Source organism: Glycomyces sp. NPDC048151 (assembly GCF_043202775.1).
GTDB lineage: Bacteria > Actinomycetota > Actinomycetes > Mycobacteriales > Micromonosporaceae > Glycomyces.
On sequence record NZ_JBIDBB010000008.1, the window covers coordinates 169,565 to 282,925 of the forward strand.

A 113,361-nucleotide genomic window follows, 5' to 3' on the forward strand; every position below is an offset into this window, starting at 1 on the left:
GCCCAGATCCACGGCCAGGACGCGTCCCATGTGACATACCACCTGGTGCGCGTGCGGCCCGGCCTGGCGGTCCGCGTCGGGACCCGACCCGGAGAGCTTGAAGACGTCGGCGGCCTCGCCGAGCGTGCCGTCCTCGCCGATCGGCAGGACCGCGACCGAGGCGCCGCCCCCGTCGCCCGCGCCGTAGTTGGCGACCAGCAGCCAGCGCCCGCTCGGGTCCACAGTGGCGTGGCAGGGGTTGTTGCCGCCGGTGGACTGGCCCTGGCCGACCCGGTCGAGCGCGAAGTCCTCGCCGAGGCGCCAGGCCGCGGCGAAGCCCGGCTCGGTCTCGGTGAGGGTGTAGACCGCTTCGGGACCGACGTGGACCCACGAGGGGTTGACGACGGCTGCGGCCGCGCCGAGTCCGTCGGGTCCGGCCACGACAAGGCCCGGGCCGCCTTCAGTGGTGTAGTCGCCAAGGAGGTACCGCATGGGCCCGATCCTAGCGGCCCGGCGCAGGGGCGGCGCGGGCTCGGGCTCCCGGGCGGTTCGGCGCGGCGCGCCGGGGGTGCGGCTGCAGCGCTTTCGCCCAGGCGGCGGGACCGGACCGCCCGGCACTGGGAGGACGATGCGTGTCGCGGCTCCTACACTTGGGGTATGGCCGAGGACCGCAAGACCGACGCGCAGTGGCGCGAGCAGCTCAGCCGCGACGAGTACAAGGTGCTGCGCCAAGGCGGCACCGAAGCGCCGTGGACGGGCGAGTACGTCGACGAGAAGCGCCGGGGCGTCTACCGGTGCCGCGCGTGCGGCGCTGAGCTGTTCGCCTCCGACACGAAGTTCGACTCACGGTGCGGCTGGCCCTCGTTCTGGACGCCCATGGCCGGAGACCGCGTGCGGCTCCTGGAGGACGACAGCCTCGGCATGCGCCGCACCGAGGTGCGGTGCGCCAACTGCGACTCGCACCTGGGGCACGTGTTCTACGGCGAAGGCTGGGACAACCCGGACGACGCCCGCTTCTGCATCAACTCGATCAGCCTGACCCTGGAACCGGCCGACGACGCCGAGTAGCGGCACCTGGCCGATCGCCTTGGGCCCGTTGCGAACAAGGCAGTGCCATATCACATGTCACACGTTCCGGCCGTCACGATCGGGCCCGGCTGCGCCCGGACGCCCTCGGGCGCGCTCGCGCCTCCCTACTAAGCTCACCCTCGTCCCCTGCTCCCCGAATCAGAAGCGAGGCCGAGGGTGGAACCCGGGAACCTGATCGCTGGCCGTTACCGCCTAGAGCAGCGCCTGGCCGCGGGCGGCATGGGCGCGGTGTGGCGCGGCACCGACACCCGGCTCAACCGCGTGGTCGCCGTCAAACTCCTCCATTCAGGACTGTCCGGCAACGACCGGTTCCGCGCCCGCTTCCACCAGGAGGCGCAGGCCGTGGCCCAGCTCCAGTCGCCGGGGATCGTCAGCCTCTACGACTACGGCGAGGAGCACGCGCCCGAGGGGCTCGTCTCCTACCTCATCATGGAGCTCGTGCGCGGCCAGGCGCTCGACACCGTGCTGCGCGAGCGGGGCCGCCTGTCCCCCAACGAGACCCTGCGGATCATGGCCTCGGCCGCCGAAGCACTCGACGTCGCCCACCAGGCCCACATCATCCACCGCGACATCAAGCCGGGGAACCTGCTCGTCGGCACCGACGGCAGCGTCAAGATCGTCGACTTCGGCATCGCCGCCGCCAAGGGCGGCGCCGGGCTGACCGAGACCGGCACTGTCATGGGCACCCTCGCCTACGCCTCTCCCGAGCAGCTCCAGGGCGCGCAGCTGACCGGCGCGACGGACCTGTACTCCCTCGGCATCGTCGGCTACGAGTGCCTCGCCGGTCGGCCCCCGTTCGCGGGCAACGAGCCGACCGCCGCGATCGCCGGGCACCTCACCGGCCAGCCCGGGCCGCTCCCTCCCGACGTCCCCGGACCGGTCGCCCAGATCATCATGCGATGCCTGGCGAAGGACCCCCGTCAGCGCTTCGCGTCGGCGGCCGAGTTCGCCCAGGTCTGCAAGTCCGGCGGCATGGGCGGCGGCACGACGGCGATCCTCGCGCCCTCGCCGAGCCCCTACGGCTCGTCCCCGCAGTCGTTCCAGTCCACCCAGGTCATGACGCCCGGCGTGGCACCCGCGATGGCCGCCGGCGTGGCACCCGCCCACACCTCGGTGCAGCCGGTGCAGCACGACGAGTACGGCTCCCCCGGGACCGGCCAGTACCGGGCCGGCGGCGCGCCTGATCGCCCGCTGCCGCCCCCGCGCGAGGCCGAGGAGCCCAGGCGCAACCCGACCGGACCGATCCTGGTGGTCGTGGCGGGCATGGCGGTCCTGCTGGTCGTCCTGTTCATGCTGAAGCCGTGGGACAACGCCGCCGACGAGAACGACACGACCGCGGGCGAGGACACCAGCGCGACCTCGCAGTCCGAAGCGGCCGAGGAGAACACCGAGGCCGCCGAGGAGACCAGCGACGACTCCGGCGGCGACGACGAAGAGGACGACTCCGAGAACACCGACAACGGCGGCAACGACGACGGCGGCTCCGAGGAGCAGACGACCGAAGACGGGCCGCAGCTCGTCGAGATGGACGACTTCGCGGGCATGGACGTCAACGACGCCGTCTCCGACCTCGAAGGCCAGGGCTTCTCGTCGATCACGCCGGTGCCGACCTCCACCGAGACCGGCGAGTTCGACACCTGCGAAGTGCTGTACCAGACCCCCAACGCCGGCACCGAAGTCGGCTACGACACCGAGATCGTCCTCGAATACGTCGCCAACGACGACTCCTGCCCCGACGGCAACCAGGCAGGCTGAGCCCGACCGCTGGCGGGGCGGTGATCGGGCCACGGTCCCGCCCCGCCAGCGGCCACACCCGGTCCGGCAGACCCGACCGCCTCCCGATGTCATACCCCTCCTGGATCCTGTACATCGGGGGTGCTCACGACCGGACACGCCCGACCTCGGGGGTCGAACCACCACCGGATGTCGTACCCGCCTGCCACCCTTGACAACGGGGGCCCACCGTTGTCCGATTTGCCGGGAACCGCCGTTCACGTTCGACAGCGAAGCCCAGATGACACAAGCTAGGCACGGGGCACAGCGCACTCCGTCCGCTCACCGTCTCCGTCGGGGTCTCGGCGAGAATGGTCGGCATGCCGCAACCGCCCGCGCTGCCCGAGCTGCCGATCCGCGAAGCCCTGCCCGCCCTCCTGGAGGCCGTGGCGCGCACCGGGACCGCGGTGCTTGCCGCGCCGCCCGGCACCGGCAAGACCACCCTCGCGCCGCTCGCCCTCGCGGGCCTCATCCCGGTTTTCGACACCTCCCCCAGCGCCGATGGCGATGCGTCCAACGGCGCCCTCGGCGATGCGCCCGGCCGCGATTCCGGCAGTGCCTCGGGTGGCGACTCCCGCGGCAATGCCGCGTCACGTGTGACACGTGATATGCCACAGCGCCGCGTCCTCGTGGCCGAGCCGAGACGGCTCGCCACCCGGGCCGCCGCCGCGCGGATGGCCGCGATCCTCGGCGAGAAGGTCGGCGAGCGGGTCGGCTACCAGATCCGGGGCGAGACGCGGCGGTCCGCCGCCACCCGCGTCGAGGTCGTGACCACCGGGGTGCTCCTCAACCGGCTCATCGCCGACCCCGAACTCCCGGGCGTCGACCTCGTGGTGCTCGACGAATGCCATGAGCGCCACCTCGAAACCGACACCGCGTGCGCGTTCCTCGCCGAGACCCGCCAGGTCCTGCGCCCCGAACTCGGCCTCGTCGCCGCCTCCGCCACCGCCGACATCGCCCTCTGGACCGACCTGCTCGGCACCGGCGGATCACCCGCGCCCGCCGTCAGCTCCGAACCGATGCGCCACCCCGTCGCGATGCACTGGGCCCCGCCGCGCGAACGCGTCAACGCCCCCGACGGGCTGCGCGTCGACCCCCGGTTCCTGGCCCACGTCGCCCAAACCGTCGAACGGGCCCTCGACGCCGACGACGGCGACCTGCTCGTCTTCCTCCCCGGCGCCGCCGAGATCCGCCGCGTCGCCGAGCGCTTGTCGCACTTGCAAACCGAAAACCTCGGTGTCGATATATATCAATTGCACGGTTCGGTGTCGTCGTCCGAACAGGACCGTGCCATGCGCATCGGAGCGCGCCGCAGGATCGTCCTCGCCACCGACATCGCCGAGTCCAGCCTCACCGTGCCCGGCGTGCGGATCGTGGTCGACGCGGGCCTCGCCCGCCGCCCCCTCATCGACCACGCCCGCGGCCTGCCCGGCCTGACCACCGCCTACGCCTCCCGCGCCGCCGCCGACCAGCGCGCGGGCCGCGCCGGACGCGAAGGACCCGGCGCGGTCTGGCGCTGCTGGAGCGAAGCCGAGCACGCCCGCCGCGCCGCCCAGCCCGCCCCGGACATTGCCTCCTCCGACCTCACCGCGTTCCGCCTCCAAACCGCCTGCTGGGGCACCCCCGTCGCCGACCTGGCCCTCCCCGGCCCGCCGCCCGCAGGCGCCCTCGAAGCCGCCGAATCGACGCTGCTCTCCCTGGGCGCCATCGACACCGACGGCGCGGCCACCGCACGGGGCCGGGCGCTCGCCAGGATGGGCGTCCACCCGCGGCTCGCCCGCGCGCTCGTGGACGGCGCCGCACGCGTCGGCCCCCAGAAGGCCGCCGAAGTCGCCGCCCTCCTCAACCTCGACCGCCGCGCCAAGGGCGACGACCTTCTCGCGCAATGGCGGCAGCTGCGCACCGGCCGCGACCGCCAGTGGGAGTCCGAGGTCAAACGCCTCGAGCGTGCGCTCAGCGCCGCCGACGCGCCCGGCGAGGAAGCTGCGGGCGCAGCGCAGTCCGGACGGCCCGGCACCGGATCGGCGTCCCGGCGCGGGGTCGCCGTGAGCGACGACGAGGCCGCGGCGACGGTCATCGCCCTGGCGTTCCCCGAGCGCGTCGCCAAACGCCAAGCCGGGGCGGCGGCCACTCCGGTCCGGGGCCGCCCCGACGATCCGGGCCGCTCCAGCGGGGCGGGCCAGTGGCGCACGGTCGCCGGGACCGGCGCGGTGGCCGCCGAGGGGTCCTCGCTCGCCGGAAGCCCGTGGCTGGCCATCGCCGACGCCGACCGCTCCCCCGGCCGCGCCGCCGCGATCATCCGCGCAGCCGTCCCGATCGACGGCGAGCTCGCGTGCGAGCTGGTGGGCGACAGCGTCGCCGAGCGTGTCGAGTGGGACGCCGAACGGCGCGACGTGGCCGCGCGCCGCGTCCGGTCGCTCGGGGCGATCGAGGTGTCGTCGCAGCCGCTGCGCGACGCCGCACCCGAGCTCGTCGCGGCCGCCCTCGCCGAGGGCCTGCGCCGTGAAGGGCTCGGACTGCTGCGCTGGTCGGCTGAGTCGGTGCGGCTGCGCGAACGGATGGCGTTCTGCCGCAAGGCGGTCGGCGAGCCGTGGGCCGACGTCTCCGACGCGGCGCTCACGGCGGGCACGGACTGGCTGGAGCCGTGGTGGTCGCGCGCGACGCGGCGGTCCGATGTGGAGCGCATCCCGGTCGGCCAGGCCCTGCGGAACCTGCTGCCGTGGCAGGCGGGCATCGACGAGACCGCGCCGGAGGCGCTCGCGGTGCCGTCGGGCCGCGAGGTCCGCGTCGACTACTCCGGCGAGGCGCCGGTGCTGGCCGTCAAGCTGCAGGAGATGTTCGGCGCGGTCGACACGCCGCGCATCGCGGGCGTGCCGGTCCTGCTCCACCTGCTCAGCCCGGCCGGGAGGCCGCTCGCGGTGACGGCCGACCTCCGGTCGTTCTGGGAGGGTCCGTACCAGGACGTGCGCAAGGAGATGCGCGGCCGCTACCCGAAGCACCCGTGGCCGGAGGACCCGTACTCGGTGGCGCCGACCGCGAAGACCAAGCGGCACCTGTGCTGAGCGGGCCCACCGCCGAGGCCGCTAGGCGGCGGGGATCCACTCGTCGAACGGCAGCAGCATGTACGTGCCCCACAAGGCGGCGGCGATGGTGGCGAGGCCGAACAGGAAGATCCAGCCTCCGGCGGGCATCGCGGTGATCCCGGCGAGCTGGTCGGCGTCCGACTGGCCCGGGCCGCGCCTGCGGCGGCGCCGCGAGCCAAGCTCCAGGACCGGCTTGACGGAGCCCAGGAGCAGCAGCCACGCGCCCGCGTAGGCCGCGACGGTCTGGACGATCGCATTGCCGTACCAGGTCGCGGCGAAGACGCCCGCGCCGACCACGATCAGTGCCAGGGCCCCGTACCAGTTGCGGATGAACACGAGCATGACCGCCAGGAGCACCAGCGTGATCCACAGCAGCAGGACGATGCGTCCGGCGCCGGTCAGGGCGGCGGCGAGGAGGCCGAGGACGGCCGGCGCGGTGTACCCGGCGAAGAGGGTCATGGCCGCGCCGAAACCGGTGGGCCTGCCGCGCGAGAACGTCAGGCCCGACGTGTCGGCGTGGAGGCGGATCCCGGTGAGGCGGCGGCGCATGAGGACGGCCGTGAACGCGTGCCCGCCTTCGTGGGCGATGGTGACCAAGCCGCGGGCCCAACGCCACACGGGCGTGTAGAGAACGGCGGCGGCCGCGGCGGCCAGGCAGGCGAGCATGACCCAGACGGGCGGGGCGTCCTGGGTCTGGGTGAGGGTGTCGATGACGGTCTCGATGGATTCCACTGGGCCTCGGCTCGTCGGGGTGAATCGGTCGCGCGGTGAAGGATGATCGTAGCCGCGCACGTATGGTAGAGGGGGTAGAGGCACCTCCTCGTGGAAGGACGGCCCCATGGGCACCGACGACCGGCCCGATCCTCACCTGAGCTTCCTCGAGATGACCGACAAGATCGTCGAGGACCTGGCGATGCACAACCTCAAGGCCCGCGAGAAGCTGCGGGAGGGCATCGCGTGGCTGGAGGCGCGCCGCGAGGACGCCGACGCGGCCGAGAACGCCGACATCGAGATCCTGCTGGCCCAGTGCCACGACGCGCTGCAGCGGATGGAGTCGCTGCGGGGCGCGTACCAGGACGTGCGGGCGATCAACGCGGCGGCGCACGCCGAGCACGTCGAGTGGATCGAGAAGCGCATGCTCGGCGGCACGGAGTCGCCGGAGGAGCGGCGGGAGCGGCAGCACCGCCTGGAGCGGCTGCGGCAGGAGCGCCAGGCGCGGCTGGGCGATCTGCGGCGGCGATCGCGCGAGGCGCAGCAGCAGCCGCCGCAGGCCGAGGGCGAGGACGGCGCGCGCTGACGCGACGTCGCGAAGGTGACCGTTAACCCTGCGCCGCAAGGGCTTACCTGCGGCGACAGGCGGCCCGGCCGATAACGGTTCGGCCACGACCCATTGACATGTACCGATTCATTCGGTAGGAATGAGTCCTGAACCGAATGAGAGAGCGCTCTCTCAACATTGATCTGAGACCAGATCAGATCTGAGAGAGCGATCTCTCGAACCCTCGGCAAAGGAGCCGTCATGGCACGAGCGCAGACCTCCGAACGACAGCATCCACCCCGACTCCCCCGACGCGGACTCCTCCGCGTCGCCGCCGCCCTCACCGCGGGCACGGCAGTGCTCGCCGCGGCGGGCCTCCACATCGCGAACGCCAGCGCCCAGGAGGGCCCGGCGGCCGCGCAGACGTGGGACCTCGTCTGGTCCGACGAGTTCAACGGCGCGGCGGGATCGCAGCCCTCGACCGCGAACTGGATCTACGACCTCGGGCACGGCTATCCCGGCGGGCCCGCGAACTGGGGCACCGGCGAGATCGCCGCCCACACGAGCAACCCGGCGAACGTCTCGATGGACGGCAGCGGGAACCTGAAGATCACCGCGCTGCGCGACTCGGCGGGGCAGTGGACGTCGGCGCGGATCGAGACGGTCCGGGCCGACTTCAAGCCGCCGCAGGGCGGGACGCTCAAGGTCGAGGGGCGGCTGCAGCTGCCGCAGGTGACCGGTGAGGCGGCGCTCGGCTACTGGCCGGCGTTCTGGTCGATGGGGGCGCCGTTCCGCGGCAACCACTGGAACTGGCCGGGCATCGGCGAGATCGACTTCATGGAGAACGTGAACGGTCTGGACTGGACGTTCGGGACGCTCCACTGCGGCGTGGCCCCGGGCGGGCCGTGCAACGAGTTCAACGGGCTCGCCGGGCAGACCTACTGCGGGGGCTCGTGCCACAACGGCTTCCACACGTACGGCATGGAGTGGGACGAGTCGGGTCCGGCGGGCCAGCTGCGCTGGTACGTCGACGGGACGCTGTTCCACACCATCGACGAGGGCAGCCTGCCGGCGGACACGTGGGCGCAGATGACCGACCACGCCGGGTACTTCCTGCTGCTGAACCTGGCGATCGGCGGGGCCTTCCCCGACGGGGTGTCGGGGCGGACGACGCCGACGGCGGCGACGGTGCCCGGGCATTCGATGCTCGTCGACTACGTGCGGGTCTACACCGCCGGGGGCGGCGGTACCGGGGAGCCGACCGATCCGCCGACGACCGGGAACCCCGGCGGTGCGCGGGACGCGTACGCGACCATCGCGGCGTCCTCGTTCGACGCGACTTCGGGCGCTTCGGCGGGCGGTTCGTCGATCGGGCCGCTGGGCAACGGCGACTGGGTCCGGTACGACGACGTGAACTTCGGGTCCCAGAGTCCTCTGGACTTCGTCGCACGGGTCGCTTCGGGCGCCGGCGGCGGGGTGAGCGGCCTCGTGGAGGTCCGGATCGACTCGGCGACGGCGACGCCGATCGGGTCGTTCGCGATCGGGAGCACCGGCGGCTGGACCTCGTGGCGGGACGTGCCGGGGAACGTCGCCTCGGTGACGGGCACGCACGACGTGTTCCTGACGTTCACGTCGGGCCAGCCGCAGGACTTCGTTTCCGTGCAGGAGTTCCGTTTCAGGCATTGATCCGGGCGGTGCGGCCGCGCCCTCCTTCCGCGCGGCCGCACCGGCCGCTCCCCTTCTGCCACGGCTCCTGTCGTTGCCCGGAGGAGGTGGCACATCACATGTCACACGTGACGCACCAGTGCCGGTAGGCGCTGTGCGGCGCGAATGCGCTGGGCCCCGAGGCGAACTGCTTCGCTCCGGGGCCCGCGATCCGGGTCAGAGAGCGCTCTCTCGATCCCGGTGCGAGACCGGACCGGCCGCTACGGCGGCGGTCGGGCCACCCGTACCCCGCAACCGTTGCGGGGCGGCGGATCCCTCACCACCCAGAGAACACAGTGGAGAACCACCGATGAAGACCAGACCGATCCGCGCCGCCATGGCGGCGGCCGCCGCCGCGGCGCTCGCGCTGACCGCCGCATGCTCCGGCGGCGGGGACGACGGCGGCAAGATCACCCTCAGCGTCGGCCTGTTCGGCGACTTCGGCTTCGGGCCCCTCTACGAGGAGTACTCGAAGCTGCACCCCGAGATCGAGTTCGAGGAGCGCATCGCCGAGTTCGCCGACCACCACACGAATCTGACCACCCACCTCGCCACCGGGTCGGGCTCCGCCGACATCGAGGCGGTCGAGGTCGGCTACATCTCCCAGTACACGGCCCAGCCCGACCGCTTCCACAACCTGCTCGACCTCGGCGCCGCCGACCTCGAAGGCCAATGGCTGGACTGGAAGTGGCAGCAGGCCCTCTCCAAGGACGGCGAGTCCCTGATCGGCCTCGGCACCGACGTCGGTGGCATGGCCATGTGCTACCGCCGCGACCTGTTCGAAGCGGCGGGCCTCCCCGTCGAGCGTGACGAGGTTTCTGCCCTGTGGGCCGGGTCCTGGGAGGACTACGTGGCCGTGGGCCGCCAGTACTCGGAGGCGACGGGCGGGGACTACTTCTTCGAGTCCTCGGGGAACATGTTCCGCGCCATGGTCGAACAGGCCGACGAGGGCGTCTACGACCGCGAGGACAACCTCGTCGTCGAGTCCAACCCCGCCATCGGCGACGCCTGGGACCTCACGGTCGAGGCCATCGAGGCGGGCATGTCGAACCGGCTCCAGGCCTGGACCCCCGAGTGGAACGCCGGGTTCAACGAGGGCACCTTCGCGACCATCATCTGCCCCGCGTGGATGACCTCCTACATCGAGACGAACGCCCCCGACTCGGCCGGGCTGTGGGACATCGCCACCGTCCCCGGCGGCGCCGGGAACATGGGCGGCTCGCACCTGGTGCTGCCCGCCCAGGGCGACCACCCCGAGGAGGCGTACGAGTTCATCGAGTGGCTCACCGCTCCCGAGCAGCAGCTGAAGGTGTTCGAGTCGACCGGGAACTTCCCGTCCACACCGGAGCTGTACGAGGACGCGGCGCTCACCGGCATGACGAAGACGTACTTCAACGACGCGCCCGTCGGCCAGATCTTCACCGCCGCAGCGCAAGCGGTGCAGCCGCAGTACCAGGGTCCGCTCCAGGGCGATGTGCTCGCGACGATCGGCCAGGGCCTCGGCCGCATCGAAGACGGCAGCCAGACGCCCGAGGAGGCCTGGAGCCAGGTCCTCGGCGACCTCGAATCGTTCTAGCCCCCGCAGGGGACGGGACCGGACGGGCACGCCTCCCGTCCCCGCCCGGTCCCGCCCCCTCAGACCCGAAAGCGACCCGATGACCATCGCCGCCAAGCCCGCCGCCGGCCCGACCGGGCGGTCCTCCCCCGCGCCCGGACCCCGCCGGTTCCAGCAGCTGCGCTACCGCCTGGACCTCAAGGCCTCGCCGTACCTGTACATCGCCCCGTTCTTCGCGCTGTTCGCCGTGTTCGGGCTCTTCCCGCTCGCGTACACCGCATGGGTGTCCACCCACGAGTGGAGCCTGCTGTCCGACGAGCACGTCTTCCTCGGCCTGGGCAACTACCAGACGCTGCTGAGCGACCCGTACTTCTGGAACGCCCTGGGCAACACGCTCTCGATCCTGCTGCTCGCCACCGTCCCGCAGCTGCTGGCCGCGCTCCTCCTGGCGCACCTGCTGACCCTGCGGCTGCGCGGGCAGACGTTCTGGCGCATGGGCATGCTCCTGCCGAACGTCGCCTCCGTGGTGGCAGTCGCCGTCATCTTCAGCCAGCTGTTCGGCCGCGACTTCGGCCTCGTCAACTGGATCCTCGAATCCCTCGGGGCCGGGCGCGTCGACTGGCAGTCCGGGACCGCCACGTCGCATGTCGCCATCGCGGTCATGGTGGCGTGGAAGTGGACCGGCTACAACGCGCTGATCTACCTCGCCGCGATGCAGGCCGTCCCCCGCGAGGTCTACGAGGCCGCCCACCTCGACGGCGCGTCGCGGATGCAGCAGCTGTTCCACGTCACCGTCCCGATGATCCGCCCCACGATCGTGTTCACCGTGATCGTCTCGACGATCTACGGGCTGCAGATCTTCGCCGAGCCGCAGCTGTTCGGCGGCGGCGGGCCCAACGGCGTCACCGGCGGCGCGTCCCGGCAGTTCCAGACCCTCACGCTCTACCTGTACGAGCACGGCTTCAACCGCGGCTTCGAGTTCGGCTACGCCTCCGCGGTCGCCTGGACGATGTTCCTCGTCATCGTCCTCGTCGCCCTCCTCAACTACCTGTTCATCCGCCGCATCAGGAGCGACTCATGACCCGCCCCGACCTCGCCGCCCCGCCCGCACCCGCCGGGGGCGACACCGACTCCCGATGGGCCGGCCGCAATGCCTTGCCGGGCCGGCCGGCCCATCGGGCCCGGGCCCGGATGCGGGCGCTGCGCGAACAGCCCGGCCGCCTCGCGTACCTCACGCTGGTCGCGGTGCTGTTCTTCTCGGGCTTCCCGCTGTACTACAGCTTCGTGGTCGCCTCGCGCGACAACTCGGCGCTCGCGCAGGTCCCGCCGCCGGTCCTGCCCGGGGCCAACCTCGTCGCGAACGTCGAGCGGGTCTTCGCGACGGTGCCGTTCGGCACGGCACTGTGGAACTCGGTCCTCGTGAGCGGCACGGTGACAGCGTCGGTGGTGTTCTTCTCGACCCTCGCCGGGTTCGCGTTCGCGAAGCTCGAGTTCAAGGGCGCCAAGGCGCTGCTCCTCGCGGTGGTCGCGACGATGATGGTGCCGGTGCAGCTGGGCGTGATCCCGCTGTTCATGCTCATGATCGAGCTTGAGTGGACGGACACGCTGTGGGCCGTCATCGCGCCGGGCCTGGTGAGCGCGTTCGGCGTGTTCTTCATGACCCAGTACCTCCGGGGCGCGATGCCGGGGTCGCTCATCGAGTCGGCCAGGATGGACGGCGCCTCGACGTTCCGGATCTTCTGGCAGATCGTCATGCCCGCCGCGCGACCGGCGGCCGTCGTCCTCGGCGTGCTCACGTTCCTGACCTCCTGGAACGACTACTTCTGGCCGCTGATCGTGCTCTCCAGCCCGGAGCGGCAGACCGTGCAGGTAGCGCTGTCGACCCTCAGCGGCGGGTACGTCACCGACCAGTCGTTGGTGCTGACCGGGACGATGCTGGCTACGCTTCCTCTGCTGGCGGTGTTCGCGCTCTTGGGCAAGTACATGATCAGCGGGATCATGCAGGGCGCGGTCAAAGGCTGAGACGTACGGAGGCGGAAGGCATGCGGCGAGCGGAAGCGGTGCCCGGCGGCGGGCCGGTGCGGGCCCCCCGCACGGGTCGGCCGACGTTGGAGGAGGTCGCCGAGCGGGCGGGCGTATCGCGCGCGACGGTCTCGCGGGTCGTCAACGGGCAGACCACGGTCGCCGAGGACCTGCGGCTGGCCGTCGAGGCGGCGGCCGCCGAGCTCGGGTACGTGCCGCACGCCGCCGCCCGGTCGCTGGTGACCCACCGGACCGATTCGGTGGCGCTCATCCTGCCCGAGTCGCCGAACCGGGTGTTCTCGGACGACCAGTTCTTCCCGAGCGTCATCCGCGGCGTGGCCGCCGAGCTCGACGCAGCCGGGAAGCTGCTGGTCCTGCTGACGACAGGTTCGGCGGAGGCGCGGTCGCGCGCGGAGCGGTACGCGGTCGGCGGGCACGTCGACGGCGTCATGTTCGCCTCGCTGCACGACGCGGACCTGCTGCCCGAGCTGATGCTGCGGCGCGGCGTGCCGGTGGTCTGCAACGGGCTGCCGCACCTGGCCGCGCCGTGCATCGACGTCGACCACCTCGGCGGCGTGCAGGCCGCGGTGGAATTCCTGCTCGCCAAGGGCCGCAGGCGGATCGCCACAGTGGCGGGCCCGCAGGACATGGTGGCCGGGCGGGCGCGCCTGGACGGGTACCGGCAGGCGCTCGCTGCGGCCGACCGGCGCGCGATCGTCGCGGTCGGCGACTTCACGGCCGAGTCGGGGCACGCGGCGATGCGGCAGCTCCTGGCGGACGAGCCCGACCTGGACGCGGTGTTCGTGGCGTCGGACCTCATGGCGCACGGCGCGCTGCAGGCGCTGCGGGAGGCGGGGCGGAGCGTCCCCGGGGACGTGGCGGTCGTCGGGTTCGACGACATCGCGCTGGCGACGTACTGCGATCCGCCGCTGACGACGGTGCGGCAGCCCATCGCAGAGATCGGCCGCAGCATGGCCCGGACCATGCTGCGGCTCTTGGAGGGTCGCGAGGTCGAACCGCTGACGATCCTCCCCACGGAACTGGTGGTGCGCGAGTCCGCGTAACCCGGGCCCGAGTGCCGCTTCGGCGCTCGGGCGCGGCACGGCCGACGCACCGTCGTGTCGGTCAACGGGCGCTGCCGCGCAGCGGCGGCGCATACCGGGTGCCGCCGCCGCCCGCGGCGCGGCTATGTGAAGACGCTGACGCCGCCGGGGCCGACCAGCAGGCCGACGATGATCACCACGATGCCCAAGAGCACTTGGCCCCGGAAGATCATGAAGATGCCGTAGATGACGAGAAGGACCGCGAGGATCCAGAGTATGAGTGCCATGCGGTCCGGTTACCCGCGAGGACGCGAAATATGTCTACATTCCTCTCGCGGTTGCGCGTCGTCGCCGAAGACGGTGCCATGTGACATGTCACGCATTACCCGATCACCACACCCCCGTATACACCCTGACATGCGGGTATGACAGGTTCCGGCCCCGCTGGTACGCGAGTCTGATTCGCGGTCGGCGCGTGTCCCCGCTCAGGTCCTGGGAGGGAACCAGCGTTCCGGCACGGAATGGATCGGGCCGGAATGTCGGTGGCGCATGGTCCACTTGGAGCATGGAGGTCGCACTCGTGCACGGTCGCGGCGGGGAGGGGTGGACGATGCCCCTCCCCGGCGGCACGGTCGCCTACCATCCGGACCTCGCGGCCGCGGTGACCGCGATCGAGACGGAAGCGAGGCGCGCGGCCGGTGCAGGCGACATCGCAGGCCGCGCCGGCTCCGCGGGCGACGCCGACCATCGCGGCAGCCGTCCCGAGACGAGCATCCCGGCGGAGTTCTCGCGAAGCCGCCCGGAGGCGCCCCGCTGGGTCCTGGCCGACACCGCGCACGACTACCCGCCCCTGCTGGAAGCCGGAGCCCGCCTCGACCGCTGCCGGGACCTGCGGCTCTCCGAGCGGATCCTCTCCCGCGTCGAAGGGCGCGAGCCTCCGGCGGTCGCGGCCGAGTCCGACCCCGACGCCGGGACCCTCTTCGAACGCGAACCCGAACCGGTCGACGGGCCCGCGGTCCTCGTCCGGCTCCAGGCGACCTGGCTCGACCAGCGCCGCCGCACGACCGCCGCGGGCATCCCCGGCCTGGGGACGCTGCTCGCGGCGGAGTCCGCCGGGGCGCTGGTGGCCGCCGAGATGGGCCGCACCGGCGTGCCCTTCGACCGCGGCGTGCACGACCGGCTCCTGCGCGACCTGCTTGGGCCGCGCCCCACCAAGGGCATGCGCCCCAGAAAGCTCCAGGCTTTGGCGGACAAGGTGGTGGACGCGTTCGGGCACCAGCTCAACCCCGACTCGACGAAGCAGGTCCTGGCTGCGTTCCACGCGGCCGGGCTCGATGTGAAGAACACGCACTCGTGGGAGCTGTCGTCCGTCGACCATCCGGCGGTCGAGGCGCTCAAGGCCTACCGCGAGCACGCCCGCGTGTGGACGGCGTTCGGCTGGAACTGGGCCGACACGTGGGTCTCGGCGGCCGGTTCGCCGGGAAACGCGGTCGACCCCGCACTGGCCGACCGGGGCCGGTTCCGGCCGGTCTACATGGTCGGCGGGGCCGACACCGGTCGTTGGGGCACCGACGGCGGCGGTGCCCTGCAGCTCCCCCACGCCGTGCGGGAGGCGATCCGGGCCGAGCCGGGCTGGAAGCTCGTCGCGGCCGACGCCGCGCAGCTGGAGCCGCGGCTGCTCGCGGCGATCAGCGGCGACCAGGCGATGATCGCCGCTACGGCCGCCGACGACCTGTACACCGAGCTGGCGCCGCGCCTGGGCGGGGAGCGGTCGAAGGCGAAGATCGCGCTCATCTCGGCGATGTACGGCGGCACCGCGGGCGACGCGGCGCAGCTCGTCCAGCTCATGCGCGACCGGTTTCCGGCGGCGTTCGGGCGGGTCGAGTCGGCGGCGCGCATCGGCGAGAAGGGCGGCCTGGTCCGCACCTGGCTCGGCCGGACCGTCCCGGCCCCGGGCGAGCGCTGGTGGCAGACCCTCAACTCCGAGGACGGCACCCGGGCCGCGACCGGCCGCGGGCGCTTCACCCGGAACTTCATCGTGCAGGGCACCGCCGCCGAGTGGGCCCTGGTCCTGCTCGCGCTGCTCCGGAGAGAACTCCACGAACGCGGCCTCGGCGAACTCGTGTTCTTCCTCCACGACGAGGTCGTGGTCCACTGCCCGGCCGAGCACGCCGCGACCGTCAGCACCGTCATCGAACAGGCCGCCGACGCCGCCACGAAGACCCTCTTCGGCGACATGCCGGTGCGTATCCCGCTGCGCCCCAAGGTGGTCGACAGCTACTCCGAAGCGAAATGACGAACCGCCCCTGATCCGCCGGACCCGCGTGCGGCCCCGGTCGCTGTCGTACCCGTATGTCAGGGTATTCCCGGGGGTGTTCCGTACCGGTAATATGTGACACGTGACGTGCTATCGCCGGATTCCAGGCGGCGCACGCCGGGCATACGGCTCGAAGTAGTAGTACCCGGGTACCACTCATGTCCCTGAAGTTCGCTCTTGAAACGGATGAAGCGGCCCTTCGCGAGCCGTAGCGTTCTGGGCATGATCGAGATCGAGCACTTGACGAAGCGCTACGGCAAGAAGACGGCCGTGGACGATCTGACGTTCGCCGTCAAACCCGGCGTCGTCACCGGATTCCTCGGCCCCAACGGCGCCGGGAAGTCCACCACGATGCGCGCCATCGTGGGCCTGGACTCCCCGACGAGCGGACTCGCCCGGGTCAACGGGAAGCACTACTCGGAGTTCCGCTCCCCCCTCACCGAGGTGGGCGCGCTCCTGGAGGCCAAGTCCGTCCACGCCGGACGCAGCGCCTACAAGCACCTCCTGGCCCTGGCCCGCACCCACGGCATCCCCAAGCGCCGCGTCACCGAGGTCATCGACCTCGTCGGCCTCCACGAGGTCGCCGGCAAGCGCGTCGGCGGCTTCAGCCTGGGCATGGGCCAGCGCCTGGGCATCGCCGTGGCGCTCCTCGGCGACCCGGCCGTGCTGATCCTGGACGAGCCGGTCAACGGCCTCGACCCGGACGGCGTGAAGTGGATCCGCCTGCTGCTCAAGGGCCTCGCTTCCGAGGGCCGGACGGTGTTCCTGTCCTCGCACTTGATGAGCGAGCTGGCGCAGACCGCCGAGCACCTGGTCGTGATCGGGCAGGGCAAGCTCTTGGCCGACACGACGGTGGACGCGTTCGTGTCCGGCAACGGCCAGGCGCGCGTGCGGGTGGTCTCGCCTGACGCGGCGCGACTGGCCGAGCACCTGGCCGGGCCCGGGATCTCCGTGGCGAGCCCGGAGCGCGGGGTCCTGGAGGTGACGGGGACCGAGGCCGCCGTCGTCGGCCAGACCGCGGCCGCGCACGGCCTGGTGCTGCACGAGCTGCGCACCGACCGAGGGTCCCTTGAGGACGCGTTCATGCAGTTGACCGCCGACGCGGTCGAGTACCGCCAGACCAGTGAAGGGGCGAACCGATGACCGCCGCTGTGATGACCGACCGCCCTGCGGCCTACACGCCGCCGGCGCAGTACAAGCTCTCCGCTGCGGGCCTGCTCCGTTCGGAGTGGACGAAGCTGTGGTCGCTGCGCTCGACCTGGATCGTGCTGCTGTGCGCGGTCGTGTTCAGCGCCGGGCTGGGCGCGCTGATCGCGTCGAGCGTGCCGAGCGACCAGGCGATCGGCGGTGCCGGGGCGGCGATCGACTTCTCGATGGCGGGTATCTCGCTCGCGTCGGTGTTCGTGGCGGTGCTGGGGATCCTGACGGTGACCGGCGAGTACTCGACCGGGTCGATCCGCTCGACGATGTCGGCCGCGCCGAAGCGCCTGTCGGTGCTGTGGGCGAAGGCGGCCGTCTACGGGGCCGTGGTCGCGGTCCTGTTCGGCGCCATGGTGTTCCTGACGTTCTTCATGACGCAGGCGATCTTCTCGGGCACGGAGCTCGGCGGGGTGTCGCTGGGCGACGAGGGCGTGCTGCGGGCGCTGCTCGGTTACGCGGCGATGATCGTGTACCTGGCGCTCCTGGCGCTGGGCATCGGTTCGATCCTGCGCAACTCGGCCGGGTCGATCGGGTTCTACATCGGCGTGATCATGATCCTGCCGCAGTTGGCGACGCTGCTGCCGTGGAACTGGGTGAGCGACGTGACGCCGTACGCGCCGGGCAACGTGCCCAACACGCTCCTGATGGTCGACCCGGCGGGGGCGAGCCTGTCGGTCGGCGAGTCGTGGCTGTGGATGGGCGTCTGGCTCGTGGTCACATACGGGCTGGCGGGCGTGCTGCTCAAGCGCCGCGACGTGTGAGCATGTGTTCGTGGCCGAGGCCGTGAATGTTCCCCGCAAACGCGGGATGTGGCAGCGGATGCTGGAGTTCGACTCCCGGCATCCGCTGCTGTGGAATCTGTTCCCGATCTTCCTGTTCGTGTTCCCCGCCTGCGGCGGGGTGCTGTTCGCCGCCGTGGGCGAGTTCGAGCCGAAGCGGCCGTTGCTGCAGTTCGTCCTGGTGCTGATGTTCATGGTGCCGACGATCTGGCGGCGCCGGTACCCGTTCGCGGTCCTCTTGAGCCAGTGCGTGCCGCTGGGGATCATGATCCCGCTGGGGATCACCAGCGACGAGAACGCGGGGTTCGTGGGCGCGGCCGCGGCGGTGGCGTTCACGTTCGTGCTCTACAACCTGGTGGTGCGGCGCCCGCTCAAGCTGCTGTGGTGGGCGGGCGTGGTCTCGCTGGTGCCGTCGCTGGTCGACTGGGTCGTCAACGAGGACCTGTCGGTGATGGGCTTCCTGGGGTACTTCGCGCCGACGGCGCTGTACTTCGGTTTCATCGTGGCGATCGGCATGCTCATGCGCACGCGGCGGGAGTTCCAGCATTCGGAGCGGGACCAGGCGGCGCAGCAGGCGGTTTCGGAGGAGCGCAACCGGATCGCACGGGAGATGCACGACATCATCGGTCACAACCTGGCGGTGATCAACGCGCTCGCGGACGGCGGCGCGTACGCGGCGACGGCCGCGCCCGAGAAGGCGAAGGAGGCCTTGGAGGCGATCGGGCGGACGAGCCGGGAGGCGCTGGGCGAGCTGCGGCGGGTCCTGTCGGTGCTGAAGGCCGAGGAGGGCGAGGATCTCGAGCTGGCGCCGCAGCCGGGGCTGGCCGAGCTGGACGCGCTCATCGAGCGGGTGCGGGAGGCGGGGCTGCCGGTGACGGTGACGGTGACGGGCGAGCCGCTGGCGCTGTCGGAGAACCAGCAGCTGGCGGTGTACCGGACGGTCCAGGAGTCGTTGACGAACGTGTTCAAGCACGCCCGGGGCGTGAAGCGCGCGAAGGTCGTTCTGGAGTACCGGGACACGGGGCTGTTCGTGACGGTGCAGAACTCGGGGAACCGGGTGGACGAGGCCGGTACGGCCCGTGGTCTGGCAGGCTTGTCGGAGCGGGCGGCGGCGTTCGGCGGCACGATGGTCGCCGGGCCTGAGGCGCTCGGCGGCTGGCGGGTCGCCTTGTGGCTGCCCCGGGACGGAGAGGAGCACCGGTGACTACGTTGCTGATCGTGGACGATCATCCTTTGCAGCGCATGGGGTTTCGGATGCTGGTGGAGAGCCAGCCGGATCTCGTGGTGCTCGGGGAGGCCGACAACGGGGCCGACGCGGTGCGGCGGGCGACCGATCTGGGCCCGGACGTGGTGCTCATGGACGTGCGCATGCCGGGCGTGGACGGGATCGAGGCGACGCGGCGGATCATCGCGGCGGGCGGGCGCAGCCGTGTGCTCGTGTTGACCACGTTCGACCTCGACGAGTACGCGTACGCGGCGTTGCGGGCGGGCGCGAGCGGGTTCCTGGTGAAGGACGCGCAGCCGGAGGAGCTGCTCGCGGGCATCCGCGTGGTGGCCGCGGGGGACGCGGTGGTCGCGCCGAAGCTGACGCGCCGGCTCCTCGACCGTTTCGCCGACCAGTTCCCTGTGGACGGCGAGGGCGAGTCCCCCGCGACGGCCGCTCAGCTCGAGGTGCTGACGGAGCGGGAGCGGGAGGTGCTGACGGCGATCGGCCGGGGCTGGAACAACACCGAGATCGCCGAGCGGTTCCACCTGGCCGAGTCGACGGTGAAGACCCATGTGGGCCGCATCCTCGCGAAGATCGGCGCGCGCGACCGGGTGCAGGCGGTCATCTTCGCCTACAACACCGGGCTCGTGAGTCCTGACGGGAACTGAGACCCGATCGGCCGGGCGGTGGCATGTCACATGTCATGCGCTACAGCCCGAAGGTCGACCGCAGGGTGAGCGGCAGTGCTATGTCACATGCCATGTGATTCCCGCTGGGCTCGCCGCCCCTCCTATCAGTCCCCTGTGCCATGTCACGCGCTAGCCGTGCCGTCGACGGCCTGCGGCAATTCAGGTTCGGGTGAACGCCAGGAGGTCGCATTCGGACTCGACGGGGTGCGGCTTCGTCTCGGCGACCGCATCGGCTTCCAGCGCGGCGAGACCGTCCCGGTACTCCTCGTCGGTGAGGTGCTCGTAGACCGACAGGGCCCGCATCCGCTGCCTGCCCGCGTACTCGGCGAGGCTGTCGGCGGAGCGGTGGTGGACCTCGGTGAGCCCCGCGTGCGCGAACCCGGCCTCGGCGAACACCGCGACGGTCTCGTCCAGGGAAGGGAACACCTCGGCGTCGATCTCGCGCGTGCGCGGGAAGTACCGGTAGAGCAGCAGGTCCTTGAGGCGGTCCGAGAGCGTGGTCGCCAGGAGCAGCCGCGACCCCGGCGCGAGGACCCGCGCCAGCTCCCGCGCTGCCGCGGGCCGGTCGGGCACGTGGTGCCACACGAGGAACATCAGCGCGAGGTCGGCGCTCGCGTCGTCGAGCGGCAGGTCCGCCGCGTGGCCGGGCACGTACGAGACGAGCGGGTGCGAGGACTCGACGTGGGCGACCTCCCGCATCCGCGCCGACGGTTCGACGCCGATCACGTCCGCCCCGAATTCGTCGGCCAGCGCGGGCGTGAACCGGCCCGTGCCGGAGCCGACGTCGAGGACGGTGGCGATGCGGCGCGGCCCGGCGTGTTCGCGGAAGGCCCTGAGCCAGGTGCGGCGGCTCGACGGGAGAAGCCTGCGTCCCTTCGCGTATCCGGCGTGCTGTGTGCGGTCGTAGTCGACGCGTTTGAGTCCCACCTTGTCCCCCAACCTGTGTCAGCTTGTGTCGCTATGTCGCGGTGGGCACCCGGAACCGGAGTTTGCCGCCGCGTTCGTCCTCGAGTACCCCGCCGTTGGCTTCGATGACCTTGCGGGAGCCGGTGTTCTCGACGTCGCAGGTGATGAGCGCCTTGTCGATGCCGCCGGCTGCGGCGTGGGGCAGGACGGCGGCGAGCATGGCGGTGGCGTGGCCGCGCCTGCGGGCGGTGGGCCTGACGTCGTAGCCGATGTGGCCGCCGAATTCGCGGAGCTTGTCGTTGAGGCGGTGGCGGAGGTTGATGCGGCCGAGGAACGTGTCGCCTTCGGCCCACCAGTAGGTGGTGGCGGGTACGAACCAGGCGGGCGGGTCGGTGGTGAGGCGGCGTTCGAAGTCGAGGACGCGTTCGGTCCACTGCTCGGTGCCGTCGGGGCGGCCGGCCTCGCGGAGGAGGTCGCTGAGGAGCGAGCTGTCGTCGGGTCCGCCGCGTCCTTCGGCGATGAACTCGTCGACGGCTTCGGCGTAGGACGCGCCGAGGCGGGCGGTGGGGAGGATGAGTGCTGGCACGGTGTCGACGGTAGGTGAGCGGCCGGGTTCGCGCAACCGTTATCCGGTGCGGCGCAGGGCTCACGGCGGGATGTTCGAATCCTTCGTGAGAGTTAGCGTGGCCGTCATGTTCCGTTGGTAGCGTCCAGGGCTGACGACTCGAGGAGGGTACGTATGGGCGATTCGGTGCTGACGGCTTCGGTGCTGCTGTTCGACATGGACGGAACGCTGGTCGATTCGACGGCGTCGGTGGAGCGGGCGTGGGGGCGGTTCGCGGCCCGGCACGGCCTGGAGGCTTCGGCGATTCTGGCGGTGGCGCACGGGCGTCCGACGATCGAGGTGGTCGCGGAGTTCGCGCCGCACGGTGTGGATGTGGTGGCGGAGACCGACCGGATCGAGGCGGAGGAGATCGACCGGACGGACGGGATCAGCGAGATCCCGGGGGCGGCGGCGCTGCTGAGCGGCCTGGACCGGGACCGGTGGGCGGTGGTGACGTCGGCGACGCGGGCGTTGACGGTGCGTCGGCTTGCGGCCGTGGGGATTCCGCTGCCGAAGATCCTCGTGGCGGCGGACGACGTGACGAAGGGGAAGCCGCATCCGCAGCCGTACATGCTGGCGGCCAAGGCGCTCGGGTTCGATGCGGAGGAGGCGGTGGTGTTCGAGGACGCGCCTGCGGGCCTGGCGTCGGCGAGGGCCGCTGGGGCGGCCGCGGTGGTGGTTGGCGACTACAAGGGCGAGGAGGCCGAGGGCCTGCCGCGTATCCAGGACATGCTCGCGGTCTCGGTGTCGCCCAACGGTTCGGGCATGTCGGTGACGCTGGGCTGACCGGTGCCGGTCGAGCCGACCTCGTCTGGTCTCCTTCCCGCGCATAGTGTCAGCTATCTGACAGTGCCGCGTCTATCCGGTTTGTTCCTCGTTCTTTCGGGTGAGTCCCCCGAAATGGAAAGAGGAACCAATGCCAGGAGAGTTCCACGAGATCCTCGTGAAGCTGATCCAGGACGACCCGAGGTCGGTGCCGTGGCTGCTGGCGCTGGCGGGTGGGCCGAGGGGCGCGAAGACGGTCACCGCCGCGACCCGCTCGTGCGCGGTCGGCTCGCCGGGGCCGACCGAGCGGCGGGCCGACGGCGTCGTCCGGCTCGGGTTCGGCGACGGCACCGAGATGATCGTGATCTGCGAGGTGCAGAACGAATGGAGCGAGGACAAGTACTTCCGGCTGCCGGGGTACATGGCGCGCGCCTTCGACGACCACCGGATTCCGGTCGTGCTGCTCATGCTCTGCCGCTCCGACTCGCTCGCCCGGCGGTTCCGCCGCGGGATCGCGATGGGTCCGGGCAGCGCGGTCGCGGTCGCGACGGTGGGCCCGGGCAACATGCCGGACCTCGGATCCGATGAGGCGCCGCCGAACGCGGCCGCTGCGGTCGCGGCCGCGGTCATGCGTCGGCAGCCGAAGGACATCCCCGTCGAACTGTTCGTCTCGACGCTCGACCGCTGGCTCGGTACCATCGAGCCAGGGCGAGCAGCCGATTACGCGAAATTCCTGCTCACCACTTTGGCCAAGGAGCCTGCGACCTTGCTGGAGGCACTGATGAAGACCGAAGCCCGTCTCTACCACTCGGAGTACACCGAGGAGCTGCTCGCGAAGGGCCGCGACGAGGGCGCGCTCCGCCAGTCGAGAGCGATCCTCCTTCGCATGCTCGAAGCGGAGGGCCAGGTGGGAGCCGAGCGTCGTGAGGAGATCGAGACCTGCTCGGACCTCACTCGGCTCGACGCCTGGATCACCGAGCACATCCAGTCCTCGAGGAGCTAGGCCACGTACGTCGAAAGCCGGTCCGCGTTCGCGGACCGGCTTCGGCGTATGCAGGCTCAGACGGGCTGGGCGGCGTCCATGCTGGCGAGCCGGGCCGCGCGCAGGCGTCCGGCGAGGTCGCGGGTGGGGCCGCCGCGCAGGAGGAGGACGAGCCACGGGTCGTCGTCCATCTTGGCGGCGCTGACGAGCGCGAGCGCCATGATGTGGGCGCACACCTCACGCCCGTCGGCGCACGGGCAGCTCGCGGTGATGCGGTTGTGGTCCTCGGTGACGAACTTCTTGGGCAGCAGGCGCATCCCGGTCTCGGCGAGGACGTCGTCGATCCGCTTGGGCAGGCGCCCGGCGAGCAGCCCGGCCACGCACGAGGGCGAGAGGGACAGCGCGGTCATCCCGGCGGCCCACGCGGACGCGTTGTAGACGGGGATGCGGATCTCGGTGTCGAACGTCCCGGTGGTGTCGGCGACGCGGCCGGAGACGACGCCCGGTTCGATCGACATGCCGGTGACGGCGCCGTGCCCGGCGAGGGCGCGGCCCTTGACGATGCGCTGGTCGGGGTAGTTCAGGCCGATGGTCTCCAGGGCGCGCCACCACTTGCGGCCCCACCAGGTTCGTCCGTACGGGTCGCTCACAGGTGGCCTCCGGCGTCGTCGAGTTCGATGAGCTTGCGCAGCTGGGAGTCGTCGAGGTCGCCCAGCCAGTCCTCGCCGTTGCCGACGACGGCGTCGGCGATGGCGCGCTTGCGCTGCAGGAGCTCGTCGACGCGTTCTTCGAGGGACCCGGCGGTGACGAGCTTGTGGACGTGCACGGTGCGGGTCTGGCCGATGCGGTGCGCCCGGTCGGTCGCCTGGTCCTCGACGGCCGGGTTCCACCAGCGGTCGTAGTGGACGACGTGGGAGGCGCCGGTGAGGTTGAGGCCGGTGCCGCCCGCGCGCAGGGACACGAGGAGGATCGCGGGGCCTTCGCCGGTCTGGAACTCCTCGACGAGGCGGTCGCGGGCGGGCTGGTCGAGGCCGCCGTGCAGGAACGGCGCGGCGACGCCGAGCTCGGCGTGGAGATGGCGGGACAGGAGCTCCCCCATCTGCCGGTACTGGGTGAAGATGAGGGTCTTGTCGCCCTCGTCGACGACTTCGGCGAGCATCTCGGTGACCCGGTCGAGCTTCCCGGAGCGTTCGGCGAGCCCGCCGTCGCCCTCCCCGACGTACTGGGCGGGGTGGTTGCAGATCTGCTTGAGGCGGGTCAGGAGCTTGAGGACGCGGCCGCGGCGGGTGATGCCGTCGCCCAGGCCCTCGTCGAAGGCCTCGCGGATGGCCTCCTTGTACAGCCCGGCCTGCTCGTCGGTCATGGTGCAGGCGACGACCGCCTCGATCTTCGGCGGCAGGTCGGCGGCGACGTCTTCCTTCATGCGGCGCAGCACGACCGGGTCGATGCGGGCGCGCAGCGTGGCCGCGGAGACGGGGTCGCGGCCGATCTCGATGGGGTCGGCGAAGCGGCGTTTGAAGTCGGTCTGGCCGCCGAGGAGCCCGGGGTTGACGAACTCGGAGATCGACCACAGCTCCGAGAGGTGGTTCTCGACGGGCGTGCCGGTGAGGGCGACGCGGACGCGGCCGGTGAGGTCGCGGACGGCCCCGGCGGTGCGGGACCGGTGGTTCTTGATGGCCTGGGCCTCGTCGATGACGATCGTGTCGAACGCGATCTGGCGCAGCAGCTTGATGTCGCGCAGCGCGATCGAGTAGGAGGTGACGACGACGTCGGCCTCGGTGAGCGGCCCGCGGTCCTTGGTGCGGGCCGGCCCGTGGTGCAGGTGCACCGACAGCTGGGACGCGAAGCGGGCGATCTCCCGCTGCCAGTTGCCGACCAGCGAGGTCGGGCAGACCACCAGGTGCGGGGCGTTCCCGGCGCGGCGCACGAGCAGCCCGATCGACTGGAGGGTCTTGCCCAGGCCCATGTCGTCGGCGAGGATGACGCCCGCGCCGCCTTCGGCCGCGGCCTCGAGCCACGCGATGCCGTGGGCCTGGTACTTGCGCAGGTCGGCGTTGACGCGGACCTCGCCGGGGTCGGAGTGCTGGGCGGTGATGAGCCGCAGGTTCAGGCCCGAGTCCGAGCGCAGCAGCTCGGTGAAGGACTCGACGAACGCGCCGACCAGGGCCTTCGCGGTCCACACGTGCCCTTCGGAGTGCGGCACGGCGTGCCCCTCGGCGGGCAGCTCCCCGGCGATGCGGTCGAGGTCGTCGAACTTGTCGTCGTCCACCGCGTTCGCGATGCGCGCCCAGATCGCGACCGACTCGGTGATGTCAGGGCGGGAGGCGATGCGCGTGAGCGCGGGCAGGACCGGCCGCACCGGCATGGCCACGCCCTCGACTTCGTGGAGCTCGCCGTCCAGGTACAGCTCGGCGTCCACCGGGTCACCGGGCGGGAGCCCGAGCTCGGCCACCGCGGCCCCCGGGTGCGCGCCGCCGAAGAAGAGCAGCCGCCCGTCGGCCGGGGAGGCGTGGTCGGGCAGGAAGGTGGCGTGCAATTCGCTGGGTGGCAACGAGGCTCCTACGGGTCAACGGCAGACGTGCCATTTTGCCACAAGCGCGGCCCCGAACCCAAACGCGCGGTCCGCGGGCGACGCCTGGCAACGGGCGAAACCGCAGCTCGGGGCTGGCCCGGCCGTTCGGCGGTGTGCGCATGCAGACGAACGCTTGCGCTGACGCGGCCCGCCCTATCGGACCGGTCGGCCGCAGGTAAGGGAACGGGGCGGGACCGCTCGTCGCCGCCTGGAGCCGCGATCACGCGGCCCGGGCGCCTTCGGGCGGTCCCGCCCCGTCAACCCCAGAGCAAAGTCCGCGCGGGGGCCGCGACGGGCCGGTCGCTCGCGCGCCGTGCCGCGTCCCTCCACATTGAGGTCCACTGGACATCCTTCGGCCGGAAGGATGTTCAAACGTGTAGAAGTTAGCGGTAATTTCGAACACTGTCAATACCTGTGTCCAGGTTGCGGACGGGTTCAGCGCAGCGGGCAGCGCATCGCCAGATCGAGGGCGGCGTCGTCGCGGAACGCCGCCTGGGCGTCCTGGAGGGCCTCGGGGTCGTCCGGGGGCGCGTCCGCCACGATCTCCTGCGCCTGCTGCGCGAAGCCCGCCGTGAGGGCCTTCAGGTTGGGGTCCTCGATCTCGGTCCCGAGCGCGTCGAGCTGGTCGACGACGGCGTCCACGCTGCCGCCGTCGGCGCTGACGGCCAGGTCGAGGGCCTGCCACGCGTTCTGGCAGTCGGCGGCGAACTGCTCCGTGTCGCGGTCGAGGTCCTGGTAGCCGGGGTCGGTCTCGTTCGCGCCGCCGAGGCATTCAGTGAGCATCCACAACAGGATGAGCACCCCGATCGTCCATGCGAAGAGCTTCACCAGACGCAGGTCGGTCATCTCCGGCTCCAAGGTGAGAGGCCTGTGTCACAAGTCTACGCGGACCGGGACGCCGCGAGCGGGACGCGACCCGCCGCCGCCCCGTTTCTGTATGCGTTTTCCGGTCGGTAGGCTGAAGCCACCCCCACCGGCCCCGCACGCGCGGGCGGACACGAACGGAGCCGCATGGACGTCCTGTGCCTGGGCGAGTCGATGATCGTCCTCGCCCCAGCCGCCGCCGAACCCCTCCGCGGCGCCGTCGACCTCCACATGGGCGTCGCCGGAGCCGAATCGAACGTCGCCGTCGCCCTCGCCCGGCTCGGCGCCGACGCCGCCTGGTGCGGCAAGATCGGCGACGACCCCCTCGGCCAGCGCGTCCGCGACGTCCTCGACGACGCCGGCGTCGACTGCCGCCACGTCCGGACCGATCCCGACCGGCCCACCGGCGTCTACTTCAAAGACCCTGGGCCGCAAGGCACCCGGGTCCACTACTACCGGCGCGGCTCGGCCGCCTCGACCATGGGCCCGGGGTACCTCGACGGCGTCGCGGCGCCGCGCCTGCTGCACCTGTCGGGCATCACCCCGGTCCTGTCGGACACGTGCGCCGCGCTCGTCGACGAACTCCTCGTGAAACGGGCGCTGGCGCCCGCGCTGGTGAGCTTCGACGTGAACTACCGGCCCGCGCTGTGGCCCGTGAGCGAGGCCGGACCCGCGCTCAGGCGATTGGCCGACGCGGCCGACATCGCGTTCGTCGGGCTCGACGAGGCGCAGACGCTGTGGGGCGTCGACACCGCCGAGGACGTGCGGGACCTCCTGCCGGGCGCGGGCGTGCTCGTCGTCAAGGACGGCGGGAACGGCGTGACCGCGTTCGAAGGCGGTGAGAGCCGGTACTCCCCCGCCGAGCCGGTCGAGGTCGTCGAGCCGGTCGGCGCGGGCGACGCGTTCGCCGCCGGATTCCTGTACGGCCGCTTGCAGGACGCCTCGCTGGAGGCGTCGATGCGCCTGGGCCACCGGCTCGCCGCCGGGGCCCTCCAGACCGTCGGGGACCTCGCGCCCCCGCCGCCACCCGAGACCGTCCGAGCCATCCTGGAGGACCAGTGACCTTTGATCAAGGCGAGTACTTCGACCGACTCTTCGCCGGGCAGCGCGTCATGGCTATCTGGCGGGGCCTGCCCGCCGAGGAGACCGTCGCGCTCTCCGAGCGGGTGTGGGAGGCCGGGTTCGACCTGGTCGAGGTCCCGATCGGGAAGCCCGGCCAGGAGGAGGCGCTGGCCGCCGCGGTGAAGGCCGCCGCCCCGGGCGGGCGTGCCGTCGGCGCGGGCACCGTGGTCTCGGCCGGGCACGTGGAGCGGGCTGCCGCGGCGGGCGCGGCCTACACGATCGCGCCGGGCCTGAACCCGGCGGTGCTGGAGGTCTCGCACGCGGCCGGGCTGCCGCACCTGCCTGGTGTGGCGACGGCCAGCGAGGTGGGTCTCGCGCGGGACCTGGGCTGCACGTGGGTGAAGGTCTTCCCGGCCTCGACGCTCGGCCCGGACTGGTTCAAGGCGATGCACGGGCCGTTCCCGGAGATGAAGTTCGTGGCGACCGGCGGCGTCGGCCCCGACGAGATCGACCGGTACCTCCAGGCCGGGGCCTCGGTCATCGGCATGGGTTCGGCGCTGGCCGATCCGGCGAACCTGGCGAAGCTCGTGGGCTGAGCATTTCAGCTGCATACCGCGGCGGCGCGTGACCGGTGTGCGGTCACGCGCCGTTGCTGCTGTGCCATGTGATATGTCACGTACTACCCGTATCGCGGGCCCCCCGGGTCCACCCTGGCATGTGGGTACGACATCCGCTGCGCGGGCGAGGAGGCCTCGGGTTCGGTCGGCGGGGTCAGAGCTTGCCGAGGAGCGAGATCACCGGGTAGCCCTCAAGGCGGTCGCGTCCGGAGAGGGAGGCGATCTCGAGGAGGGCGGCGCAGGCCGCGACGGAGCCGCCGAGGCCTTCGACGAGGCGCACTCCGGCGGCCATGGACTCGCCGGTGGCGATGACGTCGTCGACGAGGAGGACGCGGTCGCCTTCGCGGACGGCGTCGGCGTGCATCTCGACGCGGACTTCGGCGTACTCGCCGCGGTAGGTCTCGACGGCGGCGGCGCGCGGGAGCTTGCCGGCCTTGCGGATCGGGACGAGCGGGGTGCCGGTGCGGTCGGCGAGCGGGGCGGCCCACAGGAACCCGCGGGCGTCGAACGCGGCGATCGTGTCGTACGGGTGGGCCGCGCAGGCCTCCAGGAGCCGGTCGACCGAGACGCGGAAGGCGTCCGGTGCGGCGAGGAGCGGCGTGATGTCGCGGAAGCCGACCCCCGGTTCGGGGAAGTCGGGGACGACGGGCACGTATTCGGTCAGATCCACAGCGGCAAGGTTAGCCGGTCGCGGGCCGTCCGGGTGCCGCCGCGGCGGGGCAGTGGCATATCACGCGTCACGCACCACGAAGCCCCCGGCCGCATGCGGCCGGGGGCTTCGCCTCCGCGTCGTGGAACGTCGGGGAGGGCGTCTTAGGCGGGGACGCCCTGGCGGGCCTTGACAGCGTTCACCACGAGGTTCTGCTGGGCCTGGATGTAGCAGAGGTTGGTGCCGGCGACGAAGCACAGCAGGGTGGCCACGCCGGTGTTGAAGGTCGGGGCGAGACCGGCGGCCTGCTGCTCGGCCTTGATCGAGGCGCACAGCTTGAACCAGTTGATGATCGGCACGATGTACAGCGTGATGAAGCCGAACAGCATCCACACCACGAGGCTGGACCCGCTGACGTTACCCGGGTTGTTCGGGTTGACGGCCTTGATCTGGGTGGCGGTCTTGGCGTACCAGAACAGGCCGTAGATGCCGAAGCTGACGAGGGTGAGGATCCACACGCCGAACGGGGACCGAATCTTCAGTTCTTCCACTGGGGATGACTCCTTGTACAAAGGGGACGGGCGCGGTCGAAGCGCACGACTGCGGGCGGGACCCGTAGCCGGTTGGGCTCGCTGACCGAAGTGCAGCTCACATTAGCAGTCATGATCGTCGCGTTAGGAACGAGGGCGACGCTTGCCGTCAGCCTTTCAGCCCGGTTTGCGCCACGCCCTGCACCAGGAACCGCTGTAGGAACAGGAAGACGAACAAAAGGGGCAGCATCGCCACGAGCGCGGCCAGGAACAGCTGCGAGAGGCTCACCGTCTGCGCGGTCAGGAAGGTCGACAGCGCCACCTGCACCGTCCACGACTCCGGGGACCGCCCGATCACCAACGGCCACAGGAACGAGTTCCAGGACCCCACGAAGGTGATGACGGCGATCGCGGCCAGGAAGTTCCCGGAGTTGGGGATCACGATGCGCCAGAACGAACCCCAGTACCCCAGACCGTCGACCCGCGCCGCCTCCTCCAGCTCCCGCGGGAAGCTGAGGAAGTACTGGCGGCACAGGAACGTCACGAACCCGTTGAAGAGCGTCGGGATGATCAGGCCCCGCAGGTCCGAGATCCAGCCGAGGCTGGAGACCATGACGAAGCTCGGCACGAACGTGATCGCGCCGGGGATCATCAGCGTCGCCAGGACCAGGTAGAACACCTTGTTCGCGTGGCGGTACGGGATGCGGGCGAGCCCGTACCCGGCGGTGGCGCAGAGGAACAGCGTCCCGAGTGTCGTCAGGGTCGCCACCAGCGCCGAGTTGAGCAGCGCGCGGGCCATCGGCACCGACGGGTCGGAGAACAGCTTCTCGATGTTCTCCCACGCCGGCGCGACCGGGAACCACATCCAGCCGGGCGCGGTGATCTCGGCGTCCGTCGAGAGGGCGTTGCGCAGGATCAGGTAGAACGGGATGAGGAACAGCACGGCTAGGACGCTGAGCGCGAGGAAGTTGACCGCGCCCCCGCCCCTGGATCCGAGTCCCCGCCTGCGCCCGACCGGTCGCTTGGTCTCAATGGTCATGGCTCACCGATCTTCCGAGTTGCCGAAGCCGAGGAACTTGCCCTGCAGGAGGGTCACGAGCGCGATCAGGAGCGCCAGGATGAGCGCGCCCGCCGAGCCGGTGCCCAGCTCCTGCTGCATGCCCAGCGAGGTCTGGTACAGGTACACCAGCGGCGGCCGCGCCGACGGCATCGTCCCGACCAGGAGCAGGAACTCGTCGAACGCCTGGTAGGCGGCGATGAGGATGAGCATGAGGACGGCGACGGACGTGGCGCGCAGCTGCGGCAGCGTGATGTGCCAGAACGTCTGCGGCCCGGGCTTCGCGCCGTCCACATAGGCGGCCTCGTAGAGGTGCTGCGGGATCTGCTGGAGCGCGGCGATGAACAGGATCATGTAGAAGCCGACCTGGATCCACAGCCGCAGCGAGACGATGACGAGCCAGAACCACGGCGGGTCGGGCCGGAAGAGCCAGGCGATCTCGTCGATCCCGAACAGGTCGAGGACGGTGTTGGCCAGGCCGAACCGCACGCCGTTGAAGATCGACATCTTCCACACCAGCGCCGCGACCACATAGGAGCAGGCGAACGGCAGGAAGAACACCGAGCGGAAGAACGCGCGCATGACGCGCACCCGGTTGAGCATGAGCGCCAGGCCGAGCGAGCACGCGAACGTGACCGGCACGATGAACGCCGCGAACACCGTGAAGGTGACGAGGCTGTCCTGGAAGGCCGGGTCGGTGAGCATGGCGGTGTAGTTGCCGAACCCGACGAAGTCGTCGGCCGTGGGGCTGACGGTGTTCGTCGCGTCGAAGAACGACAGGTACGCGCTCCAGGCGACCGGGATGATCGTGAAGACCATGAGGCCGACGAGGAAGGGCCCGACGAAGCCCCAGAAGGTGAGGGAGGTCCGCCAGCGTCCGCCTCGGCGGACCCGGGGAGCGCGCTCCCCGGGTCCCGCCTTCGCGTCCGCGGCGGTCGCTGCGGAGACTGCCACGTTGCTGGCCCTTCTAGCCGAAGATCGAGTCGAGCTCGTCCTGGATGGCGGCGGCGGCGGTCTCGAACTCGGCGTCGGGGTCGGCGCCTTCGAGGACGATGTGGTTCATCATGTCGTCGACCGCGGTCTCCATCTTGGGCGTCCAGTTCGGGTTCTCGGCCCAGCCGTATTCCTCGGAGATCCGCACGGCCTCGGCCGCGGGCCCGGAGCTGAGCTGCTCGGCGCTGCCGCGCATCGACAGGCGCGGCGGGATGTGGAAGCCGTAGGAGAGGTTCCAGTCGAGGATGAACTCCTCGTTGTCGACCCACAGCCACTTGACGAAGGCCTTCGCCTCGTCGACGTTCGCGGACTTGGCGTTGACGAAGGTGTCCCAGCCGCCGTTGAAGACCGTGGGGGTGCCGCCGCCGAACGCGGGGAAGGGGATCACGTTGATGTCGTCGCCGTGCGCCTCGATGATCTGGGGCAGCGCCCACAGGCCGCACCACTGGATCGCGCACAGGTTCTGGATGATCGAGGACGGGTCCCACGCCTCGGTCGGCGCGCCGACCAGCAGCGACGACGACTCGTGGAGCGCCTTGACCTGCGCGGCGCCCGCGAGGACGGTCTCCTTGGTGAAGCCGATCTCGTTGGCGTCGGTCAGCAGGGTCTCCCCCGCCGAGAAGACGATGGGCTGGAACAGCTTCGTCGCCGAGTCGTCGTTGCCGAGGAACAGGCCCTTGACGTCGCCGGTGGTGAGTTCGGCGGCGGCGGCGACGAGCTCTTCGAACGTGGCCGGGGGCGTGATGCCCTTGGCCTCCAGGAGGGACGGGCGGTAGTACAGGAACTGCGGGTCGTCGATCATGCGGACGCCGTAGACCTTGCCGTCGATCGTGTTGCGCGCCAGGTCGTCCGGGGTGTAGTCGTCGAGGACGTCGGCGAGGATGTCGTCGAGCGGCACGATCTGCCCGCTCTCGACCATGGCCCGGTTGAGGTGGCCCTCGAACACGTCCGGGTAGTCGCCTTCCTTCTCGGCCAGGAGGCCGGAGGAGAGCGCGGTGTCGTAGTCGCCGGGGATCCAGTTGATGGTGACGGTGGCGTCCTTGTACGCGGCGGCGTACTTCTCGGCGGCCTGCTGGGTGCCGGCCTCGCCGTACTGGTGGTACCACTGCGAGAGGTTGACGCCCTCGCTGGAGCCGCGGCCGGTGTTGCCGCCGCAGGCGGCGAGCGCGCCGGTCCCGGCGGCCAGGCCGCCGAGGGCGAGCATGCGGCGGCGGTTCATCGCCAGCTTGGCGAGCGTTTGCTGGGAAGGGTCGTTGCGCTTGAAGGCAACCATGACTAGCTCCTCGCTACGTTGAGAGGTCGGAAGGGCTCCCGTGCGCGGGTCTGGTCGACGCCGCAGCGGAGTTTCGACATCCGTCGATCGCCTCCCAGTGTTACGAGCGCCACTCACTTTGTCAATGGGTTGGAGTAAGGGCTCGGATAACGATTTGCGCTCGATAGCGGTGGGAGCGATCACCACTGGTGGGGCAGGAGTTTCCGCAGCGCACAGCACGAACGGCCCCGTGCCGAACCGGTCGGCAGGGGCTCGCGGCGGGACTGCGGGAAGTGCGGCCGGGTCAGCGGCGGGTGCGCGACCCGACCGTGTTCAGGCGGTTCAGGTGCCCTTCGAGGGCCAGCGCGGCCGCGCCGAGGGCGACCATGTTGCGGTCCTGGCTGTTGCGTTTGAGGCGGGCGGCCTTGAGGGGGGCCTCCATGGCGTGGTCGGCGAGGCGGCGTTCGAACTCGGGGACGAGGGCGTCGCCGAGGACGCTGGTGACCCAGCCGTCGAAGACCACGAGGTCGGGGTTGAAGAGGTTGAGGAGGTTCGCGACGCCCGCGGCGAGGTATTCGGCGACGGTCTCGACGGTGCGCACGGCGGTCGGCTCGCCCGCTTCCCAGGCGGCGGCGAGGGCGGCCATGGCCTCGGTCTGGGAGCCGGTGCTGGCGCGGCCGTCGAGCTGGCCCCAGTGCCAGAGGATGGCGGGGGCGCCGACGTAGGCCTCGATGCATCCTTTTGCGCCGCAGCGGCATTGGGGTCCAGCGGGGTTGATGGTGGTGTGGCCCCACTCCCCCGCGGAGTTGGTGGCGCCGCGGTAGAGCTGGCCGCCGAAGGCCAGGCCCGCACCGACGCCGGTGCCGAGGATGAGGACGGCGAGGCGGTCGACGCCGCGGCCGTCGCCGAACCAGAGTTCGCCGACGGTGATGGTCTTGAGGGGGTTGTCGAGGTAGATGGGGACGTCGAGCTGGAGGCGGTCGGCGAGGAGCTGGCGGAAGGGGACGTCGTGCCAGTTCCAGTTGGGGGCGAAGCCGGAGACGCCCCAGGTGACGTCGACCTGGCCGGGGAGGCTGACGCCGAGGCCGAGGATGGCGCGGTCGCCGAGGCGTTCGCGGATCTGGTCCATGGCGGAGACGATGTGGCCGATGACCTGCTCGGGGGCGTTCTCGCTGGGTTCCATGCGCTCTTCGACGCGGTCGACGACGGCGAGGGTGAGGTCGTAGACCTCGAGGTAGACGTAGGTCTCGGCGACGTCGACGCCGATCATGACGCCGCCGCCGGCGTTGGGCGCGAGCAGGGCGCGGGGCCTGCCGCCGCCGGAGTCCTCGCGGCCCACTTCGACGACGACGCCGAGTTCGATGAGGTCGGTGACCAGGTTGGAGACGGTGGCGACGCTGAGGTCGGTCTCGCGGGCGAGGATCTGGCGGGAGGTGGGGGCGTCCGCGATCAGGTGCCGGAGCACTGCGAAGCAGTTGCGGAGGCGGATGTCGCGCGAGGTGGACTTCATGGATGCATGGTACGGCGCGAATGCCGCCTTTGTAAATGGGTTAGTTGAAGGGTCCGATATCAACCGAACCGGTGGAGGTGACGGCGGTGCGCCCGCGCGTTTCGCTCGCATTCCCCGCACCGGTAATACATCACATGCCACGGGTCGGTGCCACGCCGGGGCGGCGTCCGTCGAGGCCGGGCTCGGCGGTGCCATGTCACATGTCACGCGGCACCGGGAGCTCAGTAGGCGGCGACGGCCGGGCGGGCCTCGCCGGGCCGCACACCCCCACGGGCTTCTCTGCATCGCGGTGGCCTCGTGGCGGTCGGCCCCGGTGCGGTCGAGGTCGATCAGGTCGGCGGTGATGAGACCGGACATGGCTGGTGCTCCTCAGGTCAGTGCCCGGTCGGCGTCCGGGGTGGCGGTGATCGCGACGGCGCCGAGGTCGATGTCCTTCGGGCCGGGCATGACGCTGCCGGGCAGCGACACCGCGGCGGTGCCCCACGCGACGGCGGCGGCCAGCGCCTCGGGGCCGTGCCCGCCCGCGGCGAGGAAGCCCGCGAGGGCGGCGTCGCCCGCGCCGACGGTGCTGGCGACGGGCCCGGCGAGCGGCGCTTGGGCGTGCCAGACGCCTTCGGCGGCGACGAGGATGGCGCCGTCGGCGCCGAGGGAGGCGAGGACGGCTCCGGCTCCCGCTTCGCGGAGGGCCTGGGCGGCGTGGACGGCGTCGCCGATCGTCGCGATGCCGGTGCGGGTGGCTTCGGCGAGTTCGTCGGCGTTGGGTTTGACGAGATCGGGTCCGGCGGCGAGGCACGCTTCGAAAGCGGGGCCGGAGGTGTCGACGACGGTGTGCACCCCGGCGTCGCGGGCGCGGGCGACGAGGACGGCGTAGAAGTCGGGGCCGACGCCGGGCGGGAGGCTGCCGCATCCGGCGATCCAGGAGGCGGGCCGGTCGAGGGTGGGCGCGATGGCTGCGGTCAGGAGTTCTTCGACCTCTTCGGGGCGCAGGGTCGGCCCGGCCTCGTTGAGCTTGGTGACGGTGCCGTCGGTCTCGGCGACGGTGAGGTTGGAGCGGACGCCTTGGGAGACGGGCACTTCGAGGACTGGGACGCCGGCTTCGGCGAGGAGGTCGAGCAGTTCGTTCCCGGCGTGGCCGCCGGTGGTGACGACGGCGCGGGTGCGGTGGCCGTTGGCGACGAGCGCGCGGGAGACGTTGACGCCTTTGCCGCCGGGGTCGACGCGGGCGCCGGTGGCGCGCAGGACTTCGCCGCGGCGCAGGCGTTCGATGGCGATGGTCCGGTCGAGACTCGGGTTGGCGGTGACGGTGACGATCATGCGCGCACCACTTTCAGGTCGGCGGCTTCGAAGCCGGCGGTGAGGCCGTCGTCGAGTCCGGTGTCGGTGACGAGGACGTCGACCTGGTCGAGGGTGCCGAAGCGGGCGAGGCAGTCGTTCCCGGCCTTGGTGTGGTCGGTGACGACGACGGTCTTGCGGGCGGCACTGATCATGGCGCGCTTGACGGCGGCCTCGCCGGTGTCGGGTGTGGTGAGTCCGCGTTCGACGCTGATGCCGTTGGCGCCCATGAAGGCGACGTCGACGCAGGTCTCGGCGAGGGCGCGCAGGGCCCAGTCGTCGACGGCGGCCATGGTGCGGCCGCGGACCTTCCCGCCGACGATGAGGACGGTGAGGAGCGGTTTGGCGGCGAGGAGGGAGGCGATGAGGACGTCGTTGGTGACGACGGTGAGCTCGCGGGCCGGGAGGGCCTTGGCGATGCGGGCGGTGGTGGTGCCCGCGTCGAGGAGGATCGCGCCCTCCTCGGGGACCTCGGCGAGGGCGGCGGCCGCGATGCGTTCCTTCGCGGCGGTCTGGACGGTGTCGCGCGCGGCGACGGTGGGTTCGAAGCCCATGCGCTCCAGGGGGATCGCGCCGCCGTGGACTTTCTTGACGACGCCCTGGCGCTCCAGGGCGGTGAGGTCGCGCCGGATGGTCTCGGTGGTGACCTCGAGGTCAGCCGCCAGGGCCGCGACGTCCACGCGGCCTTCGGTGCGCGCGCGTTCGGCGATGCGCTGCTGGCGCTCCTCCGCGAACATGTGGTTTCACCCCCGTTTCATTTGGATTTCTTTGGTTATACATGGTTGTTTGTTGCATTGTCAACGTGTCGCGGGGGCGTGCGCGCATCACGAGTTCGTGACAAGCCGCTGACCGCGAACGTTACTGCCGCGCACGCCGCCGGGCGTCGAAACGGCGGGCCCCGCACCGCGCCCGGCCGCGCGTGCTTGCATGGGGGCATGGGCATCGAGATCCTCAAAGGCGACATCACGAAGCAGCACGTCGACGCCATCGTCAACGCCGCCAACTCCTCGCTCCTGGGCGGCGGGGGCGTCGACGGCGCGATCCACCGCGCGGGCGGACCGGCGATCCTCGCCGAGTGCCAGGACCTGCGCCGCTCCCACTACGGGAAGGGCCTCCCGACCGGGCAGGCCGTCGCCACCACCGCCGGGCGGCTCGACGCGCACTGGGTCATCCACACCGTCGGTCCCGTCTACTCCCCCGGCGAGGACCGCGGCGAACTCCTCGCCTCCTGCTATCGCGAGTCCCTCGCCGTCGCCGACAGCCTCGGCGCCGACTCGATCGCGTTTCCGGCGGTCTCCGCCGGGGTATACGGCTGGCCTGCCGCATCGGCCGCCGCGATCGCCGTCGCCGCTGTGCGCGCGGCCGAGACGAACGTCGCCGACATCCGCTTCGTGCTGTTCAACGACGAGGTCTACACGGCCTTCGAGCGCGCACTGGGCTGAATGTCGGACCCGTCCGGTACGGTCGTGCACCACGCCGCTGCAACGAAAGGGCTCCGATGAAGACCCTCAGCAAGGACGCGTTCACCGCCGCGGAGCGGTACCTCGACCGCAACGCCCGCCTCATCGACCGAGCCCGCTTCGCCAACCGTTTCCACGGCGGCCCCGCCGGGCCGGTCCTGCACGCCGTGCGCGCGTACCAGAACCCCGACGGCGGCTTCGGCCACGCGATCGAGCCGGACCTGCGCGGCGCGGGCAGTCAGCCGCAGGGCGCCGAGGTCGCGCTGTGGGCGCTCGACGAGGTCGGTGCGTTCGACGAGGCGATCGTGCTCGCCGCCTGCGCCTGGCTCGAGGAGCACTCCACCGCGGACGGCGGCGTCCCATGGGTCCTGCCGAGCGTCCGCGACGACGAACGGGCACCCTGGTGGCAGCCGCAGGGCGACGAGCCCCCGGCGGCCCTCAACCCGACCGCGCCGATCTGCGGGCTCCTCCTCGACCACGGCGTCAAGCACCCGTGGGTCGAGACGGCCGCCGAGTTCTGCTGGCGGGCGATCGCCCGGCTCGACGAGGTCGGCGCCTACGACGCGATGTGCGTCATCCGCTTCCTCGAACGCGTCCCCGACGCCGAACGCGCCCGCGGCGAATTCGAGCGCCTCGGCCCCTCGTTGCGCGCCAGCGCGGCACTCGACCCCGACGAGCCCGGCCACACCCACTCCCCGCTCGACCTCGCGCCGACACCGGACTCGTGGGCCCGCGGCCTGTTCAGCGACGAGGAGATCGGCAGACACCTCGACCACCTCGTCGAAACCCAGGGCGCCGACGGCGGATGGGTCCCGAACTTCACGATGTGGACGCCCGCGGTCGCCCACGAATGGGGCGGCTACCTGACGCGGGCGACGCTCGCGACCCTCGATGCGTACGGCCGCATCGGCTAAGCGGGCGTCGGGCCAGTCGCCAGTCCCGGCCAGGTCGAGGACCAGCGCCGCGATGTTCCAGGCGTCGTCCGCGCCGCTGTGGTGGCGGCCCGTGAGCGGCAGGCCCGCGATGTCGAGCGCCGCCGCCATGCCGGGCCTGCGGCGCAGGCCGCGCGCCTCGGTGAAGCGGAGCTTCGCGTTGGTGTGGCGCGACCCGAACGGGTAGCGGGTGCCGGTCGCCCGGCACTGGCGGTCGAACTGGTTGCGGTCGTAGTCGCCCCAGCTCGCCCAGGGCCGCGAGTCCGACCGGTGCTCGGCGGTGAGGAGGCGGCAGGCCTCGGCGAACTCGACGCCGGTGTCGACCTCCTCCTGGGTGAGCCCGGTCAGCTCGGTGCAGAACTCGCTCACCCGGGACCGCCTGGGCCGCACGAGGATGCGGTGCTTCTCGAGGCATTCGCGCAGGTCGAGGTCGACGACGGTGAGGCCGATCTCGATGATCTCGCTGACCGCGCCCGGCGGCGGCTGGCCCTGCCAGCAGGTCGCTTCGACGTCGACCACGTTCAGCAGGTTGCGGGGTGAATCCATGCCGTGGAGGGTAGGCGTGCCCTGCAAGGGCCGCAAGCGGATTCGGCGGGCAGTGTTGTGCGACCCCGGCTGGCGCCGAAGTCGCGCGACCGGCAGGGGTCACAACAGCCGTTTGAAGACGTTGTGGTCGACGTCCTCGACGGTGATGCTGGTGAACTTGACGGTCATGGGCGGTGAGCAGTCCGGCTGGAACGTGGCCGTGAGCGTCAGGGAGAAGTCCGCGCGTCCGTTCTGGACGGGGAAGTCGCCCTCGGCGGTGAAGCTCGCCTTGTTCGCGGCCTTCGGGTGGTGGCCACCCGGGTTGATGCACTCGGCGGTCGCCGAGACCACGATGTGCACCTGCGTCTCGTTGCCGAGACCGGCCTCCTTGCCCTGGACGGTCAGGGTGTTGTCCGTGACCGTGTAGGAGACCTTGACGAAGTGTGGGCTGCCGGCCCACGCGGTTGACGTGCCGGCAAACATCAGTGCGAACACTGCGAATGCCACGAATATGATCTTTCGCATGATCTTGTCAATCATGAGCGGTATGCGGCGGTCGGGTGCGGCCTTGGGCCGCCGATGGGCAAGCGTGACGCCGCGATCGCGAGAAGCGGCCGCGCGCTGATGCGGCGCCGCAGGGTCGCCGGGCACCGCGCGGACACGGACCGAGTGGGCGGGACCTATCCGGCTCGTGCCGCCTGAAAGCAACCCTGAACAGGACACATCATACCACAACATGAAAATATATGACACTCTGTAAATAGTGCTTTCGGTCAGTCTTTTCATCCGAAAGTACTAGTCGGCCTTGGTTGCGGCGCCTATGAGGTGCGGACTCACCGAGAGCGGGAACGGCAGGTCCGGGAACCGGCCCTCGGCCAGGTCGGACGTGTCGAAACCGGCCCGGCGCATCGCCGCGCCCGTGTCGCGGCCGGTGTGGCAGCCGCCGAACGCGTGCGACCAGAACACCGCGTCGAACGCGCGCTCCCCTGAGCGGACCGCCCGGTTCGCCGAGGCCACGTGCTCCAGGCACACCAGCGCGCCGCCGGGTCTGAGCACCCGGTGGATCTCCGCCAGGGCCCGGTCCTGGTCCTCGACCGAGCACAGGACCAGCGTCGCCACGACCGCGTCGAACGAGCCGCTCTCCACCGGCAGCGCCTCCGCCTGGCCGTCGAGCACGACCGCGTTCCTGCCAGCGGCTTCAGCGCGGGCGAGGGCGCGCAGATGCGCCTCGGGTTCGACCGCGACCAGCTCGGTCACCGCGTCGGGGTAGTGCGGGAAGTTGACGCCGTGGCCGCAGCCGACCTCCAGGACGCGCCCGGAGAGCCCGGCCAGGAGGCGTGCGCGCCGCTCCCCCAGGCCGTGGTCCTCGAGGGCGGCGGCGAACCCGGGGTACCAGCGGGCGAACAGGCGGCGACGGCGGCGGGCCATGCGGGCCTCCCTCTGCGGGTGTTCCTGCCTCCGAGCGTAGGCGGCTACGCGGGCTTGCGGGCGGCGCCGACGATGTGCGGGCTCTTCGAGACCGGGAACGGCAGGAACGGGAACCGCTCCTCGCGCATCCCCTCGGTGTCGAATCCGGCGGCGCGGATCGCGCCGAGGGTGTCGCGGGAGAGGTGGCAGCCGCCGTTGAGGTGCGTCCACAGCACCGCGTCGAGGGCCTTCTCGGCCGCGTGGCGGGCGCGTCCGGCCGATCCCACATGCTCGAACCCGATGAGCTGCCCGCCGGGTTTGAGGACGCGGGCGATCTCGGCGAGCGCCGCGGCCTGGCTGTCGACCGAGCACAGCACGGCCGTCGCGACGACCGCGTCGAAGGAGTCCGACTCGACCGGGAGGGCCTCGGCGGTCCCCTCGATGATCGCCGCCTTCAGGCCGAGCTCGTCGGCGCGGGCGCGCGCGAGGTCGCGGAAGTGCTCCTCGGGTTCGACGGCGACCAGCTCGGTCACCGCGTCGGGGTAGTGCGGGAAGTTCGCGCCGAAGCCGCAGCCGAGTTCGAGGACGCGTCCCTCGAGCGGGGCGAGGAGGCGGGCCCGCTGCTCGGCGAGGCCGCGCGCCTCGAGGCGCGCGGCGGCGTCGGGGTACCAGCGGGCGAACAGGGGGCGCTTGCGGCGTGCCATGGGGTGTCCTCTCGTCCGGGAGCGCGAGGACGCTCCCCGGTTCCGAGACTAGTCACCGCGCGCCCGGCGGTGGGCCCCGCCGGCGGGCGCGCTCACTCCTCGTCGCGCGAGCCGCGGGCGAGGATCGCCACGCCGATCACGATGGCGCCCAGCAGGATCACCGCCACCAGCAGCGTGTCGACCGCGAACAGGGCGTTGAACATCTGGGCGATGAACGGTGCCAGGACCGCGAGCAGGGCCGCCAGGGCGATCCATCTCGCGTTGCGGCGCATGAAGTCCATCGAGGCTCCTCCCGGGGGTCGCCCCCGAGCCTACGGGAGGAGCCCGGCCCGACGCCCGCGCCTCAGTTCGTCCGCGTGTTGGGCAGGTGGTCGCCGAGGTAGCCGATCCAGACCTTCCCCGTGGGGCCGCCCGCGTCGTCGAGGAAGTGCATGCGCGGCGCCGGCGAGCCGACCTGCTGGAGCTTGATGTGCGAGGGCATGTAGACCCGGCCCGACGGATCGATCTCGGTCGGCACGCGGAAGACCCTGGCGCGGTGGTACTTCGGGTTGCCCGACACCGAGTCGGACTCCTTCATGGACACCATGGTCGGGGTGATGGTCGGCGCGCCGGGGAGCGGGCGGGCGCACCAGTCGTAGAAGCCGCCGGTGAAGCGGGCCTCGGCGCGGGCGGCCGCGTACGCGTCGAGGGCGCGCAGGGCGTCCCAGGTGCGGCCGGTCCAGCGGCGGCGCTGGCGCGGGTACATGACGTCGAGTTTGGACACCTCGGTGTCGAGGGCGTCGGGCAGGTCGAGGTGGCGCAGCTGCTTGCGGGCGCGCTGGACGACGTCCATGAGGCTCTCGGCCTCCCAGCAGGCGTCGTCGCCGTCGTCGGACTGGAGGCCGTAGACGGGGTCGGCGTGCTCGGCGAGGCGGCTCTCGAGCCAGCGGATCCGGTCCTGCGCCTTGCGCTCCTGCTCCTGGAGCTCGGTGAAGTCGAGCTCGAGCTGGTCGTACTGCCTGCGGAGGCGCTCGAGCTCCTGGCCGGGGCTGCGGGAGGCGAGGAGCCCGGTCGACTCGACCGCGCGGGTGAGGGCGTCGAGGTGGGCGGACATGGTCCTGATGAGCGCGGTGGTCTCGGAGTCGCCGCCGCGGGCCATGTCGACGAGGGCTTCCAGGACGCTGTCGTCGAGGCGGTCGGCGAGCTTCGCGGCGATGTCGTCGGCGAGACCGACGGCGACCGGTTCGGCTTGCGGCCCATCGGGTTCGGGGTCCTGGAGTGCCGGTTCGGGCTCAGGCGCGGCAAGTTCGGACGCGGGCGGGGCGGAATCGACCGCTGCCGCAGCCGGCTCGGCGGGCGGGGCGGGCCGGGGTATCCGGGGGCCGCGCGGGACTGCGATCGCGGCGGGGCTGGGCGGGGCGGCGTGCAGTTCGCCCGGCGGCAGCGCGCCGGACAGTATGCGGGCGACCCGGGGCTCGGTCTGGCGTATGTCCCTGGGCAGCTGCCGGTGCACCGAGAGGTCGACGACGCCTCTGACGACCACTTCGAGTGAGCGCACGCCCTGGTCGCGTATCGCGCCGCCGCCGCGCGGCTGGTGGCGCATCGCGTACGTCTCCTCCCCCGGGCGCACGCCCGGCAGGTAGGTGCGCAGGCCGCCGCCGAAGACGCTGAGGTCGCCGCCGAGCCAGGCGTTGAGGTCGTCCTGGGTCCGCGAGTCGTAGAGGCGGGCGACGACGGCGATGCCCGCGAGCGCCTCGGCGAGGTGGTCGGCGCAGGCGGCGACGAGGTTCGGGTCGCCGCGGTCGACGGTGAGGACGATGACGGGCACCCCCCGGTCGGCGCGGGCGAGCCAGCCGGTGAGCTCCTTGACCTCCTCGGGTCCGATGAGGAGCGGCCCGGCCTCGACCGGGACCGCCCCGTCGGTGGCGCGGCCGGTCGCCAGGAACGCGGGCATGAACCCGGGCGCGGTCACCTCGGCCTCGTCGAGGTCGCCTTCGACGGTGACGCGGACCCAGCCGGGCGCGCTGCCGCGGCCCGACGCCCAGGTGGCGGTGGTGCGCAGCCGCCCGTCCCCGGTGGGGCCGTCATGGGTGTAGCGGCCGCAGAGCTCGTTGTCGGCGAAGGCGGTCCGCGTGCGGCCCTTGGCGTGTTCGAGGGCCGGTGCGCCGTCGTCCTCGACCCCCGCCCAGGCGGCGAAGCACCGCCGCAGCCGCGGCCCGAGCCGGGGCCCGCCGTCCCGGAGCAAAGCTTGGTAGAACTGCGTCACGGCGCCTCCAACGGTCCAGGTCACGGCCACGTTGAGGCAACATGCTACGCGAAGTTCACTTTCACGTCGTCATCCAAATCCAATAGGGACAGTTGCCTCCGGGAGGCGGGAACGGCTCCGGCCCGCACCGGGTTCGGTGCGGGCCGGAGCGGCGTTCTCGGGGACGGGTCAGGCGGTCCCTGCGGCAGGCTCGTCGACGCGGGCGGGCGTCCCGGCGGTCTCCCCGTCGGCGGCGGGGTTGTTGGCCTTGTCGAGGACGGGCCCGCCGACGTCGCGTTCGGCGAGGTGGCGGCGCACCGAGTAGACGACCGCCGCGACCCAGACGACCGCGATGAGGGCGTAGACGGCGAACCGGACCGCGTCGGGGGCGGCGATCCAGTCGCTGCGCAGCAGGGTGCGGCTGTTGGTCAGGACGATGACGCCGCCGACGGCCGAGCCGAGCACGCGCGGCGGGATGTGGCGGACCAGCCAGGCCGCGATCGGCGCGGCGATGAGGCCGCCGAGCAGCAGCACGCCGACCCACGCGAAGTCGATGCCCTGGCTGCCGAGCGCGAAAAGGAAGCCGAGTGAGGCGGCCACCGCGACCAGGAACTCGGAGGTGTCGATGGAGCCGATGACCTTGCGCGGCTCGATGCGGCCGCTCGCGAGCAGCGCGGGAGTGCCGACCGGGCCCCAGCCGCCGCCGCCGGTGGCGTCGAGGAAGCCGCCGACGAGGCCGAGCGGGGTCAGGAAGCGCTTGCGCAGGGGCTTGCCGAGGTTCTTGCGGTCGAGGCCGCGGAGGGTGAAGCGGATGAGGACGTAGAGGCCGAGCGAGAGCAGGATGATCGACATGACCGGGGCGGCGACCTCGGTGGAGAGGTTCGCCAGGACGGTGGCCCCCGCGAAGGCGCCGATGGCGCCGGGGATGCCGATCTTGAGGACGACCTTCCAGTCGACGTTGCCGAACCGCCAGTGCGAGGCGCCGGACGCGAGCGTGGTGCCGATCTCGGCGAGGTGGACGGTGGCCGAGGCGGCGGCGGGGTTGGCGCCGATGGCGAGCAGCAGCGTCGTGGAGGTGACGCCGTAGGCCATGCCGAGGCTGCCGTCGACGAGCTGAGCGGCGAGGCCTACGAGGCCGAGAAGGACGAGGGTGCGCACGAGCGAGCCTTCCGAGTGATGTCCGGGCAAGTATCTCTACTAACTCTATGGGAAATATAGATAGTTGGAAGGCCGAGCGTCAACCGGCGTTCCCGCCAGGCGGGAACGCGCAGGCGGAAGCGATCCCGGGTTCGGTGCGAACGAGGGTTTCACGGGCGTTTTCCGGCGCAGAGTCACAAAGGCGGACACAATCGGGCGAGACGCCGCCGCAGGCGGCCTGCAGAGAGGAAGACGCATGAGCCAACTCATCGCCGTGGCCTATCCGGACGTCCCCACCGCGCAGACGGTCCTCGCGAAACTCGCCGACATGCAGAAGCGCGAGCTCATCAAGCTCGACGACGCGGTCGTGGTCGAGCGGCGCGACGACGGCAAGGTCAAACTCCACCAGTCGACCTCCCTGGTCGGCGTCAGCGCGACCGGCGGCGCGCTCTGGGGCGGCCTCATCGGCCTGCTGTTCTTCGCGCCGCTCCTCGGCATGGCCGTCGGCGCGGCCGCGGGGGCCGCGGGCGGGGCCATGACCGACATCGGCGTCGACGACTCCTTCATGAAGGACCTCGGCAAGGAGCTCAGCCCCGGCACCGCCGCGCTCGTGCTCCTCGTCCGCTCCGCGACCTACGACAAGGTCCTCGAAGAGCTCGGCGGCCAGTACAACGGCAAGCTCCTGTCGACGAACCTCTCCGCGGAGGAAGAGGAGCGCCTGCGCGAGCACATCGACGCCGCCACGTCCTGACGGCGAGCGGAAGCGGACGGGAGCGGCCCCCGTCCGCTTCCGCCGTTTCCAGGGCCGGCCACTGTTTTCGCTGTTCAGGACGCAGATTCGCGTTCGCCCGCATACGCTCTCCCCGTGAAGCGGAGCAGCGAGGGCCCGGAGATGCAGAGCTACTTCCGGTCCTATGTGCTGCCTTCCAACCCCTGGAACCGCGTCGCCGCCGGGCAGCCCGGATCGGTCCTCATCCTGCGGCTCATGCCGTTCCTCCTCATCGCCGCCACCCTGCCGATCGCGTTCTTCGACGACACCGCCGCCGAATACGCCGACTTCGTCGTCGTCCTCCTTCCCGCCTTCACCGCCCTGGTCAACGGGCCGCTCGTCACGGCGGCCTCGACGCTCTTCGTCGTCGGCATCATCAGCGCCGGGCAGGACGCCCTCGGCATCTTCAAGTACCCGGCGTCGTCCTGGGAGGACCTGCCCCCGGTCGCCATCATCGGCCTGCTCTGCATCGCGCTGTCGTGGGTCAGGAACCGCATGGTCGTGCGGCTGCTGGAGATGACGCTCGTGGCCGAGGCCGTCCAGACCGCGATCCTGCCCGAACTGCCCTCGCACGTCGGCGGCGCGCGCGTCGCCGTCGCCTACCGCACCCACGAGGGCAGTCCCGGCCTCGTCGGCGGCGACTTCTACGAAGTGCAGGAGACCGACCTCGGCATCCGCGCGGTCGTCGGCGACGTCCAGGGCCACGGCCTCACCACCGTCCACCTCACCGAAGCGCTCCTCGGAACCTTCCGGGAGCGCTCGCTCGACGACCCCGACCTGCACACCCTCGCCGCGCGCATGGAGCGGCGCGTCCGCATCCACAACCGCGCCCGGGACGAGTGGCAGCAGTCCTTCGCCACCGCCGCGCTCGTCGAGATCACGCCCCGGTTCGACACGATCCGCGTCGTCCTGTGCGGGCACCCCGCCCCGCTCCTGGTGCGCGGATCGGCCCAGCCGCTGTCCGCGCGGCCCATGCCGCCGCTCGGCCTGGCCGACTTCGGGCTCCAGCGCACGGAGATCCGCGAGGCCACGCTCATGCCCGGCGACCTCGTCGTCATCTTCTCCGACGGGTTCATCGACGGCCGCAACGCCGCCGGGGAGACGTTCCCGGTGATCGAGCGCATCAACGCGCACGTCGCCTCCGGCATCCGCGACCCCGACCGCCTGCACCGCAAGCTCAAGGCCGACTTCCAGGGCGGCGGGTACGAGCGCACCGACGACCTCACCGTCCTCATCATCCAGACGCCCGGTGCAACCTCGCGTTAGGGCCTCCGCGTTAGGCAGGGTGGAACCCCCGCTACGACCGAAGGACACCGCATGCCACGCACCTCCCGCCCGCTCGCGCTCATCGCCGCCGTCCTCGCGCTGGCGGCCTCGGGATGCGGGTTCGGCGGCGGTGACGACGAGGCCGGGGCGGCGACCTCGACCGCGTGCGACGAGCACGGCATCCAGATGTCGCTCACGCCCACCGGCGAGGTCAGGGACCGCACGTTCATGGCGATCGGCCTGGTCAACTGCGGTGAGGCGCCGCTGCTGCTCGACAGCATGCCGCAGGTCGGCGTCTTCGGCGGGGACGTCGTCGCGTCCCGCGACATGAACGCCCCCGAGTCGGTCACCGTGGACCCGGGGCAGGCCGCGTTCGCGCCGCTCTCGTGGACGCCCGCCGACGGCGGCGACGTGCTCGAAGTCGACCGCTTCCTCGTCAACGCGCTCCCGGTGTACGCCGGGTACGAGCTCCAGCTTGCCGATCCGGTCGAGCTCGACGCCGACCACGAGCTCGACCTCGGCGCCTGGCAGCTCGTCGGCGTGCCCGCCGCGCAGCCCGCCGAGCCGGCGGAACCGGCCACCACGCTGCCCGAGGAGCCCGCCTGCCCTGAGGGCTTCCATGTCACCGTGACCCAGGGCAGCGCGGCGATGGGCGTCCGGTCCAGCGGGATCGAGCTCGTCAACTGCGGCACGGAGGACATCGCGATCAACGGGTACCCGGTGGTCGAGGTCCCCGGCGTCGACGTGGCCGTCAGGCAAGGTTCCGACACGCTCCAGGACCCCGGCCCGACGGCGATCACGCTCGCGCCCGGGGAGTCGGTGAGCGCGGGCATGGTGTGGACCAACAGGGTCGAGGCCGGCGACGTCGTGAACGCGACCGAGATCAGCGTCGGCTACGCGGAGGGCTCGCCGCTGGAGACCGTCACGCCGGAGGCGCCCATCGACCTCGGCACGACCCGGGAGATCGAGGTCACCGCCTGGCAGTGATCCGAAGGGCCGCAACGCCGACCGCCTGCGGCAGTTGGAAGCGAGACGGCGGCGGCGCTGGTGCGCCGCCGCCGTTTTCCGTGCCGCTCGGTCTATTCCTCGTGGTGCGGCTCGAAGTAGGTGCGGGACGGGGCCACGAGCGGCGTCCCGATCGGCAGGTCCACGGTGAGGGCCTCGCCGTTCGAGAACACGAACGTGAGCTCGACCGTGGAACCCATCTTCAGGTCCTCCTTCAGCCCGTCCAGGAGCAGGAAGGAGCCGGTAGTCGGCGCCAGGCGCACATAGGAGTCGGGAGCGAGCTCGATCGCGAAGTCCTGCTCCCCCACCAGTTCCGCCACGGGAGCCTCCGGGGTCGCGGACGCGGCGTCGCCGGTCGGCGAGGCTTCGTCGCCGGTGGGCGTCTCGGACGCGTCGGCCGAAGGCGACTCGGAACCGTCGGTCTCCGGCGACGGCGACTCGCTCTCGGCAGGGGTCGTCGCCTCGGATCCGGGCGTCTCCTCCTCGACGACGACGTCGGCCGCGAGCAGGACGGCCTCGGCGTCCGGGCTCGTCACCGCCTCGAGAACCACGGCCTCCTCGCCCTGGTTGTCCATCCAGATGCGCAGCGGGGCCTGCCCGCCCGCGAGGTAGAAGCCCCGCTCGCCGAAGTCCACCTGCATGTCGCGCAGCGCCACGGTCCCGGCGTCCGCGTCGACTCCGGAGATCGCCGGAGCCATCTCGCTGGTCTGCGCGCTCCGGTTCGCACCGCAGCCCGTGAGGGCCAGTCCCATAACCGTCAAGGCCGCGGCCCAGCGGACCCCGGCCGCCGCCGCGCTCGCTTCTCGTCTCTCCACAAGCGCCACCTTAAGCGCGCGAGGGCGTCCGGCCCGGCCGCGACATACCGGGCATCGCGCCCGCACTTCCCGGAAACCGCGGGTGCCGCGTGACATGTCACACGCCACATGGCACTCCCAGTGCATGAGCGACCCGCTCGGCGTCCTCGGGAGAACGGGTGGCACATGACGCGTCACATGCCACATGGCACCGCCGGAGCGCCCTGCCGCGTCAAGCGGACCGGTGGCGGCCCACCGCGCGGTGGTCGAGCGCGGCGAGGACCCGGTCGACGAGGACCGGGTCGTTCCCGGGCGACGAACGCAGCTGCAGGACCCGGGCCGTGGCGGCGGAGAGCATCTCGCTCTCGATGCGTTGGAAGGTGTCGAACCGCTCGGCGAGCTTCTCGGTGTCGGGGTCTTCGCGTTCCTCGACCATCGCGGTGATCTGCGCGGACCGGTGGTCGAACCGCCGCTCCATCGCCGCGGCCACGTCGTCGTCCACTGCGCCCTCGCGGCGCAGCTCCCGCAGCCGTTCGGTGGCGGCCCTGCCCGCCTCGCCCATGAGGAACCGCAGTGCGGCCGTCTCCTTCTCCGAGTCGGCGCGAACACCGAGGAACGCGATCAGGCCAGGCAGCGTGAGGCCCTGCGCGACCAGCGTCGCGAGCACCACCGCCACGGACAGGAACTGGATCTGCTCCCGGCCGGGGAACGGGGCGCCGTCCGCCGTCCGCTCCGGGATCGCCAGCGCGGTCACCACGGTGACGACGCCGCGCATGCCGGCCCAGGCGGTGACCACGGCCAGGCGCGGCTGGCTGCCGAGACTGGTCCAGCCGATGCCTCTGCGCCCCAGGAAGATCGCCATGGCGAGCCAGAGCGCGCGGACGGCGATCACGGCTCCCGCGACAGCGAGGGCCTTCCACAGGAGGTCGGTGACGCCGGAGCCGAGCGCCACGATGATGTCGACCAGTTCCATGCCGACCAAGCCGAAGGTGAGGGCGATGAGGCCGGTCTCGAGGACGTCCCAGACCGAGCCCTGGACGAGGCGGCCTTCGAAGTCGTCGGGGTCGTCGGAGCGGGCGACGAGGTAGAACGCGGCGCAGATGACGGCGAGGACGCCGGAGGCCTTGACGACGTCGGCGAGCAGGTAGGCGATGTAGGGGGCGGTGAGGCCGAGGGCGGTGCGCACGCGGCTGTCGGCGACGAGGGAGCCGAGCTTGACGAGGATCCAGCCGACGCCGAGGCCGATCGCGGCCGCACCGGCCGCGGAGTACAAGAAGAGGCCTGCCGTCCACAGTGCTGAGACCGAGCCGGTGACGACGCCGATGACGGCGACGTTGTAGAGGGTGAGGGCGGTGACGTCGTTGAAGAGGCCTTCGCCTTCGAGGATGGTGACGAGGCGGCGCGGGAGGCCGAGCCGGTCGGCGACGGCGGTGACGGCCGCGGCGTCGGGCGGGGCGCAGATCGCGCCGAGGACGATCGCGGCGCCGAGGGGCAGGACCGGGCTGATGGTGGCGGCCAGGGCCGCGACGGCGGCGGTGGTGACGAAGACGAGGAGGACCGCGAGGAAGAGGATGGGTCTCCAGTTCGCGGCGAAGTGCCGCCATGAGGACTTGCGGGCGGCGGCCCACAGGATAGGCGGGAGGAGGACCGGCAGCAGGTGTTCGGGGTCGAGGTCCAGTGCGGGTATGCCGGGGATGAGGCCGAGCGCGAGTCCGTAGAGGCAGATGAGGACCGGGGCGGGGATGCGCATCCATTCGGCGGCGGCCGTGAGGAGGAGGCCGCCGACGGCGAGCGCGAACAGGATCGCGACCAGTTCCATGCAGCCTCCGACGCGGGGGTCTCGAATGTTCGGGCACACCCTACGCCCGCCGGATCAGGATCGCCCGCAGTCGGCCATGACAGGGCCGTTTTGCCGCTATTGTGCCGCTTATGGCCACTGTCGACACTGCTGAACGAGCGGAAGCCGCCGAGCCGGCCCCGCCGGTGCTGAGCAAGTCCCGCCGCAATCTCGTGTTCGTCACGATCATGCTCGGCATGCTCATGGCGGCACTGGACCAGACGATCGTCTCCACGGCCCTGCCGACGATCGTGGCGGACCTCGGCAGTGCCGGGCACATGGCGTGGGTGGTGACGTCCTATCTGCTCGCCGAGGCGATCGCGTCGGCGGTCGTCGGCAAGTTCGGCGACATGTTCGGGCGCAAGGCGATCTTCCAGATCAGCGCGGTGGTGTTCGTCGGCGGTTCGGCGCTGGCGGGGTTCAGTGAGGACATGATCTTCCTGATCGTGTCGCGGGCGGTGCAGGGCCTGGGCGCGGGCGGCCTGATGGTGACGGCGATGGCGCTCATCGCCGATGTGATCCCGTTGCGCGAGCGCGGCAAGTACCAGGGTGCGATGGGCGCGGTGTTCGGTGTGACCACCGTGCTCGGGCCGACACTGGGCGGGCTGTTCACCGACCATCTGTCGTGGCGGTGGTGCTTCTACGTGAACGTGCCGATCGCGGTGGTCATGATCGCGATGGCGGCGGCGACGATCCCGCGCGTGCGCTCGGCCGTGAAGCCGGTGATCGACTACCTGGGGCTGATCCTCGTCGCGATCGGCACGACGCTCCTCATCCTCGCGCTGGAGTGGGGCGGCGACGAGTACGCGTGGGACTCGGCGGAGATCCTCGGCATGTTCGCGGGGTCGGCGGTCGCGATCGTCCTCTTCGTCGTCGTCGAACGCCGTGCGGCCGAGCCGATCCTGCCGATGTGGCTCTTCTCGAATCCGGTGTTCACGGTCTCCTCGATCCTGAGCTTCATCGTGGGCTTCGCGATGCTCGGCGCGATGACGTACCTGCCGACGTATCTGCAGTACGTGGACGGGACCTCGGCGACGGTGTCGGGGTACCGGACGCTGCCGATGGTCGCGGGCATGATGTTCACGTCGATCCTGTCGGGCTCGGTGGTGAGCAAGACCGGCCGGTACAAGATGTTCCCGATCCTCGGCACCGGTGTGATGGGCGTCGGGCTGTACCTCATGTCGACGATGGGCACGGACACGAACGTCTGGCAGGAGTCGCTGTACATGCTCGTGTTCGGCATCGGGCTCGGCCTGGCGATGCAGGTGCTGACGATCGCCGTGCAGAACACGGTGCCGTACGCGCAGATGGGCGCGGCGACCTCGGGCGTGACGTTCTTCCGCACGGTCGGCTCGACCTTCGGCACCGCGATCTTCGGGACCCTGTTCACCAACCACAGCACGCCGCTGCTGGCCGAGGCGTACGCCGAGTCGGGAGTGGACCCGGCGGTCGCGGCGAGCCCGGCGGCGCTCCACGAGCTGCCGGACGAGGTGATCGCGCCGATCGTGCAGGCCTATGCGGACTCGATCGACTTCGTGTTCTTCTGGACGGTGCCGGTGGCGGCGCTCGGCTTCGTCGTGGCGTGGTTCCTCGTCGAGCGGCCGCTGCACGACGCGACGCGCGGACGCGCCGCCGACATGGGCGAGGGGTTCGGCGCGCCGGACCCGGCGCCGTCGGAGGAGCGGCTGGCGCGGATGATCGCCGACGTCATGCAGCGCGAGCGCACGACCGTGTTCACCGAGGTGTACCAGGCGACCGACAGCCTGCTCGACCGCGCCGACGCGTGGGTGCTGCGCCAGGTCTACATGCTCGAGCGCGCCGGCGAGGACGCGAGCGTCCGCAAGATCGCCGCCGCGCACCGGGTTCCGCCGGAGGTGCTGACTCCGGTGTTCGGGCAGGCGGTCAGGACCGGGCTCATCGCCGTCGAGAAGGGACGGCTCAGCCTCACACCGCACGGCAGGGCCGAGTTCGAGCGCTTCATCGCCGTGTGGCGGCGCTGGCTCGACGCCCACCTCGACGACTGGGACCTCGCCGACCCCGAGGACCGCAAGGTCTTCGACCGCGCCGTCACCCGCATCGCCCGCGCGATCGCCGCAGAGGAGTCCCCGGACTGGGACCGCGAGGCGGCCGCCCGCCAGTGACCTCATGCGACCCAGGCCGCACGACCATCCGAATTGTCGTACCCTCGTGTCAGGGTTTTGATCGGGGGCCCGAAACACGGCCCTCAGCGGCTCGGCCCGCGCCCGAGCACCGATACGTGTGCGGCACTCGCGTTCCAGGGGAATGTCGGACCCGTGTGGGAGAGTCGTCTTATTTCACATGGTGGTCGGAGGTGGATGCGGGTGGGAAGGGGCATGCCCTATAGCCACTGCAAGCCGCCGCATCGCGGCCGACCGAACTCGCTCGGCTTGGCACCCGGCGAGGTCACCCCGTAAGCCGCTCCGTCGCGGCCGACCAACAGCGCACGCTCACGCCTCGGCAACCGGCTCCATGCGGCCGTCGACCCGCCGCTGGAGGCCGAGCGGGTTGTCGTCGTGGAGGGCTTCGGGCAGCAGCGATTCGGGTGTGGACTGGTAGGCGACCGGCCGCACGAACCGGGCGATCGCGCCCGTGCCCACCGAGGTGTGCCGGGCGTTCGTCGTCGCGGGCCACGGGCCGCCGTGGTGCTGCGCGTGGGTCACGGCCACGCCGGTGGGCCAGCCGTTGACGATGACGCGGCCGGATCGTTCGGCCAGCAGCGGCAGCGCCGTCTGCGCCACCGGGTCGGCGGAGGTCGCGAGCTGCACCGTCGCGGTGAGCCCGCCCGGCAGTTGCGGCAGGACCCGCTGCAGTTCAGCGGTGTCGGCGTAAGTGAGGACCAGCGCGGTCGGGCCGAAGCACTCGTGGAGCAGGGCGTCGTCGCCGTCGATCGCGGCCGCCGGGGCCGAGACCAGGCCCGGGGTCACCGCGAAGCCGTCGTCGACCGCGGACGGCTCGACCGCGAAGCGCGCCTGCGGGTGCGACGCGAGCCGTGCCGCCTCGGCTGCGTACGCGTCCCGGATGCGGCCGTTCAGCATCGGATGGACCTCCTTGGCGCGCACCGCTTCCGCCAGCGCGTCGTCGAGGCCGTGGCCTTCGGGCAGGAAGAGCAGTCCGGGCTTGGTGCAGAACTGGCCGGCGCCGAGCGTCATGGACGCGGCGAACTCCTCGACGAGGGCGGTTCCGCGTTGGGCGACGGCTTCGGGCGTGACCACGACCGGGTTGAGGCTGCCGAGTTCGCCGTAGAACGGGATCGGCTCGGGGCGGCCCGCGGCCTCGTCGGCGAGGGCACGGCCGCCCGCGATCGAGCCGGTGAAGGCCGCGGCCTTGATGTTCGGGTCGCGGATCAGATCGAGTCCGGCCTGGAAGCCGCTGACGACGGTGAAGACGCCCGGGTCGGCGCCGTGCTTGTCGAGCGCTTCGGCGATGACGGTGCCGAGGAGGATCGCGGTGGCGGGCTGGGAGGCGTGGGCCTTGGCGACGACGGGGCATCCGGCGGCGAGCGCGGCGGCGGTGTCGGTTCCGGCGACGCCGAAGGCGAGCGGGAAGTTGGAGGCGGCGTAGACGGCGACGGGGCCGAGCGGGATGTTCAAGCGGCGCAGGTCGGGCCGGGGCGGTGTCGCGCGCGGGGCGGCGTGGTCGATGACGACGTCGAGGACGGCGCCGGTCTCGGCGTGGGCGGCGTACTGCTCGAACTGGCCGGTGGTGCGGGCGAGTTCGCCGCGCAGGCGGGTCTCACCGAGGCCGGATTCGGCGTCGGCGAGGGCCACGATGTCGTCTTCATGGTCGTGCAGGGCGGCCGCGACGGCGCGCATGAGGTCGGCGCGCTCAGAGGGGCGCATCGCGGCGAGTCCGGGGGCGGCGGCGCGGGCGGCGGCCGCGGCCCGGGCGACCGCTTCTGGCGTGGTCGCGGCGATCGGGTCGCCGAATGCCGCTCCGGTGGTCGGGTCGACGCTGTGCAGGGTCTCGGCCATGGTGCGCTCCGTTCGGTCGTTGGTGCGGTGCGCCGCTGGGCGCGGTGTCCAGTATGGGAAGGTCCGCGGGCGGGGCGGCGTCGGCGTTCGGGGCATCGGGCCCCGGTGTGCGTGATGGTCCGCCGTTGTTCGCCACCCGTTGCCCGCGGGACCCTGGATCCGACTATAGTATGTGACATATTACTGATCCTGATCGGTGCGCGGCCAATGCCGCCGCGGGCCGTCCCCGGGGTCGCGGGCGGTCGCCGCCCGCGACCGCGGCAGTACCATGTCACACGTCATCGAGATTGGAAGCCCCATGTCGGCACTCGAATCGCGCCCCTGGCGCGGCGTCCTCGTCGCCACCGCCCTGCCGTTCAACGACGACCGCTCGGTCGACTTCGCGGCCTTCGACGAGCACTGCGCCTGGCTGGTGGCGAACGGCTGCGACGGCGTCACCCCCAACGGCTCCCTCGGGGAGTACCAGACCCTCAGCGACGACGAGCGCGCCGAGGTCGTCACGACCGCCGTCGCGGCGATCGGCGGCGAACGGGTCATGCCCGGCATCGCCGCGTACGGCGCGGCCGAGGCCCGCCGCTGGGCCGAGCAGGCGCGCGACGCCGGATGCGGCGCGGTCATGCTCCTGCCGCCCAACGCCTACCGGGCCGACGAGCGCTCCGTGATCGCGCACTACGAAGAGGTCGCCAAGGCCGGGGTGCCCGTCGTGGCCTACAACAACCCGATCGACACGAAGGTCGACCTCACCCCCGAGCTGCTGGCGAAACTCCACGCCGAAGGGCTCATCCAGGCCGTCAAGGAGTTCTCCGGCGACGTGCGGCGCGCCTACCGCATCGCAGAGCTCGCTCCGGACCTCGACCTCCTCGTGGGCGCCGACGACGTGCTCCTCGAGCTTGCCGTCGCGGGCGCCGTCGGCTGGGTCTCGGGCTACCCCAACGCCCTCCCGAAGTCGACCGTCGCGCTGTACAAGGCCGCCGTCGCGGGCGACCTGGCGACGGCCCTGCCGCTGTACAAGCAGCTGCACCCGCTCCTGCGCTGGGACTCCAAAGTGGAGTTCGTGCAGGCCATCAAGCTCTCGATGGACATCGTCGGCCGCAAGGGCGGCCCGTGCCGCCTCCCCCGCGTGCCGCTCCTGCCCGAGCAGGCCGCCGAAGTCCGCACCGCCACCGAGCAGGCCCTCGCGGCCGGGCTCGCATAGAAGGAGGGCCCATGCGCAGCAGGCTCGTGCTCCAGACGGTCGAATCGCACACGGAGGGCATGCCGACGCGGGTCGTGACCGGCGGCGTCGCGCCGATCCCCGGCGCGACCATGATCGAACGCCGCGACCACTTCGTCGAGCACCTCGACCACCTCCGCGAGTTCCTCATGAACGAGCCCCGCGGGCACGCCGCCATGAGCGGGGCGATCCTCCAGCCCCCGACCCGGCCCGACGCGGACTGGGGCGTGCTGTTCATCGAGGTCTCCGGATGCCTGCCGATGTGCGGGCACGGCACGATCGGCGTGGCGACGGTCCTGGTCGAGACGGGCATGGTGCCGGTGGTCGAGCCGGTCACCACGGTCCGCCTCGACACCCCGGCAGGCCTGGTCCGGGTCGACGTGCGGGTCGAGGACGGCGTGGCCAAGGACGTCACGCTCGTCAACGTCCCCGCGTACTCGATCGGACTCGACCGCGTCGCGACCCTCGAGGACGGCCGCGAGATCCGCTACGACCTGGCGTTCGGCGGGAACTTCTACGCGTTCGTCGACCTCGACGACCTGGGCCTGCCGTTCGACCGGGCCGCCAAGAACGAGCTGATCGCCGCCGGGCTCGCGATCATGGACGCGGTGAACGCCGAGGAGGAGCCGGTGCACCCGCTGGAGCCGTCCATCCGGGGCCTCCACCACGTGTACCTGACCGCGCCCGGCTCGGACGCGAAGCACTCCCGGCACGCGATGGCCATCCACCCCGGCTGGTTCGACCGCTCCCCCTGCGGCACCGGCACTTCCGCGCGGATGGCGCAGCTCCACGCCCGGGGTCTGCTCGGACTCGGCGACGAGTTCGTCAACGAGTCGTTCATCGGCTCGCGGTTCACCGGCCGGCTGGTCGGCGAGACGGAGGTCGCCGGGACCCCCGCTGTCATCCCGTCCGTCACCGGCCGGGCCTGGATCACCGGTACCGCCCAGTACACCCTCGACCCCGAAGACCCCTTCCCCAGCGGCTTCATCCTCTGAGCCCTCCCGCATACTGTGACGCGCCACGTGTGACATACCACTGAGGAGGTCCTGATGCCAGCTCGAACAGGAGCCGCGCCCGCCGTCGCGATGTCCCTGCCCGAGATGGGCGGGCGCCGCGCCAGCTACCGGGAGCGCATCGGCGAGGCCCTGCGGGCCGCCGTCATCACCGGCGAGCTCGCGCCGGGCAAGGTCTACTCGGTGCCCGTCCTCGCCGAGCAGTTCGGCGTCTCCGCGACGCCCGTGCGCGAGGCGATGCTCGACCTCGTCAAGGAGGAACTGGTCGAACCCGTGCCCAACAAGGGCTTCCGGGTGAAGGTCGTCTCCGAGGAGCAGCTCGACGAGTACACCAAGCTGCGCGAGCTCATCGAGATCCCCACGACCGTGGCCCTCGCGACGACCGCCGACCCGGCCGACATCGAAGCCCTGCGCCCGCTCGCGCAGGCGATCCTGGACGCCGCCGCCGAAGAGGACCTCATCGCCTACGTGGAAGCCGACATGCGCTTCCACCTGGAGATGCTGGCGCTCTCGGGCAACCAGACCCTCGTCGAGACCGTCCGCAACCTCCGCCAGCGCTCGCGTCTGTACGGTCTGACGGCCCTCCTGGAACTCGGCGAGCTGGAGGAGTCGGCCGGGGAGCACATGGAGATCCTGCACGGCCTCCTCAACCGCGACCCGGAGTACGTGCGGGATGTGATGGTGCTGCACCTCAGCCACGTCCGGGGGTCGTGGGCGCAGCCTTCCTGACCTTTCGGCACACGAAAGCGGCCGTGAGCGCGATGCTCACGGCCGCTTCGCTGTGCGCTCGGGTCAGTGGTCGTCCCAGTGCCCGGCGTGGGCGGCGTGGCGGTGGCCGTCGTGCACGTAGTCGTGGTGGTCGCCGTGCATGACTGCGACGTGCCCGCAGTTCTTCCCGTGCTCGTGCGCGTGCCCATCGTGGACGTGGTGGCCCTGCGGTTCGCATTCGTCGACGTGGTCGCCGTGGAGCCGGTGCAGGTGCCCGTCGTGGGCGTAGTCGGTGTGGTCGCCGTGCATCACCGCGACGTGGCCGCAGTCCTTGCCGTGGTGGTGCGCGTGCGCGCCGTGTTCCTTGTGCGCGGCCATGTCGCCGCCCCTTTCCGTCTTTCCCCGTTGCGGGCCGGCGCGTGGGCGCGGCCCGAGGTCACCGTAGCGTCCCCGAGCGCCCGTTTTGAAGGCTTTTCACGATTCCGTGGGACGGGTTCCCGACACCCGCTCGGCGTCGCGGATCGCCACGGCCGCGTTGATGAGGCCGATGTGGCTGAAGGCCTGCGGGAAGTTCCCCAGCATCGCCCCGGACGCCGTGTCGACCTCCTCCGACATGAGGCCGAGGTCGTTCGCGCAGGCGGCGGCCTCCTCGAACACCTCGCGGGCGCGGGCGGTCCGGCCGGTCAGGGCCAGCGCCTGGGCGAGCCAGAACGTGCACATGACGAACGCGCCCTCGTCCCCTTCGAGCCCGTCGGTGCCCGACTCGTAGCGGCGCACCAGGCCGCGCCGGGCGCGGAGCCGCTCGGCGATGACGTCGACAGTGGAGACGACGCGCGGGTCGTCGCCCGGGAGGAATCCGACGGCGGGCAGCAGGAGCACCGCCGCGTCCAGGTCGTCGCCGTCGAAGGCCGCCCCGAACGCGCCGAGGTGGGGCTTCCAGGCCTGGGTCTCGATGTCCTCGCGGATGCGGTCGCGCACGGCGGCCCACCCGGCCGTGAGCTCGCGGGGGTCGCGGCCGCCCGGACCGTCCTCGCGTGATTCGACGAGTTCGGTGTGCTTGACGGCGCGGTCGAGGGCGACCCAGCACATGAGTTTCGAGTACGTGTAGTGGCGGGGTTCGCCGCGCGACTCCCAGATGCCGTGGTCGGGCCTTCCCCACTGGTCGGCTGCGGCGTCGGCGACGACGGTGAGGAAGTGCCGGGCGGCCGCGTCGAGGCGGCCGAGGTGCGGGCGCAGGTGCCAGGCGGCGTCGAGGAGCTCCCCGTAGACGTCGAGCTGGGGCTGGAGCCAGGCGGCGTTGCCGACCCGCACGGGACGCGAACCGCGCCAGCCCGACAGGTGGGTGAGCTCCCGTTCGGAGAGGTCGTGCTCGCCGCCGACGCCGAACATGATCTGGAGAGGGCTCTGCGGGTGGTAGTGGGCGGCGGCGCGCGTGATGAACTCGAAGAACGCGATGGCCTCCTCGGTGCATCCGACCGCTGCGAGCGCCTGCACGGTGAAGCTCGCGTCGCGGATCCACGAGTACCGGTAGTCCCAGTTGCGGCCCGCGCCGACGGCCTCGGGCAGAGACGTGGTGGGGGCGGCGACGATGGCGCCGGTCGGCTGGTAGCGGAGGGCTTCGAGGACGAGGACCGAGCGGCGCACGAGGTGCGGCAGCGGACCGTCCCAGGCGGGGTGGGCGTCGCTCCAGCGCTGCCAGCCCTGGATGGTCTCCTCGAGTTCGGCGTCGACGGCCTCAGCGGTCCAGGTCGCGGGCGGTTCGTCGGCGAGTCCGGCCGACTGCGTGACGAAGCGGAGCTTGTCCCCGGCGCGGAGGGTCACGCGGGCGTGGGCGCTGTCGTCGGTCTCGAGCGGGATGGGGCTGGTGAGGACGAAGCGGACGGGACCGCCGGTCGCGAGGACGCCGCCGGGGAGCGCGGTGAAGATCGGCTTGACGAGGCCGAATTCGGGGCGGGGCTTGAAGTCGAAGTCGATCTCGAGTTCGCCTGCGGTGCATTCGAGGACGCGGATGGTGGCCCTGGGCGCGCGCGAGGCGAGCCTGAGGCGGATGCCGGTCTCGGCTTCGAACGAGGGGCCGATGGCGAAGGCGTCGATGAGGTGGGCCGTGCCGGTGCCGGTGGTGAAGACGGTGCGCAGGACGAACGTGTCGCCCACATAGGACCGTTCGCTGCCGAAGGGGCCGGAGGGCCGGATGGACCAGTGCCCGGCGTCGGGGTCGAGGAGCCGGCCGTAGACGGCGGGGCTGTCGAACCGGGGCCGGCAGAACCAGTCGATGGACCCCTCGGAGGAGACGAGGGCGGCGCAGCGGCGGTCGGAGAGGAGGGCGTAGTCCTCGATGGGGCGGCCGTGGTCGGCCGGGCCCGCGGGTGCGGCGTCCTGTCGTTCCATGCTGCGGCTCCTCGCCTTCGGCGCTGGCGGCATTCTATGGCGGGCGACGGGGAGCCGGGCGGCTTTCGGTGGCAGTGCCGCGCCTGGTCCGGCCCGCGGGCGGCACTGGCCGTCCGACCGACCGGCCCGCGTCAGGCCGCGCCGGTCTCCAGGCCGCGCCGCCGCCTAGCCCCGTCCCTTTCCCTTCCCGTCAGAACCGTCCGAACAGCCACGATCCCGGTGACGGTTCACCGATGCAGAAGCCGCGTACGGCGTCGACGATCTCGTCGGCGCTGATGTGCCCGTCCCCGTTGCTGTCGAGCTGCTCGCAGGTCGCGGCGGCTTCCTCGGAGCCGATGCGGCAGGCGGTGAGGAGCCGGTCGAGTTCGCTGCGGTCGAGCGTGCGGCTGGCGTCGTCGTCGACGAGTGCGATGACGGCTTCGGCGAGCGGGCGCACGGCCGTGGCGAACCCGGAGCGGTCCCCGTCCGAGGCGGCTTCCCTTGCGGCCCAGGCACGGTATTCGGCGACGCTCACCCGGCCGTCGTCGTCGGTGTCGGCGGCGGTGCGGACGGCGTTCCACAGTCGCCGGTAGCCGTCGCGTACGGCGGCGGCCTTCGCCGAGCGCGGGGCGTGGCCGAGGCTGCGGGCCAGGCGGAGGGCGAACGCGTCGTAGTCGTCGCGGGCGAGCTGGCCGTCGCCGCTGCGGTCGAGCAGGTCGAAGCGGTGCGCGGGGATGTCGTGCGCGGTGTCGGCGGCGTCGAGGTGCTCGCGGCCGAAGTCGATAGCGTCGGGCTGGCCGGTCTCGAGCATCCCGGCGTGGTCGGCGCCGATGTGGCTCGAGTAGGCGACGTCGGCTCCGGCGCGGCGCAGGCCGTCGGCGAAGCGCTCGACGGGCTGGTGCGGGATGAGCTCGTCGTCGCGGCTGGAGGTGATGAACACGGGCCGGTCGAGGTAGGTGACGGGGGCGCTGACGGCGTCGAGGACGTCGGCGATCTCGGGTCGCGCGGTGATGCCGGTGGTGCCCGCCTGGTCGTTGGCGATGCCGCGTACCGCTTGGAACATCTCGCGGAGGGTCGCGCGGGCGGCCCACGCGACGAGTTCGGCGCCGAGCGGGGTGAGAGCCGCGTCGGGTTCGAAGTCCGGCCGGGTGGAGGCGATCCCGGCGAGGGTGAGGGGCACGATCGGGGAGAGCGGCGCGCCGCCGTCCGCGGTGAGTTCGGCGATGAGGTCCTTGACGCACGCGGCGGGCGCGACGGCGATGGTGCCGCGGAAGTCGAGCTCAGGGGCGTAGCCGGTGGCGATGTTGGCGACGTGCATGGCGGCGTGGCCGCCTTGGGAGAACCCGGCGACGAGCCAGGCGGCGGAGATGTTCTGGTCGAGGCCCCTGAGGGCGAGGACGGCGTCGATGACGTCGTCGGCGACGGCCTCGCCGTTGAAGTACGGGTGGGGGCCGGGGGTGGACAGCCCTTCGTAGTCGGTGGCGGCGACGGCGTATCCGGCGGCGAGCCAGCGGTCGATGTGGTCGAGTTCGAGGCGGGCGAAGCCGGAGCGGGAGGGGGCCGAGGCGTCGCTGAGTCCGGTGGTGCCGTGGGCGAAGCCGATGACGGGCCAGCCGCCTTCGGGTGCGGTCCCGGCGGGGATGAAGGCGCTGCCGCTGACGAGCCGCTGGCCGCCGTCGTACCCGTAGCCGCGGTAGTGGATGCGGTAGGCGTCGGCGGCGGTGCGGGGCCGGTGCTGGCGGGCGAGGGGCTGGTGGCGGACCAGTGTTCCGGGTGTCCAGGTCATGGGCGTCCCTTTCGAGCCTGAGCAGACGTACGTTCAGGACAAAAAGGATATGCGCGGACAGGACTGGCCCTGGGGATCTCGGGGGTGGTGTCGGCGGGTGGCGTCCGGCGCGCGGACGCCACCCTGCCCGCTCAGGCGGGTTTGCGCTCGGCGCGCCGGTACTGGCGCGGGAGCGGGTGCTCCTCGCCGAGTTCGTGCGCGGCCTGGCGGGGCCAGTACGGGTTGCGCAGGAGTTCGCGTCCGAGCAGGACGGCGTCGGCGCCGCCGTCGGCGATGATCTTCTCGGCCTGCTGCACTTCGGTGATGATGCCGACTGCCGCGGTGGGCATGCCGGTCTCGCGGCGGATCCGTTCGGCGAACGGCACCTGGTAGCCGGGTCCGGAGGGGATCACGGCGTCGGGGAGGTTGCCGCCGGTCGAGACGTCGACCAGGTCCACGCCGTGCTCGCGCAGCAGGGCGGCGAGCCGCACGGTCTGGTCGGCGGTCCAGCCCTCGGGTTCGATCCAGTCGGTCGCCGAGAGCCGGAACAGGACCGGGACCTGCTCCCCCACGGCCGCTCGCACCGCGTCGGCGATCTCGAGCGGGAGGCGGGCGCGGCGCTCGAAGTCGCCGCCGTAGGCGTCGTCGCGGTGGTTGGCGACCGGGGAGAGGAACTCGTGGACGAGGTAGCCGTGCGCGCCGTGCACCTCGACGACCTCGTACCCGGCGGCGAGCGCCCGCTTCGCGGCTTCGGCGAAGGCGGTGACGACGCCCTGGATCTCCGCGACGGTGAGCTCGTGCGGAACGGCGTGGTCGCCGTCGAAGGCGATCGGGCTGGGCCCCACGACGTCCCAGCCGCCGTCGTCGGCGCTGAGCGTGCCGCGGCTGCGGCCGAGGCCGTCGGTGGCGGCCTTGCGTCCTGCGTGGGCGATCTGGATGCCCGGGACGACGCCCTGGCCGCGCATGAACGCGGTGATCCGGCGGTGCGCCTCGACCTGGGTGTCGTTCCAGATCCCGAGGTCCATCGGGCTGATGCGGCCTTCGGGCGCGATCGCGGTGGCCTCCACCAGGATCAGGCCGGGGCCTCCGGCGGCGCGGGAGCCGTAGTGCTGGAGGTGCCAGTCGTTCGGCGCGCCCGTGGCGGGACCGGTGTCGTCGGCGCTGTACTGGCACATCGGCGCCATCCAGATCCGGTTGGGGATGGTGGTCCCGCGCAACGTGATCGGGGTGAACAGGTTACTGGTCACTTTGACTCCCTTGAGGTTTCGGGTCGGGCGCTAGTCGATGAGCGCGTTGAGGGCGGCGGCGGCCGCAGCGGACGACTGCGGGTTCTGGGCGGTGACGAGGTTGCGGTCGACCTCGACGTGCGAGGTGAACGGGTCGGCGGCGACGAAGTCCACTCCAGCGGCTTCGAGCCGGTCCTGCAGCAGCCACGGGGCCTTGTCGGCCAGGTGCGCGAGGCGCTCCTCGGCGTTGGTGAACCCGGTGGCGCGGTAGCCCGCGAACGCGTTCCCGCCGTCGTCCTCGGCGGCGAGGACCGCGGCCAGGCCGTGGCAGACCAGGCCGATGGGCTTGCCGTCACGGAGCGCCGCCGCGAGCAGGCGGCCGGATTCGGGGTCGGCGGCGAGATCCTCCATGGGGCCGTGACCGCCGGGAACGTACACGGCGTCGAACTCGGCGAGGTCGACATCATGGAGGGCGACGGGCTTGGTGAACTCGGGGGCCGAGGCGACGACGGTGCGGAAATGGGCGGCGGTCTCGGCGTCGCCGTTGGCCTCGTCGGTGAGGCTGGAGGGGTCGACGGGCGGGACGACGCCGCCGGGGGTGGCCACGGTGGTCTCGTGGCCGGCATGCGCGAACGCCTCGAGCGGGACCACGGCCTCCTCGGCCCAGTACCCGGTGGTGTGCGCGGTCCCGTCGTTGAGCGTCCACTCGTTCGCGCCGGTCATGATGAACAGGATCTTCGCCACGATGGCTCCTTCTCGTTCTGGTTGCGGTGCTTGCTACTCGTTGAAGCTCGCGAAGTAGGACGCGGCCATGTCCTCGCCGCCGTGCCCCTGCGCGGAGGCGCGGCGGAAGCGCTCGGCTCCCGCTTCGCCCAGGTCGAGCCGGACGCTGTTCGCGCGCGCGGCCTCGACGATGAGCCGGGCGTCCTTCTCGGCCGTGTCCAGGCCGAAGCTGGTGTTCGCGGTGTCGCCGCCGAGGATCAGGCCGCCCTTGACGCGGGCGTACCCGGCGTCGAGCGGCCCGCCGTCGATGACCTCGTAGAACCGTCGCGGGTCGACGCCGAGGCCTTCGGCGAGCGCGAGGACCTCGCCGATGCCGTGGGTAAGCACGAAGACCCAGCTGTTGGCGACGAGTTTGAGCCGCGAGGCGCTCCCGTCCGCGCCGTCGCCGCCGGTCCACACGGTCTTCGCGCCGACGGCGTCGAACACGGCGTTCGCGGCCGCGTCGTCGTTCGGGCCCGACGCGAGGACGGTGAGCATGCCGGCCTCGGCGGGCTCGCGGGTGCCGAGGATGGGGGCGTCGAAGAAGACGAGGCCGTGTTCGCCCGCGAACGTGGCGAGGTCGGCGACGGCTTCGACGCCCGCGGTGGTCGACTGGATCCAGCGGGCACCGGGGCGAAGGGCGGGGGCGGCCTGGCGCATGACGTCGAGCGCGGCGGGGCCGTCGTGGAGCATGGTGAGGACGGCGTCGGCGTCCGCCACGGCTTCGGCGGGGGTGTCGGCGATGCGGACGCCGTCGGCGGCGAGCGGTTCGGCCTTGTCGCGGCTGCGGTTCCAGGCGGAGACCTCGAGCCCGGCGCGGGCGAGGTTGCGTGCCATGGCGGCTCCCATGATGCCGGTTCCCAGGACTGCCACGGTCGGCTTGTCGCTCATCGGTTCTCCTGTTCCGCAGGCCCTGCCGGGCGTGCTCGGGTGCTCGTGCTGCCGGAACCCACATTACTTGCAGACGCCGGCTAATGCAAGCGACGGTTATTCGCCTGTGCGTTATATCGCTGTACACTGGTCGGTACCGCACGCACCGAGTCCGGAGGAGCATCGTGACTGCAGCACCGCCCCCCAGTACCGCGCTGGCCCAGCACTGGTGCGCCCTGTCCGCACTCCACGACGGTATCGCCGACAGCATCGAGCGGCGGCTCGAAGCCGCGCACGGGCTGTCAGTGCGGGAGTTCTCCCTGCTCACCGTCCTCGACAGGCAGGCTCCGGGCAGGCACCTGCAGATGCGCCAGGTCGCCGAAGCGGTCGTGCTGAGCCAGAGCGCGACCACGCGCCTGGTGACCCGCATGGAGGACCGGGGGCTGCTTCAGCGCACCATCTGCGCGGACGACCGCCGCGGGATCTACACCGACGTCACCGAGGCCGGGCGAAAGCTGCTGGCGGAGGCGACGCCGACGCACGACGCGGCGCTCGCGGAAGCGCTCGAAACAGCACGGAGGAACCCCGAGTTCACTCCGCTCGTCGAGGCGCTGGAGCGCATCGGCTCGGAGTGAGCGGCGGGCGGGAGCGCCGCAGGGGAAACGGGTCGGCCGACCGCTCGGGAGTCGGCGGCGGCTTCGGGGCTCAGCCCTTCCAGAACTTGGCGCCGGCGCGCGCGAGGGCGTCCCGCTGGGCGTAGCCGATCTGCGTTCCGAAGCGGAAGTTGAGGTAGAGCACCGGCGGCTCGGACTCGACGCGGAAGACGTTGCCCAGCCAGCGCACGGGGTGGTCGTCGACGAGCTCCCACAGCTGCACGATCCTGTCGCCGGGGGTGATCGTCATTCTGATGTGGATCCCAGCGAATTCCAGGTCTTCAGAGCGCGCCCAGCCCGTGTCGGGGTCGGGGTACCCGTCAGGCAGTGCTCTTTCGTCGTGTCCGCTCATATCCGGGCCAGCCATTCCGCGCTCTGATGACAATCCGGTCTTCATCATCGCAGAGCACGGTATGCACGCAACTGCCGCACAGAGTGACACCGGGCCTGCAAAGCCCAGGATAGTAGGCGCTTCGGACGGAACGCGGCAGGGAGCGGGCGCGATCGGGGCCTGAAGGTGACCCGCGACCGGTGCGCCGCGCCCCGAACGAGGCGCCGAACCGCCGGCCGGATACTGGGGCCATGAAGCTCAGCCGCGCGGTCTCGGTGTTCCTGCTCGCCTTCGGCGTCTGGTCGGTGTTCATCTGGACGACCTTCGTGAAGAACCTGTTCGAGGACGTCAGCGGCCTGGCGTTCGACGCCGCGGGCGATCCGACGGGCTACTTCTGGGTCCACTTGGCACTCGCGGTCGCCTCGTTCGGGCTCGGCGTCGCGGTCGGCCTCATCGGTCTGCGCGGGTTCCTCGCGGACCGCCGCGCCCGCCGCGGCTGACTCCTCAAGGGAGCTTTCGACGACTGGACGACTCGTGCGCGAGTCGGATATCCGACCGGGATTTTTTCACCCGAACGAGCTGAAGCGGCCGTGCCATTCGCACGGCCGCTCGACGAATCACGCGGTTTCGAGTGCGGCCACGGTCGCCTCGGCGGCGGCGACGTCCCGTTCCCCCTCGGCTTCCGTCAGGTGGTCGATGGCGCGCAGCAGACCCCAGGCGCGCAAACGCTCCCGGTCGACGCCGAGACCCTCCGCGACCGCGTCGAGCAGGACCGCGCCGCTGTGCGGGCCGTGGTGCTGCAGCATGAACAGGAGGTAGCCGCCGTCGAAGGCGCGCTCGGCGAGGTACGGCTTGGGGTCGATGACCAGCCACGGTTCGCGTTCGGCCGAGACGATGTTGCCCAGGTGGGTGTCGCGGTTGCCGATGCCGAGCTCGGGCGGGTCGGCGAGCCGGTCGCACAGGTCGAGGGCGAGGTCGAGACGGGTCGCTCCCGGGCCCTTCCGGGCCTCTCCGGTCGGATCGCCGTACTCCTCGCGCCACTGGTCGAGCATCCCGGTCGCCGGGGGGAGGTCCGGGAACCCCTCGACCGGCTCCATGGGTCGCCACAGCCGCCGATAGAGGCCGCAGGCGATGCCGATGCGCCGCCACGCCGCCTCGGGCGTGCGGTGGCCGAAGAACCGGGTCGACTTCAAGCGGTTGCCGGGAACGGCGCGCTCGAGCAGCATCGCTCCCGTCCCCGGGTCGTACTCGAGCAGGCGCACGGCCCCGTCTCCCGCGTAGCGTTGCAGCGCAGTCGGTTCGGCGGCGTTCTCCTCATCGCGGTAGATCACCTTGAGGACCGCCTGCTCACCCGACTCCCGCCGCACCGGGACCACATAGGAGTGGCTGCCGCCGCCGTAGGGCGGTCCGTCCGTCCGCAGCGACCACATCCGCTGCAGACGCCAGACCGTCTTGGGGAGCCCGTCGAGCCAGTCCTGACCGGCACTGCCGTGCCAGGAGAGGACGTCGCGGCGGACCGAGGAGGGAACCACACCGAATCGCATCGGTACAGTATCGGGCAACGCCGATTGCCGCCGCAATCCGCATACGCATGGGAGCCAAGCGGACCGGTGCGGTCAGTCCTTCGGCGTGAACGCGTCCACCGCTTCGGTGACCGCGGTGTCACCGCCCCGCAGTTCCAGGACCAGGCGCGACACCGCCGGGCGGCGCAGCAGCTCGGCCAGGACAGCGGCCACATCGGATCGGGTGACGTCGCCGGGCGCCACCGGCGGTTCGGCGAGGTGCACCTGGCCGGTCGGCTCGTCGTTCGTGAGCGAACCCGGTCGCACGATCACCCAGTCGAGGTCTCGGGCGCGCAGGTCCTCCTCGGCGGCGGCCTTGGCGGCCTTGTACGCCGCCCACACCTCGCCGCGGGCAGGATCCGGCTCGGTGTCGGTGCCCATGCTGGAGATCTGCAGGAAGCGGCGCACGCCCGCGCGTTCGGCCGCGTCGGCGAGCAGGACGGAGGCGGCCCGGTCGACGGTGTCCTTGCGGGCCGCGCCGCTGCCGGGCCCGGCTCCGGCGGCGAAGACGACCGCGTCGACCGCGGCTTCCATCTCGGAGGCGAGGAGGCCCCCGAGATGCTCGGCGTCGGCCTGCTCGAGATCGAGGACGATGGGGCGGCCGCCGATCGCGGTCAGGTCCTCGGCGTGGTCGGGATTGCGGATGAGCCCGGTGACCGAATGCCCTTCGGCGGCCAGGATCTCGGTGAGGCGCAGCGCGATCTGCCCGTGCCCTCCGGCGATGACGACATGCATACGGCCCAGCCTAACCCCGCACGCGGCGATGCGGGCCGCTCTGCGCCGCAACGCCGCCGCGCCGTGGGGCGGGCCGGAGCCCGTGGCGCGGCACTGCCTGTCGAACCGCCGCTCACCAACTGAAGTCGCACACCCGCAGCGGCAGTGCTTTCGGGCGAGGCCGCGGTCCGGGCCCCGGCCGATGCGTCGCGGTCGCCGCCACCCTCCGAAAACCGCTGAAAAACGCCGGGTAACTTGTTGAATCGTGAAGGATTCACACGCTTGGGGGCGGCCGCGCGATCCCGCTCCGACACCGCACCGTACTGGGTGGGCGCGCCTGCTCCTCGCCGCCGCACTCGCGTTCCTGACCGTCCCGTTCACCGCCGACCCGGCACAGGCGGCCTACGACATCACCGGTCAGATCCGCGCGGGACAGGACGTCGTGCTCGACGGCGACGCCGTCGTCAGCCTCGGCAGCGGTGAGGAGATCGTCTACGGCGGGCGCTTCTCCGGAGTCGGCACCCTGACCGTCAAGGGCGAAGGCAAACTCACCCTCACCGCCGACTCCGACTTCAGCATCCCGGAGGACCGGCAGCGCCAACGAGTCGAGGCGCGGGGCGAACCCTGGTGGTGGAACACGATCGAGGACCCCGACCCGCCCGCCGTCACGGTCGAATCCGGCGCGACCCTCCAGTACGGCGACGGCACGGGTGCGACCGGCCTCGTCGGGCACTACCCGTACGACCTGCCGAACTTCGAGTGGAACGCCTTGAACCACCACGTCGACGGCACGCTGATCGTGGCGGTGCACGGCGGCCGCTACCACCCCGGCAACCTCAGCGGGTCCGGTTTCATCGTCCAGCCGCGCGGCACCTGGGACGGACTCTCCCTCGCGGGCAACCACACCTTCTCCGGAGTCCTCTACAACGGCACCGTGATCCACTACAGCCAGCGCGAATTCCTCTCGACCATGCCCGAAGTCGACACCGTCCTGAACCAGGGTTCGTTCATCATCGACACCCAGGACGGCAACGACACGGTCCTCGCCGTCGACTTCTACTCGCGCGAGTGGGGCAACGACATCAACTTCCACTCCCAGATCTTCGGGAGCAAGGTCGTGGTCTCGGGGGTGTACTCGTGGGCCGACCAAGGGCCGGACCACGACCCGTCGCTGTCGGACCCGAATCTGAACTTCGAGGTCGTGCCCCACAACCACAACAAGCGCGGCATCAATATCGAAGGCGCGCTGGTGCAGTGGGGCGACGGCACCTCCGACCGGTTCTTCCTGCCGGGCAACCGGGACACCGTCTACATCAACATGCACGCACGGCGCATGCGCAGCCACCTCATCTTCGACTACAACGGCCCGGTGACCCTGAACGCGCCGATCTCGGGCGGGATCTACCACGACACGATGAGTGCTCCCGGGCAAGGCGAAGTGACCATCGCGGGTACCGACGGCAATGACGTGACCTTCGCCGACCAGCAGAACTACGACGGCACGACCACGATCGAGGCGGGCGCTGTCCTGCGCCTCGGCGCGGGCGGCGACGGCGGTGACGGCTGGCTGCTCGTCGGAGGAGCGAACACCGCGATCGTCGACGAAGGCTCGCTCGTGGTCGACAACTCCGAGCACGAGACCTCCCTTGAGGACATCAGCGGTGCCGGCAGCCTCGAGCAGGCTGGGTCGGCTCCGCTGACGCTCACCGGCGGCATCGAGTACACCGGGGCGACGACGGTCTCCGGCGGCACGCTCGCCCTGACCGGCGGCGATCTGGCCGCCTCCGAGCACGTCGCGCTCACGGGTGCGAGCGCCGTGCTCGACCTCGGCGAGGTCGACGCCCAGACGGTCAACGACCTCAGCGGCGTCGCCGGAGCCACCGTCCTGCTCGGCGGTGACCTCACGGTCGCCAGCGCTGCCGACACCGCTTACGCGGGCGGCGTTGAAGGCGAAGGCGGCGTGGTGAAGTCGGGCCCGGGCACGTGGACCTACTCGGGCACGAGCAGCGCCACGGGCGCGTGGACCGTCGCCGAAGGCGTCCTCGCGCTCGGATCCGCGGACCAAGACGGCGCAGGTGAGGACGGCGCAGGCCAGGACGAAGCAGACCAGGGCGCAGGATCGGACGGTACCGATGACGACGGCTCGGGCGAGGACGCGACCGGCGACGCGGCGGTCACTGACGGCGCTGACGGCGCTGACGGCGCTGACGGCGCTGACGGCGCTGACGGCGCTGACGGCGCTGACGGCGGCAGTGTCGCAGCCGGTGCCGAGCTCGCCGGTGACCTCGTCGTCGAGCAGGGTCTGACCGTCAACGCCGCGAGCGGCGTCGGCGGAGACCTGTCACTCGGCGGCGCTTCGACTCTGACCGTGGGCTCGAACGGGGGGCTCACGGTCGGAGGCGAAGCCGCGCTGGACGGGACGCTGACGGTCGCCTACGAGGAGGGCGGTGCGCTCCCCGAGGAGATCGTCGTCGTCTCCGCCGCTGGCGGCGTCTCCGGCACCTTCAGCGACCTCGCCCAGAACGCCGAGCTCGAGATCGGCGGTGCGACCTATCGCATCGCCTACGACGCCGACCGGGTCGTCCTGCGGACCGACGAGCCGCAGGACGCCGCCGAAGCGGCAGGCGGCGGCGCTGGCGCGGCCGGGCTGCCCTGGTGGGCTTATGTGATCGGTGTGTCCATAGTCCTCCTGATGGTCGCGCTCGCTGTGCTGATGTGGTTCCAGTGGCGGCGGCGCCGGGGTGCGGTGGCCGACGACGCCACGATGGAGCTTCCAATAGTGAAGGCCCGAAGCTGAAGCGGAGCTGAAGAGGCCTGAAGGCGGCTTCAGGAAAGAGGCACCGCCCAGGCAGCGGTGAGCGACTGAACGATTGTGCGGATGCCGCGCTAGCCTTGTCCGCTCCGTTCGCGGTGCGCCAATGGCGGCGCGTCGCTCAGCACGGGCGCACGGGCACGCGCGCCGTTCAGCGCGGGCGGATGGAGACGCGGCTCAACGCGGGCGTGTGGGTGCGCCGTTCAGCCGGGGCGCCGTCGCGGTGTCCGACCCGAGTAGAAAGGCATTGCATGGCCGTCAACATCGAAGGCACCAAAGGCAATTACGCCCACGTGGGGAACCTCAAGTCCCGAGTGAGCCTCTACGACTACCGCAAGCCCCAGATCGACCCGGTCGACGTCGCGGCAGACCTTCTTCCCGCCGACCTTGGACTGGTACTCGATGTCGGTTGCGGCTACGGCCGCTATCTCAAGCGGTTGCGGGCCGATCACCCCAGCGCGGCCGTCGTCGGCATCGACGCCGCGCACGGGATGCTCGCCGAAGTGGACCCGCCGATCATGGTGGCGGACGCGCAGGCGATCCCCTACCCGGACGGCAGCGTCGACGCGGTGCTCGCGATGCACATGCTGTACCACGTGCCGGATATCGCGAAGGCGGTCGGCGAGTTCCGACGCGTTCTCAAGCCCGGCGGGACCCTCCTCGTCTCCACGAACACCCATGACGACATGGCCGAGCCGTATGCGCTCTGGGCTCGGGCGATCCGCTCGGTGCTGGGGCCCGACACGTTCATCCCGTCTGCCGAGGTCGCGAACTTCGACTCGGCCAACGCGTCCGCGTACTTGGGGGCCGAGTTCGATTCGGTCGAGCGGTTCGAGGAGCGCGGGCTGGTGTCGGTACCCGATCCCGGCCCGCTGATGGACTACCTCGTCTCGGTCAAGTCCTATGTCGACTGTGACGACGAGGCGTTCGGGCGGATCCTCGACGCGGCGGCGGCGGAGCTGCAGGCGCATTTCGCGGCTCACGACGTCTTCGAGTTCGAGAAGGCGCTCGTCTTCTACCGGTGTAAGTAAGAGGCGAGTCGGTTCGGAACGAGCGCGGGCGGCGGTAGCCGGGCCTGCCGGGCGGCGCACCGCGCTCGCCCGACGCCCGACGCCCGACGCCCGACGCCCGACGCCCGACGCCCGACGCCCGACGCCCGACGCCCGACGCCCGACGCCCGACGCCCGACGCTTCGATTGTGCTCGTGGGGTTCGGGTCAGCCCGCCTGGATGCCGAGCAGGGCTTCGATCGCCTTCCCTACGCCGTCGTCGCTTGCGGCCTCGGCCCTGTGGGTCGCAGCGGCGGCCGCTTCCGCATGGGCTCCCGCCATCGCATAGGAGCGGCCCGCCCAGGCGAGCATGGAGACGTCGTTCGGCATGTCGCCGAACGCGACCACGTCCTCAGGGTCGATGTCTTGCTCGGCACACCAGGCGGCCAGCGCCGGGCCCTTGGTCGCTTCGACTGCGGTGCATTCGATCTCGGGGTAGCTGCCCCAGCGCCAGAGGCTCACACCGGGGATGGCGATGTGGGCCGTGGCCTCGTGCATCGCCTGGCCGGTGGAGGCTCCGTCGTGGACGAGCATGCTGACGACCGGTTCGGCCTCGGCGAACAAATCGTGGTCGCCCGCGATCGGGACCTGGGGGTCGATGAAGTGGAGTGCTTTGAAGTAGTTCCCTTGCACGCGAAGGGTCGCTCCGGTCTCGACGGCGAAGTCGGCGGCGGGGAGGGCGGCGCGCAGCTGCCGGTGGATCTCGCGGGCGAGCGCGAGCGGGATGGAGTGGCGCAGTTCGGCGGTCTGATTCGCGGTGTCGAAGCGGATGGAGCCGGTCGAGCAGAGGGCGGCGTCGAGGACGGCGGCGAGTTCGGGAACGCGGTAGACGGCGCGGGGCGGCCGGGCGGTCACGGCGAGGGTGCGGATGCCGTGTTCGCGTGCGGCTTGGAGGGCCTTCTGGTTGCGTTGGGAGAGTCGGCCCTGTCTGTCGAGCAGGGTGCCGTCGAGGTCGGTGGCGATGAGTTTCGGTAGGCGCACCGCTTGAGTATCGGGGTCGGCCGTGCGCGCGGGCAACCGTGAATGTCGTGGCGGGCCGGAGGTGGGTTCCGGCCCGCGTGCCCGTTCAGGCGCGTTTCTTCGCGGAGCGGCGCCGCAGGAGCGCGCCGACGGCCCATCCGGCGATGAAGACGACGCTGATCATGATCCACATGGGCGTCTCGACTTTGACGAGCCAGAGCTTGACGCTCACTTCCTCGGTGTTGGCGAGGACGAACCAGACCGCGAGGGCGATGATCACGCCCGCGATGATGAGTCGGCGGATGGTGTTCCCGCCTTTGGCCTCGGCCGCGTTGTCGGTCGCCATGGGCCCGCTCCTCTCCGTTGCGGTGAACGGGATGGTCCGGACAGTATGGACGGCCGCGCGGGATCGGGCGGGATGTTCGGTCTTTTCCGGGTCCCGGCGGCGTCACCCCGCTGCCGGGACCCGGGCCGCTAGCTCGCGTAAGGCGCGGCGGCGGCTTGGGCGGCGGTCATGAGCGCGCCCTCGTTCTCGGGCCAGAGGCGGTCGTCGACGCAGGTGTAGGCGGGGAAGAACCCTCCGCAGCTGCCGGTGTCGGGGCCGATCTCGAAGGTGAAGGAGGCGACGCCGAGTTCGCCGTAGGCCATGTCGTCGGTGGTGCCGCTGGTGCTGTAGCCGACGGTGTCGTCGTTGGTGCCGACGAAGTAGCCGTTGGAGTCGGCCATGGCCTTGCCGAGCGCGCGGAGCCCGGCGTCGTTCGGGGCGACGTCGGAGGTGTAGCCCCACGGGACGATGATGTACTCGCCGTAGGAGTGGAGCGTGATGAACACGTCGCGGGCGTCGGCGGGCGCTGCGTCGGCGGGGTTCTCGCCGCGCTGGTCGGGGTGGAGTGCGCGGAGCCAGTCCTCGACGGCCTGCGTCTCGGGTTCGGACCCGGCCGAGGAGCCCTGGAAGGTCTCGGAGCAGGGGTTGGTGGAGTCGTCGCCCCACGCGAACGTGGAGTTGCGGTTGAGGTCGACGCCGATGCTGCCGCCGCAGTTGCCGTCGCTGTCGTTGGCGTTCTTGCGCTGGAGGATCGGGTCGTCGCCGCCGGAGGCGACGATGTCGACGCCGTCGGGGTTGGCGACGGGCACGACCCAGATCTCGGTGGTGTCCATGAGCTCGGTGACCGCGGTGTCGGTGCCGTAGCCGTCGACGAGTTTCTCGATCCAGCGCCAGGCGACTTCGCCGGTGGCGATCTCGCGGGCGTGCATCTGGGCGATGAGGGAGAACCGGGGTTTGGGCGAGTCGGGGTCGGTCTCGCAGTCGCCTTCGTTGATCTTCGTGAGGCAGATGGCGTAGACGTCGTGGCCGCCCTGGCCCTGGGTCTTGAGCCACGAGTCGCCGATGTCGTGGAGGCTGGCGAGTTCGGGGTTGGCGGCGGCGATCTCCTGGAGGTCGGCTTCGTAGGAGTCGACGGTGCGGTAGCCGCCGTAGTAGGTGCCCTCCTGCTCGGCGGCGACGGGGAGTTCCTTGTAGACGGTGTCGACGAACTCGGGGTCGTAGCCGAGTTCGCGGGCTTCGGCGGCGAGCGCCTCGTCGCCGATGATGTGGGATTCGCTGCCGTGGTCGTGGGCGAGGACGAAGCCGAGTTCCTCGAGTTCGGCCGCTTCGTCGGCGGTGAGGCGCGGGACGGTCCAGGTGGAGGGTTCTGAGCCGGCGGGATCGACCGGGTCGGCTTGGGCTGTGAGGGTGGCGGCGCCGGTGGTGGCCGCGACGACCCCCAGCGCGACGCTCGCGGTGACGAGCCTTCGTTTCATGTGCTGTGTCCGTTCGCTTCTCGTCCCGCCGGGGTGCCGACGGGACGAAGGGGCGGTCAAGGGATCTTAATCATACATTTCAGGTCCAACTCCGTAAATACGCAACATATTGGGACACAATGGATTCCACTTCGGAGTGTCGGCGCTTCCGGTGATCACGTGCCCGTCACGCGGCGCACCACCGAGAGCAGATAGGCGTCGCGGTCGAGCGGGTTCGCGTCGGTCCGGGGCCGGGACGGCACGGGGCCGCTCACCGGCTCGTGCCGTTCGAAGACGCTTTCGAGGACGCCTTCGCCGCTGGTCAGGCCAGGGAGGCGCTGACCGAGGCCGTGGACGGCCCCGGCCGGGATCGTGCCTTCGAGGGTGCAGCGGCCGCCGTCGAGCTCGGGCGGTTCGGGGACCGCGCGGAGCTTCGCGAGCGCGGCGAGGACGCCGCCGAGGTCGGCGGCGGGCAGTTCGATCCTGAAGCGGTGCAGGGGTTCGCAAACGACGGTGCCCGCTTGGCGGAGTGCGTCGGCGAGGATGAGCGGCACGAGGTTGCGGAAGTCCCCGGCGGTGCTCGACATGCTCTTGTCGAAGCCGCCGTGGGCGCTGGACTGGCGGGCCCAGTAGCCCGAGTGGGTCATGGTGACGACCGCTCCTTCGACCTGCCAGCCGTGCAGGCCTTCGCGGAGCGTGTCGTGGACGGTCTCCTCGACGGCTTTGAAGAACGCGAACGGCATCGAGCCCAGTTCCACGCCGAGCCGGAAGTCGACGCCGGACCCGGCGGCGGGCTCGATGCGCAGGCCGACCGTGGCCAGGAACGGGTTGGGGGCCTTCGCGATGAACTCAACGGCCGCGCCGGTGCCGGTGACGCGCTCGACGCAGATCACGGTGGACTCGCGGAAGTCGACCTCGAGGCCGTGCTCCTCGGCGAGGGTCGCGCCGATGACCTCCTTCTGGACCTCGCCGTAGAGGGAGACGGAGAGTTCCCGGCGGACCTCGTCGTGGCGCAGGCCGATGAGCGGGTCCTGTTCGGCGAGTTGGGAGAGCGCGGTGTGGAGGGCGGGCCGGTCGGCCTCGCGGACGGGCGCGACGACGGTCTCCAGTGCGGGCCTGAGGAAATGCTCGGTGCGGAGTTTCGGCGGCCGCCCGAGGGGATCGCCGATGCGGACCTCCCCCAGGCCGCGGAGCTTCACAATGCTGCCCGCTTCGGCGCGCGGGCACGGATGGTCCGTGCCGTCCTCGAAGACGCTGATGCCGGTGACCTTCGCTTCGCGGCCCTCGCCGAGAGGCACGCGGTCGCGCACCGCGACCGTGCCGGAGAACAGGCGGGCGTAGGCGATCCGCTCCCCCGCCGCGCCGCGCTCGACTTTGAACACCGTGGCCGACAGCGGTGCCGCCGGGTCGCCTTCCGAGCCGGGCAGGAAGCGGCGGATACCGTCGACGAGCCCGTCGATGCCCGCGCCGGTGATCGCCGAACCGAAGTGGACCGGGTGGGCCCGCGCCTGCGCGACGCGTTCGGCGAACGCCGCTGACAGCGCCTGACCGAATGGCGGCACTGCGTCAGGGGACCGTCGCGGGTCAAGAGACGAGGCCCGGTCCGGAGACGGTGCCATGTCACGTGCGACATGTGACATGCCATTGGTGGGAGGCTCGGCTCCTTCTAGCGCGCAGCCGGTCGGCCCCGAACCGGGCATGGCATGTGACATGCCACTGGGGTCCGGGGAGGCGTCGGCGGCGTCCATGCCGGCGAGGTAGGCGTTCAGCAGGTCGTCGTCGAGGAGCGCTTCGAGCACGTCCTCGGTGTAGGCGGCGTCCTGGGGGCGCGGTGCGCTCCGGGCCGCTGCGGTGCCGAGGCCGTCGACGGTGTCCATCGCGACCATCGCCGGGTCGAGTTTCGCGGCGAGGTCGCGCATGAGCGAGCCGGTGCGGGCGCCGGAGCGGTCGATCTTGTTGACGAACACCAGTGTCGGGACACCGAGGCGGCGCAGGGCCCGGTACAGGACGCGGGTCTGCGCCTGGACGCCCTCCACTGCGGAGACGACGAGCACCGCGCCGTCGAGCAGGTTCAGGACCCGTTCGACCTCGGCGATGAAGTCCGGGTGCCCGGGCGTGTCGACGAGGTTCACGGGGACGCCGCCGAGCGTGAACGAGACGACGGCGGACTTGATGGTGATGCCCCGGCGGCGTTCGAGGTCGAGCGAGTCGGTGCGGGTGCTCCCCGCGTCGACGCTGCCGACCTCGTCGATGATCCCGGCGGCTTGCAGCAGCCGCTCGGTCAGGCTGGTCTTACCGGCGTCGACATGGGCGAGGATTCCGAGATTGAGCGTGCGCAACAGCAGTCATGTCCTTGAGTTCGTGGTGACCTTTCTCGAATGACATGAACTGTTGGCGCATACCGGCTCCTCCGTGACGGGCGCGCGGCGGCGCCGCGGCTCCCGCCCAGTCCAGCAGAACGGGCGGGGGCCGCGCAACGGGTTATTCCGGACGCGGCCCCGGTCTAGGCGGCGGCCGCGGTGTCGTTGTCGAGGAGGCCCTCGATGATCTGGGCGACGCCGTCCTCTGCGTTGGTCGCGGCGCGGTCGGTCGCTGCGGCGACCGCCTCGGGATGGGCGTCGCCCATCGCGTACGAGCGGCCCGCCCAGGCGAGCATCGGCGCGTCGTTCGGCATGTCGCCGAACGCGACCACCGCGTCGGGTCCGACCCGGCGCTCCTTGCACCAGGTCGCGAGCCCGAACGCCTTGTCGGCGCCCCGCGCGTTGAGGTCGAGCATCCCGAAGTCGCCCCAGTGGCACATCGCGAGCCCGCCGAGGTCGGCGCCCTCGACGGCGGCGGCCATCTCCTCGCCGGTGCGCTCGGCGCAGTAGACCTTGATCTTCACGGCGCGCTTGGCGCGCTTGAAGACCGCGTCGGAGTCGGGCGCGAACTCCCAGTTCGACCCGCCCACGAGCGCGCGGTACCCCTCCTCGCCGACGATGCCGACGCCGTTCTCCACCGCGAACACCGCGTCGGGCAGGCGCCTGGCGATCGCGGCGACCACCTTGCGGCCCAGGGAGACCCGGATCGACCGGAGGATGCGGATGCGGTGCGTGGCGGGGTCGTAGACGATCGCGCCGTTGGCGCACACCGCGCCGTCGAGGTACGGCACGAGGTCGGGCAGCATGTCGACGCCGTAAGGCGTGCGGGCGGTGACGGCGACGACGGCCATCCCGTCGGCGCGGGCGGCCGCGAGGGCGTCGCGGGTCCGCTCGGACAGGGCACCGTCCGGGGCGAGGAGGGTGCCGTCCAGATCGGAGGCGATGACGAGGGGTCTGAGCACCGTTCCAGTATCGCCCGGCCCGGCAAGTGCGGCAACCGTACGAAACGGCACCGTCACCGCATCCGTTCGGACCGCTTGCGCACCAGGGGTTCCGCTGCACCAGGGCGAGTGCGGACCCCCATTGTTGACCCCTGAGTCAAGAATGGTGTAGGGTTCCGGGCATGGGCAGGCCGAAGAACTTCGAACCGGACGCAGCCGTCGCGCAGGCGATGGAGACGTTCTGGACCAAGGGCTACGCGGGGACCTCCCCCGCGGACCTCGCCGAGGCCACCGGCATCGGCAAGGGCAGTCTGTACCACGCGTTCGGCTCCAAGCGGGAGCTGTTCGGCAAGGCGCTCGACCTCTACGGGCGGGCCGGGTCCGAGATGACCGAGGCCTTCCTGAACGAGCCGGGCACCGCCAAGGAGCGCATCCGCGCCTACCTGGTGCTCCTGGTGGAGACCGACCTGAGCCTGCCCGCGCCGCGCGGCTGCCTCGCGGCCAACACCGCCCTCGAACTGGGCGGCAAGGACCCCGAGGCGACCGAGTCGGTGCGGCGGATGACGAACGAGACCATCCGCCTGTTCGCCGAGCGGCTCCGCAGGGGCCAGCGCGACGGCGACGTCGCGAAGGCGGTCGACGCGGAGGCCCAGGCTCACTTCCTGATGAACACCGTGGTCGGTCTGCGGGTCATGACGCAGACCCACGACCGCGACGTGCTGCACCGGATCATCGACTCGGCCGTGGCCGGGTTCTGAGCGCAGCGAACGCGCCCTCGTGCGAGGGCGTTTTTTCGGCCCCATTTTTTGACCTCAAGTTCAAGAACGATCGGAAGGCACACCCATGGAACTCGGACTCAACGGAAAGACCGCCCTCGTCACCGGCGCCAGCCGCGGCATCGGCCTCGCGATCGCCGAGACCCTCGCGGCCGAAGGCGTCCGCGTCGTAGGCGCGGCCCGCACCGTCACCCCCGAGCTGGAGAAGGCCGCCGCGGCGACCGTCAGCGCCGACCTGTCCACCCGGCAGGGCGCCGAGCGCATCGTCGCCGAGGCCGTCAGCGCGGTCGGCGGCATCGACCTGCTCGTCAACAACGTCGGCGGCGGCGACGCCGACCGGATGGCCGTCGGCGGCTTCCTCGACATCCCCGTCGAGCAGTGGCAGGAGGTCTTCGACCTCAACCTGTTCAGCGCCGTGTGGACCACCCGGGCCGCGCTGCCGGGCATCATCGAGCGCCGCGGCGCGATCGTGAACGTCTCCTCGGTCAACAAGTACCTCCCGGCGGTCGGCCCGGTCGGCTACAGCGAGGCCAAGGCGGCGCTGACGAGCTTCTCCAAGCGGCTCAGCGAGGAGCTCGCGCCGCAGGGCGTGCGGGTCAACACCGTCTCCCCCGGCGTCATCGGCTCCTCGCTGTGGCGCGACGAGGAGCGCTTCGGCGGCAAGGTGGCCGAGGCCTACGGCGTCGCGCACGGCGACCTGCTCGAGGCGATCCCAGGCCAGTTCGGTATCGCGTCGGGCCGCATCGGCGAGCCCGAGGAGGTCGCGGACCTGGTGGCGTTCCTGCTCTCCGACCGGGCGGCGAACATCCACGGCGCGGACCACGTCATCGACGGCGGCACCCTCAAGGCGGCCTAGGGCGAGAGCCGCAGTGGCGGGCGCGGGGCCACCGCGCCCGCCTGGTCCAATCCAGACCCAGCCGTTGCGGGTCCGTGATGTCAAGTTTGGGTAACGGCGGGGACCGGTCCCGGTTCCCAGTCGTCACACTAGTAGTGCCGTCGATTCGCACGGCCGCTCTACCCTGGACTGCGACCCTCCGTTGAAGGAGCCCATCATGGCCTACAACCCGCCCCCGCACTACAACCTCGGCGGTCCGAGCGAACCACAGCAGCCGCAGAGTGCGCCGCCCTCCTATTCACCGCTGCAGCCGCAGTACGACGCCGGCTACGCGCCCCAGTCGCCGGTGTCGGTGCCGCCGCCGACGGCGCCGGTCCCGGCCCAGCCCATGTACGGGACGCAGCCGCTCCTGCAGCCGCCGCCCCCGGCCGCTCCCCGCAAGTCGCCGATCGTGGCGGTCCTGGCCACCGTCATGGCGGTCGCGCTGGCGGGCGCCGCCGTGTCGATCGCGCTGTGGCTCAGCGCCAGCGGCGACCTCGAAGACGTCGAGGCGCGCGTCTCCGACCGCGACGAGCAGATCTCGCAGCTGGAGGAGGACCTCGAAGCGGCCCAGGCCCAGGTGTCGGAGCTGGAGGGGCCCGCGGCGGAGGCGGAGGCGCTCCAGGCGTGCATCGACGACCTCAACGACTACTACAACACCGAACCGGAATCGGAAGAGGAGACCGCGGCGCTCTCCGCGGCCACGAGCACCTGCGACGGCCTCATCGACGTCTTCTGAGCGGACACGCGAGGTGAAGGCCCGGCAGCGATCGCTGCCGGGCCTTCGCGTTGCGCTACAGGGACTTGTGGTGCGCGAACGCGACGGGGATACGCAGTTCGTGCCCCTTGAACAGCTCCGCGACCGGGCCGTTCGCCGCGGCCAGCGCCTCGGCCTCGGTCATCCAGCGGTGGTCGGAGGCTTCGAGCGGGGCGAGGCGGATCGCCTGGCCGGGGCTCGTCCGGCGGGCGGTGAAGCTCATGATCATGGGCATGCGGCTGTCGCCGAGCTGGGTGTCGCGCTTGTCGAAGGCCCAGGACAGACCGGTCAGCTCGACGTCGAGGCCGGTCTCCTCGAACGCTTCGCGGATCGCGGCGAGGCCGACCGGCTCGCCGACCTCGGTGCCGCCGCCGGGGACGGCCCACTGGCCGGTGTCGGTGCGCTGGATGACGAGGACGCGGCCCTCGTCGTCGAAGATCGCGGCGTCGGCTCCGGTCGAGATCATGTGGGCGGCGAGGTCGCCGCAGTCGATGCGCGGGTAGTCGAGGTCGGCCGCGGTGGTGCGTTCGCAGTGCGCGGCGACGCGGTGGTGGCGTTCGACTGAGTACGGGCTGGTCGCGTCGGCGAGCGCGGCTTTGGCGACCGCGGCGACGGCGTCGAGGATCGCTTTCGCCTCGGTCGAGACGCGCAGGGGCTCGCGTTCGCGGACGACGGCGCTGTCGACGGGGGCGTACGTGGGCAGGTCGCCGGCAAGGTCGGGGTCGGCCGGTTCGAGGAGTCGCTCGACCGCTGCGGGGTCGAGGCCGGTGGTGAACTCGTAGACGAGCAGGTAGGTGTGCGGGCAGGGCAGGTCCGCGAGGTCGGTGTCGGCGATGGCGACGGGTGCGGCGGGGACGTCGGCCCCGAGGGCGGTCGCGGTCGCGATGAGCCGGTCGGCGAGGGTGTCGGTGCGGAAGCGGCGGCGGTGGACGAGCCTGGTGCCGTCGCCGCAGTCGATGCGGAACTCGGTGCCGGGGATGGGGGTCCGCAGCTGCTCGTCGGTCGCGAAGACGGCGCGGACGTCCTCGTAGGGGCGGTGGTCGACGAGGGCGAGGAGGGCGGCGGCGTGGTCGCGCAGCTCCCGCAGGCGGGCCTCTTCGTCGGGTTCGGCGCCCCAGTAGAGGCCGTTGGCGGCTTCGGCGCGGAGCATGTCGGCGATGCGGGCGAGCCCGACCGCGTCGTGCCGTTCGGGGTTCGCTTCGGCGTCGGGGTTCGTCGTCATGGGGCTCCTGTGCTCGGCGGTGCGGGAGTGTCAGATCGTACGCTGTCCGACTGCCGCGCGGGCGTGGCTCAGCGCGTCCTGTGTCGAGGCGATGAGGGCGGGGTCGCCGATCTTGCGGCGCATGAGGAGCGCTTCGGTGAGGACTTCGACGGCGAGGTGGGGACGGCGGGCGTCGATGAGGTGCTTCCCGTAGTGCTGCAGCGCGAAGTGGAGGGAGTTGGGGCTCTCGGCCTGCGCGATCTCGATGGCCTGCTCGTAGAGCGGTTCGGCGGCGGCGAGCTCGCCGGGGTAGCGGTGGGCGTCGCCGAGGTTGATGAGGGCCGCGACGCGCTGGCGGGCGGTCGCGGCGCGGTCGAGGGCGAGCGCGAGGACGCGCCGCGCCTCGGCGTACTCGCCCAGGGCGATGAGGCCGACGCCCGCTTGGCGCAGTTCGGGCTGGGCGAGCCGCTCTTCGCGGTTGAGCTCGTAGCGCACGAGGCGGCGCAGCCGGTCGGGTTCGGTCGCGTACATGCGCCCGTCGTTGCCGGTGGCGATGAGTTCGGCTATCTGTTGCTGCTCAGCAGACAATGGCGTGTCCCCCGTTCCGCGCCTGGGATGGGCCGTGAGGCGGCCTGAGGCGAGGATAGAGCGGGGCCGGGCGTTTGCCCAGCCCCAAGCCCTGCTTCAACGGTAGCTCGGCGGCCTCAGGGTCGGCGCAGGATGAGGCCCTGGTACTGGTCGATCTTCGATTCGAGCGGTTCGTAGTGGGTCTCGACGAGGTCGAAGTGCTCGGCGGCGAGGGCTTCGATGCGTTCGGCGGTGAAGAAGGAGAAGAAGCGCTTCGGCTCGTACCGGTCGGTCTCCCATACGCCTTCGGAGTCCTCGCCGCCGTACTGTCCCCAGTAGAACCAGCCGCCGGGGGCGAGGACGCGCCGCACTTCGGCGAGCACGCCGGGGAGTTCGGCCTTCGGCACGTGGAGGAGGCAGTTCATGCCGAACACGGCGTCGAAGGACGCGTCCTCGAACCGCAGGTCGCTGAAGTCCATGACTTCGGCGTCGAGGCCCTTGGCGCGGCAGTGCGCGACGAGTTCGGGCGAGAGGTCGACGCAGGTGACCTTGCAGCCTTCGTCGGCGAAGTACCGGCCGCTGACGCCGTGCCCGGCGCCGATCTCCAGCAGGCGCGCCGATTCCGGGAGGCGGGCCTTGAAGCGTTCGCGCTCCGCGGCCTTCCAGGGGGCGTCGTCCATGCCCTCGCGGTTGTCGGCGTCGGCGTCGTAGGCGTTGCGCAGTTCCTCTTTGAGCGCTCGGTAGTCCATGGCCCCGATGATGCCAGAGGGGTGCGACAGCGCTTTCGGGTCGCGGCCTAGCGGAGTCCGGCTTCGGCGAGGGCGCGGTTGCGGGCCTTCTTGGGGAGCCGGTCGACGTAGACGGTGCCTTCGAGGTGGTCGTACTCGTGCTGGAGGCAGCGGGCGAGGGTGCCGGTGCCCTCGATGCGCACGGGCCTGCCTTCGCCGTCGAACCCTTCGACGACGGCGGTGGCCGAGCGGGGCGTGTCCTCGAACGCGCCGGGCACCGACAGGCAGCCCTCGTCGTCGACCATGAGCTCGCGGGGCGCAGGCGGGAGGGTGAGCACCGGGTTGACGACGGCGGCCACGGTGCGCTCGCCGTCGGCGTCCTCGCAGTCGAGCACGAACACCCGGGCGTCGACGCCGATCTGGTTGGCCGCCAGGCCGACGCCGTTGGCCGCGTACATGCTCGCGAACATGTCCTCGATCAGCGCCGCCAGCGCGTCGTCGAAGGCCTCGACGGGCTTGCAGGCGCGGTGCAGCACGGGTTCGCCGTACCGCGTGATCGGGTGCGCCTTGCCGTGCTCGCCGGGGACGGGCCCGCCGGTCGCTGCGTCTGCTCGGTCTGGCACCGGTGTCTCCTTGTCCGCCAATCGGTCTCCCTCTTGGGCTCGGTCCTCGCTCAGGGCGGTGGCATATCACATGTCACACGCCAACCCCGCTATTGCAAGTCTATTGCAACAGACTCGGGCGGCCGCGCCGCTTCCGGGGAGCCGGTCCGTAGTGCTGCGGCACATAGCGCGGGCGCGGGCCCAGTCGGCCCGCGCCCGCTCCACTATGCCTCAGAGGCTCCAGACCTCGACCTGGCCCATGGCGGTGCCTGTGACGACCACGGCGTGGTCGTCGATCCAGGCGGTGCTGGCCGACTTGACGGCCGTGTCGCCGGTGTGCGGTGCGACGGTCTCGCCGAGCTGCGCGCCGGTCTCGAGGTCGAAGAGGGTCAGGCCCTTGTCGCCGAGGAGCATCGCGACCGGCTTGCCGTCGAGTTCGAGGAGCTGCGCGCCCACGACCGCCTGGATCAGGTCGCGTCCGGCGGTCCCGAAGGGCTGGGCGGTGACGAGGTCCCATGCCTGCACCGAGCCGTCGGCGGTGACCGTGACGCCGAGCGCCTTCCCGGCGGCGGTCCCGGCGGTGAACGCGGTGACCTCGACGGCGAGCTGGTCGAAGGTGCCGCCGACGGGCTCGCCCGTGCCCATGTCCGAGACGAACACGGTGTTCTCGTAGACGCCGGACTGGCGCAGCTGGCCGTCGAGCTCCACGATCGCGCTCAAGTCGGCGTACGAGAAGCTGACATCGCTCATCGACTGGCCGTTGAACAGCTGCACGACCTCGTAGTCGGAGATGTAGATCGGGACCGAGTCCCACACGCCGACCCAGTAGATCGAGTTGTAGCTCGACTCGCGCGTCTGGATCGGGTTGCCCGGGTCGTCGAGGTACCAGACGGCCTCGGTGGAGGCGTCCCGTGAGAACGCGACCCAGCGCCCGTCGAACTCGAACACCGAGAGGTGCTCGATCGGCTCCTGGTGCCCGCGGAACTCCCCCACCCGCTCGCCGGTGGCGACGTTCCAGATGCGGATGACCTTGTCCTCGCCGCCGGTGACCGCGACCGGGTCGGTGCCGATCATGCCGGTGCGGACGTGCGTGACCTCGCCGACGTGCGCGCTGTCCATCTCGGCGGTCTTGTCGCCGAGCTGGGCTTCGGTGAGCGGCACGAGGCCGTCGTCGTCGCCGGTGGAGGCGGAGCCGTCGTTGTCGGTGCCGTCGCCGGTGGCCTCCTCCTCGGTGGCGGCGGACTCGGTGTTCTCGACTGCCGTGTCCCGGTCCTTCTCGTCGCCGGGGAGGAACTGGAACGCGGCGAGCGCGCCGACCGCGAGGACGAGGACGCCCGCGATCGAAGCGAGGACGGCGACGCCCTGTTTGGACTTGATCCAAGGGCCCTTCGCGGGCGGGACCGGGCCGGTCGGGTACGGACCCGTCGGGTACGGGCCGGTCGGCGGGCTCTGGGGGGCGGCCATGGCAGGCTGGGTGAGCGGGTAGGGCGGGCTGCCGGGCACGGCCTGCGGGGTCGGCTGCAGGGCGACGGGGTTGGGGGCGGAGGGCTGCGGGAGCCGCATCGTCTGGCCGGTCGGCGCGGGGGCCGGGCTCGGCACGGGCGCGGGGACGGCCGGGGCCGTCGTCTGCGGCGGCAGGGCCGGGCTCGGGACCGAGATCGGGGTGCTCACGGTGTGCTGTGCGACGAGCCCGCCTTCGGAGACGGCGAGTTCGGGCTGCTCGACCGCGGACGGGGCGATGCCGAGTTCGCGGTGAAGCAGGGTGGCGACGAGCGGCATCCGGCTCGCCGCGCCCACGAGGAACAGCGCGGCGACCTGCTCTTTGGTGAGGCCCGATTCGCGGATGACGCCCTGGGTGACGCGGAGGGTGCGCATCACCAGGGGCGTGCAGACCGTCTCGAGCTCGTCGCGGGTGAGATGGGCGTCGACGTCGAGGAGCGGGATGGTGAGCTCAGTCGAGGCACTGCGGGAGAGGCGCTCCTTCGCCTGGCGGACCTCGTCCATGAACGCGGTGCGGTAGCGCAGGTCGGCGGGCTCGGTCGGGCTGGTGAGCCGCGCCCAGCGCTCGTCGTCGGGCTGGACGGTCTTGGCGACGTGCTCGGCGAGGGCCTGGTCGAAGTCGAGGCCGCCGAGGTCGTCGGCGCCGTCGACGGCGAGGACGTCGAAGCCGTTGGTGGCGCGGCGCAGGACGGTGGCGTCGAAGGTGCCGCCGCCGAGGTCGTAGACGACGACGCCGCTGCCGGGCGGCACGTGCGCGCCGAGGGTCTCGACGAAGTAGCTGGCGGCGGCGACCGGTTCGGCGACGAGGTCCACAGTGCCCAGACCGGCGGCGGTGGCGGCGTCGGCGACGACGTGGCGGCGGGTCGGGCCCCACGCGGCGGGCACGGTCACGGTGACGGGGCCGAGCGAGCCGAGGGTCTGCTCGCATTCGCGGGCGACCCGGGAGAGGACGGCGGCGATGACGCTGGTGACGGGGATCTCGGTCTCGCCGAGGAGGATCTGGGCGTCGTCGATGCGCCGCTTGGGGTTCGGTTCGTACCGGTCGGGCTTGCGGCGTCCGGAGTGGACGGCGTCGGCGCCGACGACCGGACCGCCCTCGTCGTTCATGAACACCGCGGAGGGCAGCTGCGGGGAGCCGTCGAACAGCTGCTGGTGGACCCGCCCGTCGGCGCGGCGGATGGTGGCGACGGTGTGCGAGGTGCCGAAGTCGACGCTGATCGAGGCGGGTCGGGGGTTGGAGAAGGACATGCCGCAACTGTAGTGACCTGGGTCCACCGCCTGATGCGTAGGGAACTCCCGTACTGCTGGGGCCTGTGTGCTTCGCGGGCGCCTGGGAGAATGCGCGGGTGGGTTTGCAGACGCAGTTGCGGCGGGCGATCGCGGTGTTCCGGTTCGCCGCTCTGGGCTATCCGGTGCTCCTGGGCGCCTTGGCGTTCGAGAACCTGCGGCATCCCGTGGCGGCCGCGCTACTGGTGGCCGCGCTCGTGGGCTGGACGGCGGCCGTCAGCTACCGGTACACCCGCAAGGGGTACGAGGACCAGGTCGTCTACGCCGACCTCGCGGTCACGGCGGTGGCCGTCGCGGTGTCGGCGTGGGCGCTGGCGGTGGACGGTCGGCCGGTGCCGATCTCGTTGGGGCCGTGGATGGCCGGGGTGGTGCTCGCATGGGGCGCGGCCTGGGGCAGGCGCAGCGGTGCCGTCGCGGGCGGCGTGATCGCCGTGTTCGGCATGGTGTTCCGCGGCGGCATCAGCGACAACACGGTGAACGAGGCGGCGCTGCTGGTGCTCACCGGGTTCACCGTGGGGCACCTGGTACGGCTCGGCGTGGAGGCCGAGGAGCGGACGCGGCGGGCCGTCGAGCGGACCGCCGCCGCGAAGGAGCGCGAGCGGCTGGCCCGGGACATCCACGACTCGGTGCTGCAGGTCCTGGCGCTGGTGCAGCGGCGGGGCAACGAGATCGGCGGCGAGGCGGCCGAGCTCGGGCGGCTCGCGGGACGACAGGAGGAGGCGCTGCGGGCGCTCATCTCCTCCGAGGCGTACCAGCACCCGCTCGACGGGCGGCGCGACCTGCGGGAGCTGGTGGGTCGGCACGCGGGCGGGGCGGTGACGGTGGCGGCCCCGGCGGAGCCGGTGCGGCTGCCCGCGGCGACGGCCCGGGAGGTCGCGGCGGCCGTGGCGAGCGCGGTCGACAATGTGCGGGAGCACTGCCCGGAGGGGACGCACGTGTGGCTGCTGGTCGAGGACGACGGCGACGCGGTCACCGTCAGCGTCCGCGACGACGGGCCCGGGATCGCGCCGGGTCGCTTGGCCGAGGCCGCCGCTGAAGGCCGTCTCGGTGTGGCGCAGTCGATCCAGGGCCGCGTGCGCGAACTCGGGGGGACCGTGGAGGTCGTCTCGGGACCCGGTTCGGGGACGGAGGTCGAGATGCGGGTGCCGCGTCCGAGGACGGAAGGGGACGCCGATGGCGACGCTCATCGTGGTCGATGACCACCCGATCTGGAGGGAGGCGATCGCCCGCGACCTCACCGCGGCCGGGCACCGCGTGCTCGCCGTATGCGGCGAAGGGAAGGCGGCGCTCACCGCGATCCGGGAGCTGCGGCCCGAAGTGGCGATCCTCGACCTGCAGCTGCCGGACCTCTCGGGTGTCCAAGTGCTGCAAGGACTCGGCGAGGACTGCCCCACGGCGGCGCTCATCCTCTCGGCGAGCGGCGAGTCGGCCCATGTGCTCGACGCGATGAAAGCGGGAGCGCGCGGGTACCTCGTCAAGTCGGCGTCGGCGGCCGAACTCGCCGACGCGGTCGAGCGCGTCGCGGCCGGGGACGCGGTGTTCACTCCCGGCCTGGCGGGACTCGTGCTCGGCGAGTACCGGCGGCTCGCCAACGCGGGCGGGGCCGAACGCCCGAAGCTCTCCGAACGTGAGACCGAGGTGCTGCGGCTCGTCGCCAAGGGACTCAACTACCGCGAGATCGCCGAACGGCTCGTGCTCTCCCAGCGCACGGTCCAGAACCACGTGCAGCACATCCTCACCAAACTCCAGCTCCACAACCGGGCGCAGCTCGTGCGGTACGCGATCGAGCAGGGCATCGACGGCGACTGAGTACTTTCGGACCCCCGAAATGAGTAGAAGCGCCGATGCGCGGACCCCTTCGGGCGCTGTGCAATAGAGGCATGAACGCCTACATCACCGCCGTCGGCGCGTACCTCCCCGGTCCCCCGGTCGGCAACGACGAGATCGCGGCGCGCCTCGGCGGGGTCGACGAGCGCGGCGACCGCCTGCGCCGCCGCATCCTGGCCGCCAACGGGATCGCCAAGCGTCACTACGCCCTCGACGAGCAGGGCCGCACGACCGAGCTGAACGAGGAGCTGGCCGCCAACGCGCTCCAAGCCGCCCTCGACGAACGCGGCCTCGGCGCGGCCGACCTCGACATGCTCGCCACCGCGACCACCCAGGGCGACCTGCTCGTGCCCGGCTTCGGGTCGATGGTCCACGGCCGCTTGGGAGGCGGGCCCATGCAGGTCCTCTCCGCCGCCGGGGTGTGCGCCTCCAGCCTCGCCGCGCTCGACGCGGCCGTCGCGAAGGTCCGCCTCGGCGACCGTCGGCGCGCGGCCGTCGTCGGCAGCGAACTGTCGAGCCGGTGGCTGCGCGGCTCCAGGTTCCACGGCGGAGGCGGCGACGGCGACGCGCATTTCCTGCGGTGGATGCTCTCCGACGGCGCGGGCGCGGTCCTGGTCGAGGCGCAGCCGCGCCCCGACCGGCCCTCGCTGCGCGTCGACTGGGTCCGCACCGTCTCGCTCGCCCACGCCAACCAGGTGTGCATGCGGGCCGGCATGGGCGACAGCACCGCGCCCGTCGCTGGCCGCACCTGGCAGGACATGGGCAGCGCCGCTGCGGCCGAGCAGGCCGGGATGATGCTGCTGCGCCAGGACACGAGCGCGCTCGGCGCCCTCGCCGAGGCCGGACTGCGCGAGTTCCAGACGCTCGCCCGCGACGGCCTCATCGACCTCGGCAAACTCGACCACGTCCTGTGCCACTACTCGACGAACGCGTTCCGCGACATCGTCTTCGACCAGCTCGCCTCCGCCGGGGCGGACATCGACACGAGCCGCTGGTTCTCCAACCTCGAGACCCGCGGGAACACCGGCGCCGCCTCGATCTTCATCGCGCTGGAGGAATGCTGGCGGACCGGGCGGTTCGAGCCCGGCCAGACCGTGCTGCTCGCCGTCCCCGAATCGGGCCGGTTCACGTTCGGGTTCGCCCACTTGACCTGTGTGGACGCGCAAGCCGAAACCCCTGCGACGCTGCCCGTCGCGGCCCCGGCCGTAGGGGCAGCGATGCCCGCCGTCACCCGCGTCGCGCCGCGCTCGGCGAGCATCCACGACCGCCTCGACGCCGTCTGGCAGGAGTTCGAGCAGCGCCTCGACCAGGTCCCCGTCATGCACCGCCTCGCAGAAGGCACCGCCACGATCGAGGACTACCGGCGGCTCCTGTTCAACCTGCGCCAGCAGGTCGCCGACGGCGCGCGCTGGATCTCCCGCGCCGCCTCCAACTTCTCGGTCGACATGTTCGACCTCCGCAGCGCCGCCATCGGGCACGCCGCCGAAGAGCACCGCGACTTCATGATGATCGAACGCGACTACGCCGCCTGCGGCGGCTCCATCGAGGACATCCGCGCAGGAGAGAAGAACATCGGCTCCGAAGCGCTCTCGGCGTACATGTTCCACACCGCGAGCCAGCCCGACCCGATCGGACTCCTCGGCGCCATGTTCATCATCGAAGGCCTCGGCACCGGCAAGGCCTCCCAGTGGGCCGCCCGGTTCAAGGAGACGCTGGGCCTGCGCGACGACCAGGTCGGCTTCCTCGCCTACCACGGCGAAGCCGACGACGACCACTTCGCGAAACTCCAGGCCATCCTGAACTCCCCTCGCATCGACGCCGCGGCCGCCGACGCGATCGTCAAGACCGCCAAGACCGTCGCCCGCCTCTACGCCCTCCAACTGGAAGAGCTCGACAATGTCTAAGGGGCCGCTCGCCGACCCTCCCATGTGGGATGCCATGTGCGCCGACCCCGCCATGCCCCTCGAACCCGACGTCGCCCGCATGGTCACCGACGACCAGCGGCAGTGGACCCGCACCTGGATCTACCCGGTCCTGCGGCCCGTCTCGCGGGTGCTCGCGCTCGTCATCGTCGCGCTCAAACGCCTGACGCCGGTGCGCTGGACCGCGCACCGGCTCATGGACCGGCTCTGCCTGTGGTTCCTGCGCCGCTTCGTCTCCCCGCTCGCCGTCGAACTCCTCATCCGCCACTTCGTGATCGAGACGAACCTCCTCAACTTCATCGTCCGCAACACCGCCACCGGCATCGAACCGGTCGGCCTGCGGCCCTTGAACCTCGCGGGGCTCGGCGACCGCGCCGTCATCGAACACGACATCAACGTCTACGAAGTGCTCGCCGCGCTCGACCTGACCCGGACGGGACCGCTCGACTTCTCGGACCTCGACATGCCGCCGCTCGACCCCGAGCCGCACCGGTTCCGGCTGCTGCGCCTGGACATCCAGACCGCGCTGTGCCTCATGAACCTGCCGTTCGCCGCCTGCCTCACCCCCGACGAGTACCGGCGGGCCGTGCACTCCATGCGCTTCGACGACTCGATCCTGGCCATCCTCGCCGACATCACCGGTGACCCGGTGTTCCTGCGCTGGCAGAACGGCGACCTGTCCATCCGCGCCGACTCCAACACCGACGTCCCGCACGCCGTCTACCGGCACGCGGTCGTCTGCGAGTACGCCCACGCCCACCTGGTCAGACTCGCCGCGAATCGATGAACCTCGATCCCGTTCTGTCCGGTTGCCGACAGTTCCGTCCCTTTCGCGTCAAGAACCCGTCAAGAACGTTGACGACGCCGGTCCCCGGTGGTGCGCTTGGTTTATCAGCGGATCTCTACCGGAGGTGGAAGATGGAGCGCACGCCCTCGACCCCGTACTCCCGCGTCGGCGGCCTGGCCGCCCTCGGCGGCTCGGTGCTCACGGTCGGCTCGATGTTCATGCCCTGGGTCGACACCGCCGGAGGCGGCTCGCTCGACTACTGGCACCTCTCCGGCGTCGCCGGGGTCCAGCCCGACACGCGGGCCTACCTCATGTCCCTCGGGCTCATGCTGCTCCTGGTCGTGTGGTGCGCCCTGTACTTCACGCTCCACACCCACGAGACCCGCACCGCCTGGGCCTTCGGCGGCCTCGCGGGCGCGATGATCCTCTACGGCAGCGACCTGCGCATCAGCGAAGACCTCCCGGCCGGATCGCTCGCCGCGGGCGAGGTCGTCGCCGTGATCGGTCTGCTCCTGCTCACCGCGGGGTCGGTCATGGCGCTCGCCGCCAACATCCCCGAGCCCGCCCCGGCGCACCAGCGGACGGGGAAGGCCTCGCTCTAGACGCCCCGCTCAGGCGCTGTCGCGGACGATCAGCTCGGTCGGCAGGATCGCGGGTTCGACCTCTTCGTCCTCGAGGAGGGCGAGGAGGAGGCGGACGGTCTCCTCCGCGACCTTGGCGAGCGGCTGGCGGACCGTGGTCAGCGCCGGGCGGGTCGCCGAGGCGATCGCCGAGTCATCGAAGCCGCCGACGGCGACGTCCTCGGGCACCCGGCGCCCGGCCGCGTGGAGCGCCTGCAGCGCACCCGCGGCCATGAGGTCCGAGGCGACGAAGACCGCGTCGAGGTCCGGCACGTTCTGCAGCAGCCGGTGCATCGCGGCCTCGCCGCCCGCCTGCGTGTAGTCGCTGTGCACGACCATCTGCTTCCCGGCCTTGCGGCCGAGGACGCTCGTGAATCCCTCCAGGCGGAGCGAGCCGCCAGGCGTGTCGAGCGGGCCGGTGATCATGCCGATCTTCCGGCGCCCCTGCTCGACGAGATATTCGGCCATGGCCCGCGCGCCGCCGCGCTCGTCGGCTGCGGCGTAAGGGATCACGGACTCGCGGCCGAGGACCGCGCCGAGGGCGACGGCGGGCACGCCCGCCCGCTCGATCTCGTCCAGCAGCGGATCGCCCGCGTGGGTGGAGATGAGCAGCGCCCCGTCGGCGTGGCCGCCGCGCAGGTACCGGGCCACCCGGTCGCGGCCGCCGTCGTCGCCCGCGATCATGAGCACCAGCGACATGTCGCGGTCGGCGAGCTGGTTGGTGGCCACGCGCATGAGCACCGAGAAGTTCGGGTCCTCGAACAGCCGCTCCTGCGGCTCCGAGAGCACCATGACGATCGAGCCGGTCCGGCTCGTCTTCAGGCTCCGCGCCGCCCGGTTCACCACGTACCCGGTCTCGGCGACCGCGCGGCGCACCGCCGCCTCGGCCGACAGCGACACGTTCGCCTTGCCGTTGAGCACGCGGGAGACCGTGCCGCGCGAGACGCCCGAGGCCTCGGCCACGTCGTGGATCGTCGGTCGTTTCCGTGTCAAGATGCTCAGCTCTCCCTTGTGTCTCACTCGATTATCGCCCGACCGGAGCGGCGCCGCGGGCCGAGGCCCGCCGCGACGCCGGGACCGGACGCGGTGCGGGGAGGCCGCCCAAGGGGAAGGCGGCCTCTCCGCGGCTCCCGCGCGCCGTGCCGGAGCGGCTGCGCCGCAGCGGAGTCATCCGCCGCCCAGTGCCCGCAACGACGGCAGCGCGTTGCCCTCGAAGTCGAACAGCGCCTGGTTGGCCCACGAGCTGCCGTGCTCGTCGACCACGTCGTCGCCGTACTCCATCCCGGCCCGCGAGGCCCAGGTGGTGCCGTCGACCGGCAGCCACGCGGGCTCCCAGTAGACGATCCCGAGGCCGCGCCCGCCGGGCACGTCGTCCACAGTGGTGTACAGGTCGCGCAGGTACGCGGCCTGGCCCTCGGGCGAGGCCGGGTAGCCGCCGGTCTCGGCCAGCGCGGGCTGGAACACCTGGTGGTGCCCGGCCGGGGACTCCCCCGTCCAGGCGTAGGCGGTCTCGACGACGACGAGGTCCTTCCCGTAGCGCTCGGCGAGGTCGTTCAGGTTGGCGCCCAGGTCTTTCAGGGTGCCGTGCCAGTACGGGTAGTAGGACAGGCCGATGACGTCGAAGTCGAGGCCGCGCGCGGCCGCCTGGTCGAACCAGCCGCGGTACAGCTCGTTCGCGCCGCCGAAGTCGAGGTGGATCATGACCCGCGCGTCGCTCGCCGCGCGCACGGCCGCGACGCCCGCCGCGAGGAGTCCGGCGAGGCGGTCGAACGCCTCGGGGTCCTCGCGTTCGAAGCGCCGTTCGGCGTCGATGAACCTGGGGGTGCGGCCTTCGGGCCACAGCATGCCGTTGGTGATCTCGTTGCCGACCTGGACCATGTCGGGCGTGGCGTCGGCTACGGCGAGGGCGGCGAGCACGTCGGAGGTCCAGTCGTGGACGCGCGCTTCGAGTTCCGCGCCTTTGAGGCCGCGCCACGCCTTGGGGGTGGACTGCTTCTTCGGGTCGGTCCAGAAGTCGGAGTAGTGGAGGTCGAGGAGGACCCGGTGGCCCGCCGCCTTGGCGCGGCGGGCCAGGGCGATCGTCGTCGCGAGGTCGTTGGTGCCGCCCATGTACGGCTGTCCGGCGTCGTCGCGCGGGTCGACCCACAGGCGCAGGCGGATCCAGTTGACGCCTTGCGCGGCGAGGAGTGCGAACAGGTCGTGCGTCGTGCCGTCGGCGCGGAAGACCGCGCCGCGCTGTTCGATCTCGGCGGTCATGGAGACGTCGGCTCCGCGGACGGGCAGCACCATTCGGCTATCCCTTCTCGGCGCCCGCGGCGGCCCCGGTGACGAGGTAGCGCTGCAGGACGATGTAGAGGACGGTGATCGGCAGGGCGAGGACGACCGCGCCCGCGGCGAACGTGGTGTAGGAGTTGGCGTACTCGGAGCTGATCATGTTGAACAGGCCGAGGGCCACGGTCTGCTTGTCGGCGCTCTGCAGGACCAGGCGCGGCAGGATGAAGTCCATCCACGGCAGCGTGAACTGCGTGATCGCCACGAAGGTGAGCATGGGGCGCATGAGCGGCAGGATGATCTTCACGAAGATCGTGAGGCGTCCGGCGCCGTCGATCGCGGCGGCCTCGTCGAGGCTCGCGGGCAGGTTGTCCGTGTAGCCCTTCATGAGCCAGATGTTGTACGGCAGGGCTCCGGCGATGCTCACGAGCGCGAGGCCGGTGAGCGAGTCGAGCAGGCCGAAGTTCAGGAAGAGCATGTACACCGCGATGGCGGCCAGGAAGGCCGGGAACATCTGCAGGATGAGGATGCTCAGCAGGCCGGCTTTGCGGCCCTTGAACTTGACGCGGGAGAACACGTAGCCGCAGATCGCGGCGAGCACGACCGAGCCGATCATGTTGATCACGGCGACGTACAGCGAGTTGAGGTACCAGCGGCCGTACTCGGTCTCGGTGAACAGGTCCGCGTAGTGGGCCATGGTGGCCTCGGACGGGAACGGCGAGACTTCGCCGAGGCCGTCGCCGGGGCTCAAGGACGCGCCGACGACCCACAGGAGCGGGAAGATGACAATGCACGCGACGACGAGCAGTTCGAGGTGGATGAGGACCGTGGAGAGGCCCTCGCCGCGGGGCTTGCGGCGGCGGCGCGGGGTGGCCTGCGCGCTGGGCGCGGGGCGTTCGGCTAGTTGCGTAGTCATGGTCAGAGCTCCCGGATCGCCTTGGAGCGGTTGAGGTTCCACACGGAGATCGTGCCGACGATGAGGAAGATGAAGAGGCTCATCACGGCGCCGATGTTGTAGAGCTGGGTCTCGAAGGTGAGCTTGAACAGCCAGGTGACGAGGAGGTCGGTGCTGCCCGCGAACCGGTAGTCGGCGTTGTCCGGGCCGCCTTCGGTGAGGAAGTAGACCACGCCGAAGTTGTTGAAGCTGGACACGAACGAGAGGATGAGCAGCGGCGCGACGGTCTTGTGGACCACCGGCAGGGTGATGTGGCGCAGCTGCTGGAGCGGGCTGGCGCCGTCCATGCGGGCGGCCTCGTAGTAGCTGGCGTCGATGTTGGTGAGCACGCCGCCGACGAGGGCCATGAAGAACGGGAAGGTGAGCCACAGGTTGATGAGGAGCACCACGGCGCGGGCGAGGTTCGGGTTGGAGGCGTCGGTGAACCAGTAGATGCGCTCGTCGGTGAGGCCGACGTCGACGAGCCACTGGCTGACGGGTCCGAACTGGCCGTTGAACATGGAGCGGAACACCAGGGCCGAGACGATCGCGGGGACCGCCCACGGCAGCAGGAAGATCGAGCGCCACACGCGCGGGAACTTGACCTTCTTATTGGCCAGGAGCACGGCCTGGAAGAAGCCGAGGGCGTAGGAGGCGACGGTGGTGACGAGGGCGAACACGAAGGTCCAGGCGAGGACGCCGAGGAACGTGTTGGTCCAGGCGGAGCCGGAGAGGATCGCGCCGAAGTTGTCGAAGCCGACCCATTCGACGAGGTTCTTGGGGGGCAGGTTGTCGCGGTTGTAGTTGGTGAAGGCGACGAGGATGACGAACAGGACCGGGAGCACGGACATGAACACGACGAGCACGAGGCCCGGCGAGAGCATGATGTACGCGAAGGCGCTGTCCCACAGGCGGCGGGCGTAGGCCGCTGAGGACTCGCGGGGGCCGCCCGCGTTGAGCGCGGCGCGGTAGGCGGCGGCGTCGCGGACGCCCCAGATCCAGATGATCGCCAGGAGCGCGAGGACGAGCAGCGCGATGAGGCCGCTGGCCAGGAGGGTGACGGAGTTGTCGCCTTCGGAGAGTCCGGTGACGGTCATCTGGCGCGGCTGGGTGCCGAGGGTGAACAGGCCCCAGAGGCCCTGGATGAAGAACCCGCCGTTGCTGCGCGGCGTGAAGTCCATTCCGGCGTAGTAGTTGCCGGAGGCGATCTCCCAGCCGACCAGGCCTGCGAAGAACGCGAAGAAGAAGACGGCTTTGCCAGCCTGGCGGTTGATCAGCTGGCCGGCCCCCCACACCAGTGCCGAGGCGAGGCCCGGCACCAGTGCGGGGAGCTTGCTGCTTGGAGCGTTGCTCATCGTGCAGTCAGTCCTGGTCGTCCTAGAGACCGTGCAGTTCGTTGTAGGTGTCGACGGCCTTGGTCTGGGCGTCGGCGGTGGAGCTCAGCGAGTCCCAGACGTCGACGGCGAGGGCGTTGCCGACCTCCCAGAAGTACTCGGGGACCTGCGGGATGAGGTCGGCCTGGGCGGACTGCTCGACGATGCCCGCGACGTGCGGGTCCTCGGAGAGGCCTTCGATGCCCGCGAGCAGGTCGGCGTTGAGGGCCGGGATCTGGCCGGTGGTCGCGTAGAGGACCGCGGCGCCCTTGTCGGAGGCGAGGAAGTTCGCGAAGACGCGCGCGGCGGCCGGGTAGGCGGTGTGGCCGGAGACGACGGCGGTGTGCATGCCCGCGAAGGAGCTGGCGGGTTCGCCGCCGGCGACGCTGGGCAGGACGGTGACGCCGTACTCGAAGCCGTTGGCCTCGGCGCCCGCGTCGGCGTCGGCGAAGGCCCAGGGGCCGTTGATCGCGTAGGGGACGGTGCCGGCGGAGAACTCCTGGCGGATGTTCTCCTCGGTGGCGTCGGCGGCGGGGACGTCGAAGATCTCGCGCAGGCCCGCGTAGTAGTCGAGGGCGGCGAGGAGCTTCGGGTCGTCGAAGTTCGGCTTGGCCGGGTCGAGGTCGGGGTAGAGCTGCCAGCCGGTCGCCGAGAGGATCGAGTAGGCGTGGTAGATCTCGCCGGGGGTGAACTGGACGGTCCACTGGTTCTTCGACGCGTCGTTGTACTCGGCGGCGAGGGTCTTGATCTCCTCCCACGTGGTGGCGGGGGCGTCGGAGCCGGTGAGCTGCTTGAGGAGGGTCTTGTTGTAGAACAGCGCGATCGACTCGGTGGTGATCGGCACGGCGTGCATGGAGTTGTCCTCGCCGCCGGAGACGACGCCGGTGAAGGTCTCGCTCATGCGGCTCTTGAGGACGGCGTCGTACTCGCCGAGGGGGGCGGCCACGCCCTGGTCGATGGCGCGGGCGAGCTGGTCGTAGAAGGACATGTAGACGTCCGCGCCCTTGCCGGCTTCGGCGGCGGTGGTCATCTTCTCGACGGCGTCGTTCTTGGGGACCAGTTCGTACTCGACCTTGACGCCCGGGAACGCCTCGACGAAGGCGGCGATGGCGGCTTCGGCCTCGTAGTCGGTCTCGAACCAGACCTTGAGGGCCTTCTTGCCCGAGGCGATGTCCTCTTCCATCACGTACTGCTGGGCGTCGGCGTCCCACTCGAGGCCGCCGCTCGCGGTGTCGGCGTCCTCTTCGGGGCTGCCGCAGGCGGCGAGGGTCCCGGCCGCGGCGAGGCCGCCGCCGAGGGCGAGGAGGTTGCGGCGGTTCAGAGAGGGTCCGGCGTGAGCACCTTTGCTGCGCATGTCAAGTCCTTGTCTCGGTGAGTGAGGGGCCAGGTCGGCGCTGGGCGTATGAAGCGCGCCACCGGGCTGTGAACGTTTACACGAATCTAGCGACTCAGATCCCAGTTAGCAACCAAGTTTTGCGCCTAATGTCTGCTTTTAGAACAAAGATTCTTCAAGAAACGATCACAATTTTGAAACGGCGCTCGACAGAACCTCAGGTTGCGTGATCGCTGGGCGTCGAGTACTGTGCACGTTCACAGGAATTGATGCAAGGAACCTCACAGGAGACACGGTGCAGACCATTCGCTACGGAGGCGACTACAACCCCGAACAGTGGCCCGAGGAGGTCTGGCACGAGGACGTCCGCCTCATGCGCGAGGCGGGAGTGAACCTCGTCAGCCTCGGCGTCTTCAACTGGGGGATCATCGAGCCCGCCCCCGGCGAGTACGACTGGACCGGCCTCGACAAGGTCATCGGCCTGCTGCACGAGAACGGCATCGGCGTCGACCTGGGCACCCCCACCTCGGCCCCGCCGTCCTGGTTCCGCCGCGCCCACCCCGAGACGCGCCTGGTCGACTTCGAGGGCCGCGTCATGGCCTCGGGCTCGCGCCACGGCGTGTGCCCCTCGCACCCGGTCTACAGCGACGCGTGCGCGCAGATCGTCGAGCAGCTGGCGTCCCGCTACGGAAAGCACCCCGCCGTCGAGATGTGGCACCTGCACAACGAGTACGGCTGGGCGAACGTCCAGTGCTACTGCGACGAGTCCGCCGCGCACTTCCGCCGCTGGCTCGCCGACAAGTACGGCGACATGGACGCGCTCAACGAGGCCTGGGGCACCGCGTTCTGGGGCCTCACGTACCGCGACTTCGACCAGGTCGAGGCCCCCGCGATCGCCCCGCCCGGCGTCAACCCCGCCCTGCAGCTGGACTGGATGCGGTTCTCAGGCGACGCGCACATCGCCAACTACCGCCTCCAGCGCGACATCATCGCGAAGTACTCCCAGGCTCCGGCGACCACGAACTTCATGGTCCCCAACTGCAAGGACATGGACTACTTCCGCTGGGCCGAGCACGTCGACGTCGTCTCCAACAACCACTACCTGATCGCCGAGCGCGAGGAGCACGAGATCGAGCTCGCCATGAGCGCCGACCTCACCCGCGCCGTCGCGGGCGGCCCGTGGATGATCATGGAGCACTCCACCTCCGCGGTGAACTGGCAGCCGCGCAACATCGCCAAGACCCCCGGCGAGCTGCGCCGCAACTCCCTCGCGCACGTCGCGCGCGGCGCCGACGGCCTCATGTTCTTCCAGTGGCGGGCCTCCCGCGCCGGGTCCGAGAAGTTCCACTCCGCGATGCTCCCCCACGGCGGCACCGACACCCAGGTGTGGCGCGACGTCGTGTCCCTCGGCGACGACCTCGGGAAGATCGCCCCCGTGGTGGGCGCCGACGTGCACGCCGACGTCGCGGTCCTGTGGGACTGGGAGTCGTGGTGGGCGCTCGAACTCGAATGGCGCCCTTCGGTGGAGCTGGAGTTCCGCGAGCGCGTCGAGGCCTACTACGGGTCGCTGTGGAAGCAGCACGTCACCGTCGACTTCGCCCACCCCGAGGCCGACCTCGGCCGCTACAAGGCCGTCATCGCCCCGTCCTCGTACCTGCTCACCGCCGCCGCGGCGAAGAACCTGCTCGGGTACGTCGAAGGCGGCGGGCAGCTGCTCGTCTCGTACTTCTCCGGCATCGTCGACGAGCACGACACCGTCCACCCCGGCGCGCACGCCTCCGTGCTGCGCGAGACCCTCGGCCTGTGGGTCGAGGAGTTCCACCCGCTCCACGAGGGCACCCGGCTCGCCCTCACCTCGGGTGCCGGGGGCCGCATCTGGTCCGAGCACGTGCGCCTCGACGGCGCGGAGGCCCTGGCCGAATTCGCGGACGGGCCCGACGCGGGCCGCCCGGCCCTGACGCGGCACCGCGTCGGCTCCGGCTCGGCGTGGTACGCGGCGACGGCGCTGGACGACGCAACGGGCCTGCGCGACCTCCTCGCCCAGGTCCTCGACGCCGCCGGTGTCGAACGCCCGCAAGGAATCCCGGACGGCATCGAGTCGGTCCGCCGCGGCCCCTTCGACTTCCTGATCAACCACACCGGTCAGGACCAGCACGTCCCGGGACTCCGGGGCACCGACGCCCTCACCGGCGCCGCCTACGCGGACGGCGTCCCGGTACCCGCCGGAGAGGTCGTCATCGTCGCGAGCGCCTAGGCGCCGCAACCCTCCAGCGGTCCAGCGGACCGCTCCCCCGAAAAAATCACAAGGCTCTGTTCACAAGGAAGTGATCTCGCAATGAAGCGAAGGACAGCCCTCACCACCGCCGCCGCGGCCCTCGCCGCGCCTGCCCTGGCGCTCGGCGCGGCCGAGTCCGCCCAGGCGCAGACCGCGTTCGCGCGCGGCGCCGACATCTCCAGCCTCGCCAAGTCCGAAGCCAAGGGCGGCGTGTACATGTGGGCCGACGGCTGGAAGGAGGACGCGATCTGGATCCTCCAGAAGAGCGGCGTCAACTGGATCCGCCTGAAGGTCTGGGTCAACCCCGCCGACGGCTACAACAACAAGACCCACGTCGTGAACGTCGCCAAGCGCGCCCGCGCCGCCGGGATGAACGTGCTCGTCGACTTCCACTACACCGACACGTGGGCCGACCCGGGCGCGCAGACCAAGCCCGCCGCCTGGGCGAACTACAGCGTCGCGCAGCTGAAGACCGCGATCTACAACCACACCGCCGACGTCCTCGGCGCGATGAACGCGGCGGGCGCGACCCCGCAGATGGTGCAGGTCGGCAACGAGCTCAACGCCGGGATGCTGTGGCCCACCGGCCGCTACGACCAGCTCGACAACCTCGCGCAGTTCCTCATCTCCGGCGTCAACGCCGTCCGCGCCACGGTGCCCTCCGCGAAGGTCATGCTGCACCTCGCCGAGGGCGGCAACAACTCGGTGTTCCGCTGGTTCTTCGACGCCATGCAGGCACGCGGCGTCAGCTGGGACACCATCGGCGCGTCCTACTACCCGTACTGGCACGGCTCCCTGTCGGGCCTCCAGTCGAACCTCAACGACATCGCCTCGCGCTACGGCAAACCGGTGTACGTGGTCGAGACCGCGTACCCGTTCAACCCCGGCGACCGGGACGGCTTCGGCAACATCATCAGCGCCGCGACCCCCGTCGCGGGCTACCCGGCCAGCTACACCGGCCAGTCGAACATGCTCACCGCGATCGCCAACGTCGTCAAGGCCGTGCCGAACGGCCGCGGCGCGGGCGTGTTCTGGTGGGAGGCCACCTGGACCGCCGTCACCGGCAACGGCTGGGACCCGTACGACCCGAACAGCAAGAACGGCTGGGAGAACCAGGCCCTGTTCGACTTCGCGTGGAAGGCCACGCCGGCGCTGAAGACACTCGGCACCCTGTAGACCACACCCCCCAGGCGGGCCGGTCCCGCGACGCACTGCCCCGGACCGGCCCGCCGATCCCCTCCTCCGTTCAGAAAGCGAACCGCATGAAGCGCAGAACCGCCCTCACCGCCGCCGGAGCCGGCGCCCTCGCCCTCGGCGCGGCCGCCGCCGCGACCCCGGCCCTCGCCGAATCCCTCGGCGGCGGACGCCCCTCCAAGAAGGGCTTCGTCCGCGGCGCCGACATCTCCGGCCTCATCAAGAACGAGGACTTCGGCGCGGTCTACCGCCGCGCCGACGGCCGCCGCGGCGACGCCGTCGAGATCCTCGCCGAGAACGGCGTCAACTGCATCCGCGCCAAGGTCTGGGTCGACCCCGCCGACGGCTACAACACCAAGACCCAGGTCGTCGAACTCGGCAAGCGCGCCAAGCGGGCCGGGATGGACCTCCTGGTCGACTTCCACTACTCCGACACGTGGGCCGACCCCGGCAAGCAGTACAAGCCCGCCGCATGGGAGGGCCTCGGATTCGCCGACCTGAAGACCGCCGTGTACGAGCACACCGCCGACGTCCTCGGCGCACTCAAAGCCGCCGGGGTCAAGCCCGGCCTCGTGCAGATCGGCAACGAGACCAACGGCGGCCTCATCTGGCCCGACGGCCGCTGGGACCAGCTCGAGCAGATGGCCGAGCTCCTGACCGCCGGATGCGACGCGGTCGCCGACGTCCTGCCCAAGGCGCAGACCATCCTGCACCTCGCCGAAGGCGGCAACAGCGGCGCGTTCCAGTGGTTCTTCGACAACGCGGTCGCCAACGGCGTGCCGTTCCACGCCATCGGCGCCTCGTTCTACCCGTACTGGCACGGCGAGCTGAGCGGCCTGGCCGCGAACCTCGACGACCTCGCCACCCGGTACGGCAAGCCGCTGTACCTGGTCGAGACCGCCTACCCGTTCACCACTGAGGACTCGGACGGGTTTGCGAACATCATGACCGACCCCGAGCCGGTGCCCGGGTACCCGTCGAGCCCGGAGAACCAGTCGTACTGGATCGAGGCGATCGCCGACGTCGTCAAGGCCGTCCCCGGCGGGCTCGGCAAGGGCCTGTTCTGGTGGGAGGCCACCTGGACCGGCGTCGCGGGCGCGGGCTGGGACCCGGCCGACCCCGCGAGCGGCAACGGCTGGGAGAACCAGGCGCTGTTCGACTTCGACGGCAAGGCGCTCCCGGGCCTGCAGACCCTCGGCAGCCTCTGACACACCCCCATTGGACGGCCGTGCCGTCCGATCCGAGACCGCCCGACGGGTCAAGACAGGGCGGCCGAGGGTCGGGCGGCACGGCCTTTCCCGTTGACCGGATCGTTCCGCATCCCGGCTCGATCGTGCCTGGCGGCAGGGCCTTCGCCCCGCGAGCATTGACCGCATGAGAACCGCACTCTTCGTCATCGACGTCCAGGAATCCTTCCGCCAGCGCCCCATGTGGGCCCACATGTCCAACCCCGGCATCGTCGACCGGATCAACCCGCTCGTGGAGACCGCGCGCGCCAACGGCGACCTGGTCGTGTGGGTGCGCCACATCGAACCGGGCACCGACAACGTGTTCGACCCGGCGCTCGGGTTCGTCGAGTACCTGCCCGGGCTCAAGCCGTTCGCGGGCGAGCCGGAGCTGTTCAAGACCTCGCACAACCCGTTCACGACCACGAACGCGCAGCAGCTGCTCACGCAGCACGGCGTCCGGGAGGTCGCGGTGACCGGGATCCGGACCGAGCAGTGCTGCGAGACGACGGCGCGGGTCGCCTCGGACCTGGGGTACGCGACGGTGTTCGTCACCGACGCGACCGCGACCAACCCGATCGAGCACCGGGACGCGCCGCAGGGGCGCGGTCTCGACGAGATCCTCGCCGACCCGCGCACGCTGGGGACGGACGCGGTGATCGAGCGGACCGAGTACTCGCTGGCGGGGCGGTTCGCGACGGTGACGGGAGTGGACGCGCTGGTGCGCGAGTGGCAGGATCGTGCTTCCGGTCGCGACTGAACGCTGAGGGGGTGCCGTGTCGCAGGTGGTGTTCCTGCTGGTGCCGAAGCTGCACCTGCTCGATCTGGCTGGTGCGGCGCAGGTCTTCTCGACCGTGTCGGACCTGCTGGAGGCGGCGGGCGGTTCCCGGGCGTACCGGTTGCGGTATGTCGCCGAGGACGCCGAGGTGCCTACGGCGCAAGGGCTTCCGGTGCGGGCCGAGACGGCCTGGCCGCGGCTCGGGCCTGACGACCTGGTGATGGTGCCGGGCTGGCGTTCGCCGGGGACGGCGGGCGGGCCGCGGCTCTCGGAGACGCAGGCCCGGGATCTGGCCGGGCATCACCGGCGCGGCGGGACGGTGGCGAGTGTCTGCTCGGGCGCGTTCGCGCTCGGGCAGGCGGGCCTGCTGGACGGGCGGCGGTGCACGACGCACCACGACCTGCAGGAGGAGCTGGCGTGTCGTTTCCCTGCCGCCGCAGTGATACGTGACGTTCTGTACACCGTGGACGATCGTGTGGTGACGTCCGCGGGGATCGCCAGCGGGATCGATCTGGCGCTGCATCTGGTGGCGGTGCGTCACGGCCCGGCGCTGGCGGCTCAGGTCGCGCGGGAGATGGTGGTGTTCGCGCGGCGCAACGGCGATGAGCCGCAGGCGAGTGCGATGCTGCGGCACCGCTCGCACCTGTCGGACGCGGTGCACCGCGTGCAGGACCGGATCGACACGCATTTCACTGCGGCGCTGCGGCTTTCGGATCTCGCGGCGGAGTCGGGCGTGTCGCAGCGGACGTTGACGCGGCAGTTCGCGGAGGCGACGGGCATGACGCCGCTGCGGTACCAGTCGGTGCTCAGGCTCGAACGCGCGGAGCATCTCATCGGGCAGGGCGCGACGGTCGACGCGGCGGCGCGGGCGGTGGGCTTCGCCGACGCGAGGATGCTGCGGCGCCTGCGGGCGGGCGCCGCAGCATGAGTGCGGGCTTTCGTCAGAAGGCGTAGGGGCCGAAGCGGCCCCAGGCGACGATCCCGGCGAGTACCAGGATGACGGCGTTGACGCCGATCTTGTCGTATTCGCGCTTGCGGAGGTGGTAGGTCGCGGCGAGGACCATGGTCAGGCCGAGGCCGACGGCGGCGAGCGGGGTGAGGATCACCGCGATGCCGGTGAGGGCGGGCAGGATCAGGCCGAGGGCGGCGGCGAGCTGGGTGACGCCGATGAGTTTGACCGTCCCGGCTGAGAAGTCGGTCACCCACGGGAGGTTCGGGGCGAGCTTCTCCTTGGGCTGGGTGGCCTTCATCGTCCCGGCGGCGAGGAAGGCGGCGGCGAGCAGGCCTTGCAGGATCCAGAGGAACACGTTCACGGGGGCGGTCTCCTTGACGGGTACGCGGGGCCGTTCCGGAAGTGGAACGACCTATCCATTAATTGACGACGAGTGTAACAACCTAAGCGGATAGGGCATTCCACTTGGTTAGGATGTCGGGATGGAACCGAGTGCCGAGAGCGGCATGTGCAAGCGCGTGCGGCGGCTGCGCAGCGACGCCGAGCAGAACCGCGACCGGATCGTGGAGGCGGCCCGGGCGTCGTTCCGGCGCGAGGGGCTGGGGGTGTCGATGGCGAGCATCGCGCGCGCCGCGGGGGTCGGGATCGCGACCCTGTTCCGCCGGTTCCCGACGCGGATGGACCTCATAGCGGCGGTCTTCGAGGAGGCGCTGCGCGAGTGCCGGGACGCGGCGGTCGCCGCGCGGGACGCGGAGGTCGCGTGGGACGGCTTCCGCGGCTTCGTGGAGACCGTGTGCGGGCTGCAAGTGGCGAATCGGGGGTTCGCCGAGGTCCTGACCATGAACTACGGCCCGGTAAAGGCGCTCGAACGCCAGCGCCAAGAGACCTATCAGGCGTTCGCCGACCTGATCGCGCGGGCGAAGCGGGAGGGGCGGCTGCGGGAGGACTTCTCCCCCGAGGACCTGCCGATCCTCCTGATGGCGAACGCGGGGGTGCTCCGGGCGGTCGGGGACGCGGCGCCGGAGGCGTCGAGGCGGCTGGTCGGCCACATGCTGCGCGCGTTCTCCGAGAGCGGCTCGGAGGAGCTGCCGCCCGCTCCGAGCCCGAAGGCGCTCATTCGCGGCATGGCCAGGCAGCGCCGGTCTGCGGAGTCCTGAGCACGAAGCGGCCGGAACCGTCGCCGGCCCGGCTGCGAGCGCGGCCGGGCGTGAACCTGCGGATTCGCGCTTGTCGCTGCCGACGGCGCGGCAATAGACTGGCGGAGTTTCGAGCGGCCGGGTCCCGTCCCGTGCCGCCCCCGAAACCGCTCGGCCCGCCCCTCCTCGCCCCGTCATCTCGGAAGGAACCGCCCGTGTTCGGCACCGTCGACCTGTGGACCTATGTGGTCGCCACCGTGCTCATCATCCTGCTTCCGGGCCCGAACTCGCTGTACGTGCTGTCGGTGGCCTCGCGGAAGGGCCGCCGGTCCGGGTTCCAGGCCGCTGCGGGGGTGTTCCTCGGCGACTCGGTGCTGATGGTCGCCTCGGCGGCCGGTCTGGCTTCGATGTTCGCGGCGTCGCCGGTGCTGTACAACCTGATCCGCTGGGCGGGCGTGGTGTACCTGGCGTACCTGGCGTTCGGGCTCCTGCGGGGCGGCTGGAAGACCTGGCGGGCGGCGCGGCGCGGGGACCCGCTGGAGGCCGAGGCCGTCGCGGCGGAGACGTCGAACGAGCGGCCGTTCGTGCGCGCGCTCATCGCGAGCCTGCTGAACCCGAAGGCGATCCTGTTCTTCGTCGCGTTCTTCGTGCAGTTCGTCGACCCGGCCTACGCGTGGCCGGTGCTCAGCTACGGGGTGCTGTTCGTCATCCTGCAGGTGTGCTCGATGGTGTACCTGTCGACGCTCATCGTCGCGGGCGACGGCCTCGCCCAGACCTTCCGCCGCCGCAGGCGCCTCGCCGCGGCGGGCAACGGCGTCGTCGGAGCGGTCATGATCGCCTTCGCAGCGAAGCTCGCCACCGGCTGACGGCATCCGACCTGCGAAGACGCAGCAGTGTCAGACCCGTGTGGGAGAGTCGTCTCATTTCTTCGGTTGGTCGGAGGTGGATGCGGGTGGGAAGGGGCACGCCCTATATCCGCCGCCGCTACGGCCAGCGCGGCACTTCCTGGCAAGGATGCAGGTCGTCGTCGCCCTTGGCGTGCGAGTTCACTTGCGCGACTTCGGTGCCGAAGACGATGTACTCGTGGAGCGTGGTCCGGAGATCCGCGTCGGCGGGGCCGTGCTCGGTGACGGCGCGGTCGAACAGCTCGATGAAGCGGGCGCGCTGCTCGTCGGTGATGGCGAGCCCGCGGTGCGCCTCGAGCAGCGCGGGGAAGCCGCCGAGTTCGTCGGTGTAGCGGGCGGGGCCGCCGAAGACCTCCGCGAGGAACGCGGTGAGGTGGTCGACGTGGTGCGCTGCGCCCGCGCCGAACAGCGGCTGCAGGACCGGGTCCCGCAGCACTGAGCCGTAGAAGGCGTCGACGGTCGCGCGCAGGTCGTCCTCGCCGCCGAGCCGCTCGAAGATTCGGGTGGTGTTGTCGCCCATCGGGTGTCCTTCTCTCGGATCAGAGCCCTTGTCCCCCAAGGCCGCTCATCGTCGACTGTAGTCCGGGGCCGCCCGCGCCCCGAACCGAACCGGCTGTTCCCGAAGTGGCCGGGCGGGCCAGTCACGGCCCGCCCGGGAATGTGCACTGGGTCAGCAGGCGAGCTCGACCGACTCTGCCGGTCCGGTCGCGAGGAAGCCGAAGACCTCGCGTGAGGCTCCTGCGGCGATGCGGGCGTTCCAGCCGACGTCGGCGGCGGTCACGGTCGTGCCGTCCTGGCTCCAGTCGGCGTTCCAGAGGTGGCGGATGCGCTGGTCGCTCGTGAAGTCCCAGGCGAGTTCCCAGCCGTCGACCGGTTCGTCACCGGCTTCGACGACGGCCTTGCCGAGCCAACCGCTGCCCCAGTCGGCGACGACCTCGATCCGGGCGTGGCAGGACACGGCGTCGTCGGCTTCGATGACGAGGGTGGTCACCGAGCGCGGGGCGAGTGCGACGGCGGCCTCGGGTCCGGTGAGCGTGGACTGTCCGGTGGCCTCGAGCGCGTGTTCCTCGTCGGTCCGGTAGGTCGTGATCGTCTCGCCCGCTTGGGCGCCGGTGAGCGCGAGGTCCAGGGTGACGGCGGTGTCGCGGTTGTTGATGAGGTTGACGACGCGGCTGCCGTCGGCGTTGCGGTAGGCCGAGATCTTCACGAGCTGGGCGTCGGTCGCGGCCTCGGTGCGGTGCGCGTCGGGCCGGATGAAGCGGCTGTAGGCGGCGGTCGCCCAGAGCCGCTTGGAGACGTGGTAGTCGGCGCCGTCGAGCTGGATGGGCGCGGCGGTCGTGCCGAGCGAGGCGCCGAACCAGGTGATGTAGGCGTTGACCTCGGCGCGGGTGAGGGTGTCGTGGATGTCGTTGGCGAGGGCGAGGCCGGAGTTGGAGCCTCCGGCGTCCCAGGCTTCGTTCCAGACGTTGCTGGCGAGGGCGTACTCGGACATCCAGGTGGTGTTGTCGGTCGGCAGCGGTGAGCGCGCGGAGGACACGTAGCTGTGTCCGGAGTGGATGTCGACCCATCGCGCGGCGTCCGGGTCCGCCTGGATGGCGTTGGTGTACTGGATCTGGCGGTTCCAGCCCGCCGCGTCGCAGCAGACGAGGTTCATGTCGAGGCCGGACTCCTCGATGGCGGGGCCCATGACCTTGACGAAGTCGGTGATCTGCGCGTCGGTGAAGCGCATCGAGTCGTAGGTGGCGGTGAAGTCGGGTTCGTTGGTGAACCCGAGGTCGGTGATGCCGATGCCCTCCTCCTCGTAGAACTTCGCGTACTGGACGAGGTAGTCGGCGTAGGCCTCGCGCCAGTCCTCGCCGCCGCAGTCGGTGCCGGGGGTGCCGCAGAGCTCGCCGCCGTTGGCGGCCTCGTCGTTGGTCTTCATGTAGCCGGGGGCGCTCCAGGCGTCGGCGTAGAAGCGCTCGACGCCGTAGGCCTGGGCTTCCTTCGCGAGCCAGACCTGGCCGAAGTCCTCGCCGTCCCATATGTAGTCCGGTTCGGCGTCGGGGCCGCCGGGGTTCTCGGGCTGGATGCCGAAGACGCCGAGGCGGAGGATGGAGAGCCCGGCGCCGGTCTCGGTGTCGAGGAGGAGGTCGAGGACTTCGCGCTGGTGCTCGGGGGTGAGGCCCTGGGAGCCGTGCATGACCTCGGCGCGGCCGAAGGTCTGGGAGAAGCCGAAGCCGTCGATGCGCTGGTGGTCGGCGCCGAAGTCGATGGCGGCCGTGCCTTCGGCGGGGAGTTCGACGTCGGGCGGGGGCTGGAGCATGGTGATCGCGACGGCGTCGATGTAGTACGAGACGGTCGGGTCGGTGCTCTCGACGTAGAACTGCATCTGGGAGGCGGGTTCGGGCGGGGTGTACTCGCCGGTGACGGTGGTCCAGGCGTCGTCGGTGACGACGTCGGCTCCGGCGATGCGGTTGTAGGTGGTCTCGCCGGTGCTCTCGGAGGTGGTCTGCATGGTGAGCTGGATGGGGGCGTCGGCGGCGCCTTCGAGGAGGCGCACGTCGAGTTTGAACTCGTAGACGCCGAGGGGTTCGACGATGTCGAGCATGTTGTGGGCGGGACCGTTCCAGCCGGAGGTGCGGCCGGTGGTGCGGAGGCTGTATTCGCCGGAGGAGGCCTGGTCGGCGCTGGCGGCGAGGGTGACGCCACCGCGGCTGACCCAGCTTTCGACTGAGGCGCTTTCGAAGTCGCCGGTGAAGACGACTTCGGGGGTCTGGGCCTGCGCCGCGCCCGGCGGTGCCGCGCCCACGGCGGCCGTGAGCGCGAGGGCGCTCACGGCGAAGGGCGCCAGGAATCTGGAACGTTGCACGTCGCCTCCAAGGGGCTCGACGAAACTATCGGAACATATTCCGATACTTCGATGAACTTATCGGAAGGACGGTTGCGGCGCAAGCGCTTGCCCCGCGGCATGGCGCAGCGTCGCGACGACATCACGAGTCGCGCCCGCGCTCAGCAGCAGGCGTTCGCGGAGGTCAAGGCGGGCGGGCTTGCGGGGGCGTCCTATCCTGGACGCGAAGACGGGGCCGGAGGCGCGTGCGGGTATGCGCCTCCGGCCCCGTCGTTTTCGGGTCCTATCAGGAGTTGTCGAGGCGCGGGAGCACGATCTCCTTGCCGATCAATCGGATCGCCGCGTAGATCGGCACCGAGAGGACGATGCCGACAACGCCGAACAGGGTCCCGCCGACGAGTACCGCGACGATCGCCGCCAGGTTCGACACCTTCACCGCGCTGCGCATGACCGTCGGGTAGATGACCCAGTTCTCCAGCTGCTGGTAGGCGATGAAGAAGATCGCCGAGGCCACGGCCGTCATGGGCGAGACGGCGAGCGCGACGAGCGTGACCACGACCGCGCCGATGGTGGCGCCGATCTGCGGGATGAGGTCGAGCAGGGCGACCAGGAGCGCCAGCAGTGCGCCGTAGGGGATGCCGACGATCGCCATGAAGATCCACGAGGAGATGCCCGCGAGCGCACCGATGGCCAGCGCGCCGATGAGGTAGGAGCCGATCTGGCGGAGGATGCCTTCGATGATCCGGTCGGTCTGCTCGCGCTGGGAGGCGGCGAAGAGCCGGACCATGCCCTTGCGGAGCTGGACGTAGGTCGCGAGGATGAAGACGGTCAGCAGCAGCGTGGTGACCGTCCACACCAGACCGCCGAAGAAGGAGGCGACGCCGCCCGCGACGCCACCGAGGGCCTTCGTCATGTTGGCGGCGGTGAGGGCGCCTTCGGCGCGCTTGAGCAGGCCGTCCTCGCCGCCGAAGCGTTCGGCGAGGTTGCTGGCCATGAAGGTGTCGTAGTAGCCGGGGACGGCTTCGACGAACTCGGCGGACTCGCGGACGATCGCCGGGATGATGGCGGCGATGCCGCCGCAGAAGACGATGACCACGCCGAGGAAGAGGATGGTCATCGCGAGCCAGCGGGGCATGCCGCGCTTGGTCATGCCGCCGACGATGCGTTCGAGGCCGACGGCGAGGAACGCGGCGACGATGAGCGCCGTGATCACGGTGCCGAGTTCCTGGACGGCCCACACGGCGGCGGTGACGACGGCCAGGCCGGCGCCGAAGAGGACGCCGGCGGTGAGCGGCGGGGTGTTCGCGAGACTTCTGCGCAGGGGCAATCCGGGTTTCTCAGCCATGGGAGGTTTCTAGCAGACAGCGGCTCGGGCCGGGGTCCGGCACACGCGCAGTGCCCGCTCGGCCTCACTCGCGGAGGGGCTTCAGGCGGGCGGCGGCGCGATTCTGGACACGGTGAATCCTGAAGCTGCCTTCAGGCGGCTTAAGGCTGGCTTCAGGTTCGGGGGTCCATGATTGCGCCAACGGATCGGGGCAGGCCCGGTCCGACAGGATCACCGCAGGGGGATCACATGGGGCACACCGGTTTCCGCATCGAGTTCCACTTTGACCGGCTGGCGGTACACCTCGCTGAGCCGATCGGCGGCGAAGACCTCCACGGGCGGCCCGGAGGCCGCGACCCTCCCTTCGGCGAGCAGCGCGCACCGGTCTGAGTAGGCGGCGGCGAGATCGAGGTCGTGGAGCACGATCACGACCGCCCTGCCTTCTCCGGCCAGTTCCCGGCACAGGCGCCCAACCAGTTCCTGGTGCCGCAGGTCGAGCGCGGCGGTCGGCTCGTCGAGCAGGACGAGTCCGGCGTCTTGCGCGATCACGCGGGCGAGCATGACCCGGGCCTGCTCGCCCCCGGAGAGCGAGGTGAACGGGCGGGCCGCGAAGGCCTCGGTCTCGGTGAGGGCGAGGGCGGCGGCGATGCGGCGCTCATCCTCGGCCGCCCGGTCGGTCCCCGCCCACGGGGCGCGGCCCATCTCGACCACTTCCCGCACGGAGAAAGGAAAGGAGACGCGATGCGATTGCGGTAGCACCGCTCGGCGGCGGGCGACATCGATGGCGCTCCAGGCGCTGACCGGCCGGTCCCAGAGCTCGATTTCGCCGGAGGCGGGCTCGAGGTCGCCCGAGAGCGCACCGAGGAGTGTGGATTTGCCGGCCCCGTTGGGCCCGACGAGGCTGAGCACCTCACCGGCGCGCACTCCGAGGTCGACGCTCTGGAGGACTTCCTTCCCGCCGAGCCCGATCCGCAGGCCGGAGACGGCGGCGGCAGTTGCGGGGATGGTCCCGGGATCGCCGTCCCGGCGGGCTCGCAGCCGCATCAACCTCGCCCTCCGCGACCGGTCAGGGCGGGCGAGGTGACGGCAGCACAGGGCCGTGCGGCAGCGGTCAGGCGGGGCCTGTCTGTGCGGGATCCGGTCGGGCGGGGCCTGTCAGCCCGGGTTGCGGTCGGTCCGGTCCGGGAGTCGTTGCGGCGCATCAGGCCCAGCCTCCTTGGTGGCGTCGGGTTCGGCGGAGGAGCCAGAAGAAGAACGGGCTGCCGACGAGGGCGGTGAGGATGCCGAGGGGGATCTCGGCGGGGGCGGCGACGGTGCGGGCGGCGAGGTCGGCCCAGACGATGACCGCCGCGCCGCCCAAGGTGGACAGCGGGAGGAGGGCGCGGTGGCCGGGGCCGGCGGCCATGCGGAGGAGGTGCGGGACCACGAGTCCGATGAACCCGATGACGCCCGAGACCGCGACGGCCGCGCCGGTGAGGAGGGCGACGATCACGATGAGGTGCAGGCGGAGCCGTTCGACGTCCACGCCGAGGTGGCGGGCGGGGCGTTCGCCGAGGGCGAGGAGGTCGAGACGCCGCGCGTAGCGCGGGGCGGTGAGCAGGCCGAGGGCGGCGAGCGGGAGGATCGCGAGGATCTTCGGCCAGGTCGCCTGGGAGAGGCTGCCCATCTGCCAGAAGGTGATCGCGGTGATCTCGTCGTTGTCGGCGTAGAAGATGAACATGCCGATCAGCGCCCCGGCGAGGCCGTTGACCGCGACGCCGGTGAGCACGAGGGTGACCACTTCGGTGCGGCCGCCCGAGCGGGAGAGGAAGTATACGAGGGAGACGGTCGCGAGCCCGGCGACGAAGGCGCACACCGGGATCGTCCAGTTGCCCGCGAACGTGAGCCCGAAGGCGATCGCGGCGACCGCGCCGACCGCCGCGCCCGAGCTGACGCCGATGACGCCCGGCTCGGCGAGCGGGTTGCCGAACATGCCCTGCATGAGGGCTCCGGCGCAGGCCAGGCACGCGCCCACGATCACGCCGAGGGCGACGCGCGGGAAGCGGATGTTCCACAGGACGCTCTCGCCGGTGCCCTCGATGGGTGCGCCGCCGAGGCCGAGCCGGTTGCCGATCGAGGAGAGGATGTCGCCGAGCGGGATCGCGAACGCGCCGTTGGAGGCAGAGACGAGCACGCCGAGCACGAGGAGCCCGGTCAGGCCCGCTCCGAGGAGGGTCGGCAGGGCCCACCGGCGCTTCCCAGCTGCGGGAGCGGCGGTCTCGCCCGTAGCCGTGGGCGTCCGGGCCGAAGCGGTGGCGGTCATGATGCGTTCCTTCGTCGCCGGGCGGAAGGGCGGGTAACGCCGGGGTGAGCGGGTACTGCGGTGCGAGCCTTCGCAGTCGCGGACGAGGTCGCGGACAACGTTCGGCGAAGTCGTAGAGACGGGCCGGAAGAGCCGATGAAGCCGTGAGCGACGGCGGCGTGCGCGGTCGCGCGCATCGTTCCGCGGGGCCGCGGAGCTGCCGCGGGAGGGCGGGCGGTGCCACGGGCGGGGACGGCGGCGCGCGCCTTCGCAGTCGCGGTCTCGTGGGTCATTCGGCGGGGCCGTGGAGTTGGGCGGCGAGGTCGGCGACGACGTCGCCGGTGCGGGGGCCGTAGTTGAGCATGATGCCGTCGGGGAGGTGCGCGATGCGCTCCTGCTCCCCCGCCGGGGTCTGGGCCACGCCTGGGATCTCCAGGAGGCCCTCGACGCCGCCGACCGACTCGAGTCCCTTGTCCATCACCAGGATGACGTCCGGCGCGGCGGCCGCCAGCGCTTCGGGGGTGAGTTCGAGGAAGTCGCCTTCGAGGGCTTCGGCTCCGGCGTCGATGCCTCCGGCGGCTTCGATGAGGGAGGTCGCGCCGGAGTCGCGGGCGCCGATCATGTAGACGGAGGCGGAGCCGCGGAGGTAGAGGAAGGCGACGCGGGGTGGGTCGGAGAGGTCCATGCCTTCGGTGGCGGCGGCGATGCCCGCTTCGGTGCGTTCGATGAGCTGGGTGCCGAGGTCGGTGACGCCGAGGGCGGCGGCGACGGCGGCGATGCGGGTGGCTGCGGATGCGATGCCGTCGGCGGGGTCGAAGACGACGATGGGGACGCCTGCGGCGGTGATCTGGTCGAGCGCGGTCTGGGGGCCGGAGCTGGTTTCGGCGAGGACGAGGTCGGGTTGGAGGGAGAGGACGCCCTCGGCGGAGATGTCGTGGCCGTGGCTGACGACGGGGAGGTCGGCGGCCTGTTCGAAGGTGGCGGTGATGTCGCGGGCGACGACGCGGTCGCCGAGGCCGAGGGTGAAGACGATCTCGGAGAGGGATCCCGAGAGCGGGACGATCGCGTCGGCGGCGTCGATGGTGATGGTGGCGCCGGTGGCGTCGGTGACGGTGGCGGGGAGGGCGGGTGCGGCGGTGTCGGTGAGGGGTTCGACGCGGTCGACGGCGGGTTCGGTGCTGCCGCCGGGGTCGGTTCTGGTGCCGCCGCATGCGGTGAGGGTGAGGAGTGCGGTCGCGGTGAGGAGCGCGGCTGCGGCGCGGTGGGTGCGGCGGTGGCGCACGGGTGTTCTCCAGTTCTGTCCTCAGGGATGGCCGGTCGAGCATAGGTTAGGCTTCGCTAATATTTTTTAGCACCCCCTTTGCTATTTCAGATTTTATTAGGTTAGCCTTGCCTTCGTTGAACTTGTATACGGAGGTCCCCTGCCATGCCCCACGCCACCGCCCGCCTCACGGGAGCCCTGGTCGCAGCGGCGGCGCTCATAGCGTCGCTTCTGCTGTGGGCCGCTCCCGCGAACGCCGAGGACCTGTCGGGCGGTCGCCTCGACTGGGGCGTCAAGGAGTCGTTCCGCTCCTACATCACCGGGTCGATCGCCAAGGGCGAGGTGCAGACCGGCGACGGCGCGTCCGCAGTGGACGGGGCGTACCGGTTCCACTCGGCGACGGGCACCTATGAGGACGGGATCGCCGCGATCGACTACACCGGCTGGGTCTACTTCTGGGGCCACGACGGTGAACTCGACCTGACGTTCGCGAACCCGTCCGTGGAGTACTCCGGCTCCTCCGGCACGCTCTACGTGTACGTCAACGGGACCCGGACCGACATGGCGTCGCTCAGCGGCGCCGAGCTGAGCGTCTCCGGCGGCACCCTATCGGTCAGCGGCGCGTCGGCGACCCTGACCGCCAACGGCGCCGAGGCCTTCGCCGGGTACTACGAGCCGGGCGAGCAGCTCGACCCGGTCTCCTTCTCCGCCGACATCGCCGCCGCCGAGGCCCCGACCACCGAGGCCGCCGAGTCACCCACGGCCGCAGCCGAGACCGACCAGGTCGGCGGCGCGGTCCTCGACTGGGGCGTGCGCACCTCCTGGCGCGACTACGTGTCCGGCGACATCGCGAACGGCGAGTGGGCCGTGAGCGGCGGCGCTGCCGACGGCGGCGCGGTCTTCCGCTTCACGGAGGGCTCGGGCACCGCGACCGCGGCCGACTACACGCTCTCCTACAAGGGCACCGTGGCCTTCACCGGCACCGACGTCGACCTGGCGCTCACCGACCCGGTCGTCACCGCGACCGGCGGCAAGGGCGTCCTCTCGGCCGAGGTCGCCGGGACCCGCGTCGACCTCGTCGCGTTCGAGGCGACCCTCGCCGAGTCCGGCGGGCTGCTGCTCGCCGAGAACGTCCCCACCGTGCTCACCGAGGCCGCCGTGCCGGTGTTCGGCGGGTACTACCAGGCCGGGGACGCCATGGACCCCTTGACGATCGCCATCCCGCTCACCGCCGACGCCGCCGTCCCGGCTCTGCCCGACCTCGGCGCCGAACCCGAGCAGCCCGCCCCGAGCGAGTCCGCCTCACCGCTC

General features: G+C 71.3%; 103 protein-coding genes and 1 pseudogene (2 of these 104 only partly in view). 47 read left to right on the forward strand and 57 right to left on the reverse strand.

Translation table 11 applies throughout. The features are described 5' to 3' along the window. Positions 1-471 carry the 5' end (the start) of a lactonase family protein gene (locus ACGGCP_RS20365; RefSeq protein ID WP_392968341.1) on the reverse strand. 558 nt of this gene lie to the left of the window's left edge, so only the first 471 of its 1,029 coding nucleotides appear in the window; its start codon is at positions 469-471; the stop codon falls past the left edge of the window. Between the two features lie 165 nt (positions 472-636). Between ACGGCP_RS20365 and msrB the strand changes: the two genes are divergently transcribed. From msrB to hrpB, 3 genes are all read left to right on the forward strand, one after another. Continuing rightward, positions 637-1,047, forward strand: coding sequence for a peptide-methionine (R)-S-oxide reductase MsrB (gene msrB, locus ACGGCP_RS20370; RefSeq protein ID WP_392968342.1), 411 nt, complete (start codon positions 637-639; stop codon positions 1,045-1,047). 177 nt (positions 1,048-1,224) lie between these two features. Then, positions 1,225-2,823: a serine/threonine-protein kinase gene (locus tag ACGGCP_RS20375; protein ID WP_392968344.1), complete on the forward strand. Its 1,599-nt coding sequence runs from the start codon at positions 1,225-1,227 to the stop codon at positions 2,821-2,823. Between the two features lie 338 nt (positions 2,824-3,161). Next, on the forward strand, positions 3,162-5,903 hold the full coding sequence (hrpB, locus tag ACGGCP_RS20380) for an ATP-dependent helicase HrpB (protein WP_392968346.1): 2,742 nt from the start codon (positions 3,162-3,164) through the stop codon (positions 5,901-5,903). A 21-nt stretch (positions 5,904-5,924) separates the two neighbouring features. Here the strand turns inward: hrpB and ACGGCP_RS20385 are convergent, their stop codons facing one another. Beyond that, the gene (locus ACGGCP_RS20385; RefSeq protein WP_392968348.1) at positions 5,925-6,656 is read right to left on the reverse strand and encodes a M50 family metallopeptidase; all 732 of its coding nucleotides are present in this window, start codon (positions 6,654-6,656) and stop codon (positions 5,925-5,927) included. A gap of 106 nt (positions 6,657-6,762) precedes the next feature. Between ACGGCP_RS20385 and ACGGCP_RS20390 the strand changes: the two genes are divergently transcribed. From ACGGCP_RS20390 to ACGGCP_RS20415, 6 genes are all read left to right on the forward strand, one after another. Continuing rightward, the gene (locus ACGGCP_RS20390; protein WP_392968349.1) at positions 6,763-7,221 is read left to right on the forward strand and encodes a hypothetical protein; all 459 of its coding nucleotides are present in this window, start codon (positions 6,763-6,765) and stop codon (positions 7,219-7,221) included. Between the two features lie 222 nt (positions 7,222-7,443). Then, the gene (locus ACGGCP_RS20395) at positions 7,444-8,868 is read left to right on the forward strand and encodes a glycoside hydrolase family 16 protein (protein WP_392968351.1); all 1,425 of its coding nucleotides are present in this window, start codon (positions 7,444-7,446) and stop codon (positions 8,866-8,868) included. Between the two features lie 328 nt (positions 8,869-9,196). Next, on the forward strand, positions 9,197-10,462 hold the full coding sequence (locus tag ACGGCP_RS20400; RefSeq protein ID WP_392968353.1) for an extracellular solute-binding protein: 1,266 nt from the start codon (positions 9,197-9,199) through the stop codon (positions 10,460-10,462). A 79-nt stretch (positions 10,463-10,541) separates the two neighbouring features. Then, entirely contained in the window at positions 10,542-11,522 is a 981-nt protein-coding gene (locus ACGGCP_RS20405) for a carbohydrate ABC transporter permease (protein ID WP_392968355.1), read from the forward strand. Further along, positions 11,519-12,463, forward strand: coding sequence for a carbohydrate ABC transporter permease (locus ACGGCP_RS20410; protein WP_392968357.1), 945 nt, complete (start codon positions 11,519-11,521; stop codon positions 12,461-12,463). The genes ACGGCP_RS20405 and ACGGCP_RS20410 overlap by 4 nt, the downstream gene beginning before the upstream one ends. 20 nt (positions 12,464-12,483) lie before the next feature. Next, positions 12,484-13,527: a LacI family DNA-binding transcriptional regulator gene (locus tag ACGGCP_RS20415; RefSeq protein ID WP_392968359.1), complete on the forward strand. Its 1,044-nt coding sequence runs from the start codon at positions 12,484-12,486 to the stop codon at positions 13,525-13,527. A gap of 122 nt (positions 13,528-13,649) precedes the next feature. Here the strand turns inward: ACGGCP_RS20415 and ACGGCP_RS20420 are convergent, their stop codons facing one another. Continuing rightward, complete coding sequence (locus ACGGCP_RS20420) at positions 13,650-13,793, reverse strand: GPGG-motif small membrane protein (protein WP_270110005.1); 144 nt, start codon at positions 13,791-13,793, stop codon at positions 13,650-13,652. 278 nt (positions 13,794-14,071) lie between these two features. Between ACGGCP_RS20420 and ACGGCP_RS20425 the strand changes: the two genes are divergently transcribed. The 5 genes from ACGGCP_RS20425 (at position 14,072) to ACGGCP_RS20445 (ending at position 19,677) form a co-directional block, all read left to right on the forward strand. Then, positions 14,072-15,802, forward strand: a complete 1,731-nt coding sequence (locus tag ACGGCP_RS20425) for a bifunctional 3'-5' exonuclease/DNA polymerase (protein ID WP_392968361.1) — start codon at positions 14,072-14,074, stop codon at positions 15,800-15,802. A 243-nt stretch (positions 15,803-16,045) separates the two neighbouring features. Continuing rightward, positions 16,046-16,966, forward strand: coding sequence for an ABC transporter ATP-binding protein (locus tag ACGGCP_RS20430; protein WP_392968363.1), 921 nt, complete (start codon positions 16,046-16,048; stop codon positions 16,964-16,966). Further along, complete coding sequence (locus ACGGCP_RS20435) at positions 16,963-17,784, forward strand: ABC transporter permease subunit (protein ID WP_392968365.1); 822 nt, start codon at positions 16,963-16,965, stop codon at positions 17,782-17,784. The genes ACGGCP_RS20430 and ACGGCP_RS20435 overlap by 4 nt, the downstream gene beginning before the upstream one ends. 10 nt (positions 17,785-17,794) lie before the next feature. Beyond that, positions 17,795-19,006 carry a sensor histidine kinase gene (locus ACGGCP_RS20440; RefSeq protein WP_392968367.1) on the forward strand — a complete coding sequence of 404 codons (1,212 nt, stop codon included), beginning with the start codon at positions 17,795-17,797 and terminating at the stop codon, positions 19,004-19,006. After that, on the forward strand, positions 19,003-19,677 hold the full coding sequence (locus ACGGCP_RS20445; RefSeq protein WP_392968369.1) for a response regulator: 675 nt from the start codon (positions 19,003-19,005) through the stop codon (positions 19,675-19,677). The genes ACGGCP_RS20440 and ACGGCP_RS20445 overlap by 4 nt, the downstream gene beginning before the upstream one ends. Before the next feature lie 180 nt (positions 19,678-19,857). On the opposite strand, the gene ACGGCP_RS20450 is transcribed toward ACGGCP_RS20445, so the two are convergent. Both ACGGCP_RS20450 and ACGGCP_RS20455 read right to left on the reverse strand, forming a co-directional pair. Then, a complete protein-coding gene (locus ACGGCP_RS20450) occupies positions 19,858-20,625 on the reverse strand; it encodes a class I SAM-dependent methyltransferase (RefSeq protein ID WP_392968370.1) in 768 nt (255 codons plus the stop codon). Positions 20,626-20,656: 31 nt separating this feature from the next. Continuing rightward, complete coding sequence (locus ACGGCP_RS20455) at positions 20,657-21,190, reverse strand: GNAT family N-acetyltransferase (protein ID WP_392968372.1); 534 nt, start codon at positions 21,188-21,190, stop codon at positions 20,657-20,659. Between the two features lie 153 nt (positions 21,191-21,343). Between ACGGCP_RS20455 and ACGGCP_RS20460 the strand changes: the two genes are divergently transcribed. Both ACGGCP_RS20460 and ACGGCP_RS20465 read left to right on the forward strand, forming a co-directional pair. Continuing rightward, a complete protein-coding gene (locus ACGGCP_RS20460; RefSeq protein ID WP_392968374.1) occupies positions 21,344-21,994 on the forward strand; it encodes an HAD-IA family hydrolase in 651 nt (216 codons plus the stop codon). A gap of 130 nt (positions 21,995-22,124) precedes the next feature. After that, positions 22,125-22,976: a hypothetical protein gene (locus ACGGCP_RS20465; protein ID WP_392968376.1), complete on the forward strand. Its 852-nt coding sequence runs from the start codon at positions 22,125-22,127 to the stop codon at positions 22,974-22,976. A 56-nt stretch (positions 22,977-23,032) separates the two neighbouring features. Here ACGGCP_RS20465 and ACGGCP_RS20470 read toward each other — a convergent pair whose 3' ends face one another. From ACGGCP_RS20470 to ACGGCP_RS20480, 3 genes are all read right to left on the reverse strand, one after another. Beyond that, on the reverse strand, positions 23,033-23,605 hold the full coding sequence (locus ACGGCP_RS20470) for a hypothetical protein (RefSeq protein WP_392968378.1): 573 nt from the start codon (positions 23,603-23,605) through the stop codon (positions 23,033-23,035). Continuing rightward, positions 23,602-25,506, reverse strand: a complete 1,905-nt coding sequence (locus ACGGCP_RS20475; RefSeq protein WP_392968380.1) for a DEAD/DEAH box helicase — start codon at positions 25,504-25,506, stop codon at positions 23,602-23,604. Before ACGGCP_RS20475 ends, ACGGCP_RS20470 begins: the two co-directional genes overlap by 4 nt. Positions 25,507-25,962: 456 nt before the next feature. Beyond that, on the reverse strand, positions 25,963-26,373 hold the full coding sequence (locus ACGGCP_RS20480) for a hypothetical protein (RefSeq protein ID WP_392968382.1): 411 nt from the start codon (positions 26,371-26,373) through the stop codon (positions 25,963-25,965). A gap of 165 nt (positions 26,374-26,538) precedes the next feature. Here ACGGCP_RS20480 and ACGGCP_RS20485 point away from each other — a divergent pair, with 165 nt between their 5' ends. Next, a complete protein-coding gene (locus ACGGCP_RS20485; RefSeq protein WP_392968384.1) occupies positions 26,539-27,453 on the forward strand; it encodes a sugar kinase in 915 nt (304 codons plus the stop codon). Beyond that, positions 27,450-28,049 (forward strand): bifunctional 4-hydroxy-2-oxoglutarate aldolase/2-dehydro-3-deoxy-phosphogluconate aldolase, encoded by a 600-nt coding sequence (locus ACGGCP_RS20490; protein WP_392968386.1) that lies wholly within the window; start codon positions 27,450-27,452, stop codon positions 28,047-28,049. Before ACGGCP_RS20485 ends, ACGGCP_RS20490 begins: the two co-directional genes overlap by 4 nt. A gap of 175 nt (positions 28,050-28,224) precedes the next feature. On the opposite strand, the gene ACGGCP_RS20495 is transcribed toward ACGGCP_RS20490, so the two are convergent. From ACGGCP_RS20495 to ACGGCP_RS20530, 8 genes are all read right to left on the reverse strand, one after another. Then, positions 28,225-28,740 (reverse strand): adenine phosphoribosyltransferase, encoded by a 516-nt coding sequence (locus tag ACGGCP_RS20495; protein WP_392968388.1) that lies wholly within the window; start codon positions 28,738-28,740, stop codon positions 28,225-28,227. 143 nt (positions 28,741-28,883) lie between these two features. Beyond that, entirely contained in the window at positions 28,884-29,270 is a 387-nt protein-coding gene (locus tag ACGGCP_RS20500) for a DUF4234 domain-containing protein (protein WP_270109989.1), read from the reverse strand. A 148-nt stretch (positions 29,271-29,418) separates the two neighbouring features. Continuing rightward, complete coding sequence (locus tag ACGGCP_RS20505; RefSeq protein ID WP_392968390.1) at positions 29,419-30,288, reverse strand: carbohydrate ABC transporter permease; 870 nt, start codon at positions 30,286-30,288, stop codon at positions 29,419-29,421. Between the two features lie 3 nt (positions 30,289-30,291). Then, a complete protein-coding gene (locus ACGGCP_RS20510) occupies positions 30,292-31,260 on the reverse strand; it encodes a carbohydrate ABC transporter permease (protein WP_392968392.1) in 969 nt (322 codons plus the stop codon). 13 nt (positions 31,261-31,273) lie between these two features. Continuing rightward, entirely contained in the window at positions 31,274-32,572 is a 1,299-nt protein-coding gene (locus tag ACGGCP_RS20515) for an ABC transporter substrate-binding protein (protein WP_392968394.1), read from the reverse strand. A 283-nt stretch (positions 32,573-32,855) separates the two neighbouring features. Beyond that, positions 32,856-34,061 carry an ROK family transcriptional regulator gene (locus ACGGCP_RS20520; protein WP_392968396.1) on the reverse strand — a complete coding sequence of 402 codons (1,206 nt, stop codon included), beginning with the start codon at positions 34,059-34,061 and terminating at the stop codon, positions 32,856-32,858. Between the two features lie 369 nt (positions 34,062-34,430). After that, positions 34,431-35,375 carry a 1-phosphofructokinase gene (gene pfkB / locus ACGGCP_RS20525; protein ID WP_392968398.1) on the reverse strand — a complete coding sequence of 315 codons (945 nt, stop codon included), beginning with the start codon at positions 35,373-35,375 and terminating at the stop codon, positions 34,431-34,433. Then, on the reverse strand, positions 35,372-36,130 hold the full coding sequence (locus tag ACGGCP_RS20530) for a DeoR/GlpR family DNA-binding transcription regulator (RefSeq protein WP_392968400.1): 759 nt from the start codon (positions 36,128-36,130) through the stop codon (positions 35,372-35,374). Before ACGGCP_RS20530 ends, pfkB begins: the two co-directional genes overlap by 4 nt. A 198-nt stretch (positions 36,131-36,328) precedes the next feature. Here ACGGCP_RS20530 and ACGGCP_RS20535 point away from each other — a divergent pair, with 198 nt between their 5' ends. Together ACGGCP_RS20535 and ACGGCP_RS20540 are read left to right on the forward strand one after the other, a co-directional pair. After that, positions 36,329-36,835, forward strand: coding sequence for an O-acetyl-ADP-ribose deacetylase (locus ACGGCP_RS20535; protein ID WP_392968402.1), 507 nt, complete (start codon positions 36,329-36,331; stop codon positions 36,833-36,835). A gap of 56 nt (positions 36,836-36,891) precedes the next feature. After that, complete coding sequence (locus ACGGCP_RS20540) at positions 36,892-37,767, forward strand: hypothetical protein (protein WP_392968404.1); 876 nt, start codon at positions 36,892-36,894, stop codon at positions 37,765-37,767. A gap of 12 nt (positions 37,768-37,779) precedes the next feature. Here ACGGCP_RS20540 and ACGGCP_RS20545 read toward each other — a convergent pair. The 7 genes and pseudogenes from ACGGCP_RS20545 to ACGGCP_RS20575 form a co-directional block, all read right to left on the reverse strand. Further along, positions 37,780-38,331 (reverse strand): annotated as a pseudogene (locus ACGGCP_RS20545) (exonuclease domain-containing protein); the annotation flags it as partial. Positions 38,332-38,430: 99 nt separating this feature from the next. Further along, positions 38,431-38,817, reverse strand: a complete 387-nt coding sequence (locus ACGGCP_RS20550) for a hypothetical protein (protein WP_392968405.1) — start codon at positions 38,815-38,817, stop codon at positions 38,431-38,433. A gap of 288 nt (positions 38,818-39,105) precedes the next feature. Next, the gene (locus ACGGCP_RS20555; RefSeq protein ID WP_392968407.1) at positions 39,106-39,738 is read right to left on the reverse strand and encodes a class I SAM-dependent methyltransferase; all 633 of its coding nucleotides are present in this window, start codon (positions 39,736-39,738) and stop codon (positions 39,106-39,108) included. 44 nt (positions 39,739-39,782) lie between these two features. Beyond that, complete coding sequence (locus tag ACGGCP_RS20560) at positions 39,783-40,421, reverse strand: class I SAM-dependent methyltransferase (RefSeq protein ID WP_392968409.1); 639 nt, start codon at positions 40,419-40,421, stop codon at positions 39,783-39,785. Positions 40,422-40,513: 92 nt separating this feature from the next. After that, complete coding sequence (locus ACGGCP_RS20565; RefSeq protein WP_392968411.1) at positions 40,514-40,702, reverse strand: hypothetical protein; 189 nt, start codon at positions 40,700-40,702, stop codon at positions 40,514-40,516. A 62-nt stretch (positions 40,703-40,764) separates the two neighbouring features. Beyond that, positions 40,765-42,666 (reverse strand): hypothetical protein, encoded by a 1,902-nt coding sequence (locus ACGGCP_RS20570; protein ID WP_392968413.1) that lies wholly within the window; start codon positions 42,664-42,666, stop codon positions 40,765-40,767. A gap of 168 nt (positions 42,667-42,834) precedes the next feature. Next, positions 42,835-43,803, reverse strand: a complete 969-nt coding sequence (locus tag ACGGCP_RS20575; RefSeq protein ID WP_392968415.1) for a sulfite exporter TauE/SafE family protein — start codon at positions 43,801-43,803, stop codon at positions 42,835-42,837. 235 nt (positions 43,804-44,038) lie between these two features. Here ACGGCP_RS20575 and ACGGCP_RS20580 point away from each other — a divergent pair, with 235 nt between their 5' ends. From ACGGCP_RS20580 to ACGGCP_RS20590, 3 genes are all read left to right on the forward strand, one after another. Beyond that, complete coding sequence (locus ACGGCP_RS20580) at positions 44,039-44,533, forward strand: DUF1269 domain-containing protein (RefSeq protein WP_392968417.1); 495 nt, start codon at positions 44,039-44,041, stop codon at positions 44,531-44,533. 114 nt (positions 44,534-44,647) lie between these two features. Then, on the forward strand, positions 44,648-45,817 hold the full coding sequence (locus tag ACGGCP_RS20585) for a PP2C family protein-serine/threonine phosphatase (RefSeq protein WP_392968419.1): 1,170 nt from the start codon (positions 44,648-44,650) through the stop codon (positions 45,815-45,817). A 51-nt stretch (positions 45,818-45,868) separates the two neighbouring features. After that, positions 45,869-46,804: a DUF4232 domain-containing protein gene (locus ACGGCP_RS20590; RefSeq protein WP_392968421.1), complete on the forward strand. Its 936-nt coding sequence runs from the start codon at positions 45,869-45,871 to the stop codon at positions 46,802-46,804. 92 nt (positions 46,805-46,896) lie between these two features. Here ACGGCP_RS20590 and ACGGCP_RS20595 read toward each other — a convergent pair whose 3' ends face one another. Further along, positions 46,897-47,637, reverse strand: coding sequence for a hypothetical protein (locus ACGGCP_RS20595; protein ID WP_392968423.1), 741 nt, complete (start codon positions 47,635-47,637; stop codon positions 46,897-46,899). Positions 47,638-47,848: 211 nt separating this feature from the next. After that, complete coding sequence (locus ACGGCP_RS20600) at positions 47,849-49,435, reverse strand: cation:proton antiporter (protein ID WP_392968425.1); 1,587 nt, start codon at positions 49,433-49,435, stop codon at positions 47,849-47,851. A 110-nt stretch (positions 49,436-49,545) separates the two neighbouring features. On the opposite strand from ACGGCP_RS20600, the gene ACGGCP_RS20605 reads away from it, so the two are divergent. Further along, entirely contained in the window at positions 49,546-51,594 is a 2,049-nt protein-coding gene (locus ACGGCP_RS20605) for a DHA2 family efflux MFS transporter permease subunit (RefSeq protein WP_392968427.1), read from the forward strand. 327 nt (positions 51,595-51,921) lie between these two features. On the opposite strand, the gene ACGGCP_RS20610 is transcribed toward ACGGCP_RS20605, so the two are convergent. After that, entirely contained in the window at positions 51,922-53,445 is a 1,524-nt protein-coding gene (locus ACGGCP_RS20610; protein ID WP_392968429.1) for an aldehyde dehydrogenase (NADP(+)), read from the reverse strand. Positions 53,446-53,743: 298 nt separating this feature from the next. On the opposite strand from ACGGCP_RS20610, the gene ACGGCP_RS20615 reads away from it, so the two are divergent. From ACGGCP_RS20615 to ACGGCP_RS20625, 3 genes are read left to right on the forward strand one after another with little or no spacing between them, the layout of a single operon-like run. Beyond that, on the forward strand, positions 53,744-54,640 hold the full coding sequence (locus ACGGCP_RS20615; protein ID WP_392968431.1) for a dihydrodipicolinate synthase family protein: 897 nt from the start codon (positions 53,744-53,746) through the stop codon (positions 54,638-54,640). Positions 54,641-54,651: 11 nt separating this feature from the next. After that, positions 54,652-55,653, forward strand: coding sequence for a proline racemase family protein (locus ACGGCP_RS20620; protein ID WP_392968433.1), 1,002 nt, complete (start codon positions 54,652-54,654; stop codon positions 55,651-55,653). A 54-nt stretch (positions 55,654-55,707) separates the two neighbouring features. Beyond that, complete coding sequence (locus tag ACGGCP_RS20625; protein WP_392968435.1) at positions 55,708-56,400, forward strand: GntR family transcriptional regulator; 693 nt, start codon at positions 55,708-55,710, stop codon at positions 56,398-56,400. Between the two features lie 63 nt (positions 56,401-56,463). Here ACGGCP_RS20625 and ACGGCP_RS20630 read toward each other — a convergent pair whose 3' ends face one another. The 6 genes from ACGGCP_RS20630 to ACGGCP_RS20655 all read right to left on the reverse strand — a co-directional run bounded on the left by ACGGCP_RS20630 (position 56,464) and on the right by ACGGCP_RS20655 (position 63,390). After that, a complete protein-coding gene (locus tag ACGGCP_RS20630; protein WP_392968437.1) occupies positions 56,464-56,757 on the reverse strand; it encodes a hypothetical protein in 294 nt (97 codons plus the stop codon). A 96-nt stretch (positions 56,758-56,853) separates the two neighbouring features. Next, complete coding sequence (locus tag ACGGCP_RS20635) at positions 56,854-58,767, reverse strand: glycoside hydrolase family 15 protein (RefSeq protein WP_392968439.1); 1,914 nt, start codon at positions 58,765-58,767, stop codon at positions 56,854-56,856. Positions 58,768-58,957: 190 nt separating this feature from the next. Further along, positions 58,958-60,532, reverse strand: a complete 1,575-nt coding sequence (locus tag ACGGCP_RS20640; RefSeq protein ID WP_392968441.1) for a lipase family protein — start codon at positions 60,530-60,532, stop codon at positions 58,958-58,960. A gap of 131 nt (positions 60,533-60,663) precedes the next feature. Continuing rightward, a complete protein-coding gene (locus ACGGCP_RS20645; RefSeq protein ID WP_392968443.1) occupies positions 60,664-61,758 on the reverse strand; it encodes an NADH:flavin oxidoreductase/NADH oxidase in 1,095 nt (364 codons plus the stop codon). A gap of 30 nt (positions 61,759-61,788) precedes the next feature. Continuing rightward, positions 61,789-62,481 carry a type 1 glutamine amidotransferase domain-containing protein gene (locus tag ACGGCP_RS20650; protein ID WP_392968445.1) on the reverse strand — a complete coding sequence of 231 codons (693 nt, stop codon included), beginning with the start codon at positions 62,479-62,481 and terminating at the stop codon, positions 61,789-61,791. Between the two features lie 33 nt (positions 62,482-62,514). Next, positions 62,515-63,390: an NAD(P)-dependent oxidoreductase gene (locus ACGGCP_RS20655; RefSeq protein WP_392968447.1), complete on the reverse strand. Its 876-nt coding sequence runs from the start codon at positions 63,388-63,390 to the stop codon at positions 62,515-62,517. Between the two features lie 164 nt (positions 63,391-63,554). Between ACGGCP_RS20655 and ACGGCP_RS20660 the strand changes: the two genes are divergently transcribed. Further along, on the forward strand, positions 63,555-64,004 hold the full coding sequence (locus ACGGCP_RS20660) for a MarR family winged helix-turn-helix transcriptional regulator (RefSeq protein ID WP_392968449.1): 450 nt from the start codon (positions 63,555-63,557) through the stop codon (positions 64,002-64,004). A gap of 70 nt (positions 64,005-64,074) precedes the next feature. Here the strand turns inward: ACGGCP_RS20660 and ACGGCP_RS20665 are convergent, their stop codons facing one another. After that, positions 64,075-64,272, reverse strand: a complete 198-nt coding sequence (locus ACGGCP_RS20665; protein ID WP_392968451.1) for a hypothetical protein — start codon at positions 64,270-64,272, stop codon at positions 64,075-64,077. A gap of 332 nt (positions 64,273-64,604) precedes the next feature. On the opposite strand from ACGGCP_RS20665, the gene ACGGCP_RS20670 reads away from it, so the two are divergent. Continuing rightward, positions 64,605-64,853 (forward strand): SCO4848 family membrane protein, encoded by a 249-nt coding sequence (locus ACGGCP_RS20670; protein ID WP_392968453.1) that lies wholly within the window; start codon positions 64,605-64,607, stop codon positions 64,851-64,853. Between the two features lie 117 nt (positions 64,854-64,970). On the opposite strand, the gene ACGGCP_RS20675 is transcribed toward ACGGCP_RS20670, so the two are convergent. Both ACGGCP_RS20675 and ACGGCP_RS20680 read right to left on the reverse strand, forming a co-directional pair. Next, the gene (locus ACGGCP_RS20675) at positions 64,971-65,897 is read right to left on the reverse strand and encodes an aminoglycoside phosphotransferase family protein (RefSeq protein ID WP_392968455.1); all 927 of its coding nucleotides are present in this window, start codon (positions 65,895-65,897) and stop codon (positions 64,971-64,973) included. Positions 65,898-65,969: 72 nt separating this feature from the next. Then, positions 65,970-66,650: an NAD(P)H-binding protein gene (locus ACGGCP_RS20680; protein ID WP_392968457.1), complete on the reverse strand. Its 681-nt coding sequence runs from the start codon at positions 66,648-66,650 to the stop codon at positions 65,970-65,972. A 244-nt stretch (positions 66,651-66,894) separates the two neighbouring features. Between ACGGCP_RS20680 and ACGGCP_RS20685 the strand changes: the two genes are divergently transcribed. Both ACGGCP_RS20685 and ACGGCP_RS20690 read left to right on the forward strand, forming a co-directional pair. After that, positions 66,895-69,426 carry an autotransporter-associated beta strand repeat-containing protein gene (locus ACGGCP_RS20685; RefSeq protein WP_392968459.1) on the forward strand — a complete coding sequence of 844 codons (2,532 nt, stop codon included), beginning with the start codon at positions 66,895-66,897 and terminating at the stop codon, positions 69,424-69,426. A gap of 266 nt (positions 69,427-69,692) precedes the next feature. After that, positions 69,693-70,472 carry a class I SAM-dependent methyltransferase gene (locus ACGGCP_RS20690; RefSeq protein WP_392968461.1) on the forward strand — a complete coding sequence of 260 codons (780 nt, stop codon included), beginning with the start codon at positions 69,693-69,695 and terminating at the stop codon, positions 70,470-70,472. A 185-nt stretch (positions 70,473-70,657) separates the two neighbouring features. Here the strand turns inward: ACGGCP_RS20690 and ACGGCP_RS20695 are convergent, their stop codons facing one another. The 5 genes from ACGGCP_RS20695 to ACGGCP_RS20715 form a co-directional block, all read right to left on the reverse strand. Next, positions 70,658-71,470 carry an HAD family hydrolase gene (locus tag ACGGCP_RS20695; protein WP_392968463.1) on the reverse strand — a complete coding sequence of 271 codons (813 nt, stop codon included), beginning with the start codon at positions 71,468-71,470 and terminating at the stop codon, positions 70,658-70,660. Between the two features lie 85 nt (positions 71,471-71,555). Continuing rightward, entirely contained in the window at positions 71,556-71,795 is a 240-nt protein-coding gene (locus ACGGCP_RS20700) for a hypothetical protein (RefSeq protein ID WP_392968465.1), read from the reverse strand. Positions 71,796-71,923: 128 nt separating this feature from the next. Continuing rightward, a complete protein-coding gene (locus ACGGCP_RS20705) occupies positions 71,924-73,249 on the reverse strand; it encodes a M14 family zinc carboxypeptidase (RefSeq protein WP_392968467.1) in 1,326 nt (441 codons plus the stop codon). A gap of 155 nt (positions 73,250-73,404) precedes the next feature. Next, a complete protein-coding gene (locus tag ACGGCP_RS20710; RefSeq protein ID WP_392968469.1) occupies positions 73,405-75,567 on the reverse strand; it encodes a GTP-binding protein in 2,163 nt (720 codons plus the stop codon). A 164-nt stretch (positions 75,568-75,731) separates the two neighbouring features. Then, on the reverse strand, positions 75,732-76,550 hold the full coding sequence (locus tag ACGGCP_RS20715) for an HAD family hydrolase (RefSeq protein ID WP_392968471.1): 819 nt from the start codon (positions 76,548-76,550) through the stop codon (positions 75,732-75,734). A gap of 161 nt (positions 76,551-76,711) precedes the next feature. Here ACGGCP_RS20715 and ACGGCP_RS20720 point away from each other — a divergent pair, with 161 nt between their 5' ends. From ACGGCP_RS20720 to ACGGCP_RS20730, 3 genes are all read left to right on the forward strand, one after another. Beyond that, the gene (locus ACGGCP_RS20720) at positions 76,712-77,287 is read left to right on the forward strand and encodes a TetR/AcrR family transcriptional regulator (RefSeq protein ID WP_392968473.1); all 576 of its coding nucleotides are present in this window, start codon (positions 76,712-76,714) and stop codon (positions 77,285-77,287) included. 85 nt (positions 77,288-77,372) lie between these two features. Continuing rightward, positions 77,373-78,161: an oxidoreductase gene (locus ACGGCP_RS20725; protein WP_392968475.1), complete on the forward strand. Its 789-nt coding sequence runs from the start codon at positions 77,373-77,375 to the stop codon at positions 78,159-78,161. A 196-nt stretch (positions 78,162-78,357) separates the two neighbouring features. After that, positions 78,358-78,918 carry a hypothetical protein gene (locus tag ACGGCP_RS20730; RefSeq protein WP_392968477.1) on the forward strand — a complete coding sequence of 187 codons (561 nt, stop codon included), beginning with the start codon at positions 78,358-78,360 and terminating at the stop codon, positions 78,916-78,918. A gap of 55 nt (positions 78,919-78,973) precedes the next feature. On the opposite strand, the gene ACGGCP_RS20735 is transcribed toward ACGGCP_RS20730, so the two are convergent. The 5 genes from ACGGCP_RS20735 to ACGGCP_RS20755 all read right to left on the reverse strand — a co-directional run bounded on the left by ACGGCP_RS20735 (position 78,974) and on the right by ACGGCP_RS20755 (position 84,782). Further along, the gene (locus tag ACGGCP_RS20735; protein ID WP_392968479.1) at positions 78,974-80,158 is read right to left on the reverse strand and encodes an NUDIX domain-containing protein; all 1,185 of its coding nucleotides are present in this window, start codon (positions 80,156-80,158) and stop codon (positions 78,974-78,976) included. Positions 80,159-80,188: 30 nt separating this feature from the next. Further along, positions 80,189-80,725 carry a tetratricopeptide repeat protein gene (locus ACGGCP_RS20740; protein ID WP_392968481.1) on the reverse strand — a complete coding sequence of 179 codons (537 nt, stop codon included), beginning with the start codon at positions 80,723-80,725 and terminating at the stop codon, positions 80,189-80,191. 116 nt (positions 80,726-80,841) lie between these two features. After that, positions 80,842-81,453, reverse strand: a complete 612-nt coding sequence (locus tag ACGGCP_RS20745; RefSeq protein ID WP_392968483.1) for a class I SAM-dependent methyltransferase — start codon at positions 81,451-81,453, stop codon at positions 80,842-80,844. A 47-nt stretch (positions 81,454-81,500) separates the two neighbouring features. Then, entirely contained in the window at positions 81,501-82,055 is a 555-nt protein-coding gene (def, locus tag ACGGCP_RS20750; RefSeq protein ID WP_392968485.1) for a peptide deformylase, read from the reverse strand. A gap of 210 nt (positions 82,056-82,265) precedes the next feature. After that, complete coding sequence (locus tag ACGGCP_RS20755) at positions 82,266-84,782, reverse strand: Hsp70 family protein (RefSeq protein ID WP_392968487.1); 2,517 nt, start codon at positions 84,780-84,782, stop codon at positions 82,266-82,268. A gap of 98 nt (positions 84,783-84,880) precedes the next feature. Here ACGGCP_RS20755 and macS point away from each other — a divergent pair, with 98 nt between their 5' ends. The 5 genes from macS to ACGGCP_RS20780 all read left to right on the forward strand — a co-directional run bounded on the left by macS (position 84,881) and on the right by ACGGCP_RS20780 (position 89,959). Then, the gene (gene macS / locus ACGGCP_RS20760; RefSeq protein WP_392968489.1) at positions 84,881-86,020 is read left to right on the forward strand and encodes a MacS family sensor histidine kinase; all 1,140 of its coding nucleotides are present in this window, start codon (positions 84,881-84,883) and stop codon (positions 86,018-86,020) included. Then, positions 85,995-86,630 (forward strand): response regulator, encoded by a 636-nt coding sequence (locus tag ACGGCP_RS20765; RefSeq protein WP_392968491.1) that lies wholly within the window; start codon positions 85,995-85,997, stop codon positions 86,628-86,630. The genes macS and ACGGCP_RS20765 overlap by 26 nt, the downstream gene beginning before the upstream one ends. Before the next feature lie 71 nt (positions 86,631-86,701). After that, a complete protein-coding gene (locus ACGGCP_RS20770) occupies positions 86,702-88,552 on the forward strand; it encodes a 3-oxoacyl-[acyl-carrier-protein] synthase III C-terminal domain-containing protein (protein ID WP_392968493.1) in 1,851 nt (616 codons plus the stop codon). Next, the gene (locus tag ACGGCP_RS20775; RefSeq protein WP_392968495.1) at positions 88,545-89,357 is read left to right on the forward strand and encodes a DUF6999 family protein; all 813 of its coding nucleotides are present in this window, start codon (positions 88,545-88,547) and stop codon (positions 89,355-89,357) included. The genes ACGGCP_RS20770 and ACGGCP_RS20775 overlap by 8 nt, the downstream gene beginning before the upstream one ends. A gap of 131 nt (positions 89,358-89,488) precedes the next feature. Continuing rightward, a complete protein-coding gene (locus ACGGCP_RS20780) occupies positions 89,489-89,959 on the forward strand; it encodes a hypothetical protein (RefSeq protein ID WP_392968497.1) in 471 nt (156 codons plus the stop codon). 9 nt (positions 89,960-89,968) lie between these two features. Here the strand turns inward: ACGGCP_RS20780 and ACGGCP_RS20785 are convergent, their stop codons facing one another. From ACGGCP_RS20785 to ACGGCP_RS20805, 5 genes are all read right to left on the reverse strand, one after another. Further along, positions 89,969-90,970 (reverse strand): LacI family DNA-binding transcriptional regulator, encoded by a 1,002-nt coding sequence (locus ACGGCP_RS20785; RefSeq protein WP_392968499.1) that lies wholly within the window; start codon positions 90,968-90,970, stop codon positions 89,969-89,971. A gap of 174 nt (positions 90,971-91,144) precedes the next feature. Next, positions 91,145-92,266: an arabinogalactan endo-beta-1,4-galactanase gene (locus ACGGCP_RS20790; RefSeq protein ID WP_392968501.1), complete on the reverse strand. Its 1,122-nt coding sequence runs from the start codon at positions 92,264-92,266 to the stop codon at positions 91,145-91,147. A gap of 4 nt (positions 92,267-92,270) precedes the next feature. Then, positions 92,271-93,164 (reverse strand): sugar ABC transporter permease, encoded by an 894-nt coding sequence (locus ACGGCP_RS20795; protein ID WP_392968503.1) that lies wholly within the window; start codon positions 93,162-93,164, stop codon positions 92,271-92,273. Between the two features lie 2 nt (positions 93,165-93,166). Continuing rightward, positions 93,167-94,537 (reverse strand): carbohydrate ABC transporter permease, encoded by a 1,371-nt coding sequence (locus ACGGCP_RS20800; protein WP_392968505.1) that lies wholly within the window; start codon positions 94,535-94,537, stop codon positions 93,167-93,169. A 22-nt stretch (positions 94,538-94,559) separates the two neighbouring features. Next, positions 94,560-95,909 carry an extracellular solute-binding protein gene (locus ACGGCP_RS20805; RefSeq protein ID WP_392968507.1) on the reverse strand — a complete coding sequence of 450 codons (1,350 nt, stop codon included), beginning with the start codon at positions 95,907-95,909 and terminating at the stop codon, positions 94,560-94,562. Between the two features lie 274 nt (positions 95,910-96,183). On the opposite strand from ACGGCP_RS20805, the gene ACGGCP_RS20810 reads away from it, so the two are divergent. The 5 genes from ACGGCP_RS20810 to ACGGCP_RS20830 all read left to right on the forward strand — a co-directional run bounded on the left by ACGGCP_RS20810 (position 96,184) and on the right by ACGGCP_RS20830 (position 102,289). Then, positions 96,184-98,142, forward strand: a complete 1,959-nt coding sequence (locus tag ACGGCP_RS20810; RefSeq protein ID WP_392968509.1) for a beta-galactosidase — start codon at positions 96,184-96,186, stop codon at positions 98,140-98,142. A gap of 81 nt (positions 98,143-98,223) precedes the next feature. Next, positions 98,224-99,339: an arabinogalactan endo-beta-1,4-galactanase gene (locus ACGGCP_RS20815; RefSeq protein ID WP_392968511.1), complete on the forward strand. Its 1,116-nt coding sequence runs from the start codon at positions 98,224-98,226 to the stop codon at positions 99,337-99,339. 86 nt (positions 99,340-99,425) lie between these two features. Next, entirely contained in the window at positions 99,426-100,565 is a 1,140-nt protein-coding gene (locus ACGGCP_RS20820; RefSeq protein WP_392968513.1) for an arabinogalactan endo-beta-1,4-galactanase, read from the forward strand. Positions 100,566-100,731: 166 nt separating this feature from the next. After that, complete coding sequence (locus ACGGCP_RS20825; protein WP_392968515.1) at positions 100,732-101,343, forward strand: cysteine hydrolase family protein; 612 nt, start codon at positions 100,732-100,734, stop codon at positions 101,341-101,343. 16 nt (positions 101,344-101,359) lie between these two features. After that, a complete protein-coding gene (locus tag ACGGCP_RS20830; RefSeq protein ID WP_392968516.1) occupies positions 101,360-102,289 on the forward strand; it encodes a GlxA family transcriptional regulator in 930 nt (309 codons plus the stop codon). A 13-nt stretch (positions 102,290-102,302) separates the two neighbouring features. On the opposite strand, the gene ACGGCP_RS20835 is transcribed toward ACGGCP_RS20830, so the two are convergent. Then, on the reverse strand, positions 102,303-102,674 hold the full coding sequence (locus tag ACGGCP_RS20835) for a DoxX family protein (RefSeq protein WP_392968518.1): 372 nt from the start codon (positions 102,672-102,674) through the stop codon (positions 102,303-102,305). A 121-nt stretch (positions 102,675-102,795) separates the two neighbouring features. Here ACGGCP_RS20835 and ACGGCP_RS20840 point away from each other — a divergent pair, with 121 nt between their 5' ends. Together ACGGCP_RS20840 and leuE are read left to right on the forward strand one after the other, a co-directional pair. Further along, positions 102,796-103,470 carry a TetR/AcrR family transcriptional regulator gene (locus tag ACGGCP_RS20840; RefSeq protein ID WP_392968519.1) on the forward strand — a complete coding sequence of 225 codons (675 nt, stop codon included), beginning with the start codon at positions 102,796-102,798 and terminating at the stop codon, positions 103,468-103,470. A 194-nt stretch (positions 103,471-103,664) separates the two neighbouring features. Beyond that, positions 103,665-104,315 (forward strand): leucine efflux protein LeuE, encoded by a 651-nt coding sequence (leuE, locus tag ACGGCP_RS20845; RefSeq protein ID WP_392968521.1) that lies wholly within the window; start codon positions 103,665-103,667, stop codon positions 104,313-104,315. A 118-nt stretch (positions 104,316-104,433) separates the two neighbouring features. Here the strand turns inward: leuE and ACGGCP_RS20850 are convergent, their stop codons facing one another. From ACGGCP_RS20850 to ACGGCP_RS20875, 6 genes are all read right to left on the reverse strand, one after another. Beyond that, entirely contained in the window at positions 104,434-104,874 is a 441-nt protein-coding gene (locus ACGGCP_RS20850) for a group II truncated hemoglobin (protein ID WP_392968523.1), read from the reverse strand. Between the two features lie 150 nt (positions 104,875-105,024). Continuing rightward, positions 105,025-107,205 (reverse strand): carbohydrate binding domain-containing protein, encoded by a 2,181-nt coding sequence (locus ACGGCP_RS20855; protein ID WP_392968525.1) that lies wholly within the window; start codon positions 107,203-107,205, stop codon positions 105,025-105,027. A 265-nt stretch (positions 107,206-107,470) separates the two neighbouring features. Continuing rightward, entirely contained in the window at positions 107,471-108,529 is a 1,059-nt protein-coding gene (locus ACGGCP_RS20860; protein ID WP_392968527.1) for an AI-2E family transporter, read from the reverse strand. A gap of 210 nt (positions 108,530-108,739) precedes the next feature. After that, positions 108,740-109,552 carry a heme ABC transporter ATP-binding protein gene (locus ACGGCP_RS20865; protein ID WP_392968529.1) on the reverse strand — a complete coding sequence of 271 codons (813 nt, stop codon included), beginning with the start codon at positions 109,550-109,552 and terminating at the stop codon, positions 108,740-108,742. Positions 109,553-109,709: 157 nt separating this feature from the next. Continuing rightward, on the reverse strand, positions 109,710-110,810 hold the full coding sequence (locus ACGGCP_RS20870) for a FecCD family ABC transporter permease (protein WP_392968531.1): 1,101 nt from the start codon (positions 110,808-110,810) through the stop codon (positions 109,710-109,712). A 268-nt stretch (positions 110,811-111,078) separates the two neighbouring features. Further along, complete coding sequence (locus ACGGCP_RS20875) at positions 111,079-112,071, reverse strand: hemin ABC transporter substrate-binding protein (RefSeq protein ID WP_392968533.1); 993 nt, start codon at positions 112,069-112,071, stop codon at positions 111,079-111,081. Between the two features lie 144 nt (positions 112,072-112,215). Here ACGGCP_RS20875 and ACGGCP_RS20880 point away from each other — a divergent pair, with 144 nt between their 5' ends. Further along, positions 112,216-113,361, forward strand: partial view of an HtaA domain-containing protein gene (locus tag ACGGCP_RS20880; protein ID WP_392968535.1) — the 5' portion only. It continues 306 nt past the right edge of the window; only the first 1,146 of its 1,452 coding nucleotides appear in the window; it begins with the start codon at positions 112,216-112,218; the stop codon falls past the right edge of the window.

Bases quoted from the DNA above. Each gene is read 5' to 3' on its own strand.
- msrB (WP_392968342.1), top strand. From the start codon at position 637: ATGGCCGAGGACCGCAAGACCGACGCGCAGTGGCGCGAGCAGCTCAGC.
- hrpB (WP_392968346.1), top strand. From the start codon at position 3,162: ATGCCGCAACCGCCCGCGCTGCCCGAGCTGCCGATCCGCGAAGCCCTG.
- ACGGCP_RS20390 (WP_392968349.1), top strand. From the start codon at position 6,763: ATGGGCACCGACGACCGGCCCGATCCTCACCTGAGCTTCCTCGAGATG.
- ACGGCP_RS20395 (WP_392968351.1), top strand. From the start codon at position 7,444: ATGGCACGAGCGCAGACCTCCGAACGACAGCATCCACCCCGACTCCCC.
- ACGGCP_RS20400 (WP_392968353.1), top strand. From the start codon at position 9,197: ATGAAGACCAGACCGATCCGCGCCGCCATGGCGGCGGCCGCCGCCGCG.
- ACGGCP_RS20405 (WP_392968355.1), top strand. From the start codon at position 10,542: ATGACCATCGCCGCCAAGCCCGCCGCCGGCCCGACCGGGCGGTCCTCC.
- ACGGCP_RS20410 (WP_392968357.1), top strand. From the start codon at position 11,519: ATGACCCGCCCCGACCTCGCCGCCCCGCCCGCACCCGCCGGGGGCGAC.
- ACGGCP_RS20415 (WP_392968359.1), top strand. From the start codon at position 12,484: ATGCGGCGAGCGGAAGCGGTGCCCGGCGGCGGGCCGGTGCGGGCCCCC.
- ACGGCP_RS20420 (WP_270110005.1), bottom strand. From the start codon at position 13,793: ATGGCACTCATACTCTGGATCCTCGCGGTCCTTCTCGTCATCTACGGC.
- ACGGCP_RS20425 (WP_392968361.1), top strand. From the start codon at position 14,072: ATGGAGGTCGCACTCGTGCACGGTCGCGGCGGGGAGGGGTGGACGATG.
- ACGGCP_RS20430 (WP_392968363.1), top strand. From the start codon at position 16,046: ATGATCGAGATCGAGCACTTGACGAAGCGCTACGGCAAGAAGACGGCC.
- ACGGCP_RS20435 (WP_392968365.1), top strand. From the start codon at position 16,963: ATGACCGCCGCTGTGATGACCGACCGCCCTGCGGCCTACACGCCGCCG.
- ACGGCP_RS20460 (WP_392968374.1), top strand. From the start codon at position 21,344: ATGGGCGATTCGGTGCTGACGGCTTCGGTGCTGCTGTTCGACATGGAC.
- ACGGCP_RS20465 (WP_392968376.1), top strand. From the start codon at position 22,125: ATGCCAGGAGAGTTCCACGAGATCCTCGTGAAGCTGATCCAGGACGAC.
- ACGGCP_RS20480 (WP_392968382.1), bottom strand. From the start codon at position 26,373: ATGACCGACCTGCGTCTGGTGAAGCTCTTCGCATGGACGATCGGGGTG.
- ACGGCP_RS20485 (WP_392968384.1), top strand. From the start codon at position 26,539: ATGGACGTCCTGTGCCTGGGCGAGTCGATGATCGTCCTCGCCCCAGCC.
- ACGGCP_RS20505 (WP_392968390.1), bottom strand. From the start codon at position 30,288: ATGACCATTGAGACCAAGCGACCGGTCGGGCGCAGGCGGGGACTCGGA.
- ACGGCP_RS20515 (WP_392968394.1), bottom strand. From the start codon at position 32,572: ATGGTTGCCTTCAAGCGCAACGACCCTTCCCAGCAAACGCTCGCCAAG.
- ACGGCP_RS20520 (WP_392968396.1), bottom strand. From the start codon at position 34,061: ATGAAGTCCACCTCGCGCGACATCCGCCTCCGCAACTGCTTCGCAGTG.
- pfkB (WP_392968398.1), bottom strand. From the start codon at position 35,375: ATGATCGTCACCGTCACCGCCAACCCGAGTCTCGACCGGACCATCGCC.
- ACGGCP_RS20530 (WP_392968400.1), bottom strand. From the start codon at position 36,130: ATGTTCGCGGAGGAGCGCCAGCAGCGCATCGCCGAACGCGCGCGCACC.
- ACGGCP_RS20535 (WP_392968402.1), top strand. From the start codon at position 36,329: ATGGGCATCGAGATCCTCAAAGGCGACATCACGAAGCAGCACGTCGAC.
- ACGGCP_RS20540 (WP_392968404.1), top strand. From the start codon at position 36,892: ATGAAGACCCTCAGCAAGGACGCGTTCACCGCCGCGGAGCGGTACCTC.
- ACGGCP_RS20555 (WP_392968407.1), bottom strand. From the start codon at position 39,738: ATGGCCCGCCGCCGTCGCCGCCTGTTCGCCCGCTGGTACCCCGGGTTC.
- ACGGCP_RS20560 (WP_392968409.1), bottom strand. From the start codon at position 40,421: ATGGCACGCCGCAAGCGCCCCCTGTTCGCCCGCTGGTACCCCGACGCC.
- ACGGCP_RS20565 (WP_392968411.1), bottom strand. From the start codon at position 40,702: ATGGACTTCATGCGCCGCAACGCGAGATGGATCGCCCTGGCGGCCCTG.
- ACGGCP_RS20580 (WP_392968417.1), top strand. From the start codon at position 44,039: ATGAGCCAACTCATCGCCGTGGCCTATCCGGACGTCCCCACCGCGCAG.
- ACGGCP_RS20590 (WP_392968421.1), top strand. From the start codon at position 45,869: ATGCCACGCACCTCCCGCCCGCTCGCGCTCATCGCCGCCGTCCTCGCG.
- ACGGCP_RS20600 (WP_392968425.1), bottom strand. From the start codon at position 49,435: ATGGAACTGGTCGCGATCCTGTTCGCGCTCGCCGTCGGCGGCCTCCTC.
- ACGGCP_RS20605 (WP_392968427.1), top strand. From the start codon at position 49,546: ATGGCCACTGTCGACACTGCTGAACGAGCGGAAGCCGCCGAGCCGGCC.
- ACGGCP_RS20610 (WP_392968429.1), bottom strand. From the start codon at position 53,445: ATGGCCGAGACCCTGCACAGCGTCGACCCGACCACCGGAGCGGCATTC.
- ACGGCP_RS20615 (WP_392968431.1), top strand. From the start codon at position 53,744: ATGTCGGCACTCGAATCGCGCCCCTGGCGCGGCGTCCTCGTCGCCACC.
- ACGGCP_RS20620 (WP_392968433.1), top strand. From the start codon at position 54,652: ATGCGCAGCAGGCTCGTGCTCCAGACGGTCGAATCGCACACGGAGGGC.
- ACGGCP_RS20625 (WP_392968435.1), top strand. From the start codon at position 55,708: ATGCCAGCTCGAACAGGAGCCGCGCCCGCCGTCGCGATGTCCCTGCCC.
- ACGGCP_RS20630 (WP_392968437.1), bottom strand. From the start codon at position 56,757: ATGGCCGCGCACAAGGAACACGGCGCGCACGCGCACCACCACGGCAAG.
- ACGGCP_RS20635 (WP_392968439.1), bottom strand. From the start codon at position 58,767: ATGGAACGACAGGACGCCGCACCCGCGGGCCCGGCCGACCACGGCCGC.
- ACGGCP_RS20640 (WP_392968441.1), bottom strand. From the start codon at position 60,532: ATGACCTGGACACCCGGAACACTGGTCCGCCACCAGCCCCTCGCCCGC.
- ACGGCP_RS20655 (WP_392968447.1), bottom strand. From the start codon at position 63,390: ATGAGCGACAAGCCGACCGTGGCAGTCCTGGGAACCGGCATCATGGGA.
- ACGGCP_RS20665 (WP_392968451.1), bottom strand. From the start codon at position 64,272: ATGACGATCACCCCCGGCGACAGGATCGTGCAGCTGTGGGAGCTCGTC.
- ACGGCP_RS20670 (WP_392968453.1), top strand. From the start codon at position 64,605: ATGAAGCTCAGCCGCGCGGTCTCGGTGTTCCTGCTCGCCTTCGGCGTC.
- ACGGCP_RS20675 (WP_392968455.1), bottom strand. From the start codon at position 65,897: ATGCGATTCGGTGTGGTTCCCTCCTCGGTCCGCCGCGACGTCCTCTCC.
- ACGGCP_RS20680 (WP_392968457.1), bottom strand. From the start codon at position 66,650: ATGCATGTCGTCATCGCCGGAGGGCACGGGCAGATCGCGCTGCGCCTC.
- ACGGCP_RS20690 (WP_392968461.1), top strand. From the start codon at position 69,693: ATGGCCGTCAACATCGAAGGCACCAAAGGCAATTACGCCCACGTGGGG.
- ACGGCP_RS20700 (WP_392968465.1), bottom strand. From the start codon at position 71,795: ATGGCGACCGACAACGCGGCCGAGGCCAAAGGCGGGAACACCATCCGC.
- ACGGCP_RS20705 (WP_392968467.1), bottom strand. From the start codon at position 73,249: ATGAAACGAAGGCTCGTCACCGCGAGCGTCGCGCTGGGGGTCGTCGCG.
- ACGGCP_RS20720 (WP_392968473.1), top strand. From the start codon at position 76,712: ATGGGCAGGCCGAAGAACTTCGAACCGGACGCAGCCGTCGCGCAGGCG.
- ACGGCP_RS20725 (WP_392968475.1), top strand. From the start codon at position 77,373: ATGGAACTCGGACTCAACGGAAAGACCGCCCTCGTCACCGGCGCCAGC.
- ACGGCP_RS20730 (WP_392968477.1), top strand. From the start codon at position 78,358: ATGGCCTACAACCCGCCCCCGCACTACAACCTCGGCGGTCCGAGCGAA.
- ACGGCP_RS20735 (WP_392968479.1), bottom strand. From the start codon at position 80,158: ATGACGACGAACCCCGACGCCGAAGCGAACCCCGAACGGCACGACGCG.
- ACGGCP_RS20745 (WP_392968483.1), bottom strand. From the start codon at position 81,453: ATGGACTACCGAGCGCTCAAAGAGGAACTGCGCAACGCCTACGACGCC.
- ACGGCP_RS20755 (WP_392968487.1), bottom strand. From the start codon at position 84,782: ATGTCCTTCTCCAACCCCCGACCCGCCTCGATCAGCGTCGACTTCGGC.
- ACGGCP_RS20765 (WP_392968491.1), top strand. From the start codon at position 85,995: ATGGCGACGCTCATCGTGGTCGATGACCACCCGATCTGGAGGGAGGCG.
- ACGGCP_RS20770 (WP_392968493.1), top strand. From the start codon at position 86,702: ATGAACGCCTACATCACCGCCGTCGGCGCGTACCTCCCCGGTCCCCCG.
- ACGGCP_RS20775 (WP_392968495.1), top strand. From the start codon at position 88,545: ATGTCTAAGGGGCCGCTCGCCGACCCTCCCATGTGGGATGCCATGTGC.
- ACGGCP_RS20780 (WP_392968497.1), top strand. From the start codon at position 89,489: ATGGAGCGCACGCCCTCGACCCCGTACTCCCGCGTCGGCGGCCTGGCC.
- ACGGCP_RS20790 (WP_392968501.1), bottom strand. From the start codon at position 92,266: ATGGTGCTGCCCGTCCGCGGAGCCGACGTCTCCATGACCGCCGAGATC.
- ACGGCP_RS20795 (WP_392968503.1), bottom strand. From the start codon at position 93,164: ATGACTACGCAACTAGCCGAACGCCCCGCGCCCAGCGCGCAGGCCACC.
- ACGGCP_RS20800 (WP_392968505.1), bottom strand. From the start codon at position 94,537: ATGAGCAACGCTCCAAGCAGCAAGCTCCCCGCACTGGTGCCGGGCCTC.
- ACGGCP_RS20805 (WP_392968507.1), bottom strand. From the start codon at position 95,909: ATGCGCAGCAAAGGTGCTCACGCCGGACCCTCTCTGAACCGCCGCAAC.
- ACGGCP_RS20815 (WP_392968511.1), top strand. From the start codon at position 98,224: ATGAAGCGAAGGACAGCCCTCACCACCGCCGCCGCGGCCCTCGCCGCG.
- ACGGCP_RS20820 (WP_392968513.1), top strand. From the start codon at position 99,426: ATGAAGCGCAGAACCGCCCTCACCGCCGCCGGAGCCGGCGCCCTCGCC.
- ACGGCP_RS20825 (WP_392968515.1), top strand. From the start codon at position 100,732: ATGAGAACCGCACTCTTCGTCATCGACGTCCAGGAATCCTTCCGCCAG.
- ACGGCP_RS20840 (WP_392968519.1), top strand. From the start codon at position 102,796: ATGGAACCGAGTGCCGAGAGCGGCATGTGCAAGCGCGTGCGGCGGCTG.
- ACGGCP_RS20850 (WP_392968523.1), bottom strand. From the start codon at position 104,874: ATGGGCGACAACACCACCCGAATCTTCGAGCGGCTCGGCGGCGAGGAC.
- ACGGCP_RS20860 (WP_392968527.1), bottom strand. From the start codon at position 108,529: ATGGCTGAGAAACCCGGATTGCCCCTGCGCAGAAGTCTCGCGAACACC.
- ACGGCP_RS20865 (WP_392968529.1), bottom strand. From the start codon at position 109,552: ATGCGGCTGCGAGCCCGCCGGGACGGCGATCCCGGGACCATCCCCGCA.
- ACGGCP_RS20870 (WP_392968531.1), bottom strand. From the start codon at position 110,810: ATGACCGCCACCGCTTCGGCCCGGACGCCCACGGCTACGGGCGAGACC.